This is a genomic window from Paraburkholderia sp. GAS33 (assembly GCF_050436645.1).
Classification (GTDB): Bacteria; Pseudomonadota; Gammaproteobacteria; order Burkholderiales; family Burkholderiaceae; genus Paraburkholderia; species Paraburkholderia phenazinium_B.
Genome location: NZ_JBNDMP010000001.1, coordinates 285,097 through 400,439, shown reverse-complemented (window position 1 = coordinate 400,439; position 115,343 = coordinate 285,097). Strand labels below are relative to the sequence as shown.

The 115,343-nt window shown below is 61.4% G+C and carries 103 protein-coding genes and 4 pseudogenes (2 of these 107 only partly in view); 32 read left to right on the top strand and 75 right to left on the bottom strand.

Going from position 1 to position 115,343, the window contains the following annotated elements; all coding sequences use genetic code 11:
- The 8 genes from P3T24_RS01840 to P3T24_RS01805 form a co-directional block, all read right to left on the bottom strand.
- On the bottom strand, positions 1-1,205 hold the 5' portion of the coding sequence (locus P3T24_RS01840) for a tetratricopeptide repeat protein (RefSeq protein WP_429431883.1). It extends 889 nt beyond the left edge of the window; the window shows 1,205 of its 2,094 coding nt (coding positions 1-1,205); the start codon lies at positions 1,203-1,205; the stop codon falls past the left edge of the window.
- Between the two features lie 383 nt (positions 1,206-1,588).
- Positions 1,589-2,284 (bottom strand): head GIN domain-containing protein, encoded by a 696-nt coding sequence (locus tag P3T24_RS01835; RefSeq protein ID WP_429431880.1) that lies wholly within the window; start codon positions 2,282-2,284, stop codon positions 1,589-1,591.
- Between the two features lie 239 nt (positions 2,285-2,523).
- Positions 2,524-3,426 (bottom strand): hypothetical protein, encoded by a 903-nt coding sequence (locus P3T24_RS01830; RefSeq protein ID WP_429431877.1) that lies wholly within the window; start codon positions 3,424-3,426, stop codon positions 2,524-2,526.
- A 97-nt stretch (positions 3,427-3,523) separates the two neighbouring features.
- The gene (locus tag P3T24_RS01825; RefSeq protein WP_429431874.1) at positions 3,524-4,033 is read right to left on the bottom strand and encodes a GNAT family N-acetyltransferase; all 510 of its coding nucleotides are present in this window, start codon (positions 4,031-4,033) and stop codon (positions 3,524-3,526) included.
- A gap of 8 nt (positions 4,034-4,041) precedes the next feature.
- A complete protein-coding gene (locus P3T24_RS01820; protein ID WP_429431871.1) occupies positions 4,042-4,557 on the bottom strand; it encodes an N-acetyltransferase family protein in 516 nt (171 codons plus the stop codon).
- A gap of 35 nt (positions 4,558-4,592) precedes the next feature.
- The gene (locus P3T24_RS01815) at positions 4,593-5,060 is read right to left on the bottom strand and encodes a TIGR02594 family protein (RefSeq protein ID WP_429408040.1); all 468 of its coding nucleotides are present in this window, start codon (positions 5,058-5,060) and stop codon (positions 4,593-4,595) included.
- Positions 5,061-5,124: 64 nt separating this feature from the next.
- Complete coding sequence (locus P3T24_RS01810) at positions 5,125-8,103, bottom strand: putative bifunctional diguanylate cyclase/phosphodiesterase (protein WP_429431868.1); 2,979 nt, start codon at positions 8,101-8,103, stop codon at positions 5,125-5,127.
- Between the two features lie 115 nt (positions 8,104-8,218).
- The gene (locus tag P3T24_RS01805) at positions 8,219-8,992 is read right to left on the bottom strand and encodes an N-acyl amino acid synthase FeeM domain-containing protein (RefSeq protein WP_429285892.1); all 774 of its coding nucleotides are present in this window, start codon (positions 8,990-8,992) and stop codon (positions 8,219-8,221) included.
- A 316-nt stretch (positions 8,993-9,308) separates the two neighbouring features.
- Here P3T24_RS01805 and P3T24_RS01800 point away from each other — a divergent pair, with 316 nt between their 5' ends.
- Together P3T24_RS01800 and P3T24_RS01795 are read left to right on the top strand one after the other, a co-directional pair.
- Entirely contained in the window at positions 9,309-10,610 is a 1,302-nt protein-coding gene (locus P3T24_RS01800) for an MFS transporter (protein ID WP_429431865.1), read from the top strand.
- Between the two features lie 208 nt (positions 10,611-10,818).
- Positions 10,819-11,175: a hypothetical protein gene (locus P3T24_RS01795; protein ID WP_074268982.1), complete on the top strand. Its 357-nt coding sequence runs from the start codon at positions 10,819-10,821 to the stop codon at positions 11,173-11,175.
- Positions 11,176-11,178: 3 nt separating this feature from the next.
- Here P3T24_RS01795 and P3T24_RS01790 read toward each other — a convergent pair whose 3' ends face one another.
- From P3T24_RS01790 to deoC, 8 genes are all read right to left on the bottom strand, one after another.
- Entirely contained in the window at positions 11,179-12,213 is a 1,035-nt protein-coding gene (locus tag P3T24_RS01790) for an ABC transporter permease (protein ID WP_429408046.1), read from the bottom strand.
- A gap of 35 nt (positions 12,214-12,248) precedes the next feature.
- A complete protein-coding gene (locus P3T24_RS01785) occupies positions 12,249-13,781 on the bottom strand; it encodes a sugar ABC transporter ATP-binding protein (RefSeq protein ID WP_074268984.1) in 1,533 nt (510 codons plus the stop codon).
- 79 nt (positions 13,782-13,860) lie between these two features.
- On the bottom strand, positions 13,861-14,865 hold the full coding sequence (locus P3T24_RS01780) for a substrate-binding domain-containing protein (protein WP_074268985.1): 1,005 nt from the start codon (positions 14,863-14,865) through the stop codon (positions 13,861-13,863).
- 116 nt (positions 14,866-14,981) lie between these two features.
- Complete coding sequence (locus P3T24_RS01775) at positions 14,982-16,010, bottom strand: ABC transporter permease (protein ID WP_429408048.1); 1,029 nt, start codon at positions 16,008-16,010, stop codon at positions 14,982-14,984.
- A 93-nt stretch (positions 16,011-16,103) separates the two neighbouring features.
- On the bottom strand, positions 16,104-17,066 hold the full coding sequence (rbsK, locus tag P3T24_RS01770) for a ribokinase (protein WP_429408050.1): 963 nt from the start codon (positions 17,064-17,066) through the stop codon (positions 16,104-16,106).
- Positions 17,063-17,542 (bottom strand): RbsD/FucU family protein, encoded by a 480-nt coding sequence (locus P3T24_RS01765; RefSeq protein ID WP_074268988.1) that lies wholly within the window; start codon positions 17,540-17,542, stop codon positions 17,063-17,065. Before P3T24_RS01765 ends, rbsK (P3T24_RS01770) begins: the two co-directional genes overlap by 4 nt.
- Positions 17,543-17,592: 50 nt before the next feature.
- Positions 17,593-19,989, bottom strand: coding sequence for an aldehyde dehydrogenase family protein (locus P3T24_RS01760; protein WP_429408051.1), 2,397 nt, complete (start codon positions 19,987-19,989; stop codon positions 17,593-17,595).
- Between the two features lie 13 nt (positions 19,990-20,002).
- A complete protein-coding gene (gene deoC, locus P3T24_RS01755; protein WP_074268990.1) occupies positions 20,003-21,013 on the bottom strand; it encodes a deoxyribose-phosphate aldolase in 1,011 nt (336 codons plus the stop codon).
- A 356-nt stretch (positions 21,014-21,369) separates the two neighbouring features.
- Here deoC and zapE point away from each other — a divergent pair.
- A pseudogene (gene zapE, locus P3T24_RS01750) lies at positions 21,370-21,561 on the top strand (AFG1/ZapE family ATPase); the annotation flags it as partial.
- 137 nt (positions 21,562-21,698) lie between these two features.
- Here zapE and P3T24_RS01745 read toward each other — a convergent pair.
- Complete coding sequence (locus tag P3T24_RS01745) at positions 21,699-22,034, bottom strand: DUF2322 family protein (RefSeq protein ID WP_429408052.1); 336 nt, start codon at positions 22,032-22,034, stop codon at positions 21,699-21,701.
- A gap of 137 nt (positions 22,035-22,171) precedes the next feature.
- Here P3T24_RS01745 and bla point away from each other — a divergent pair, with 137 nt between their 5' ends.
- Entirely contained in the window at positions 22,172-23,044 is an 873-nt protein-coding gene (bla, locus tag P3T24_RS01740; RefSeq protein ID WP_429408053.1) for a class A beta-lactamase, read from the top strand.
- 102 nt (positions 23,045-23,146) lie between these two features.
- Here the strand turns inward: bla and rbsK (P3T24_RS01735) are convergent, their stop codons facing one another.
- The 4 genes from rbsK (P3T24_RS01735) to P3T24_RS01720 all read right to left on the bottom strand — a co-directional run bounded on the left by rbsK (P3T24_RS01735) (position 23,147) and on the right by P3T24_RS01720 (position 27,775).
- Positions 23,147-24,079, bottom strand: coding sequence for a ribokinase (gene rbsK / locus P3T24_RS01735; RefSeq protein ID WP_429285899.1), 933 nt, complete (start codon positions 24,077-24,079; stop codon positions 23,147-23,149).
- A gap of 37 nt (positions 24,080-24,116) precedes the next feature.
- Positions 24,117-25,118 (bottom strand): ABC transporter permease, encoded by a 1,002-nt coding sequence (locus P3T24_RS01730; RefSeq protein WP_429285900.1) that lies wholly within the window; start codon positions 25,116-25,118, stop codon positions 24,117-24,119.
- Positions 25,119-25,120: 2 nt separating this feature from the next.
- Entirely contained in the window at positions 25,121-26,743 is a 1,623-nt protein-coding gene (locus P3T24_RS01725) for a sugar ABC transporter ATP-binding protein (RefSeq protein ID WP_429431861.1), read from the bottom strand.
- A 66-nt stretch (positions 26,744-26,809) separates the two neighbouring features.
- A complete protein-coding gene (locus P3T24_RS01720) occupies positions 26,810-27,775 on the bottom strand; it encodes a sugar ABC transporter substrate-binding protein (RefSeq protein ID WP_074268995.1) in 966 nt (321 codons plus the stop codon).
- A gap of 172 nt (positions 27,776-27,947) precedes the next feature.
- Here P3T24_RS01720 and P3T24_RS01715 point away from each other — a divergent pair, with 172 nt between their 5' ends.
- Positions 27,948-28,820 (top strand): LysR family transcriptional regulator, encoded by an 873-nt coding sequence (locus P3T24_RS01715; protein ID WP_074268996.1) that lies wholly within the window; start codon positions 27,948-27,950, stop codon positions 28,818-28,820.
- 63 nt (positions 28,821-28,883) lie between these two features.
- Here P3T24_RS01715 and P3T24_RS01710 read toward each other — a convergent pair whose 3' ends face one another.
- Both P3T24_RS01710 and P3T24_RS01705 read right to left on the bottom strand, forming a co-directional pair.
- Positions 28,884-29,285 (bottom strand): hypothetical protein, encoded by a 402-nt coding sequence (locus P3T24_RS01710; RefSeq protein ID WP_074268997.1) that lies wholly within the window; start codon positions 29,283-29,285, stop codon positions 28,884-28,886.
- A 15-nt stretch (positions 29,286-29,300) separates the two neighbouring features.
- Entirely contained in the window at positions 29,301-30,011 is a 711-nt protein-coding gene (locus P3T24_RS01705; RefSeq protein WP_429431858.1) for a class I SAM-dependent methyltransferase, read from the bottom strand.
- A gap of 168 nt (positions 30,012-30,179) precedes the next feature.
- Between P3T24_RS01705 and P3T24_RS01700 the strand changes: the two genes are divergently transcribed.
- Complete coding sequence (locus P3T24_RS01700; RefSeq protein ID WP_074268999.1) at positions 30,180-31,223, top strand: rod shape-determining protein; 1,044 nt, start codon at positions 30,180-30,182, stop codon at positions 31,221-31,223.
- 8 nt (positions 31,224-31,231) lie between these two features.
- Here P3T24_RS01700 and P3T24_RS01695 read toward each other — a convergent pair whose 3' ends face one another.
- A complete protein-coding gene (locus P3T24_RS01695; protein WP_429431855.1) occupies positions 31,232-31,867 on the bottom strand; it encodes a CGNR zinc finger domain-containing protein in 636 nt (211 codons plus the stop codon).
- Positions 31,868-32,036: 169 nt separating this feature from the next.
- Here P3T24_RS01695 and P3T24_RS01690 point away from each other — a divergent pair, with 169 nt between their 5' ends.
- The 4 genes from P3T24_RS01690 to P3T24_RS01675 all read left to right on the top strand — a co-directional run bounded on the left by P3T24_RS01690 (position 32,037) and on the right by P3T24_RS01675 (position 35,720).
- Positions 32,037-32,732, top strand: a complete 696-nt coding sequence (locus P3T24_RS01690; RefSeq protein WP_429431852.1) for an alpha/beta fold hydrolase — start codon at positions 32,037-32,039, stop codon at positions 32,730-32,732.
- A gap of 82 nt (positions 32,733-32,814) precedes the next feature.
- Positions 32,815-33,681, top strand: coding sequence for an alpha/beta fold hydrolase (locus tag P3T24_RS01685; RefSeq protein WP_429431849.1), 867 nt, complete (start codon positions 32,815-32,817; stop codon positions 33,679-33,681).
- An 84-nt stretch (positions 33,682-33,765) separates the two neighbouring features.
- Entirely contained in the window at positions 33,766-34,560 is a 795-nt protein-coding gene (locus tag P3T24_RS01680) for a DeoR/GlpR family DNA-binding transcription regulator (protein ID WP_429431846.1), read from the top strand.
- Positions 34,557-35,720 (top strand): MFS transporter, encoded by a 1,164-nt coding sequence (locus P3T24_RS01675; RefSeq protein ID WP_429285907.1) that lies wholly within the window; start codon positions 34,557-34,559, stop codon positions 35,718-35,720. The genes P3T24_RS01680 and P3T24_RS01675 overlap by 4 nt, the downstream gene beginning before the upstream one ends.
- 41 nt (positions 35,721-35,761) lie before the next feature.
- On the opposite strand, the gene P3T24_RS01670 is transcribed toward P3T24_RS01675, so the two are convergent.
- Both P3T24_RS01670 and P3T24_RS01665 read right to left on the bottom strand, forming a co-directional pair.
- A complete protein-coding gene (locus P3T24_RS01670) occupies positions 35,762-36,394 on the bottom strand; it encodes a septal ring lytic transglycosylase RlpA family protein (protein ID WP_429431843.1) in 633 nt (210 codons plus the stop codon).
- Positions 36,395-36,468: 74 nt separating this feature from the next.
- Positions 36,469-37,299 (bottom strand): SDR family oxidoreductase, encoded by an 831-nt coding sequence (locus P3T24_RS01665; protein ID WP_429431840.1) that lies wholly within the window; start codon positions 37,297-37,299, stop codon positions 36,469-36,471.
- Positions 37,300-37,410: 111 nt separating this feature from the next.
- On the opposite strand from P3T24_RS01665, the gene P3T24_RS01660 reads away from it, so the two are divergent.
- Entirely contained in the window at positions 37,411-38,304 is an 894-nt protein-coding gene (locus P3T24_RS01660) for a LysR family transcriptional regulator (RefSeq protein ID WP_429285910.1), read from the top strand.
- A gap of 82 nt (positions 38,305-38,386) precedes the next feature.
- Here the strand turns inward: P3T24_RS01660 and P3T24_RS01655 are convergent, their stop codons facing one another.
- Complete coding sequence (locus tag P3T24_RS01655) at positions 38,387-38,770, bottom strand: hypothetical protein (RefSeq protein WP_429431837.1); 384 nt, start codon at positions 38,768-38,770, stop codon at positions 38,387-38,389.
- Between the two features lie 187 nt (positions 38,771-38,957).
- Positions 38,958-39,944, bottom strand: coding sequence for a LysR family transcriptional regulator (locus P3T24_RS01650; protein WP_429431834.1), 987 nt, complete (start codon positions 39,942-39,944; stop codon positions 38,958-38,960).
- Between the two features lie 37 nt (positions 39,945-39,981).
- Here P3T24_RS01650 and P3T24_RS01645 point away from each other — a divergent pair, with 37 nt between their 5' ends.
- The 5 genes from P3T24_RS01645 (at position 39,982) to P3T24_RS01625 (ending at position 44,198) form a co-directional block, all read left to right on the top strand.
- Positions 39,982-40,515: an N-acetyltransferase family protein gene (locus P3T24_RS01645; RefSeq protein WP_429431831.1), complete on the top strand. Its 534-nt coding sequence runs from the start codon at positions 39,982-39,984 to the stop codon at positions 40,513-40,515.
- Positions 40,516-40,821: 306 nt separating this feature from the next.
- Entirely contained in the window at positions 40,822-41,415 is a 594-nt protein-coding gene (locus tag P3T24_RS01640) for a cytochrome b/b6 domain-containing protein (protein ID WP_429408078.1), read from the top strand.
- Positions 41,416-41,417: 2 nt separating this feature from the next.
- Positions 41,418-42,209, top strand: coding sequence for a molybdopterin-dependent oxidoreductase (locus P3T24_RS01635; protein ID WP_429431828.1), 792 nt, complete (start codon positions 41,418-41,420; stop codon positions 42,207-42,209).
- Between the two features lie 47 nt (positions 42,210-42,256).
- The gene (locus tag P3T24_RS01630) at positions 42,257-42,871 is read left to right on the top strand and encodes a hypothetical protein (RefSeq protein WP_429431825.1); all 615 of its coding nucleotides are present in this window, start codon (positions 42,257-42,259) and stop codon (positions 42,869-42,871) included.
- Between the two features lie 274 nt (positions 42,872-43,145).
- The gene (locus P3T24_RS01625; RefSeq protein WP_074269012.1) at positions 43,146-44,198 is read left to right on the top strand and encodes a porin; all 1,053 of its coding nucleotides are present in this window, start codon (positions 43,146-43,148) and stop codon (positions 44,196-44,198) included.
- A gap of 58 nt (positions 44,199-44,256) precedes the next feature.
- On the opposite strand, the gene P3T24_RS01620 is transcribed toward P3T24_RS01625, so the two are convergent.
- Together P3T24_RS01620 and P3T24_RS01615 are read right to left on the bottom strand one after the other, a co-directional pair.
- Complete coding sequence (locus P3T24_RS01620) at positions 44,257-47,334, bottom strand: diguanylate cyclase domain-containing protein (protein ID WP_429431822.1); 3,078 nt, start codon at positions 47,332-47,334, stop codon at positions 44,257-44,259.
- Positions 47,335-47,671: 337 nt separating this feature from the next.
- A complete protein-coding gene (locus P3T24_RS01615) occupies positions 47,672-49,306 on the bottom strand; it encodes a putative bifunctional diguanylate cyclase/phosphodiesterase (RefSeq protein ID WP_429431819.1) in 1,635 nt (544 codons plus the stop codon).
- 42 nt (positions 49,307-49,348) lie between these two features.
- Between P3T24_RS01615 and P3T24_RS01610 the strand changes: the two genes are divergently transcribed.
- Together P3T24_RS01610 and P3T24_RS01605 are read left to right on the top strand one after the other, a co-directional pair.
- Positions 49,349-49,630, top strand: a complete 282-nt coding sequence (locus P3T24_RS01610; RefSeq protein ID WP_429431816.1) for a hypothetical protein — start codon at positions 49,349-49,351, stop codon at positions 49,628-49,630.
- A 241-nt stretch (positions 49,631-49,871) separates the two neighbouring features.
- Complete coding sequence (locus P3T24_RS01605; protein ID WP_429431814.1) at positions 49,872-51,326, top strand: phospholipase D-like domain-containing protein; 1,455 nt, start codon at positions 49,872-49,874, stop codon at positions 51,324-51,326.
- Here the strand turns inward: P3T24_RS01605 and solA are convergent.
- The 7 genes and pseudogenes from solA to P3T24_RS01570 all read right to left on the bottom strand — a co-directional run bounded on the left by solA (position 51,309) and on the right by P3T24_RS01570 (position 55,570).
- Positions 51,309-52,481 carry an N-methyl-L-tryptophan oxidase gene (solA, locus tag P3T24_RS01600; protein ID WP_429431811.1) on the bottom strand — a complete coding sequence of 391 codons (1,173 nt, stop codon included), beginning with the start codon at positions 52,479-52,481 and terminating at the stop codon, positions 51,309-51,311. The two genes, P3T24_RS01605 and solA, sit on opposite strands and share 18 nt — an antisense overlap.
- 89 nt (positions 52,482-52,570) lie before the next feature.
- Positions 52,571-53,440 (bottom strand): cytochrome c oxidase assembly protein, encoded by an 870-nt coding sequence (locus P3T24_RS01595; protein WP_429431808.1) that lies wholly within the window; start codon positions 53,438-53,440, stop codon positions 52,571-52,573.
- A gap of 126 nt (positions 53,441-53,566) precedes the next feature.
- Positions 53,567-53,875, bottom strand: coding sequence for a DUF3876 domain-containing protein (locus P3T24_RS01590; RefSeq protein WP_429431805.1), 309 nt, complete (start codon positions 53,873-53,875; stop codon positions 53,567-53,569).
- A gap of 36 nt (positions 53,876-53,911) precedes the next feature.
- Positions 53,912-54,295: a hypothetical protein gene (locus P3T24_RS01585; protein ID WP_429431802.1), complete on the bottom strand. Its 384-nt coding sequence runs from the start codon at positions 54,293-54,295 to the stop codon at positions 53,912-53,914.
- Between the two features lie 63 nt (positions 54,296-54,358).
- Complete coding sequence (locus P3T24_RS01580) at positions 54,359-54,727, bottom strand: nuclear transport factor 2 family protein (RefSeq protein ID WP_429408098.1); 369 nt, start codon at positions 54,725-54,727, stop codon at positions 54,359-54,361.
- 203 nt (positions 54,728-54,930) lie between these two features.
- A complete protein-coding gene (locus P3T24_RS01575; protein WP_074269019.1) occupies positions 54,931-55,332 on the bottom strand; it encodes a type II toxin-antitoxin system HicB family antitoxin in 402 nt (133 codons plus the stop codon).
- Positions 55,333-55,388: 56 nt separating this feature from the next.
- Positions 55,389-55,570, bottom strand: a pseudogene (locus P3T24_RS01570) (type II toxin-antitoxin system HicA family toxin).
- A 167-nt stretch (positions 55,571-55,737) separates the two neighbouring features.
- Here P3T24_RS01570 and P3T24_RS01565 point away from each other — a divergent pair.
- From P3T24_RS01565 to flhC, 4 genes are all read left to right on the top strand, one after another.
- The gene (locus P3T24_RS01565; protein ID WP_429431799.1) at positions 55,738-56,631 is read left to right on the top strand and encodes a helix-turn-helix domain-containing protein; all 894 of its coding nucleotides are present in this window, start codon (positions 55,738-55,740) and stop codon (positions 56,629-56,631) included.
- 70 nt (positions 56,632-56,701) lie between these two features.
- Positions 56,702-57,229: a GNAT family N-acetyltransferase gene (locus P3T24_RS01560; RefSeq protein ID WP_429431796.1), complete on the top strand. Its 528-nt coding sequence runs from the start codon at positions 56,702-56,704 to the stop codon at positions 57,227-57,229.
- Between the two features lie 745 nt (positions 57,230-57,974).
- Positions 57,975-58,295 (top strand): flagellar transcriptional regulator FlhD, encoded by a 321-nt coding sequence (flhD, locus tag P3T24_RS01555; protein ID WP_074269023.1) that lies wholly within the window; start codon positions 57,975-57,977, stop codon positions 58,293-58,295.
- 14 nt (positions 58,296-58,309) lie between these two features.
- Positions 58,310-58,900, top strand: a complete 591-nt coding sequence (gene flhC / locus P3T24_RS01550; protein ID WP_074269024.1) for a flagellar transcriptional regulator FlhC — start codon at positions 58,310-58,312, stop codon at positions 58,898-58,900.
- Between the two features lie 235 nt (positions 58,901-59,135).
- Here flhC and P3T24_RS01545 read toward each other — a convergent pair whose 3' ends face one another.
- The 9 genes and pseudogenes from P3T24_RS01545 to P3T24_RS01505 all read right to left on the bottom strand — a co-directional run bounded on the left by P3T24_RS01545 (position 59,136) and on the right by P3T24_RS01505 (position 71,865).
- A complete protein-coding gene (locus tag P3T24_RS01545) occupies positions 59,136-60,464 on the bottom strand; it encodes an Nramp family divalent metal transporter (RefSeq protein WP_429431793.1) in 1,329 nt (442 codons plus the stop codon).
- Between the two features lie 61 nt (positions 60,465-60,525).
- On the bottom strand, positions 60,526-61,728 hold the full coding sequence (locus tag P3T24_RS01540) for an acyl-CoA dehydrogenase family protein (RefSeq protein ID WP_429431790.1): 1,203 nt from the start codon (positions 61,726-61,728) through the stop codon (positions 60,526-60,528).
- Positions 61,729-61,762: 34 nt separating this feature from the next.
- Entirely contained in the window at positions 61,763-62,419 is a 657-nt protein-coding gene (locus P3T24_RS01535; RefSeq protein ID WP_429431787.1) for a methionine ABC transporter permease, read from the bottom strand.
- A complete protein-coding gene (locus tag P3T24_RS01530) occupies positions 62,412-63,623 on the bottom strand; it encodes a methionine ABC transporter ATP-binding protein (protein ID WP_429431784.1) in 1,212 nt (403 codons plus the stop codon). Before P3T24_RS01530 ends, P3T24_RS01535 begins: the two co-directional genes overlap by 8 nt.
- Before the next feature lie 53 nt (positions 63,624-63,676).
- Positions 63,677-64,393 (bottom strand): annotated as a pseudogene (locus P3T24_RS01525) (MetQ/NlpA family ABC transporter substrate-binding protein); the annotation flags it as partial.
- Between the two features lie 472 nt (positions 64,394-64,865).
- Complete coding sequence (locus P3T24_RS01520; RefSeq protein ID WP_429431781.1) at positions 64,866-66,470, bottom strand: efflux transporter outer membrane subunit; 1,605 nt, start codon at positions 66,468-66,470, stop codon at positions 64,866-64,868.
- Between the two features lie 14 nt (positions 66,471-66,484).
- Complete coding sequence (locus tag P3T24_RS01515) at positions 66,485-69,670, bottom strand: efflux RND transporter permease subunit (RefSeq protein ID WP_429431778.1); 3,186 nt, start codon at positions 69,668-69,670, stop codon at positions 66,485-66,487.
- A gap of 64 nt (positions 69,671-69,734) precedes the next feature.
- On the bottom strand, positions 69,735-70,955 hold the full coding sequence (locus tag P3T24_RS01510; protein WP_429431775.1) for an efflux RND transporter periplasmic adaptor subunit: 1,221 nt from the start codon (positions 70,953-70,955) through the stop codon (positions 69,735-69,737).
- 34 nt (positions 70,956-70,989) lie between these two features.
- Positions 70,990-71,865: an alpha/beta hydrolase gene (locus tag P3T24_RS01505; RefSeq protein ID WP_429431772.1), complete on the bottom strand. Its 876-nt coding sequence runs from the start codon at positions 71,863-71,865 to the stop codon at positions 70,990-70,992.
- 194 nt (positions 71,866-72,059) lie between these two features.
- Here P3T24_RS01505 and P3T24_RS01500 point away from each other — a divergent pair, with 194 nt between their 5' ends.
- Positions 72,060-73,064 (top strand): LysR family transcriptional regulator, encoded by a 1,005-nt coding sequence (locus P3T24_RS01500; protein WP_074269033.1) that lies wholly within the window; start codon positions 72,060-72,062, stop codon positions 73,062-73,064.
- Positions 73,065-73,482: 418 nt separating this feature from the next.
- A complete protein-coding gene (locus P3T24_RS01495; RefSeq protein WP_429408111.1) occupies positions 73,483-74,463 on the top strand; it encodes an aldo/keto reductase in 981 nt (326 codons plus the stop codon).
- A gap of 98 nt (positions 74,464-74,561) precedes the next feature.
- Here the strand turns inward: P3T24_RS01495 and P3T24_RS01490 are convergent, their stop codons facing one another.
- The 5 genes from P3T24_RS01490 to P3T24_RS01470 all read right to left on the bottom strand — a co-directional run bounded on the left by P3T24_RS01490 (position 74,562) and on the right by P3T24_RS01470 (position 83,467).
- A complete protein-coding gene (locus P3T24_RS01490) occupies positions 74,562-75,476 on the bottom strand; it encodes a cation diffusion facilitator family transporter (RefSeq protein ID WP_074269035.1) in 915 nt (304 codons plus the stop codon).
- Positions 75,477-75,483: 7 nt separating this feature from the next.
- Positions 75,484-76,548 carry a selenide, water dikinase SelD gene (gene selD / locus P3T24_RS01485; RefSeq protein ID WP_429431769.1) on the bottom strand — a complete coding sequence of 355 codons (1,065 nt, stop codon included), beginning with the start codon at positions 76,546-76,548 and terminating at the stop codon, positions 75,484-75,486.
- Between the two features lie 117 nt (positions 76,549-76,665).
- Positions 76,666-81,501 (bottom strand): NAD-glutamate dehydrogenase, encoded by a 4,836-nt coding sequence (locus tag P3T24_RS01480; RefSeq protein WP_429431766.1) that lies wholly within the window; start codon positions 81,499-81,501, stop codon positions 76,666-76,668.
- A gap of 146 nt (positions 81,502-81,647) precedes the next feature.
- Positions 81,648-82,193, bottom strand: coding sequence for a DUF3455 domain-containing protein (locus P3T24_RS01475; protein WP_083611751.1), 546 nt, complete (start codon positions 82,191-82,193; stop codon positions 81,648-81,650).
- 281 nt (positions 82,194-82,474) lie between these two features.
- Positions 82,475-83,467 carry an alpha/beta fold hydrolase gene (locus tag P3T24_RS01470; protein WP_429431763.1) on the bottom strand — a complete coding sequence of 331 codons (993 nt, stop codon included), beginning with the start codon at positions 83,465-83,467 and terminating at the stop codon, positions 82,475-82,477.
- 261 nt (positions 83,468-83,728) lie between these two features.
- Here P3T24_RS01470 and P3T24_RS01465 point away from each other — a divergent pair, with 261 nt between their 5' ends.
- Positions 83,729-84,778: an NADP-dependent oxidoreductase gene (locus tag P3T24_RS01465; RefSeq protein WP_429433214.1), complete on the top strand. Its 1,050-nt coding sequence runs from the start codon at positions 83,729-83,731 to the stop codon at positions 84,776-84,778.
- Positions 84,779-84,853: 75 nt separating this feature from the next.
- On the opposite strand, the gene P3T24_RS01460 is transcribed toward P3T24_RS01465, so the two are convergent.
- From P3T24_RS01460 to P3T24_RS01450, 3 genes are all read right to left on the bottom strand, one after another.
- Entirely contained in the window at positions 84,854-85,630 is a 777-nt protein-coding gene (locus P3T24_RS01460; RefSeq protein WP_429285940.1) for an alpha/beta fold hydrolase, read from the bottom strand.
- Positions 85,627-86,661 (bottom strand): M14 family zinc carboxypeptidase, encoded by a 1,035-nt coding sequence (locus P3T24_RS01455; RefSeq protein ID WP_074269040.1) that lies wholly within the window; start codon positions 86,659-86,661, stop codon positions 85,627-85,629. Before P3T24_RS01455 ends, P3T24_RS01460 begins: the two co-directional genes overlap by 4 nt.
- A gap of 99 nt (positions 86,662-86,760) precedes the next feature.
- A complete protein-coding gene (locus P3T24_RS01450) occupies positions 86,761-87,357 on the bottom strand; it encodes a TetR family transcriptional regulator (RefSeq protein WP_429285941.1) in 597 nt (198 codons plus the stop codon).
- Positions 87,358-87,647: 290 nt separating this feature from the next.
- On the opposite strand from P3T24_RS01450, the gene P3T24_RS01445 reads away from it, so the two are divergent.
- From P3T24_RS01445 to P3T24_RS01435, 3 genes are all read left to right on the top strand, one after another.
- Positions 87,648-88,310: a DUF3313 domain-containing protein gene (locus P3T24_RS01445; protein WP_429431760.1), complete on the top strand. Its 663-nt coding sequence runs from the start codon at positions 87,648-87,650 to the stop codon at positions 88,308-88,310.
- A gap of 129 nt (positions 88,311-88,439) precedes the next feature.
- Positions 88,440-88,634, top strand: coding sequence for a hypothetical protein (locus tag P3T24_RS01440; RefSeq protein ID WP_074269043.1), 195 nt, complete (start codon positions 88,440-88,442; stop codon positions 88,632-88,634).
- A complete protein-coding gene (locus P3T24_RS01435; RefSeq protein ID WP_429431757.1) occupies positions 88,634-90,193 on the top strand; it encodes an intermembrane transport protein PqiB in 1,560 nt (519 codons plus the stop codon). Before P3T24_RS01440 ends, P3T24_RS01435 begins: the two co-directional genes overlap by 1 nt.
- Before the next feature lie 34 nt (positions 90,194-90,227).
- On the opposite strand, the gene P3T24_RS01430 is transcribed toward P3T24_RS01435, so the two are convergent.
- The 7 genes from P3T24_RS01430 to P3T24_RS01400 form a co-directional block, all read right to left on the bottom strand.
- Positions 90,228-90,848: an ANTAR domain-containing response regulator gene (locus P3T24_RS01430; protein ID WP_429431754.1), complete on the bottom strand. Its 621-nt coding sequence runs from the start codon at positions 90,846-90,848 to the stop codon at positions 90,228-90,230.
- Complete coding sequence (locus P3T24_RS01425; protein ID WP_429431751.1) at positions 90,845-92,020, bottom strand: transporter substrate-binding domain-containing protein; 1,176 nt, start codon at positions 92,018-92,020, stop codon at positions 90,845-90,847. The genes P3T24_RS01430 and P3T24_RS01425 overlap by 4 nt, the downstream gene beginning before the upstream one ends.
- An 83-nt stretch (positions 92,021-92,103) precedes the next feature.
- Positions 92,104-92,811: an ABC transporter ATP-binding protein gene (locus tag P3T24_RS01420; protein WP_074269047.1), complete on the bottom strand. Its 708-nt coding sequence runs from the start codon at positions 92,809-92,811 to the stop codon at positions 92,104-92,106.
- Positions 92,808-94,670, bottom strand: a complete 1,863-nt coding sequence (locus P3T24_RS01415) for an ABC transporter permease subunit (protein WP_429431747.1) — start codon at positions 94,668-94,670, stop codon at positions 92,808-92,810. Before P3T24_RS01415 ends, P3T24_RS01420 begins: the two co-directional genes overlap by 4 nt.
- Positions 94,663-95,496, bottom strand: coding sequence for a branched-chain amino acid ABC transporter permease (locus tag P3T24_RS01410; RefSeq protein ID WP_429431744.1), 834 nt, complete (start codon positions 95,494-95,496; stop codon positions 94,663-94,665). The genes P3T24_RS01415 and P3T24_RS01410 overlap by 8 nt, the downstream gene beginning before the upstream one ends.
- 29 nt (positions 95,497-95,525) lie before the next feature.
- Positions 95,526-96,695, bottom strand: coding sequence for a substrate-binding protein (locus tag P3T24_RS01405; RefSeq protein ID WP_429431741.1), 1,170 nt, complete (start codon positions 96,693-96,695; stop codon positions 95,526-95,528).
- A gap of 79 nt (positions 96,696-96,774) precedes the next feature.
- Complete coding sequence (locus tag P3T24_RS01400) at positions 96,775-97,662, bottom strand: nitrilase family protein (protein WP_429433212.1); 888 nt, start codon at positions 97,660-97,662, stop codon at positions 96,775-96,777.
- Positions 97,663-97,986: 324 nt separating this feature from the next.
- On the opposite strand from P3T24_RS01400, the gene P3T24_RS01395 reads away from it, so the two are divergent.
- The 3 genes from P3T24_RS01395 to P3T24_RS01385 are packed head-to-tail and all read left to right on the top strand — an operon-like array spanning position 97,987 to position 100,053.
- A complete protein-coding gene (locus P3T24_RS01395; RefSeq protein WP_429431739.1) occupies positions 97,987-99,012 on the top strand; it encodes a succinylglutamate desuccinylase/aspartoacylase family protein in 1,026 nt (341 codons plus the stop codon).
- 14 nt (positions 99,013-99,026) lie between these two features.
- Positions 99,027-99,185, top strand: coding sequence for a hypothetical protein (locus P3T24_RS01390; RefSeq protein WP_429431736.1), 159 nt, complete (start codon positions 99,027-99,029; stop codon positions 99,183-99,185).
- Entirely contained in the window at positions 99,178-100,053 is an 876-nt protein-coding gene (locus P3T24_RS01385; RefSeq protein WP_429431733.1) for an MBL fold metallo-hydrolase, read from the top strand. Before P3T24_RS01390 ends, P3T24_RS01385 begins: the two co-directional genes overlap by 8 nt.
- Before the next feature lie 9 nt (positions 100,054-100,062).
- Here the strand turns inward: P3T24_RS01385 and P3T24_RS01380 are convergent, their stop codons facing one another.
- From P3T24_RS01380 to P3T24_RS01355, 6 genes are all read right to left on the bottom strand, one after another.
- Positions 100,063-100,965, bottom strand: coding sequence for a LysR family transcriptional regulator (locus tag P3T24_RS01380; protein WP_429431730.1), 903 nt, complete (start codon positions 100,963-100,965; stop codon positions 100,063-100,065).
- Positions 100,966-101,214: 249 nt separating this feature from the next.
- Entirely contained in the window at positions 101,215-101,559 is a 345-nt protein-coding gene (locus P3T24_RS01375) for a cupredoxin domain-containing protein (protein WP_074269056.1), read from the bottom strand.
- Positions 101,560-101,594: 35 nt separating this feature from the next.
- Positions 101,595-102,539, bottom strand: a complete 945-nt coding sequence (locus P3T24_RS01370; protein ID WP_074269057.1) for a metallophosphoesterase family protein — start codon at positions 102,537-102,539, stop codon at positions 101,595-101,597.
- 132 nt (positions 102,540-102,671) lie between these two features.
- Positions 102,672-103,499 (bottom strand): anti-sigma factor family protein, encoded by an 828-nt coding sequence (locus P3T24_RS01365; protein ID WP_074269058.1) that lies wholly within the window; start codon positions 103,497-103,499, stop codon positions 102,672-102,674.
- Complete coding sequence (locus P3T24_RS01360; protein WP_074269059.1) at positions 103,499-104,041, bottom strand: sigma-70 family RNA polymerase sigma factor; 543 nt, start codon at positions 104,039-104,041, stop codon at positions 103,499-103,501. Before P3T24_RS01360 ends, P3T24_RS01365 begins: the two co-directional genes overlap by 1 nt.
- Before the next feature lie 192 nt (positions 104,042-104,233).
- A complete protein-coding gene (locus P3T24_RS01355; RefSeq protein WP_074269060.1) occupies positions 104,234-105,178 on the bottom strand; it encodes a LysR substrate-binding domain-containing protein in 945 nt (314 codons plus the stop codon).
- 460 nt (positions 105,179-105,638) lie between these two features.
- On the opposite strand from P3T24_RS01355, the pseudogene P3T24_RS01350 reads away from it, so the two are divergent.
- Positions 105,639-107,975 (top strand): annotated as a pseudogene (locus P3T24_RS01350) (patatin-like phospholipase family protein).
- 42 nt (positions 107,976-108,017) lie between these two features.
- Here the strand turns inward: P3T24_RS01350 and P3T24_RS01345 are convergent.
- The 8 genes from P3T24_RS01345 to otnK form a co-directional block, all read right to left on the bottom strand.
- Positions 108,018-109,151 carry an ATP-binding protein gene (locus P3T24_RS01345; RefSeq protein WP_429431727.1) on the bottom strand — a complete coding sequence of 378 codons (1,134 nt, stop codon included), beginning with the start codon at positions 109,149-109,151 and terminating at the stop codon, positions 108,018-108,020.
- Positions 109,152-109,230: 79 nt separating this feature from the next.
- On the bottom strand, positions 109,231-110,028 hold the full coding sequence (locus tag P3T24_RS01340; protein ID WP_083611754.1) for an alpha/beta hydrolase: 798 nt from the start codon (positions 110,026-110,028) through the stop codon (positions 109,231-109,233).
- 149 nt (positions 110,029-110,177) lie between these two features.
- A complete protein-coding gene (locus P3T24_RS01335; RefSeq protein WP_074269064.1) occupies positions 110,178-110,885 on the bottom strand; it encodes a response regulator in 708 nt (235 codons plus the stop codon).
- Positions 110,886-111,095: 210 nt separating this feature from the next.
- Entirely contained in the window at positions 111,096-112,298 is a 1,203-nt protein-coding gene (gene pcaF, locus P3T24_RS01330; protein ID WP_429408151.1) for a 3-oxoadipyl-CoA thiolase, read from the bottom strand.
- A gap of 335 nt (positions 112,299-112,633) precedes the next feature.
- On the bottom strand, positions 112,634-113,614 hold the full coding sequence (denD, locus tag P3T24_RS01325; protein WP_429431724.1) for a D-erythronate dehydrogenase: 981 nt from the start codon (positions 113,612-113,614) through the stop codon (positions 112,634-112,636).
- Positions 113,611-114,402 carry a 2-oxo-tetronate isomerase gene (otnI, locus tag P3T24_RS01320; RefSeq protein ID WP_429285951.1) on the bottom strand — a complete coding sequence of 264 codons (792 nt, stop codon included), beginning with the start codon at positions 114,400-114,402 and terminating at the stop codon, positions 113,611-113,613. The genes denD and otnI overlap by 4 nt, the downstream gene beginning before the upstream one ends.
- A gap of 108 nt (positions 114,403-114,510) precedes the next feature.
- Positions 114,511-115,167, bottom strand: coding sequence for an aldolase (locus P3T24_RS01315; RefSeq protein WP_429431721.1), 657 nt, complete (start codon positions 115,165-115,167; stop codon positions 114,511-114,513).
- Positions 115,164-115,343: the 3' portion of a 3-oxo-tetronate kinase gene (gene otnK / locus P3T24_RS01310; protein ID WP_429431717.1), read on the bottom strand. Its footprint extends 1,146 nt past the window's final position; only the last 180 of its 1,326 coding nucleotides appear in the window; its start codon lies beyond the right edge, outside the window — the gene reads right to left on this strand; its stop codon occupies positions 115,164-115,166. The genes P3T24_RS01315 and otnK overlap by 4 nt, the downstream gene beginning before the upstream one ends.

The following is a 115,343-nucleotide window of genomic DNA, read 5'->3' as shown; positions in this document are numbered from 1 at the left end:
TCCGGCTTCTGATAGCGAGACTCATAAAGCCGCCAGCCCTCTTCGAACGCACCGGTGCTGAGCAGCAGTGTCGCGAGAGCGAATTTCGCATCGGCATAGTCTGGGCGGATCGCGATCGCCTGCCGGTATGCTGCTTCGGCTTCCTCTAGCCGGTTGAGCTCCTTGCGGACGTTGCCAAGGTTGTAATGGGCCTCGACGACATTGGGACGCAGCGCGATCGCCTGCTGGTATGCAACAGCAGCTTCCGACCAGCGCTCGAGTACCTGGAGGACACTGCCCAGGTTGTTATGCGCTTCGACACCGTTCGGATTGATGTGCAGCGCCTCGCGATAAACCGCCTCCGCATCGGCGAGCCGATTCATCCCGTGCAGCACGATGCCAAGGTTGTAGCACGCCTCCGCGTAATCGGGACGCAGCGCTAGCGCCTGCCGGTAGCAAGCCTCGGCTTCGGGCAGCTTTTTGAGGTCGGCCATTACGGTGCCGAGATTGTTGTGCGCCTCGGCGTAGCCCGGACGGATCGTCACGGCCAGCCGGCAGGCGAGTTCCGCTTCGGATAGCCGCGTGAGCAGCTTGAGCACGCTGCCCAGGTTATTGAGCGCCTCGGGATACTGAGGGCGGATCGTCAGCGCCTGACGGTAAGCCTGATCCGCCTCGGGCAAGCGGCCCAGTTCCTTGAGCACGTTGCCCAGGTTGTTGTGCGTCTCGGCAGAACCGGGCCGCAACGCCAGCGATTGCCGGTAAGCGGCCTCTGCCTCATGCAAACGGCGCAGCTCGTAGAGGACGATGCCCAGGTTGTAGTGCGCCTCCGCGTAATCGGGACGTACGGCGAGCGCCTGCCGGTAGGCCGCCTCTGCGTCAGGCAGACGCTTGAGACCACACAGCACTGCACCAAGGTTGTTATACGCCTGGGCCTGATCGGGGCGGATGGCCACGACGCTGCGGAACATTGCCTCCGCTTCGGACAGGCGGCCAAGCCCCTTCAGCAACATGCCGAGGTTGTTATAGCCATCTGCGAAATCGGGCTTTAGCGCGATCGACTCGCGCCAGTACGTCTCCGCTTCGGTGGACCGGTTCAGACCGTGCGCCGCGATTGCGGCGACGCTAAGTGTTCCGACGAGTACGGGTACGGCGACGCTGGCACGCGTTTCAAGGATAGGCTGTACCAATGCCAGCGCCTCGGCGAATTTCCCGGTGGAACAGAGCATAGCCGCGGACTGTACGGTTTCTGCATGGGAGGGCGCGAGCGTCGATGCCGGAGTCATGAATAGGGGTTGCCGATGTCAGCGTCTGTAAGGTCAGGGAAAGCGATTTGCTAGCAGCAGGTTCAACGCGCACGTGTCGTGCGGATGCGCCCACTGCTGACGGAACGCCCCAAACGCAGGTTAAGGCAATTGAGGCTAATGCGATGGGAGGAAATGAACGTGTTGGAGCACGTTATTCAGGGGATGGGGGTGTAGAGGACCGCACGGCTGAGTCTGCAGTTGCTCCAGTGCGGTACCCACAGACACCTTACGCCTGTAAGGCCTATGCAGGAGTGGAGACGGTCTGTCCGCGTAGTCCGGCGGAGGCGATTCGCACTACCCGATAGCTATTCGAAATGCACATCCCCGGAGCCGGTCCGGTTCACTATTTTCGTTGGTGGATTGCCAACAATCCGAACGTCACCGGATCCCGTTAGAGAGACGATTGCCGTGTTCGCCGCATATCCGCGCAAATCGCCGGAGCCCCTCATACTCGCATTCAGCGTTTTTGCATGGACCGAACGCGCGTCTACTCCGCCCGAGCCTTTGATCGAGACATTGACCGTGGCGACCTGGCCCGACGCCACGATCGAGCCAGAACCGGAGACGTCGAGGTTCAGAGAATCGCCGCTGAGGCCGGAAGCATTCAGCGATCCCGAACCCGACAGACTCACCGCGAGCAGCGAAGGACTGGTAACCGTCACCTTGATCGGCCTCCTCAGCATCACCGAATCCGTAAGCTGGATAGTCAATACATTGTCTTTCACGGTCGTAAGCACCAGTGGCACGACATCGGCCGGACCGGAAACCGTAACGGACGTATTCGCGCCGGTAGAAAAAGTCACATCCACGGGCGCACGCAAGTCAATGCCCGAAAACTTGCCGGGCTGGCGCGCTTCCGACTTATCTGCGCCTGCGCCGGGGGACACCGCTACCGGTGAATCGACACGCATGATGGCGCCGTTGTTGCTCTGGGCTAGCGCAACACTGGCGAGGATGCTGCCAGCCGCTACGACGGCCAGGCGAACGATGGACGGTCTCATAGTTCTCCCGATCACTTCAGTCAAGTCAAGTCAGTCTGAAACAGCTCCGGTTGCAGATCATGCACCTCACGAGCCGGTCGCGTCAAACCACTAGATGCTTGAGATTTCGACGGCCTATGAGAAGCGAAGCAGTGTGCAGGCCTAACGATCGCTGCGCAGCGGACCGTAGAGCGCGCTGTCCGGCACTTCGCGGCCGACAATCCAGCGCTCGGCAAGCCGATGGAGAGCAGCGCTTACCCTCATCCGAGCATGCCGTATAGCGGCTTAGCTTTGCCGGCAAACCAGTCCTTCAGCGACTCGTCGTCCCAACCTTCCGCTATCGCAGCCGCTTGCCGAAGCCACCCCGCGCCCTCCTCTCGCCGCTCAAGTCCGAAAAGCGCTTGCGCCGACTCAAGCATCAGGAAGGCACGATCGACGTCTTCGCTGCCATGGGTTTCAATCAGCTGCCTGCCGCGCTCCGCCGCTTCAAGTGCCTTTGCGAATTCGCCAAGACGATTGAATACCAGCGCACAAAGGTAATCCGCCCGCTCGTGATTGACCCACGTTCCCGCGCGATGCCAAAGCTCGCGCGCGGCAAACGCTCCGTCTGTCATCGCCTCTCGAACCTGAGACTGCGCTAGCGTTTCATCATCCAGTTCGAGCAGCGCGGAGACGATGTTGTTCAGGCTTGCCGCCACGAGCGCGTCGGCATCCTTTGTTTCGTCCCATTGTCTGACCGCTGCCAGTACGGTCTGCAAGGCAATGGCTGCGTCGACCGCACGCTCGCGTATCGGCAAGAAGCTGAGCGCTGCTACGCGCACGACCATCGTGGCCTGATCCGGTCGCAATCCGTGCTGTGTCATCCGGCGCTCCAACTTGAGGCCAGTCAGAAGATCGCCGCTGAGATGTGCCGCCACCGCCGCATTGCGCAATGCGGCGAGGGGTACGGTTTCATGAGCCGAGGATGCTTTGACAATCAGCTCGTACGCCTCGCTCCAGCGTTGATATTTTTCGCCAATCACGTGAACGCAAAGCCACGAGAAGCGCCCTAGCTGATCGGCAGGTACTGGCGACTGAGCGATGTGCCTAAGCTGGCCGGCGGCAGCTTCGGGTTCGTCGTCGTGGTTCTGCATTAGCAGGCTGAGTTCTTCTGCGACCGTCATCGTGCGTATTCCCTTGTTGGCAATCGGAACATTCAAACAGCGTGGCGCTTGTGGTGTTTAACGGCGGGAGCTGGCCGGCACATCGCGTGGGTTGCCCTTACGCGTCAATCACCTTGAGCATTTGCAGGCAGGGATTACTCGGCGCCCAAAGCTCGGGGAACACTTCGATGGACATAAAACCCTGCCGTTCGTAAAAGCCGCGCGTCAATGCATAGTGAGGATTTGCGCTAGTGGCCGCGATTGTCTTCACCTGCAAAAAGCGCGCGCCGCGCTCGGCAAGCCAATGCTCGACATGCTTCAAAAGCTGCTTGCCGTGGCCCTTGCCTCTCGCGTCAGCGTGCACAGCTACACAGTGAATTTCCCAAGCTTGCGGGAAATGCTCGCGTAACGTCAAGAAGCCGATAATCCTGTCTGCTTCGTGGAGTACAAAGGTAGGCAGCGTTGCCGTGTCACGGACATACTGCACCAAAGATTCTTCGATTCCGAACCATTCCGGCACGCTGCGCAAGATGGCTTCACACGCAGCTTGCACATTGTCTTTCGGACCTTCTATATGCGTGTTGAATTGATCAGGCTTTGACAAAGGACGGTTCATGCGATTGTTCATTCATTCGATCAGTCACTCAAAGCGCGATGGTAACGAAGTTCAACAAGCGACGCACCACCGATTTGCGTTGACTTGCTCGAACCATCATGAACAAAGCCCAGCTTTCGGTAAGCCGCTATCGCGCGATGATTCTCCGCCAATACCCAAAGCGCCACGTGCTCATATCCCGCGTCTCGCAGCTGCATCTTTACTGCATCGCTCAAGCGCCGGCCCACTCCTTTGCCCCACCACGACGGCAACACATAGAAGGCTTCCACTTCGGCCCATTGACTGTCCTTGTCCTCATCGCGGCTACGGCCAAACGCGATCCAGCCGACGAGCACGTGGCCGGTGTGCGCAAGCAACACGCGGATGCGCCCATTTCCAAGCGCCTTCTGCCATCCAGCGGTGCGCCCTGCGACGGTCAGGTCGTTTAGAAACTGCTCCGGAATGATTCCGATGTAAGCGGCCTGCCATGTCGCCACGTGGACCGTCGCGATCGCCTCGGCATCTTCGAGATTTGCTTCGCGCACTTCAATCGACATCGATACGGTTTCCTGATTATTTGCAGCGGTCCAAATTATCTAAAGACACCGCCCGCTGGCCAGCGATAACCCAACACCGACTCACGCGGATAGGCGTTTTCGCAGACGCGACCCAACTGGTTGCCGCCCCACAGGTAAACGTTTTGCGCATCCTCGCGCAAGAAAAAGCCAACATGCCCTTTCCAGCTATCGGGCTCGTCACGATACAGCACGGCAACGCATCCTAAAGCCGGTTGCCCGAGCGCCTCACCCCACTCAAGCCACGAACGGGCTAATGCCGATCCAGTCCCAGCGATGTCAAGTTGCGCCAGACACCAGTTCACGAACGACGAGCACCATGAGGCTTTATCGTCATAGCCGCGAATATTCGTGTGCCAATGGTATTCGGTGATGCGTGGATTGCTTTGTCCCAGCGGATACTGGGCCACGCCAGTTTCCCCGCGGGCGACGGCAAGCCAGGGTGGCCCCACGCCCGCATCGGGTTGGTATTGAAGATCGTCCATGGATCAAATTGCAAAGGAAACGACGCCTACCCTACACTTGCGTGCCCGCTCAATGCAAGTCCGCTCAATGCAAGCCGGCTCGCACGCGAATTTCATATTCTTCTTCGATACGCGGCGCGGGTTCGAGCAGGCTATTGACGAAATCTTGAGTGGCGGGATCTTCGATGAAGCTCGCGGCCGAACCGGCAGTCAGAATCGCGGCGCTTTCCTGCGGTCTCGCGATAACATACCCCTGCACGTAGTCCACGCCGATCTCTTTCAGCGCGCGCAGCGTATCGGCATCTTCCACCCACTCGGCAATGCTGCGCATGCCGAGGTTTCGCGCAAGCGCGACGATCGCCTCCACAATCGCCGTATCCGCAGGATGCGCGCACATCGTACGAATGAACTCACCGTCGATTTTCAACGCGTCGGCCGAGAGATCCTTCAGATACTTGAACGATGTATAGCCTGCGCCAAAATCATCGAGCGCAATCTTGCCGCCCATATCGTGGACGCGGGCAATAAAGCGCTGTGTATTCTCAAGATCGTGCAGCGCCACGCTTTCGGTGATTTCGAGGCACAGGTAGCGAACAATCGGGCGATAGCGTGCGAACAGCGCAAAGATGTCTTCCATGAACTGCTCGTCGTTGAGCGAGCCGCCGCTCAGATTGACGCAGACAAAACGCGTCTTCGACAACGCATGCCGGTTGGTCTCGATCCAGTCGAGCACAGTAGCAAGCACCCATTTGTCGATGGCCGCAATATTGCCGGACTCTTCCGCCGCCACGATCACCTTGCCGGCCGGCAGCGTCGTACCATCCGGCGCGCGCCAGCGAAGCAGCACTTCGAAATCGAGCGAAGCGGTCGGCGCCGCGAGCGACATGATCGGTTGCATCACCAGGAACAGACCAGGCGGCAGGCGGTTTTGACCCAGCGTCTCGACCAGCATCAGTTCCTTGGCGCGTTCCTCGAAGGCGACCGCGCCCTTGCGATACGTGACGAGATGCCCGTGTGCCACGTTCTTCGCCTCACGGCACGCACCGTCTGCGTTGGATAGCGCGTCCTGCACGCGTACGCCGTGCGAGCACTCCACCAGTCCGATCGACGCCTTGACCTGAAACGCGCAATTGCCTACCTGATACGGCGCGGCACTGAGCACGGTGACCAGCTCGCGGCATTGCTCGATCGCATCGTCGATACCCGTATTGCTCATCACACAGATAAACTCGTCGCCACCGATCCGTCCCACCGAATAATCGGACCTCACCACCGAACGGGTACGCGCTGCAACCTGCTTGAGCACCTCGTCACCGGCGCGGTGACCAAACAGATCGTTGACGAGCTTGAAGCGGTCAAGATCGATATACGCGAGCGCCCACGGTGCGTTTTCGTCGCTTTGTTCGGCGATGGCCCGCTCGACTCCGCGGCGATTCAGCGAGGCGGTTAGCGGATCGTGCTCCGCGAGAAAATGCAGCCGCTCGATAGCCTTCGAGCGCTCCGTCACGTCCTGCAACGATGCTTCGATCCAGCCGTTCGAATGCGTGGCCTTGAGCGAATAGCGCCGCTCAGCCGTGCCGGTTTCGAGCGAGCCGCCCAGTTCGAGTTCGGCCTCACTGCCCTTCTGCGCCAGCGCCTGCAATGAACCCCAGGCGCCCGGTTCGAAATAGTCCTTCCAGTGACGGTCCCTGTATTCGCCCTTGCGCATATCGAGCATCGCACGCAACGCGGGATTGGCCCGCACGAAACGTCCGTTCTCGTCCAGGGTGAAGAGACCGATCGGCGCAACATCATAGGTATTGCGCAACTCCGTCTGCATGCGGCGGCGGCGCTCGCGATCGGCACGCATCTGCTCCGCAATCGCGAATGCAGCCATCATGCTCGACGACAGCGCTGCGATCACGGGATTCACGCCGCCAAACAGCAGCTTGATGCCGAACGCCGCACCCAGCACCTCGGAGAAGATCGAAAACAGCACGACCGCCATCGACGCTACGTACCACAGCACAGTACGCGAACGCGTTGTCCACACCAGCCGCGCAAGCAGGAAAATCAGCACGACCATGCCCAGGCTGCTGAGCGCCCACAGCACCGGGATGAACTGCGCATAGCGCAGCGTGGCGGCTGCCACGAGCATCAGAAGACCGTTGTATTGCACGATCCGCAGCATCCAGCGAAAGCCTTCTCCTTTCAGCTCGCGGCGGAACAGTTGGCCGAATAAAGCTACCGTGAGCATGTAGTACACGGCGAAGGTGGCCTGACGCAGCAACTGCATGTGATCGGGCGGAATGATGCGGCCGATCCATTCCATGTCCCAGCCCATCGCATTCGCACAGAGCCGCAGATTGCCGACGAGCCACGCCGCGAAAATCACATACGTCCATTCACGATTGATCAGCGCGGTCACGAAGACGAACACAGCCAGCGTCAACAGACCGCCCGCGATCAAAGCCGAGTTTTCCTGGAAGTCGAGCGCTGAACGATCGAGGTCGTGCGCGCTCCAGGCAAGTGCGTTCAGATACGCAGGACCCGAAAATGTCCCGCGGCACAAGACAGCACTTGGGGCAGACACCGGCGCGTCGACGGCGAGCTCAAACCCCGCCTTGATCGGGCTGATCTTGCCGCTGACACCCCGGCGATCACCTTGCCCAAGCGGCGCCAAAGTCGATGCGTTCCAGCACGCGATTGTCTGTGCGTGACGAGACGGAAATTCAATCAGCGTGGGCTGCCCCGATTTGATGACGGGTACGTCGAACAAAAACCAGAAAGGAGTTTCGGCGAGCCGCGTGCTGTAGCGCCGCGTAGAAGGCGCCTGCAATTGCCCGCTCAGGGCTTGCAGCGCCTCGGCCGGCGTAAGCGAACTGGTCTTGTCAGGGAGGACATGAAGATTCACAACAAGCGAGCCGTTCGACTCGAATTGTCTTGGCGCCCACAGAAAAGCGACGACCGTCGCGGCCGCGATGAGTCCCGGCACGAGATACACCGAGAATGCGAACAGCAGCCAGTCGATGAACGACCCCGCACGCATGTACCTCGATCGCGAGAAGAAAGTCGCCAATTCCATACCTGGAATTCCCCTAGTGCGGCAGTGCTTCTATTTGGGCAATGACAGAGCCTGAATGGCTCCGCCATCGCCACACTCCATTAGTTGGCCTGCCGGATGGCCGGACTATGTTGTTTTAGCTACTTTGAGCAATTTGCGAAGCCTCCAGGCATCCTACCGTTTCTCGCGCAAAAGATAAATCTACCGGGGATAAATCGATGTCCGGGTGGTGTGTTTCAAACACGTACTGGAACAGCGGGTGCTGAACCGCCGCCCATCGCTGGCGAGCTACCGCCACGGGCTTGGCCAAAACCCGGTGAGGTAATCCGCCTACATGCGCCATTGGCAAAAACTGATTTTTTGCGAAAACGTCGTCGAAAAGCATGGCTTCGTATTCGCGATCCAATGGAGTGCGCGCAGTAATCACCATCCAGTCGATCTGCTGTTGCTGGCAATATAAAAACAATGCCTTGCACAACCCGATCTTTACCATCCGTCCCATTACCCCGCCGGCCACTCCCAGCCGGGTCGCCTCCGCCATGCGGGTACCCTGCAACCAGTCCGGCAATTCAACTGATTGCTCGACCGCCAGTGGTGCAAACTGGTTGGTCTGGATGCGCATGGTCCCGAGTGGGCCCCCGTCCAGCTTCGATTCCGCGAGAAGCACGGCCGTGCCGGCCGCGTAATCGCCTATTTCTATCGTCATTTGGCGGGCGAAGTCAGGCAGATGCCTGCTGTAAGCCATTTGGCGCATTTCGACAGCTTTTTGAAGGGATTCTTCGTCCGCGACGATTCGAATGGTAAACGGCATTCTTTCGGTTTTTTTCACCGGCAGGTTCAAATCTACCGAGTCGGCGGCCCGTCCGTTGTGCGATTCGGAAATTAATACTGCAGGATTGAGTCGATCCATTTTGTAACCCCAATTGAGCGATAAGAGAAGAAATCGCCGCACTGGGCACGCCATATATCCGTGCTTCAGCACGACAAACTAGACTCTCATGAACTCAAATTTACGTGTGAGTCCTATCTAATCTTTCTGGGTAACTTACTGAATTGCCTTACCGGCGGGCGATCCGCGCGAAAGCCGAAGCGAGGCGCAAACGTTATCGTCCGATTGCTGCACGATGAGCGCGAGCGGGATCGTCGGACTTGCACTAAACTTGGCGGCTTTTTAGCAATGCGGCGGCGCATGCATGGCGTCGGATCCGCAACCGACTTCGCAATCAATGAACCCTCAGCCCGCAGAGCCCCCCGCAGATTCGAATCCCACTCCCTCCAGCGAATCACGCGCCGCGACAACCGGCGCTACGCTGCAAAGCTTGCCGCGCAGCAGGCCCTTTCAGCGCTTCTGGTGCACCCGCGTACTTTCTTCGCTCTCCGTCCAGATGTTGGCAGTTGCCATGGGCTGGCACATCTATGCGATCACACATAGCGCCTTCGCCCTTGGCCTGCTCGGTCTTGCGCAATTTCTGCCGATGTTCACGCTAACCCTCGTGGTCGGCCACGTCGCCGACCGCTACGACCGCCGGCGCATCGCCGCCGTCTGTCAAAGCATCGAAGCCGCTGCTGCGTTGCTGTTTGTGTTGGGCACCTTTGGCGGATGGCTGGGCGCACCTGTTATCTATGCGCTCGCTGCTTGCGTCGGCGCCGCGCGCGCCTTCGAATCACCCGCGGTGTCTTCGTTGTTGCCGGGCGTCGTGCCTCGCGCCCAACTGCCCCAGGCGACCGCATGGGCAACCTCGGCCGGCCAGACCGCGCAAATCGTCGGCCCGGCGTTGGGCGGCCTGCTGTATGGCGTTGGCCCTGGGTTTGCGTACATCGTCTGTACGTTCACGTTTGCATTGGCGGCGGCGATGGTCTGGGCTATTCCGTTGCAGGCGAAGCCACCCACGCGCGCACCCGTTACCCTCGAGTCGGTATTTTCAGGCATCGCTTTTATCCGCCAGCAACCAGTCATTCTCGGCGCGCTGTCTCTCGATTTATTCGCTGTCCTGTTTGGCGGTGCGACCGCGCTGCTGCCGATCTTCGCGCGCGACATCCTGCATGCCGGACCGCTCGGACTCGGTCTGTTGCGCTCGGCGTCCGCCATCGGGGCGTTGAGTGGCACCGTCTGGCTCGCGCATTTTCCACTGCGTAATCGGCCAGGGGCGGCCATGTTCGGCGGCGTGATTGCGTTCGGCGTGGCGACCATCGTGTTCGGCCTCTCGCATCAATTTCTGCTCTCGTGGCTCGCGCTGGCGGCGCTCGGTGCATCGGACGTGATCAGCGTGGTCGTGCGCAGCTCCTTAGTGCAACTACGCACACCGGACGGGATGCTTGGACGCGTGAGCGCGGTCAACGCGCTGTTTATCGGCTCATCGAATCAGCTTGGCGAATTCGAGTCCGGGTTGACCGCCGGATGGTGGGGTGCGCAACCTGCCGTGCTGGTGGGAGGCGTCGCCACCATCGCGGTTGCCCTGCTCTGGATGAGGTTATTTCCGGCCCTGCGAAAGGTGCAATCGCTCGAGCACGAAGAGGTCAGTTCGTAAGATCTGCCAGGAAAATATCTGTTGCGCATACGCAACGTCAAGCGGGAGCGAGTCGGCGTTCCGCGACGGGTCAATTTTACCGATCCACTATGTGGCAGGACAAAATGCCCGTCGCGCAGGTACAGCAACCTTTGCGATCGCACCTTTCTGCAGAACCTCAGTCAAACTTTTTAGCATTGGTCCGAGACTGACGCGAACAGGAGGAGACATGCAGACTGCTCACCACTCTCATCACTTTCATCTCGAGCTACGCCACGCAACGGTACCCACCTACGTGACCAGCTATCTCTTTCCGATCCTGCTGCTTGCCTACGAGGCGTACCGGGTCGGGCGATGGATCTACGATTACGGCATGAACTTCGCGAACTTCAAGTACATGGGCTATGAATTCCTGCTCATGCTGACGTTCGTGGGCCTGCAGATTTTCGTCGAAGTGGTGTTTCTGGCCTGCGCGGGTATCACCCGCCACCCGGACTTCGAGCACCGGGTCGCCAATGTTCTAACGGGTATCGGTTGCTCGCTCGTGGTGATCGGTTTCGATCTGGCGTTGCAGCACGCGTTTTAACGCTCAGGACTTTCGCTGCAGGGCGAACAGTGTGCCGGCGATCAGAATGAACGCGCCGATGATCACTTTTTGCCACGTGCTGGGCACGCCGATGAGGATCAGTACGTTGTTGATCAGCGTGACCAGCACGACGCCCAGCAGCGTGCCGACCACGGTGCCCGTGCCGCCGGTAATGCGTGCGCCGCCGAGAATCACCGCGGCGATCACATCGAGCTCGGAGCCGACCAGGTCGAATGGGTTTGCGAGCCGGTTATTCGACACGTGCAAGATCCCCGCGATGCCCGCCAACATGCCCGTATAGCCGAACACGAACAGGTGGATCGCGCGTACGTTGTAGCCGAGGCGCTCCGCAATCGCGAGGCTGCCACCCATCGCATAGACACCGCGGCCCATCATGGTCCGGTTCAGCAGCCACCAGGTCACCACGGCCGCCAGCACCAGCGCCAGCACCGAAACCGGCAGCACTGCGCGCAAACCGTCCGCCGTCTGATAGAAAAACAGCGGGATGCGCCCAAAGCGATCCATGCTGTGCGGGATGTTCATGAAGAACGTCGTGCCGATGAAAGTCAGCAGGATGCCGCGATACAGATATTGCGTGCCGATCGTGACGATCAGCGAAGGCGCTTTGAGCCGGTGCACGAGCATGCCGTTGATCAGGCCAAGTAGTGTGCCGCCCACTGCGCCGGTGATCAGGATCAACGCAAACGGCTCATCGGGCCACCATGCGAACACGGCCTTGGTGATCCCATACATCGTCAGCGCACCAATCGCCGTGAACGACACGTCGATGCCGCCCGAGGCCAGCACGACCAGCGTGCCAAGCGCAAACAGCGAGACCGTGGTCGCCGAATGCAACGTGTCGAATAGCGTCGCAAACTGGAAGAAGCGCGGATTGATCGCGCCCACGACGACGCACATCACCACGATCAGCCCGAAGGTGAACCACTCAGGGTTACGCGCCAGTTTGGCCCGCAAGCCAAGCGGTTTGACCTGCGGGGCAATTTCGACGACGGATGGTGTGGTCATGGTCTGGTTCATGCGCGGGTTCATGCGTGTAACGTCCCTAACGTCCTTTAAGCGGCTTCCGACAGCAGCGCGTGGTACAGGTCGGCTTCTTTCATCTGGTCGGCCTGGTATTCGTTCGCGACGCGTCCCTTCTTCATCATCAGTATGCGATCGCAGTTCTGCAGCAGTTCGGGCAGGTCGTCGCTGATCAGGATAATGCCAATGCCGCGCTGCGACAGCCGCTGCATGATGCGGTAGATGATGTCCTTGGAGCCGACGTCCACGCCCACGGTCGGGCCGTGCAGGATCAGCACGCGCGGATCGATGGCGAGCCAGCGGCCAATCAGCACGCGTTGCTGATTACCGCCCGAGAGCGACTGCACTGGCTTGTCGACATCGGGCGTGGCGATCTGCAATTCCTTGACGGTCTCCACGGCGAGCGCCTGCGCCCGGGCGCGGTCGATCTGGCCGAAGCGGTCGCGCAGGCCGGAAATCATCGCGGTGATTACGTTGTCGCGAATCGGCTTGTCGAGAAAGAGCCCTTCATTCAGGCGGTCTTCCGGCACATAGCCGATACGGTGATCTTTCGCCTCCGAGGGCGTACGCAATGTAATGCGCTTGCCGTCGAGCACGACCTCGCCATGCTGCGCAGGCGCCACGCCGGCCAGGGCTCGCGCCAGTTCGTTGCGGCCCGAATCCAGCAGCCCCGTCACGCCGAGAATCTCGCCGCGATGAAGTGCAAACGACACATCGGCGAATTGCCCGGTGCGGGTAAGGCCGCTCACATCCAGCACGACCTCTGCACCAAAACCGCCTTCGCGGTAACGCTCGCTCGACAGATGCCGGCCCGTCATCAATTCGCTGATCTGCGCCTTGGTGTAGTTCGTGATCGGCCCTTGCGCCATGGTCTGGCCGTCGCGCAGCACGATCACTTCACCGCCGATTGCATAGCATTCGTCGAGCTTGTGGCTGACGAACAGAACCGTCACACCCTGCGCACGCAGATTGGTTAGCACTGCAATCAGGTTGTCGACTTCCTTTTGCGTCAACGAAGTCGTAGGCTCGTCCATGATGACGAACTTCGCCTCGCTCGCAATGGCTCGCGCAATGGCCACGAGCTGGCGCGTCGCGAGCGGCAGCTGTTCGATCAGAGTTGCCTGGAAATCCGCATCGCCCGGCAGACCGACCGACTCGAGCGCGCGCGCAGCCGTCTTCGCCAGGGCACGCCGGTCGAAGGTGCGGGCCAGACGGCCGTTATGCGTGGCCAGCTCCGAGGTCAGCGCAACGTTTTCGACCACGCTCATATTCGGCAGCAGGGAGAGATCCTGGTACACCGTCTCGATCCCGGCCGCGAGCGATTCGAGCGCCGAGAGGCGCGCATGCGACACGCCCTCGATAATGAGCTCGCCTTCATCGGGCGGCTGCGCGCCTGAGATAATCTTGATCAACGTGCTCTTGCCGCAGCCGTTCTCGCCGAGCAGATGATAGATCTGCCCACGCTGGAACGACAGGCTCACGCCACGCAATGCGTGCACGCCGGTAAAGCGCTTGTGCACGCCAACAACCTGCAGGAACGGCACGGAAGCAGCGTCTGAATTCATATTCCAATCGCAAACTTAAGAAATGCACCCGCACGTGGAACCCACGCGCGGGCACACCGTTACAGAGGAATCTACAAGCTTAGAACGAGTAGTTCTTGTAGTTCGACTTGTCGACGTCAACCCAACCCTGGCCGCGCACGATGATGCCCTTGCCCGGACCCTTGGTGACGGTCACCTTGGTGTAGCCCGGAATGCCGAGGTTGTCGCCGTCATGCACGGTCTGGCCGTGGATCAGCATCAATGCGATCTTGTTCATCGCAATGCCAGCAAGCTTCGGATCCCAGAACGAAATACCGTTGATGGCGCCGCTTTCCAGGAACTTGCCCGCCTCACCCGGCAGACCCGTGCCGTACACGCAAATCTTGCCCTGCAGACCCGCTTCTTCAACGGCGCGGCCAATGCCGATCACGTCCAGCGATGACGAACCCTGGAAGCCCTTCAGGTCGGGATGCTTGCGCAGCACTTCCTTCGCGACTTCATAGGCGCGCTCGCCGTCGTTATTGGTTTCGAGCTTCGGCTCGACCAGATCCATCTTCGGATACTTGGCCTTCGCGTTGCCGATCCCGCCGTCGGCCCACTGCACCTGCGAGCGGCTGCCGAGCGAGCCCACCAGCACGGCCCATTTGCCTTCGTCGTGCATGCACGAGGCCAGGTGTTCGTTCAGGTTGGCGCCATAGGCCGTGTTATCGAATGCTTCGATGTCGACCATGGTGTTCTTTTCATTGTCGGCCTCGTGCGTGACCACCTTGATGCCGCGGTCCATCGCCTTCTTCAGTACGGGTTCGAGCGTCGGCGGATCGTACGGCACCACTGCCAGGGCATCGACCTTCTTGGCGACCAGGTCTTCAATGATCTTTAGTTGCTGTGCTGCGTCCGCCTGGCCCGGGCCGGTCTGATAGGCCGTGACACCGGGGTTGTCTTTCGCGAACTCCTTGACGCCTTCGTCCATCCGGTTGAACCAGTTGATGCCGGTCACCTTCACCACTGTCACGATCGTGACATTATTCGCCGCCTGCGCTGCAGCGATCACGCCTACCGTGAGGACACCCGCGGCGATCGCGGCGCTCAATCGAGTCAATTTCATACCAAGTCTCCATTTTTCTTTCGATGTCGCCCTGCTTCACGGTTGCGGACATCCAGGGCCCCGATGTACGCCGTGTACTAAACCTTGCCTATGTGCCGATGCTCACGCTGAGCTCACTAACGCCGCGTGGACGGATCGGATCGCGTGAAGCCGAAGATCGCGCTGACCCGCTCGCCGCCACCAAACGCCAGCGACAGCAGCAACAGAAAACCCCATGCGCAGTCGCCGAAGAATTGCGACACGCCCAGCAGATTGAAAAGGCTCGCGAGGAACTGCAGCACCGTCGCCGCGAAAAACACGGAGATAATGCGGCCGCGGCCGCCAGCGGGATTCACGCCGCCCATCACCGCGATCAGGATCGAGATCAGCAGATACGAATTGCCGTAGTCCCACTTCGCGCTCGACGTGTGAGTGGCGCTGATCAGGCCGGCGAGCGATGCCAGCACGCCGCACATCGTGTAAGTCACGATCAGCATGCGGTCGCGCGGAATCCCGGCGTAGAAAGCCGCCTTGGGGTTGGTGCCCATCAGATACAGCCGCAAGCCGAACGGACTGCGCTTAAGCAGCCAGCCGAGCACGATGATTGCGGCGATGAAGATGACGAACGAGACCGGCACCTGGAACCACGTGCCGTTACCGATATCCGAGAGCTGATCGACATACTCGACCGGCACCGAGGCGCCGTTGCTCAACACGACCGCAATGCCGGTGAACAGCAACTGGGTGCCGAGCGTGCAAAGAATGGGGGTGAGCCGCAGCTTCGCAATCACGATGCCGTTCAGCAGGCCGCCGAGCAGTCCCATGACGACCGTGATCACACAGAAGACCGCTGTGTAGGCGACGGGCGAGGCATCGCTGCTGATGAGCTTCGGCAACGCCAGCGCGGCAACCATGCCCGACAGATTGGCGAGGCCGACGCCCGACAGGTCGATACCGCCGTTGCCGGAGATCATCGAGAGCATGATGCCGAGCGCGAGCAGACCGAGCTCGGGCAACTGGCTGCCCATCGACTGCAGATTGTCGATGTCCACGAACTGGCCGTGCGACAGGCCTGTGGCCACCAGCACGACAAGCACGTTGACGATCAGCAGGAAATTCAACTGCCGGTCGGAGAACAGTTTTCCAACAGCGAACGAGGACTTCATGGTGAAGACAGACTCCTTCAAACTGCATCGGACTTCAGTGAGCCTTTGAAGCGCGTCTAAAGCGGCCTCAAAATGCACCTTTGGTACGCAGGCTTATTGCGCAGACGCCGGTTGGCCCGACTGACTCAATACCTGATTCACTTCGCTCAAGGTCGGCATGGACGGCGCCGTACCGGGCCGCGTGACGGAGATGCCAGCCAGCGCACAGCCGAAGCGCATCGCTTCCACGGGATCGGCGCCGCGTGCCAGCGCAGCTGCAAAGCCGCCCGTGAAGCCGTCGCCTGCGCCAGCCGTTTCCACGACACGGCCGCACTGGAACGCCGGCACGAGTACCGATTGCGTGGCCGAGTGCAGCAACGCACCCGCTTCGCCCAATGTGACGATCACGGTGCCGACGCCTTTAGCCAGCAGAACGTCAGCGGCACGACGCGCGTCGTCGGCGTTCTGGATCGGCACGCCCGTCAACGCGGCGGCTTCCGTTTCGTTCGGCGTGATGTAGTCGCACAGCGGGAAAATATCGTCGTCGAGCGGTAACGCGGGCGCCGGGTTGAACACGGTGGTGACGCCGTGCCGGCGCGCCACTTCGAGACCGCGGCGCGCGGCAGAGATCGGCTGCTCCAGTTGCGTCACGAACACCTGCGCAGCGGCAATATCCGCTTCAATCGCGTCGACGTCGCTCGCGTTCATCGTGCCCGCAGCACCGGAAGCGACGATGATCGCGTTACGGCCGTCGGTCTCGTCGACAAAAATATGCGCCGCTCCCGTCGACACGCCCTCTACGGCAGTCGCGCGTGCCGTGATGCCTTCGGCAGCCCACGTCGAGCGGGCGATCGCGCCGAACGCATCGTTGCCGAGGCGCGTGCAGAACACCACTTGTGCGCCAGCGCGCGCCGCCGCAACCGCCTGATTCGAGCCCTTGCCGCCCGGGCCCATCGCAAAGGACGAGCCCGCGATGGTTTCGCCGATCAGCGGCATACGTTCGGCGCGGAAAGTCAGATCGGTCACATAGATGCCGAGAATGACAACGCGCCCATTCGCCTGGGACTGCGTACTCATTTGCTGCGCTCCGTCGCACTGGGCGCGTCCGGCGCCAGCAACACACCCTTCTTGAACACAAAGCAGCCGTACCCACGCTGCTCGCCGGTCGCGATCACGCAATACGCCTGCTTCGCCCGCTCATAGAAAGCGAAGCGTTCAATCGAGGCAAATGGCACATCGCGCCCTTCGGCGGCGTTCACTTCAGCTTGCGCCTCGCGTTGCACGGCAGGAATCGTGTTCGGCTCGCCGACCACTTCCATGCGCAGCGCCGGATCGTCGACGAAGCTATCGAGCGGCATGACAGACAGCACCGCGCGAACCGCGCTCGCCGCATCCGCGCCGTCGAAGCGCAGCAGTTTGCCCAGCACCGTTTCACGCGCAACGGAATCGCCGGGGAAATTCGCATCGCAAATCACCACTTCGTCGCCGTGGCCCATCGCGCGCAGCGCGTACAGCACATCGGCGTTCAACAGCGGGTCCAGATTCTTCAGCACAGTGTCTTCTCCATGTTCTATCGGACTGCCATCGGATCAGCGTTCGACGGTCAGTCTCCGTAAGGTATCCAGATGTTCTTCACTTGCACCGCCTGACGCAGCCAAGCCGGGCCTTCTGTCGAGCGGTCGAACCAGTCGAACTCGCGGCCATGATCGACAAAGGTGCGCTTCAGGTTACCCACCGAGGCGCGCTCAACCAGTGCCGAATCCGCCGCACTGCCGAAGCACCAGAGCGCATCGACGTCATCGTGCTTGGCCAGCGCAGGCAGCAACGCAGCGCGCTCGCCGGTGACAATGTTCAGCACGCCGGCAGGTATATCCGATGTCTCGACCACCTGATACAGATCCGTCGCCGTCAACGGGTTCGATTCGCTCGGCAGTACCACCACGCGGTTGCCCATCGCCAGCGTCGGCCCCACCAGCGAGACGAAAGCCAACAGCGGTGCCTCGTCGGGACAGGCAATGCCGATCACGCCAAGCGGCTCGTGCATTGCCAGCGCGACACCACGCAACGGCGGAGTATGCACCGCGCCGTCGAACTTGTCCGCCCACGCGGCATAGGTGAAGAGCCGCGTCACCGCCGCTTCGACTTCCGCATGCGCGGCGGCTAGCTCAACGCCGGTGCGCGCCACCAGTTGCCGTGCGAATTCGTCGCCCCGCACCGTGAGATTCTCGGCGAGGTAGTACAGGACCTGGGCGCGATTATGCGTACTGGCCTGCGACCACTTCCCTGCACCGCGCGCCGCCTCGACAGCATTGCGAATGTCCTTGCGATTACCCTCGCCCACCTCGCCGACAATCGCGCCGTCTGCACCATAGACGGGCAGCGAATAACCGCCGTCTGGCCGCACCTGCTTGCCGCCAATGAACAGCTTGGCAGTGCGATCGATCGGCGTGACGTTTGCCACCGCGGCAAGCGACGGGTCCGTTGCGGCGCGCTCATTCGCAACTCGTGCAGGACGTTCAACGAGCTTAAGCCACGCACGCGGCTTCAGATATTCGTAAATGCCCTCGCGGCCGCCTTCACGACCATAACCGGACTCGCGATAACCGCCAAAGCCGACCGCGGCATCGAACAGATTGGTTGCGTTGACCCACACAACACCCGCTTGCAGGCGCGGCGCGATATCGAGCGCACGGCCAATCGTTTCGCTCCACACGCTCGCGGCCAATCCATAGCGCGTGTTGTTGGCAAGCGCGACCGCTTCGTCCGGCGTGCGGAAGCTCATCGTCACCAGAACGGGGCCGAAGATCTCTTCCTGAGCGAGCGTCGAAGCAGGAGCAACACCTGTTACGAGTGTGGGCGGGTAATAGCAACCCTGACCCGGCACGGCGGCGTCCGGCGATTGCCATACCGAGCAGCCTTCCAGACGGCCCGCTTCCAAGAGCGACTGAATTCGCTCGAGCTGCACCGGATCGACGATCGCGCCCATATCGATGCTCTTGTCGAGCGACGAACCCACGCGCAGCGTTTCCATGCGCCGCTTCAGCTTGTCGATGAAGCGCGCTTCAATGCCCTCTTGCACCAGCAGACGTGAACCGGCGCAGCAGACCTGCCCCTGGTTGAACCAGATGGCGTCCACGACGCCTTCGACTGCACCGTCGAGGTCGGCATCGTCGAACACGATGAACGGCGACTTGCCACCAAGTTCGAGCGTCAGCGATTTACCGGAGCCGGCCGTCACCGAGCGAATCTGCCGGCCGACTTCAGTCGAGCCGGTAAACGCGAGCTTGTCCACATCAGGATGTTCGACGAGCGCAGCGCCAGTGCGGCCATCGCCGGTCACAACATTCAGCACACCCGCAGGCAAACCGGCGCGATGCGCCAGCTCCGCAAACAATAAGGCCGTGAGCGGCGTGTATTCTGCAGGTTTCAGCACAACACAATTTCCGGTTGCGATAGCCGGCGCAATCTTCCACGCGAGCATCAGCAGCGGGAAATTCCATGGCACGATCTGACCGACTACGCCCAGCGGCGCAAAATCGGCAAACTCGCTGTCCTGCAGTTGCGCCCACCCGGCGTGATGCAGGAAGTGACGCGCGACCAGCGGCACGTCGATGTCGCGCGTCTCGCGAATCGGCTTGCCGTTGTCTAGCGCTTCAAGCACGGCGAACAGACGGCTATGCCGTTGCACCATACGCGCTAGCGCATACAAATGACGCGCGCGTCCAGCGCCACCGAGCGTTAGCCAGGCAGGCTGCGCGGCGCGTGCGGCAGCAACCGCCGCGTCGACATCAGCCGCATCGCCTTGAGCGATTTGCGCAAGCAACTCGCCCGTGGCAGGTTCGCGCGATTCGAAGCGCTCGCCCGAAGCCGGTGCATGCCATGCCCCGCCGATAAAATGCCCGAAGCTCGCCTCGTGCTGCGCAAGCCACGCGCGCGCAGGCTGATCGTCCTCGGGTGCGGGACCGTACTCCATCGAAGAAAAATATTCGGCTACGCTCATGGGATCGGTCTGCTCAGGCTACGGGGTGACGATTGAAGGAGGAATAACGGCCGCTCACGTGATGTTCGAGCTGGCGTTCAATATCCGCGAGAAGACTCGACGCGCCGACACGGAACAGTTCCGGCTCGAGCCACGCACGCCCCAGTTCCTCTTTCATCAGGATCTGATACGTGAGCACGGATTTCGCACTGGACACACCGCCCGCCGGCTTGAAACCGATCAGGATGCCGGTACGCTCGTAGTAATCACGGATCATGCGCACCATCACCAGCGACACGTCGAGCGTCGCATTCACGCCTTCCTTGCCGGTTGAAGTCTTGATGAAATCGGCGCCCGCCATCATGCAGATCATCGAAGCGCGCGCCACATTCGAGAGCGTGCGGATATCGCCGGTGGCGAGAATCGCTTTCAGATGCGCCGGACCGCAGGCCGCACGGAAATCGCGCACCTCGTTGTAAAGCGCTTGCCAGTTGCCCGTAAGCACATGCTCGCGCGTGACGACGATGTCGATCTCTTGCGCGCCATCGGCCACCGAGGCTTCGATCTCTTTCAGTTTGAGCGGATGCGGAATGAGGCCTGCCGGAAAGCCGGTGGACACTGCCGCAACGGGGATGCCGCTGCCCTGCAATGCATCGACCGCAGCGGCCACAAAGCGATGATAGACGCACACCGCGCCGGTCGTGATGGTCTGCGGTGCGATGCCGAGCGCGCTGAGGATATCCGCACGCACCGGCTGCCGCGCTTTTGCGCACAGGCGCCGCACGCGGCCTTCGGTGTCATCGCCACTCAGCGTGGTCAGGTCGATGCAGGTGACCGCCTTCAATAGCCACGCGGCCTGCGCATCTTTCTTGACGGTGCGCCGCGTGCCGAGCGTAGCGGTGCGCCGCTCGACTGCAGACTGATTCACGCGCAGGCCGTCGAGCCAGGCGGCGTCGAACGGCACGCCGGGATTACGTTCGGGATGTACGGCCACGCCGCGCCGAAGCGCGATGACCGAGGAAGACGAAGATGGAGCTTCAGGCATGGGTCGTCCGTGATTTTGTGCAGTGCACAGCAACCAGTGATGGTTTATTCGCAACCATCGTACATCGAATGATAGGATCGTAACAAGCTTCGTTACGATCATTTCCTCATATCGTGTTTGTGGAACTGGCGCGCATCGGCAACCGCCGGGTCGTCACGGGTTTGGCCATCGGTATTTCCACTAGGCGCTGTACTGCGAGTGCAGATATCGTTGAGCCCGCAGCGGTGCCTGGTTGGATGACCCCTGTTCGAAAACGACCCTGCTCAAAACGTGGAGTTGCAGCACGATGATTGACGAAGCTCGCGTCGTGAGCGCCCTGGCGGCGCGCGCGGTCGTGCCGGATGACAGCCAGCGCCGCGGTCTCGCGGCAATGGCTCGACGGCGTCGAGCTGCTGTGCTTCGATGAATTCCACGTGCACGATATCGCCGATGCATTTCTGATCGGCCGCTTTCTCGAGATCGCACTTGAACTGGGCACGCGCATCGTGCTGACGTCGAACTCCGCGCCGCAGGGTCTGCTGCCGAATCCGGAATTTCATGAGCGCTTCGATCTGTCGCGCACGCTGAGCCGGTTAGCCGAAATGCAATCGCGAACCTATCTGAATCTTTTCGATAGCCCTGCGGCAGCGTCCGAGATGACGACATCTCTCACCTGAGCGATGCCGCCTGTTCTACGGTTGCGCGCTCAGGCCGCGGCGGCAACCACCTCGATGCGCAACGCCTCTCCTCCCGCCGCAATGACAAGCAGACGGTCGACGTTGGGATGTGCACCCGGACGATTACGGGCGTCGGACGTATGCTCCGCGAATACTGCCATGCCGTGCTCGGCTGCCTTGGCATCCAGCGCGCCGAATACCTGCTGCAGATAGTGGTAAACGGCGACCGAACCCTGCTTGCCAGGCTTGTTCTCAATGCTCGCCACCACGGCACCCTTGCCGTCCAGCAGATCGATACGCTCGATGCCGTCGATCGAAGGCAGTTGAGCCAGATTGTCCTTGAATACGTTACTCGGTTGAATCACTGAAAGGGCTCCATCGGTTAGATAGTGAACGTTGCGGCGGTATCTTATCCGATAGGATTCTGCACAACGCGCAAGCTCGCCCGGCGACCGGTTCGCAGAATGCGCACCAGAAAACTTCTAACTATCAGGACGATTCTTTGCCCATCTCTATCACGCGTCGGCGCCTGGCTCTCGGGCTACCGTTCCTGCTCGGCAGCGGGCTCACCACTCAGCTTTACGCAGCCACCAACCCCATCAGCAACATCGAACGCCGCCGCGGCGGACGCCTTGGTGTGTTCGCTATCGATACCGGCTCCGGCCGAACGCTCGCTTACCGGGCCGACGAACGTTTCCTGATGTGCAGCACCTTCAAGGGACTTCTCGCCGCGCAGGTGCTCGCACGCGTGGACGCGGGCAAGGAGAATCTGGACCGCCTCGTGCATTACACGGAGAAGGACCTGATCTTCACGTCCCCCGTGACGAAGGCCAATGTCGCGCAAGGCGCCATGTCGGTCCGCGCGATGTGTCAGGCCATCGTCGAGGTCAGCGACAACACAGCGGCGACCCTGTTGATGAGAGACGCTGGCGGACCTCCCGCGCTGACCCAATTTGTTAGAAGCCTCGGCGACACCGTCACGCGTTCGGATCGCTATGAACCCGACTCCAATCAATACAGCGGCGCGCGCGATACCACGACGCCGAAAGCGATCACGAAATCAGTCGGCAAGATACTCCTGGGCAATGTGTTGAGCGCGCAGTCGCGTCAACAACTTGAAAGCTGGATGATCGATTGCGAGCCAGGCCTCGACAGGATCCGCGCGTCGTTGCCGACGGACTGGGTTGCCGCAGACCGGCCGGGAACCAGCGTCGAAGAAGAAACGAACGACTACGCGATCGTGCGGCCACCGGGACGTGCGCCTCTACTTGTCGCGGCCTATTACGATGCACCGTATGTCGACATGGACGGCCGTGAAGCCGTCATGCGCGAGGTCGGTGCCGCGTTTGTCGACTGGGCCAAGCGCAGCGCGTAATGAGAGCCGGCCTGCGCAATCGCCATTGCTATCACAGCAATACGTTCGGCAGCGCAGGCCGTCTCAGCTATTTGACGTCGAAATTTTAAAGAACGATCCGCTTCAGCCCGCGCTATCCACTTCTGCACGCGTAGGTATCGACGGTTGCGCGCCAGCGCGCGTGACCGAAATCGAGGCTGCCCGTTGCGCCAGACTGATCGCGCCTTCAAGCGGCTGCCGCGCGGCAATTTGCGCGGCAAATACACCAATAAACGTATCCCCAGCAGCAGTCGTATCGACTGCCTGAACCTGCGGCGCAGGGAAGTGCGTCCCTTCGCCACCTTCGAGCAAAAGATAGGCGCCTTGCGAGCCAAGCGTCACGATCACATTGCGCGCGCCGCCACGTTGCAACTCTGTCGCCGCCCTTCTCGCGCCACTCTCCGATTCGACCGGCAGGCCGGCGAGGATTGCGGCTTCGACCTCGTTCGGAACGAGGTAATCGACCAGAGGCAACCATTCAGCGGGCAACGGCCCGGTTGCCGGCGCCGGATTCAGCACCGTGATCTTGCCAAGGCGCCGCGCAAGGCTGAGCGTCGCGAAGACCGAATCCCATGGCGTTTCCAGTTGGCAAACCACGACGTCGCAAGCCTTGATTGCAGCCTCGTGACGCGCGACGCTATCCGGCGTGAGCTGGCCATTGCTGCCCGCAACCACGACGATAGTGTTCTGTCCGTCGTCCGAGACCGTCACCATCGCGACACCGGTAGGCTGCGCCGGGTCGACATCAATACCCGCGCAATCGATGCCTTCCGTTTCCAGATCCTTGACGCGCTGCGCGCCGTTGGCATCCTTGCCGACGCATCCGACCATCGCCACACGCGCACCGATGCGCGCTGCCGCCACCGCCTGATTGCCGCCCTTGCCGCCGGCAACCTGAGAAAACTCATGTCCGCTAATGGTCTCGCCCGGCCGCGGCAAATGCGGCGAACGCGCCACGAGGTCGGTATTGATACTGCCCACCACGAGAACCCGGCCCTGCTTCACTTCTTTCGACACTTTCTCTCTCCTGCCGATCATTCGCCGAATGACGGGATCATGCGGCGCGACGCCGGCTTCTATAGGTATCCAGCACGACCGCCACGACAATGACGGCCCCTGTAATAATGCGCTTGGTGGGTTCGGTAGCGCCAATCTGCGCGAGACCTGCGGCCAGCACCGAGATGATCAACACGCCGAAGAAGGTGCTGGTCACCGAGCCACGCCCACCCATCAAACTCGTCCCGCCAATCACCACCGCTGCAATCACCTGCAATTCGATGCCCGAGCCGGCATTCGGATCTGCCGCTTCGAGACGTGAGATCTGGAACAGCGCGGCGAGGCCGGAGAGCAGACCCATCATCGCGAATACCGCGATCTTGTAGGGCCGCGGATTGACGCCTGCGAGACGCACCGCTTCCTCGTTGGTGCCGATACCGACCAGATAGCGGCCAAACACCGTGCGCGTCAACACGAACTGCGCAACGACCATCACGATGATAGCGATCAGAAACGCGGGCGAAATGCCAAACGCGATCGGGTTGGAAAGGAAGTCGAACGCATCGCCGATGTAAGCCGTGCGCGAGTTGGTCAATTGATACGCAATGCCGCGTGCCCCCTCGAGCACGCCGAGCGACACGATAAATGACGGAATCCGCCACGCCACGGTAATCGTGCCGGTCACGCAGCCCGTCAAGGTTGCGCCCGCCATGCCGAGCAAGGCAGACGGCAGCGCCGGCCAATGCCATTGCAATGCCGCGATGCTCGTCAATGCCGCGCCGAGCGCCAGCACGGAGCCGACCGACAGGTCGATGCCCGCGATGATCAGCACAAAGGTCATGCCGATCGACATCACCACCAGATCGGGGATCTGGTTAGCGATCGTGCTGAACGTGTCGTAGGTGAGGAAGTGCGAGCTCAGCAGCGAAAACAGTACGATCATGCCGAGCAGCGCGCCAAGCAGTCCCAAGTAGTTCGAGAAGCCAAGACGCGTGCCGACCGGCTTTGCGTTCTTGGGCGGTTCGTTCTGCAGCGTAGGCAGGCTGGTTGGTGCGGTCATGCTTAGTACTCCACTAATTTGTCGCCGGGCTTGCCGCCGGGCACGTGTGCATCGGGCGCGATCGGCTCGTGCAGGATTTCGTCGCGCTGCGTGTAGCCCGCGAACGCCGCTGCGAGCAGCCCGTCCTGGGTCCAGGCGCCGCGCTCGAACAGTCCCGTCATCCGTCCTGCCGACATCACGCCGATGCGGTCGCAAATCGACATCAATTCGCGCAGATCGCTCGACACCACCACCAAAGCACGGCCTTCCCGCGCGAGGGTGCCCATCAAGGCGTAGATATCGAACTTCGCGCCAACGTCGATGCCGCGCGTGGGTTCGTCGAACAACAGCACCGTGCAATCGCGCGCGAGCCAGCGGCCGATCACCACCTTCTGCTGATTACCACCCGAAAGCTCGGATACGACCTGAGCCGGTCCTGAGCAACGCACGCGCATGGCGTCGATCTGCTGGCCCGCCATGGCCGCCTCGCGACGCGCGTCCACTACGCCGTTCTTCGACACGGCGCCCAGATGGCCGAGCGAAATATTGGCGGCGATCGGCTGCGTGAGCAGGAGGCCTTCGCCTTTGCGATCTTCCGTAATCAGGGCGACGCCATGCTTCACGGCGTCTACTGGCGAGGTGATCTGCACTTTCTCGAGCGCACCGCCGCCATATGCAATCGACACTTCGCCGGCATCGGCGCGATCCGCGCCGTAGATAAGCCGCATCAATTCGGTGCGGCCCGCGCCGATCAAACCGCTGATGCCGAAAATCTCACCGGCCTTCACTTCGAAGGAAACGTCGTACACCACGGGCTCGCGGGTCATCCCGCTGACCTTCAACGCGACCTCGCCAATGCGCCGCTCGCCAAGATCGATCGACTCGCCAATGTCGCGCCCGACCATCAGCGTCACGAGACGGTCGGCAGAGAGATTCGCCATTTCGTCGACATGCACGAGCCGACCGTCACGCAGCACGGCGGCGCGCTTCGCGATACGTTTCAATTCTTCCAGCCGGTGCGAGATATACACCAGCGCGACGCCACGCGACTTGAGCCGCTCGATCTGCTCGAACAGCAGATCGACCTCGCGCGCCGTCAGCATCGCGGTGGGTTCGTCGAGGATCAGCACACGGCAATCGCCGATCAGATTGCGGGCGATCTCGACCATCTGCTGATGCCCGATGCCCAGGGTACCCACCAGCGTATCGGGATGGATCGCGTCGAGCCCGACTTGCGCCATGGCGTGCCGCGCATCCTCGCGCAGTTTGGTGCGGTCGATCCAGCCGAACACGCCGCGCTGCGGCAAGCGGTTCAGGAACAGATTTTCGGCAACAGAAAGCGTCGGCAGCAGGTTCAGTTCCTGCATGACCATGCGCACGCCAAGCGCTTCAGCGTCCTTGCGGCTCGCGGGCGTGTAAGCCGTGCCGCCTAGCGTCATCGAGCCGGTAGTCGGCGTCACCAGACCGCCGACGATCTTCGACAAGGTGCTCTTGCCCGCACCGTTTTCGCCGGTCAGCGCCAGCACCTCGCCTGCGCGCAGGTCCAGCGAGATATCCGCGAGTACGGGCTCGGCGTAGGTCTTGCCGATGCCGTGAACCTGCAGCACGGTTTTGGCATCGACAAGGGAAAGGTTTGGAGTAGACATCAAATTGACCGAATCAGACCAGAAGCGGGCGCGTGGCGCCGGGCGGCGCCACGCGTTATACCGTTCTTACTTGGTGACCAGATCGACCGGCGTTTCGACCACGCCAGACAATTCCGACTGCTTCTTGTGTTCCGACAGTGCCTTCAAAGCGGTATCGATACCGAATACGGCCTGCTTGGCGGCGTATTGATCCGCCGTCGCGAGGACACGGCCATCAGCGAGCATCGGCTTGATCGCGCTGATGTTGTCGTAGCCGACCACCTGGATCTTGCCAGCCTTGCCAGCCGCACGTACGGCCGAGACCGCACCGATCGCCATGTTGTCATTGCCGCACAGCAGTGCCTTGACATCCGGGTTTGCGTTGAGGATCTGGCTCGCGACCGCGTTGCCCTTGTCGATTTCCCACTCGCCCGATTGCAGCGATACCACCTTCATGCCGCCGGCCGCCATCGAATTCTTGAAGCCCAGCGTGCGTTGCTGCGCGTTGGTCGTCGTCGAGACGCCTTCGATAATCGCCACGTTGTCGCCCGACTTCAGATGCTTGGCGAGGTAGTCGCCTACCTTTTGCGCGCCCTTGGCGTTATCCGGGCCGACGAACGGAATGTTCAGATCTTTCGACTTGAGCACGTCCTTGTCCAGCTGGTTGTCGATGTTGACCACGATGATGCCCGCGTCGACAGCCTTCTTCAGCACCGGCACGAGCGCCTTCGAATCAGCCGGTGCAATCACCAGCGCATCGACCTTCGACACGATCATCTGCTCGACGATACGGATCTGGTTGGCGGTGTCCGTCTCGTCCTTGATACCGTTGGTGATCAGGTCGAACTTGTCCGGATTCTGCTTCTGATAATCCTTGGCGCCGGTTTCCATAGTGAGGAAGAACTCGTTGGCCAACGACTTCATCACAAGCGCGACCTTCGGCTTGTGCGGGGTTTGCGCGAACGCGGTGGACATGGGCAGAACCGACGCGGCCAGGAAGGCTGCACCGACTACGATAGCGCGACGTCGCGCCGGTTGGAAATGGCGAATCATTGATGTGTCTCCTGTTCGCTCGTTCGGTCTACGTACTGATAGCCGCCGAATCGTGTGATGGGTTAGGACGTCACGTTTGCCACCATATGCTGGGACAAGCGTGAGCAGGTCCAATCCTATCCTCGCGATCTCGGTTATGCTATGCCAAATTTCAAAATCGGGCGTTTCAAAAATGGAACACGTGGACTGGGACGATCTAAGGATTCTGGTGGCCATCGCGCGCGGCGGCACCATGCGCTCCGCCGCGGCGGCATGCGATCTGAGCGCGCCTACCCTCTCGCGGCGCCTAACCGAGCTCGAGCGCCGGCTGGGCGAGCCGCTGATCGACCGGGTGCCGTCGGGCTGTACCGTGACGGCCTTCGGCGCACGGGTGCTGGCGTGGGCCGAGCAGATGGAAGACCTCGCCCATCAGATCGAGCGCGCCGCGGACGTGACCGGCAGCAGCGGCCCGCACGGCACGGTGCGGATCAATGCGGTCGAGTGGCCATCGTACATTCTGTTGAAGCTGCTTGGCTCGTTTCAGGAGCGGCTGCCCGGTCTTCAGATCGAAGTGCTGACGTCTCGGCGGCCTTATAGCCTCGCGCGGCGCGAAGCCGACATTGCACTGTGGTCCGAGTGTCCGGAAGAAGGCGACCTGTATGTGCGCCGGATTGGCCGCATCCGCTTCGGGCTGTTCGCTTCGCGCGATTACTATCTGCGGCACAAGGCGGCCATCGCCAGAAAGGAGTGGGACAAGCTGTCGTTCGTCGGTTACGACGACCGGCAGCCCGATCATCCGGCCACGCAATGGCTGAAAACCCTGACCGGCGCGCCGGCGCCCTCGCTTCGAAGCAGCTACGGCATGGGGGTGTTCGATGGCGTGCTGGGCGGCTCCGGGCTCGGCGTGCTCGCCCAGCTCGCGGGCGACACGACGAGCGATCTGGTCTGCGTGGAGCGGCACATCAAGCCGCTCGACCAGGACGTGTGGATGGTGCTGCATCCTGCACTGCGCGACAGTGAGCGCATCCGCACCGTGGCGAATCTGATTGCCGAGATTTTCCGCTAGGCATGGGGTTGACCCGAAGGCCGGATCGAACTGGCCGCATGAGATCCCGGCGTGACAGGCTGGTTATTCCTGACGCTGAACGATCCGGCCGTCGGCGAGATCAACCGTTTCGCCAACCTTGAGCGCCTGTACCTGCTGGACCTGTTCCGCCGAGAAGCGGTGCTCTGGGTCATGGAAAACGTGCAGCGGATAGACAAACGTCCCCTGCTTCCAGTAGCGGCGGTCGAAGGTCACGGCGAACTTCTTCTCGCTCTGCCTGACCGGCGTAAGCGAGGTCAGCTTAGCGCGAAACTTCACCACCTCGCCGCGTACCAGATCGCGCTGCGACGCCACCATCATCCCGACTTCGCTTGCGGGATCGTTGGCCTCCGGGCAGTTTTCCGCCGCCTGAACAGCAGCCTCACCGGCCTGAACCAGTCCTTGCAACCACCGCTTCGTGTCGGACAGCGGGTTATCTTCCATCATGATTCGCATTTCCTGTCACTGACTCAATTTGCCAACCGGTGCCTGGGCCTGGACCTGCGCGTGAAAAATCACCGACGCGGGCTTGCCGGTTCTCGGGTCCCACGGCTCCTGCAATGCACGCAGGACGAGCCCGCTATCGCGCATCAGTTCGACCCATGCCTGCAAGGTACGGAAGTACCACGGCGGGGCGTCGGTAAATGCCGGGCCGAAGCCGGCCCACGAGCCCGTGCGCCAGCCATCAACGTACGGCAGATCGCCGCACGAAACAAGAGGATGGAGCGTCTGCACAAGCAGGCTCCCATCTGCTTCGAGCAGCGTTGGCATGATCCGCAGCAGACCCTCTACCGACTCCTTGCCGAGCAGCGAAAAATTGCATACTACGACATCGGCGCTCGCTTTGAGCTGCCCTGTAGCGATCTCTTCGTACGACTGAACCCTGCCATCGATTACCCCCGCCTGCTTCGCTGCAGCCACCAGTTCAGGCACCACGTCCACCGCCGTCACGCCGATCCCGCGTTGCTGCAACGCGAGCGCTAGCCACCCCTCTCCGCAGCCGAGGTCGATGACAGTCCTGGGCTTGCAAGCCAGCACCGCATCCACGATGGCCCGATCCGTAACCAGACGGCGGCTTTCGATTTCGCGGGCACGTACTGCCTGTGTCCACGGCGAAGCATTGTGCCGCCACGAGTCGATGATCTTGCTGTCGCTCAGAGGGTCGAGGTTCATGGGTCGTTCCAACGACAAGTCAGGCCGTATCCTACCTCTCGCTGCGCAAGTGGCGCATACACCGCTGCGTCCCCGGGATGGGGAAACTGTTATTCTCTCCTCTCCCGACTGCCGCATGGTCGCATGTGATGGACCAACCGCCTGGCATCAAGCCAGACAGGACGTTGAATGTTCGGTTTTCTGCGCAGCTTCTTCTCCAACGATCTGGCGATCGATCTCGGCACCTCAAACACGCTGATTTACATGCGCGGCAAGGGTATCGTCCTCGACGAGCCATCGGTCGTGTCCATCCGGCAGGAAGGCGGCCCGAACGGCAAGCGGACCATTCTCGCGGTCGGCAAGGAAGCCAAGCAGATGCTGGGCAAGGTGCCGGGCAACATTGAAGCCATTCGCCCGATGAAGGACGGCGTGATCGCCGACTTCAACATCACGCAGCAGATGATCAAGCAGTTCATCCGGATGGTGCACGCGCCGCACATTTTTGCGCCGTCGCCGCGCATCGTGATCTGCGTGCCGTGCGGATCGACCCAGGTCGAGCGTCGCGCGATCAGGGAAGCGGCCCACACCGCGGGCGCGGCAAAAGTCTATCTGATCGAAGAACCGATGGCCGCCGCAACCGGTGCAGGCCTGCCCGTTTCCGAAGCCACCGGCTCGATGGTGGTCGATATCGGCGGCGGCACCACGGAAGTCGGTGTGATCTCGCTCGGCGGCATCGTCTACAAAGGCTCGGTGCGCGTGGGCGGCGACAAGTTCGACGAGGCGATCGTCAACTACATCCGCCGCAACTACGGCATGCTGATCGGCGAGCAGACCGCCGAAGCGATCAAGAAAGGCATCGGCTCCGCGTTTCCCGGATCCGAAGTCAAGGAAATCGAGGTGAAGGGCCGCAACATGTCCGAAGGCATACCGCGCAGCTTCACCGTTTCCAGCAACGAAATCCTCGAAGCGCTGACTGATCCGCTGAACCAGATCGTATCGGCGGTCAAGATCGCACTCGAACAGACCCCGCCTGAACTCGGCGCCGATATCGCCGAGCGCGGCATCATGCTCGCCGGCGGCGGTGCGCTGCTACGTGATCTCGACCGGCTGCTCGCCGAGGAGACCGGCCTGCCTGTATTCGTCGCCGAGGCGCCGCTGACCTGCGTCGTGCGCGGCTCCGGCATGGCGCTCGAGCGCATCGACAAATTCGGCGACGTCTTTTCCTACGAATAAGCCGATGCTTACTGGCTGAGTTCCTGCGCCTTGAGGCGCTTGCGGTGGGCCGCAACCTTCGCGCGGTTACCGCAGAGCGCCATGCTGCACCAGCGGCGCGCGTGACCTCGCGTGTGATCCGCAAACAGCAGCGTGCAATTCACCCCTTCGCACGCTTTCACCAGCGTGAAGTCTTCCTCGCAGACAAGTCTGGCCAGCGCTTCGGCCACCGGCATCAGCAGCGACTCGGCTGACTGCCAGCGCCGCTTCGCGCGAAGCTCGAAAGTCGTCACGCCATCCACGGTGTTCGCGTCGATTTCCCGATGCTGTTCGTCACGCTCCAGCAACTGATTCACCGGTTCGAGCTCGCGCAGATCTTTGGCACTCAGAGGCCGTCCCTTGTGCTGCTTCACAAATCCCCTGAACCACTCGCGCAACTCGCGCGCCTTCGCTGCCACTTCATCGAGTTCGGCAAGCGTCGAACGGCGCCGGATGGCTTCGAGTGCTTCACGCGGCACAAACGCTGCCTGGTCCAGCCAGGCCAACAGGCCCTCGCCGTCGCTAATCCAGTCAACTTCCTCATCCACCGGCGTCGCCACCGAATTCAGAAAATCCAGTCCGGGCGCGTCGGCCAGGAACATTGCGGGTATTTGGCGGTAGTCCATCTCTTGTGACGAATACAGAGTGACGATAGACACATCGTAACCACTAAAATAGCTCTTGACAAGTTACATACGCACTTTGTAACCTATAAATACGCAATAGACAGGTTACAAAGAGACGTCGATGTGTGCGCACCCAAAGCGGCACCCACTATCTTGTAAGGAGCGAAAAATGGCGATTGGCAACGTAAGCGTGGTGCTTGTGCACGGCGCATGGGCAGACGGTTCGAGCTGGAGCAAGGTCATCGAACGTCTGGAAGGACAAGGCATCCGCGCGGTCGCGGCACCGTTGCCGCTTACGTCGCTGCAGGACGACGTCGCGGCGCTGAACAGAACACTCGAGCGGATCGACGGTCCGGTTGTGCTTGCCGGACACGCTTACGCCGGCGGAGTGGTCGGGTTGGCGCGCGCAGACAACATCAAGGCGCTGGTCTATGTGGCGGCTCTGGCGCCCGACGAAGGTGAAACCGTTGGCGAAGTGTTCTACCGCGCTGAACCGCATCCGCAGGCGCCCAAGCTTGCACCGGACCAGCACGGTCTGATCTGGCTGCCTGACGACGCCTTCCCGGCGGCATTCGCACAACACGCGGCTTCACAGGAACTGACAGTGCTCCGCGCGGTTCAACGGCCTATTTCGGTTGCCTGTATTGGCGAGCCGGTGGGACGTCCGCTTTGGAAGGACGTTCCGAGCTGGTTCCTGATCGCCGAGCAGGATCGCATGATCAGTCACGACACCCAGCAGTTCATGGCGCAGCGGATGAACGCGCGGGTGCATTCGTACCCGGTCGATCACACGCCCATGATCACGGCCCCTGACGCCGTGACGAACGTGATCGTCGAAGCGGTCAACGCAGTATCGGCTCAATAAAGACGCGGGCCACATTCGTATCCGTATACATCCCCTGCTCTGCACCGCAGGCAGACCCGTTGATTCATTCAGGAGAAAACTCATGTCCTCTATTAGCTATCGTTCCGCCGACGTGGACGGCGTCAAGGTGTTTTATCGTGAAGCTGGTCGTCAAGGCGCTCCGAAACTGCTGCTTCTGCACGGCTTTCCGAGTTCGAGCCACATGTTTCGCGATCTGATTCCGAAGCTGGCGGACCGCTTCCATATCGTCGCTCCGGACCTGCCGGGTTTTGGGCAGTCCGACATGCCGGCTCGTGAAAGCTTTGCGTACACGTTCGACCACATTGCGGAGGTGATTGGGCGTTTCACCGAGGTGATTGGCTTCGACCGCTTTGCCATGTACGTTTTCGATTACGGCGCGCCAACGGGCTTCCGGCTTGCCGTCAAGCATCCCGAACGAATCGCCGCGATCATCTCGCAGAACGGCAATGCGTATGAAGAAGGATTGAGCGACGGATGGAATCCGATCCGTGCCTATTGGAAAGACGCTTCACCGGCTAATCGCGAAGCGCTTCGCGCGCTGCTGACACATGAAACGACCGTATGGCAGTACACGCACGGCGTGCCGGACGCGTCACTCGTGTCACCCGACGGCTACTCGCTCGACGAGTTTTATCTGAGCCGTCCGGGTGCAGATGAAGTCCAGCTGGATCTGTTCCGCGACTATCGGAGCAATGTGGCGTTGTACCCGGCGTTCCAGCAGTATTTCCGCACCCATCAACCGCCACTTCTCGCGGTGTGGGGCAAAAACGATCCGTTCTTTCTGCCCGCTGGCGCCGAAGCATTCCGGCGTGACCTGCCGGCGGCAGTGGTGCGCTTTCTCGATACCGGGCACTTCGCGCTGGAAACGCATGCCGCGGAAATCGCTGCGGCGATTGGCGAATTCCTGAGTGCGCAGGAACGTTCCTGAAATTCAGTCGTTGCCGGCGATTCTCGTTTGCGATACATTATGCTCGTTTATGATCGACTCACCCAACCGAGCAAGGATCGCCAGATGCAACGAAGCCGACAGAACGCCATGGATGGGCTGCTGCCCGACGAGCGCGAGCAACTCATCCTCGAGCGTCTGCGAACCCAGGGCCGGGTGCTGGCGTCCGAAATCGCGGCCGAACTCAACACGTCGGAACACACCGTCCGCCGCCACTTGCGCGACCTCGCCAGCGCGGGGTTGTGCAAGCGCGTGTACGGGGGCGCTCTGCTGACTTCGCCGTCTCATCTGAACGCATCGACGCGTATGAAAGCAGATGTGGATCGCAAGCAACGCCTTGCCATTGCTGCTGCGTCGATCGTGCAGCCCGGGCAGGTGATCCTGCTGGACGCGGGTTCGACCAATGTTGCGATCGCGCAGGCGCTTCCGGACAACGCAGGACTGACCGTCGTGACGAACTCGCCAGAGGCTTGCCTGCGTCTGCTGGATCGGCCGGGCTTCGACATCGTTCTGATCGGCGGCAGGGTCGGCGGCGATGTCGCGGGCGCGCTGGGGTCGACCGCACTGCTGCAGGTCCAGCAGATCAAAGCCGACGTCTGCTTCCTGGGCGCGTGCGCCCTCGATCCCGTCGAAGGCATTGCCGCCTTCAATGCCGAAGATGCCGAACTCAAACGCGCCATGCTCAAATCGAGCAGCGTGCTCGCGATCGCGATGACGACCGAGAAGCTGATGACAGCGGCGCCTTTCGTTGTCGGGCCAGCGTCCGCCATCGACTGTCTGATCGTTGAAGCCGATCTTGCCGCGGATCGCATCAGCGAACTCGAAGAAGTCTGCGACAACGTGATGGTGGCAACATCATGAAGCCGATCAGGGAACGTCTTGCCACTCTCGCGGTTTTTCTCGCGAACGGCTTTGGGATCGGTGCGTGGGCGGTCGAAATTCCGCGCATCAAGGAGCACCTCTCGTTAAGCGACAGTGCGTTGGGGATCGCGCTGTTCTGTTTCGCGCTGGGCGCCATCGTCGCCATGCCGCTTGCGGGCAGGCTCGCTCCGCGCTTCGGCAGCGGCCGGGCTACCGCACTGCTCGGCGTGGCGTTTTTTATCGCGCTGCCACTACCCGCGTTTGCGCCCAATCTTCCATTGCTCTGCCTGGTACTCCTTCTGCTTGGCGCGGCAAATGGTGCCCTGGACGTTTCGATGAACGGTCACGCAAGCGCGATCGAAACGCAGTGGCGCTCGCCGATCATGTCGTCATTCCATGCTGCATGGAGCGCAGGAGGCCTAACCGGTGCGGCGACGGGCGCGCTGATACAGAAGTGGGGCTTCGGCGCCGCCGGCGGTCTGTTGCTTCCCGACGCTTTCATTGGAGCGCTGATCGTCGCGGCGGCAGTTCTCGCACTGCGCGATGTCGGGGTCCGCGCAAGCAAGGCAGCCGGTGGCTTCGCTCTACCAGACGCAAGTGTGATGAAGCTCGCTGCGTTGGCCTTTCTTTGCATGATGGTTGAAGGCGCCGTGGCCGACTGGAGCGCCGTTTTCCTGCGCTCTGTCCTGAATCGGGAGGCGAGCGTTGCGGCCATCGGATATTCTGCTTTTGCCTTCTCCATGGCGGCGTGCCGTGTGATCGGCGACGTGTCCGTGCGTCGACTGGGCGCGAGTACTGTGGTCGGACTCGGTGGTTTTCTGGCAGCAAGCGGCTTCGCCCTGGTACTGGGCTTACCCAATGTCTGGACCGCCGTCGTCGGGTTCGTGCTTGTCGGTCTTGGCCTCGCCAATATCGTGCCGGTCATTTTCAGCGCTGCGGGCCGCTCGGCTGCGACACCTGCTGTCGGCGTATCGATGGCAGCCACTGCAGGTTATGCGGGCTTTCTGGTGGGACCACCGTTGATTGGATTCGGCGCGGGTTTCGTGGGCTTGCGGCTGGCGTTGTGTGCGCTGCTGATTGCAGCGTTGATCGTCTGCGCTGTGGGTGGCAGGGCCGTGCGGAGTGCGGGGATGTCAACTCGTCTGGCGACGTCGAAATAGGATGCGCTAACGCCAATCCTGCTAGACAGTACAGCGCCCGCTCAGTTGGTAATACGGCCATCCCGCAAGTCGGCCGACGGTTGGCCGCGCACGTTTTCCGCCACGCCTGAACCGGCCTTGACGCTGCCGTCAGGCTGCGGCACTTCAACCGGCTTGACTTCGACGGGAGCCGTGCCGTTCTCCTTCAAGCCGAGCTTATCGGCAGTCTGGGGAGACACATCGACGATTCGGCCCTTGACGTAGGGGCCCCGATCCCTGATTTCGACGACCGTACTGCTGCCGTTTTTCAGATTGGTGACTCGAGCCTTGGTGCCAAGCGGTAGCGTTTTGCTCGCGGCGGAATTCGATTGCGGATCCATCGGCATACCGTTGGCCATCTTCTTTGTGTAAAAGTTACGGCCGTAGTAAGAAGCCTTGCCCTTGCGAGTCTTGCCGGAGAGATCGAGATGAGGCTTGTGAGTTGCGCTTGGGTTTGCGTTTGCTGGGCCGGCATTCGCTGATACCTGCTTTTGCGCTGAAAATGCCGTGCTGAAACAGCATGACATCACCAGAAACAGAACCGGTCCGAGCGCATGCCTTCGGACCGGCGTCCATGGCTCCTTCAGGCCCACCGTGTCCGCGTCAGGGAGAAAGCCCCGTGGCCGACTCTCCCTGGTATGAAGATTACTTTTCACCTGCCACTCCTCTTCAGCCTGACGAAAGCGGCGGGCACCGGTTCAGCTATCAGGAGCGCTCCGGTCAACAGACCTTAGTTGTCCCGATCGACGGAGAGCGCCAGATCTTTCTGTGCCTCCAGCGACTGTAGCCGCTCGGCCAACGCCTGGCTGATCGAGGCGTAGGCGGTACTGCCCAAGGTCAGCCGCAAAGGCGGCCGATCTGCATCGACCGCGTCAATCATCGCATTGACCGTTTTGGCAGCATCGCCCTTGAGAACGAAACTTCCGGAAGACACCGCCTTGCGCACTTCACCGGCTGGTGTACTGTCGTAGCAATTCATGGGCCGCGCGTGCTCCAGACCCTGGCGAAAGTTGGTGAGAGTCGGCCCCGGTTCGACGATCAGAAAATCGATGCCGAACGGCGCGACCTCCTTGGCAACGGATTCGACGAAACCTTCAATCCCCCACTTGGTGGCGTGGTAAAGACTGAAGTTTGGATAAGCGATTTGTCCGCCCTCCGACGACACCTGAACGATCCGCCCTCCACCTTGCTCGCGCAGATACGGCAGGACTGCGCGGATAAGCTGGATCGAGCCCGCAAGGTTGGTCGCGATCTGCCGCTCGATCTGCGCGTCGCTTAGTTCTTCGGCAGCACCGAAGAGACCATAGGCCGCGTTGCTGACCACCACGTCGATGCGCCCCATCCGTTCGAAAGCATCTGCAACGGCGCCTCTGATTGCCTCGACATTGGTCACGTCGAGCGTGACGACATGCAGGCGATCGCCGTGCCGGGCAAGTAATTCGTCCAATGCTCCGGGTCGCCGCAAAGTGGCAACGACGCGGTCCCCACGCTCCAGTAAACGTTCGGTGAGGATGCGGCCGAGGCCGGTGGATGTTCCCGTAATGAACCAGGTTTTGGCCATGATGCGCCTCCAGTGAAGAAAAGGTGTGGGCTGTAGGGATCCATGCTATGGCGCTATCATTGTTGCGACAATCACCAATGAATGGCATGAGCAAGTGAAAATAGGCCACCAATGAACAAGCCGACACTGAGCGATCTACGCGCTTTTATGGCCGTTGCCGAACACCGCAGCTTCCGGCGCGCGGCCGACCTGCTTGGAATCACACGCTCAACGCTAAGCCATGCCGTGCGCGGATTGGAGGACAGCGTGGGAGCCCGTCTGCTGCACAGGACGACACGCAGCGTGTCGCTGACCGAGGCAGGCGAGCGCCTGCTGGGCCGTCTTGATCCACTGATGAGCGATCTCGACGCCGCACTGGAGGAAGTCGCAGGCGAGCAAGGTCACACAACCGGTACGCTGCGGATCAACGGCGGCGAAAACGCCATTCGATTATTGCTTCAGACAGTTGTGCCGGAATTCCTGGCGCGGTATCCCGGCGTGGAGTTGGACCTGGTAGCGGACGGACGACTGGTGGACATTGTTCAGCAAGGCTTCGACGCAGGCGTGAGATTGGGAGAAGCCGTGCCCAAGGATATGGTGGCGGTTCGGCTTGGACCTGACATGCGCTTCCTAGCGGTTGCTTCGCCGGAATATCTGGCGGCTCATCCGGCGCCCAAAACACCCGATGCACTCATGCAGCACCAATGCATCCGGCAGCGTCTGCCTAGCGGCAAACGCTATCGTTGGGAGTTTCTCAAGCGACGGCAAGAAGTGGCGATAGACGTTCCAGGCGCGTTGACGCTGGACAATAACCAGTTGATCGTCGAAGCCGCGATGAATGGGCTCGGTATCGCGTATGTTCCGGAACCCTATGCGCGTGCGGCATTGCGCGATGGGCGACTCGTTCCGGTGCTGGAGGATTGGTGCCCGACGATAGCTGGCCTGTTTCTTTACTTTCCGCGCACCCGCCATATGTCGACGAGCTTGCGGGCGTTCATCGACATGGTGCGGGCGGTTACCGGATGAGTTCTCTTTCGCAGACCGCAACGGCAATGGTCATATGAAACAGCCCGCACTCACGACCAGCAGGCTGGTAAAACAGCGCGTGTCAGTGTGTATTTCTGACCGGATGGAGCGCAACTGCGGAGACGTGGTCGCGGCGTGTGCGGCGCACCGCGTGCATTTTTTGAAGGTGTCGAAGCGTTGTACGCGCCGCTCTCACTGCATCGGATAAACGCTCGATAGCGCCCGCAGTGAAGATGAGGAACAGCGCGCCAATAATCACCGCATACGCAGTGACCGACATCACCGCGAAGCGCGCATTTTCGTCGTTGCTGTGCGACGCCCAAACATCAGGCAAATGCAGCAGGATGAAACCGGCCCCGGCAGCAAGCGATGCCCATAACGAAAACACGGCGATGGAAAAAAGAAAGTAGCAGACGCTGCGTGTGACTCTACCGGTGACGCGTACATAGCTCATGATCGACTCCAAGAAAGTCGCCCCGGCGTTCTTACCGGAAGCAACCGGCCCTGATGCCTCAATTACGGCAGTCCGAACTAATGACTTTAGGTCGAACAACCGTTTCAAGTGCGGTGAACAGCCGGCGCGGACCGCCGCTGCTTTCAGACGCGATGTCGATTAAACATATTATCTGGCAGTCCAAAGATTCAGAGGCCAGCTAATCCTCAGACAAAGTCCGGAACGATTTGAGGATCTCCGCAAGGCCGCCATACAGACGCTTGTCGCGTCTCACTACCGCGACCAGTTTGCGATGAAGACGCGGGGACAAGGATCGAACCACCATCCTGCTTCCGGACTCTACATTGCGGACCGCGAGTGCAGGAAGGATCGCGCAACCGAGACCGGCTCCGACCATCGCCTTGGTCGCTTCCACACTTCCCAGTGACATCACAGGCCTGAGCTTCGTACCGCTCCTTGCAAACCATTCGTCGGTAATCCTACGGGTATGGCCACCGGGTTCGAACAGAATGACGGGCCGGGTGGCGAGCGCGGCGGCGGTGATACGAGTCGGCAATTGCATGCCTGATGGGGCCACGAGCACAAATTCGTCATCCATGACCGGCGCAATGTGCAGGCTGCGGCTCGATACGGGCATCGTCACGAGCCCGACGTCCAGGATATTACCCTCGACCGCCTTGACGATATCCGCGGTATTGCCCGTCGTGACCGTGATTTCGAGGTTCGGAAATCGTTGGCGCAGATTGGTCAGGATAGGCGGAAGCAGAAAGATGCAGGCCGTCGCGCCGGTGCCGATGCGAATGCGCCCCACGCCCTCCTTCGCATGACGGAAAACGGCGTTCACTGCCGAGGTGACCGCTGCATCAATTCCCGCGGCATGTGCCAGTAGCTCCTCCCCTGCGACCGTCGCTCTCGCTACGCGCCCGACGCGCTCGATCAACACTGCGCCGAGGCTTTTCTCGAGCTGGCGAATCTGAAGGCTCACGGCGGGCTGAGTGAGCCGGAGATGATCGGCTGCAGCAGAAAAACTACCACGCTCGACAACGGCAACAAAGGTCTTCAGGTAGTCGAGATTCAAGCTCTTCATATCAAAGAATTCCTTATCGATTGCATACGATACCAAATCTTCCTTTATATCTACGATCGGGGCATCATGCATGTCGAACGTATGGGTTGAGCCGCCCATGACGTGTCTCCTACATCGAGGCTCAGGAGTGAGGTAAATGGTGGAATCAGAAGTTGAGAGTGCAATTCGGATTCGCGACGCGGCGACAGCCGACATGGCAGCCGTGCAGGCCATCTACGCGTACCACGTGTTGCACGGCAGCGCCTCGTTCGAAGAGACGCCCCCTTCCGTCGACGACATGCTCGGACGCCGCGACGCGGTGTTGAAGGCGGGGCTTCCCTATCTGGTGGCGCAGAGGCAGGGCCGTGTAGTTGGCTATGCGTACGCAACTCCGTATCGGCCGCGTCCGGCATATCGCCACACCATCGAGGATTCGATCTACGTAGAACATGGGCTCGACCGTCTCGGGATCGGCCGAGCGCTGCTCGCGGAATTGATCCAACGGTGCGAGCAAGGACCATGGCGGCAGATGCTTGCCGTTGTCGGCAATAGCGAGAACGCGGGATCGCTTGTGTTGCATGAACGTCTCGGCTTCCGCACAGTGGGAACGCTGAAATCGGTCGGATTCAAGTTCGGCCAGTGGGTCGACACTGTGCTGATGCAACGGGAGTTGGACTCTCACCAGGAATAGGCGGTCGACCCGTCTCCGAAGTCTTCTTTTCATGCCACCGGTGCCGCCGACAGCGCGCACCGGCCGGCGCCGCGCACCAGACACAAGCACAAGCACGATGCCGTGGGTCGGTCATTTGACCGATACCGCTGTCGTGGCACGCCTGCGATCCTGTCGTCAATCCAATCCACCCGGGCCAGACAGCGCAACTCCGCTTTCTTGACTGAACCGTCGCGCCAAGGTCCCGGCACGCTGAACTACGTCTTATGCAATGCACGCTCGCCGCCCCATTCCTGTTCGCAAGTGCCAATCGTCCGTGAGGTCGCTTTGAATCACGCCACTATTCACCCCGTGTGGGTTCGCATTTTTCACTGGATTAATGCCGCCGCTGTTATAGCGATGTGCCTGAGCGGTTGGGCGGTGTACAACGCGTCGCCGATATTCCCGGCGTTCAGGTTTCCGGCGTCCATCACGCTGGGTGGCTGGCTAGGTGGCGCGCTGCTCTGGCACTTCGCGGTCATGTGGTTGCTGGTCGCAAACTTTCTCGCGTATCTGGGACTGGGCTTCGTAACGGGGCGCCTGCGCAAGAAACTCTTCCCGGTCAGCCCGCGTGCAATTGCCTCCGACCTCGTTGCAGCCCTGCGAGGCAAGCTCAATCACGGCGATCTGAGCCGTTACAACGCCGTGCAGAAGTTCGCCTATCTCGTCGTGATCGCGGATATCGCGCTGGTCGTGCTGTCGGGATTGACCATCTGGAAGCCCGTTCAATTTCCGCTCCTGCGCACGGCGATGGGTGGCTTCGATAACGCACGCATCGTTCACTTTGCCGCAATGAGCGTACTCGTCGGCTTTTTCGCGGTGCACGTCGCGATGGTCGCTCTCGTCCCGCGTTCTTTGCTCACCATGATTCGAGGCCGGTAACCATGAATTCCCGAAAAGGTCACCCGACGCCCGCTCCGGCATACCAGCCCGACGCGCAATCGATCATCAGAGACGCGCAGAAGGAGCTCTCATCGTCCTCACGGCGTTTGTTTGGCAAACGGATCCTCACGCTGGGCGGCTTGATGCTCCTGTCGGGTTGCGATCTGACGAACGACAAATCCGTCGACACGATGCTGCGCCGAATCTCCTCCTTCAACGACGACGCTCAGGCATTGCTGTTCGACCCGCGAAAGCTGGCGCCGACGTACCCGGAATCGATGATCACACGGCCATTTCCGTTCAATGCCTACTACGACATTGATCAGGTGCCGGATGTCGATGCACAAACCTACCGTCTCGAACTGAAAGGACGGGTCAAGGGCAAAGCCAACTGGACGCTCGACGAACTGCGTGCGTTGCCGCAACAAAGCCAGGTCACCCGGCATATCTGCATTGAAGGGTGGAGCGCAATCGGCAAGTGGGGCGGAGTGCGATTCGCCGACTTCCTGCAGCGAGCCGGAGCCGATACCACCGCGAAGTACGTTGCACTGCACTGCGCCGACAACTACTGGACGAGCATCGACATGCCCACTGCACTTCATGCGCAGACGCTGCTCACGCTGACCTATGACGGCAAAACCCTGCCTGCGAAGTACGGCTTCCCGATGAAGCTTCGGATGCCTACCAAACTGGGCTACAAAAACCCGAAGCATATCGTCGCCATTACCGTCACAAACGAATTTCCCGGCGGGTATTGGGAAAACCAGGGTTACAACTGGTTCGGCGGCTCCTGAACCGCGAACCGATGATTTTTAACTGCAATCAACCACACGGAGCACCTATGTCCATTCGTCTCAAACTCGCTGTTTCAGCTGTCGCATTGACGCTCGCTGGCGCTGCATTCGCTCAATCCTCCGCCAACAAGCCCGAACGGATCAGGGGCGAGATCGTATCGCTTTCGGGTAACACCTTGCAGGTCCACCGGCGCAGCGGCGATACAGTCAACATTGACCTGAAGGATTCGACGGCGCTGAACGCCGTGAAGGCAATCCAGCTTTCGGATATCAAGGCCGGCTCATACGTCGGCGCGGCGGCGATGCCGGGCCCGGACGGAAAGCTGGTCGCCAAGGAAGTGCTGGTCTTCCCGGAGGCCGCGCGCGGCACCGGAGAGGGTCACTACGCGTGGGACCTCGGTGCAAACAGTTCGATGACGAACGCCAACGTCGACACTGTTGTGGAAGGTACGAGCGGACGCGACCTGAAGCTTTCGTATAAAGGCGGCAGCAACACCATCAACGTGCCGGCCGACGCTCCAGTCGTGACGGCCATTCCCGCGACCCGCGACGACCTGACTGCGAACAAAAAGGTATTCATCGTGGCAATCCCCGCGAAGAACGGCTCGTATGACGCGAATGTGATCGTCGTCGAGAAAGACGGTGTAGTACCTCCCATGTAATTCCGGACCGGGACGCGATCACCTTTCTCTTGTAGTCCCAGGTTATTAAAGAGTCCTGGACCACAGAAAGGGGATCGCGTTGTCTCCCGCTTCGGCTCATCAAGGATGACCCAAGCGCCATATCTGATGCATATGGATAGTGCATCACATATGTATTTTACATTTACATCGGCCGCCTCTACGATTTGCTCCATTGCGTTGTTTGCCCCCTGCCTGCCGCAACATCACCCGGCTTGCGACGCAAATGAAAACAGCAAATCTCAGGAGACAGTCAGTGAAAAAGAAATGTCTTGTCGCCGCGCTCGCGGCGACCGGATGCGCCTGCGCGCACGCCCAATCGTCCGTGACCCTCTACGGCGTAGTCGACACCAACATCGAATATCTGACTCATGCAAGCGCGACGGGTGGGTCGCTGGTTCGGGAAAATTCAGGTGGACTTAGCAACTCGCGGTTTGGTTTTCGTGGCACGGAAGATCTGGGTGGCGGCACCAGCGCGTGGTTCGTATTGGAAGCCGGCTTTAACAGCAACGACGGCACGCCTGCCACCGCCGGTACGCTGTTCAACCGCACTGCAGCGGTGGGGTTGTCGAACGCCTTGGGATCGCTGTCGGCCGGCCTGCAATATACGGCCATGTACGACACACTCGAAAAGTACGATCCGATGGGTTACGCGCCTCAGTACACGTGGTTTCCCACCACCGGATCGTCGGACGACTTCTCCTACAAGGCGCGCCTCAACAATTCCGTGAAGTACGTAGGGCAGTTTGGCGGACTAAAGGCGATTGCCGATTACAGCTTCGGCGGCGACGCAGACTCGTTCCAGAGCAGCGCGGCCTATGGCGGTTCGCTCGAATACAGCACCGGCACGTTCGCGGCAGCGGTGGCCTACGATTATCGCAACGGCGCGATCACTTCGACCGGCACATGGACCAAGACGCGCAACCTCAGTTTCTCTGTCCTGGAGCATATCGGCAACGGTGAAATCATGGGTGGCTATGAGCACTACCTGAACGATCCGACCAAGGGCTCGACGGTTTCGGCCGCAATGTGGTTTGGCGGGGTGCGTTACCGGTTCGTACCAAGCTTCCAGCTAACGGCCGGCACCTACTATCAGTCCAACAAGACGGCGAACGTATCGAACTCGTGGATGGGCGTGCTAAGCGGCGACTATTCGCTATCCAAGCGCACCGATCTCTATGCGACCGTGGCGTATGCCGCAGCGACACGCTATGCGAATGGGACTTACACGCCCATTGGCGTAACGGACGCCACTGCCTTTGCGTCCAATCAGACAGGTGTCACGCTGGGTATCCGGCACCGCTTCTGAACGTTGTGCGCGGTGGGCCGGGCAGTCGCCATCATTCAGGATGCCTGATTTGCTCGACTCAACGGTCCACCTCGAAAGAATCGCCCGCCCAGCGCCAGGCGCTGCGGCCAGCCTCTTTCGCCGCGTAGAGCGCCATGTCCGCGGATTTATACAGCCCCTGGGCATCCCGTGAGTCCTGTGGACAACGCGCAACCCCGATGCTCGCCCTGACCTCCAGCGAAAGCTTGCGGTACGGAATCGGCTCAGCGAACGTGGCAATGATCCGCTCGCACACCTCGGCCACCGCATCGCGCTCGCCTGGATCTCTGAGCAGCACGGCGAACTCGTCGCCGCCAAGGCGCGCGACAAGATCGATCTCGCGCGTGATCAGCCGCAGGCGTGAGCCAACGGCCTTCAACACCACGTCGCCAGCATCGTGCCCGTGGATATCGTTGATCGGCTTGAAGCGATCGAGGTCGACCAGCACAAGCGCGAATTCCGCGCCGCGACGCGCCTGCTCGATCAGGAGTTGCAGATCGTCGTTGAAATGCCGCCGGTTCGCGAGGCCCGTCAGACTGTCGAAGTAAGCCAACTGCTCGAGCCGCTGTTCGCTGGCCTGCAATTCCGCCGTGCGGCGCACCAGCTCATCGGAACGTTGCTGGAGTTCCTGGGTCCGCTCCGCGATCACCGCCTCCAGCGTCAATGCACGTCGCCGCAGCAGGCGCATGCGCACGTGCATCAGCAGGCCGAACAGCGCCAGCAGCAGGAGTGCCATGATCACGCGAAACGTGGTCCTCTCGTACCACGTCGGCACAACGTGGACGGGCAAGCTCACCGACTCGGTCCATTGACCTCCGGCACGGTTCGACGCCCGCACCTGCAGCGTGTAATTTCCGGGCGGCACATTCGTATAGTGCGCGACGCGCTGCTCGGCGGATGACTCGGTCCACGTGTCCTCCAGGCCAGCCAGGCGATAGGAGTAGCGCGTGCGTTCGGGGGCCGAGTAATCGAGCAACGCGAAAGCCACTTGCACCGTGCGTTGTGAAGGGCCGAGCCTGAGCCCGGATGGCGGCAGCGGCCGGCCATCGGCATCGGTCAGCACGATGGAAGCCTTGAAACGTGCGGGCTGGAATTCGCTCGGATGCACGATGGTCAAGCCGTTGCCGCCGAACAGCAGATCGCCTTGCGGTGTCGTCCCGGCCGCTGACGTCCAGTACGGCAGCAGCCCCACCCCGTCGGCCTGCTGCAGCAGCGTCGTGGTCAGCGTGTTACCGTCGATGCGCAGAATGCCGCTGTCGGTGCTGACCCAAGCGTTGCCCTGCTCGTCGAGCAGCAGGGCATTCGCGGCGTTTTTCTGCAGCCCCTGATCGTGACCGATGCTGTCGATTCGCGCAGGCGCGCCGCCCACTCCGGGCTCGACCACACGCACGCCTCCGCCATAGAAGGCAATCCACAGCCGCCCGCGCTTGTCCTGCACAACCGAAGTCACGTGGGTGCTGGGCAGGCCGACACGCCCAGGTCCCTCCGGCCAGGGCCGCTCGAGACGGCCGGTTGCCGGCCAGTACCGCGTAAGTCCTGTCTGCGTGCCGACCCACAGCGTCCCGTCTGCGCCGGCGCTGAGGTTCGTGATGTCTTCGCCCTGCAGGCCGGGGACACTGTACGCCGTGGCGCCTTGCGCGGACAGGTCGACATAGCTCAACCCGTCCGTACCGCCGATCCAGAGCTTGCCATCGGCGAGCGACACCGCCCTCACCAATGCAGTGGGCGAAATGCCGGGGAACTCCATCCGCTCGACACTGAGACCGTCATCGCGCGTTTGGTACAAACCCTTAGCAGTCCCGATGTAGACGCTGCCGTCCGGTGCGCGTGCCATCGAAAGCACTGCGCCCCTGGGAAGCGCGGTCCGCGACAGACCGTCCTCCGCCGTGAGACGCCGGCCGTGCTCGCGGTCAGGCGGGACGATGTCGACGCCGCCGATATCGGCGCCGAGCCAGACGCTGCCGTCGGGCTGGACAAGCACCGCCGTGACCTCTGCCCGCTTACCGCCGAGCAGGTGGCCGTCGCTGCCGTACCACGTGGATATCGCCCGCTGGGAGGGATCGATCGAATCGAACACATTCGGTCCGCCGGCCCACACAAACCCACTGCGATCGCGCAGTAGCGCCGCCACGTCGTCCTCGCCCAGGCTCCCTGGAATCCCGGCATCGTGGCGCAGACGCCGGGTCGCCCAGCTGCGGGTGTCGACCTGCACGATGCCCTGGGCCCACGTGCCGAGCCACACGTGACCGTTACCGACATCGACGATCGCGCCGACCCAGTCGGTCTCGACACCCTGCCCGTCGCTGCGTTCGCTGTCGCGCAATTGCTGCGCCGTCGTGGCACCTGGTTCGATCACGAAGGCACCGGTCGCTCGCGTCCCGACCCAGACCCGCCCTTCCCGGTCCTCCGCCAGTTGCCAGACCTCGATAGCGGCGCCCGTCAGGCTCGTCGCCGGCACCGCCACAAATGCCTGTGCGCCGGCACGCAATACGTAGATTCCGTCGAGCGTGCCGGCCCACAGATTGCCGCCGCGATCGACGAGGAGCGCGCTGATCCGGTGCGCGGGCAGGCCAGCGGGGATGGCCCCGCCGCCTGCGCGCCGCACCTTGCCGGTGTTGAGATCCAGTCGGTCGAGGCCGGCCTCCGTGCCCACCCAGAGGCCGTCCGGGCCGTCGGGGGCAAGGGAGAATACGCGTACGCTGCTCAGGCCTTGAGGGCCCGCGCCCAGCGTAGAGAAGGTGCCAGCTGCCTTGTCGAGTCTTGCGAGACCGCCACTGTCTGTGGCCGCCCAGAGGCGGCCCTCGCGGTCCTCATACAGCGCATTGATGTAGGAAGAAGGTAAGGTGCCAGGCTTGCTCGGGTCGGCAATGTAAGTGCGGAAGCGATAGCCGTCCCAGCTGGCGAGACCGGTTTGCGAGGCGATCCAGATCAGGCCGTCCCTGTCCTGCAGCATTGCCGTGGGCGTAATGTCGCTCGGCATTTCGACATGGCGAAACACCGGCGTCGATCCATCGTACCAGGCATCGGCTGCTCTGGCGGGCGGTACAGCCGCGACCATCTCCACGCAGACGAGAAGGCAACTCAGGATACGCAACGAATGGCGCCTCCACTTATGCATGGAATTCTGGTCCTCGATAGGTCGTTCGCCGCGCAATGCCGGCGCGCCGCATTCGTGCCACGCGATATCTAACTAAATATCGGCAAACGATGCAGCTACTTTAGGTTTCCTCATAAACATGACGCATGGGTTTTGCTGCTCATTCAGAACGACTGATCAATACTCTTCTATTACGATCCGAAGGCGGGCAGAACACCTCATGGCTACTCTCATACACCACGACGCATGTAAACGGCAGCATCGCACTGCAACTTGAGGACTTTTTGCGTAAGGATTGCCTGAAAACAGGGTAGGCAAATCAGGCAGTGGACGGCGCATGCGCGCCGTTAGCGATGGCCTAGCCTTTGATCACACCGTCGGCGGCGAGCCGCTCTTCCCGGTGCGCGATGGTCTCCGCCCGCTCCGGCCTGCCAAGCAGGTAGCCTTGCGCGTGGGTACATCCGCAGCCGCGGACGAAGTCGAGTTGTTCGGGGGTCTCGATACCTTCCGCGGTAGTCGGCATGCCCATCTCCCGCGCCAACGCCACGATCCCGCGAACCACCGCCGCGGATTCGCGCCGGTGCACGGATTCCTTGACGAAGGAACTGTCGATCTTGAGTTCATCGAACGAAAAACGGACGAGCGTCGACATGGTTGAAAAGCCGGTTCCGAAATCGTCCAGCGCCAGCCCGATACCTAATGCACGGAGCATTGCGACGTTGCGCCGGGTCGCGATGTCGTCGCTGAGCAGCACCGTTTCGGTCACCTCGATATTCAGGCGCTGCGGCGGCAACTTCGTTTTATGCAGGATCGACTCGACCGTCGCAGCGAACGACTCCTCGCGCAATTGCACAGGCGAGACGTTGACCGCAACCGTGACCGCATCGCGCCAGGTGACCGCTTCCATGCACGATTGCCGCAGCGCCCATTCACCCAGTTCGAGTACCAGGCCCGTGCGTTCGGCCGTGGGAATGAATGCGATGGGCGACAACTCGCCGCGCGTCGGGTGGGTCCAGCGCAGCAACGCCTCGCGTCCGGAGATGGTCCCGTCGCTAAGATCGATGATGGGCTGATACTCCATCCGCAAGCCGCTAAAAGACTGCATCGCGCCTTCGAGGTCGCTGCGCAGGAGACTCAGACTTTCGTCGGAGGCGTGCTTGTCGGCATCGAAAACGGCAAAGGCACTTTTGCCATTGCGCTTGACCGCGTACAAGGCACGATCCGCGCATATCAGCAATTGCGGCCCGGTTTTGCCGTGCTCCGGATAAAGCGAAATACCAACACTCGCGCCAATGTGGACGCGTGCCTCGCTCAGCACGAACGGCCGGGCCAATGCCTTGACGATGCGATCGGCCAGCACACGCACATCATCGATCAGGGAAGCGCCATCGTAGATGGCGACGAATTCGTCCCCCGCCAGGCGTCCGACGATACCGCCGGCCGGCAGGATATCGCGCAGCCGTATCGCCGCTTCCTGCAGGATCTGGTCGCCCGCAGCGTGTCCAAGGCTGTCGTTGATCGCCTTGAAGCCGTCGAGGTCGATCAGTAGAACAGCGAACGATTGATCGTCGACCTGCTGCACGATCCCCGTGCGCTCGAGCAGGAGCTCGCTGATGCGTGCGCGGTTGGGCAAGCCAGTGAGACTGTCGTGGCGCGCCAGGCGGTGGCTGTTTTCGCGTGCCGTCAGCAACGCGACGGTGTCGCGGTTGCTACGCAGGGCGACGGTAAAGAAGCCTGCCGCGCAGAATGGCGCCTGAAACAGCAGGACGAGCTTGCCTGAGCCGGGAGAGAGCGCCGCGCCCAGACCGAGTAGCCCGAGAATGAGCGTGATCTGAATCAGCACAAGGTGGGGAATGCCGGCATTGCGACCTGCCAGGCCGCCTATCACGCCGACGGCGCAAACATTTCCGAGCAGGAATAGCGTCGGGTCGCCGCTGACATTGCATAGAAGGCTGCCGAAGCCGAACAGCGCGCTCCAGACAATGCTCGCCAACAGAAACGCGGAGGTGGGCGTAGGCTCGCCGCGGGCACTACGTTGGCAACAGACGTAAATCAATACCAGCCGGGTAAACAGCAACGCGAGGACAGCAAGTCCCCAACCGGCATAAAGCGCAGTCCGCTGGAGGTAAAAGGCCGTGGCGCAGACACTGATTTCACAAATCGACGCAAAAATAATGGATGCCGTTCTGGTGAACAGATTGGCAAGCAATATTTGCCGATTTTCGGCACTCAGATTTTGAGCGGAAGAGACAATCCACTTGAAAAATGGAGACCTTGGTTCGCTGAAAGCCATGACCTGCGCATTTTTGACGGTTAGCGGAACGACGGAGGCTACAGTGCAATTATTACGTAAACCACATATAGCGGGTTAATTCTCCTTTGGCCGGCGCGCAATGCTCGGGCAAAGACAGGCGAAATGCCCCGAAACGCCATAAGAGCCTGGAAAGAAAACGCCTGACAAAGCGAAATAACCTTGTTTTAAGCTTGCTGGCGCTGCGTCTCCTCGAAAATAAAAGCGGCGTCTCTAACGACGATCGAATGCCACCTGGAACCCTTCAATGGATCACCACTCCGAGCCGACCACAAATAACGAGCCCGGTCAGACGTCCGTCCCATTCATCACGCAGGGTTCCTATCCGCAACGGCCCGGCAACCGGGTTCGTCCGCTTATAGATAGCGGTCCTGCATTTCGCCGCATCTGCGAAGCGGTAGAAAACGCCCAGCACCGTGTCTGGCTCACCGTCACCTTCGTATCAAGGCATTTTCAGATGCCCGACGGACGGGGCACGCTGTTCGATGTGCTCGATGGTGCTGCCCAGCGGGGTGTCGACGTCCGCGTGATTTTCTGGCGCCCCAACTCCGCGAGCAATGGATACGGACAGACGTTCGAAGGCACCCAGTCCGACTTCGACTGGCTGGCGGAGCGGGGCTCGCGTTTGAACGCTCGTTGGGATCGCGCGCCCGCCGCCTATTGTCACCATCAGAAATGCTGGCTGATCGATGCAGGGGAGTCATCGGAAACCGTGTTTGTCGGCGGCATCAACCCGACTTTCGCGCTCGTCGAACCTGGGCACGCAGGGGCAGAACAACGCCACGACGTCTACGCCGAGATAACCGGTCCATGCGCGAGCGATGTGCATCACAACTTCGTTCAGCGCTGGAACGAAACCAGCGAGCGCAATAGTGCGCTTGGCGTGTATGGACCTGACGGACACTCGGATCTCGCGTTCCCAACACGTTTATCGAAGGCGCAAGGCCCGAGCACCGTGCAGATCCAACGCAATGTGCACGCCGGATGTTATCGCAACGCGCACGCAGCCCCCGGCGTTGGAGAAGCCTATCTCATCGCCAACGGCGAGCGGTCCATCACCAAACAATATCTGTTGGCCATCGACGCCGCGCGTCGTTCGATCTACCTGGAAAATCAGGCGCTTCCGGTGCCCGCCATTGCCGGTGCGCTTGAAAATGCCTTGAAACGAGGGGTATTCGTGGTTCTTCTGGTGCCGGGAGAGCCCGAACCGTATGTCGCGCAGTGGCGACAAAATCCTGAACGCGCGGCGTTTTTCGAGCAGATCGAAGCACTCGGCCGCCATGAAAATTTCACGCTCGCCGCACTCGCAGCGCCCACGCAAACCGATGGCCGGCGTTACGTTTACGTCCATGCCAAGCTCATGCTGATCGACGATGCATGGGCCACCATTGGATCGTGCAACCTTCATGCGAATTCGCTGTACGGCCATAGCGAAATGAACGCGAGCGTGTGGGACTCCAACGCGGTAAAAGCACTGCGCTGCCAGCTCTTCCTCGAACACCTGGGCCAGGACACATGCCATCTGGACGATCGCTCAGCCGTTCAGCTTTACCAAAGCATCGCATACCGAAACGATAGCCGCTGGCGAGACGGCAATGACGATTGGGACGGTAGTATCGCGTGCAGTCTGAAGCCGCAAGCCTATGGAAAAACGCACGGACCAGACAACGTCCTTGCGCCTTCCTCAGGAAAAACGGCCTAAAGAAAACGCCGAAAGGTCGATCTGACTCTTTCCGCTCAGACAGCGTTGCGCGACCGCCTCGCCGATTGCCGCCGAATGCTTGAAGCCATGACCCGAACAGGCCGACACCACGGTGACATTCTTGAGCGCAGGATGCTCGTCTATGATGAAACCATAGTCAGGCGTCACGGTATAGGTACAGACACTCGCCTTGACCCGTTCCGCGGTCACGCCGGCGATCTTGCCCGCAACATGCGTGCGGAACATGGCCGCCACATCGGCGTCGGACACCGTGCGATCCAGCGAATCGGGCTCGCTCAGCGCCGTATATTGCTCGGTCGCGATCTTCATGCTGCCTTCACCGGGAATGGGTGGAAAGCCATAGCAAAAGTCGGTGTCCAAAGGACCGTGCGAGAGAATGAAGCTCGGGGAAACCTCAGGAAAAATCACAGGCTCTTCAAGCTTGAACCAGAATAGCTGTTGCCTGCAGACCCTCAGCAAGCTTTTGAACGGCTCGCCCAACAGCTCGGCGGACCACATGCCGGCGCAAACAACTACCTTGTCCGCCACCACGGTCCGATCGCCCGCCCTCACCCGGACCACGTGGCCCGTCGACTCCACAGCGGAAACCGTCACACCGGCGATCACGTCGGCCCCGAGCTCGCGCGCCGCCTTCAGTTGCGCGGCGATGCACCGTTCGGGTCGCACAAAGCCCCCTTCCGGTTCGTAGTACGCGATCGTGTCGTCGCGAAGCGGCGCAAATTGCGGGAAGCGTGCGCGGAGCTGTTCGGCCGTGAGAACCTCATGAGCGATGCCATAAGTCCGTGCCAGCTCGATCGTGCTCAGCGTGAAATCAGCCGCGCCGTGGTGCGATGTGTGCGTCGCGCCCGAGGTCATGACGAGCACCCCGCATTGCTCGAAAAGCGCGTCACCGTCGCGTGCTTCCAGTTCGCGCCAGATCTGCTGCGACCTGCGCACCAACGGCACGTACGCGGCGCCTTCGCCAACGGCCAGCCGGGTAATGCGCGTGTCTCCGTGACTCGATCCCTGATCATGTGGCGGGGCATATCGATCTATGCCTACCGCTTTCGCGCCAGCCTTGGCCAGCTGGTAAAGCGTGGCTGCGCCCATGGCGCCGAGTCCCACCACCACGACATCGCATCGTTCTTCGAGCACGGCATGTCCTTGTTCGGTTCAAAAGGTACGGGATCAGCCTGGCGTGAAGGCCAGCTGCAAGCATTGATTGCGCACGGCAACCCGACTGATCAGCTTCCTGCCTGCAGTGCCGGCTTCGCTCTTGCCCCGCCCCGCCTCGCCCTCGGCGGCACGCGCGACGGCAAGGTGGACAGACGCATCACGTGACGCAGCGCCATCATCGCGCCGATCGCTTCGAGCACCCCGGCGGGCACCCACATGATGAGGCCGCCGAGGCTCTGATCGAGCGCGGGCGGAACGGACGTGAACGCGCGGCCGCAGAGCGTGAACACCGGATAAAGGTCATGCGAGGAAAAGGTGATGATGGCGCCCACGAGGATCTGCGGCGTCATGGTGATCACCGGAGACAGCACCCGCAGGCCCGGGCGCGTGCGGCTCGGCGGACTCGGCCGGTGATCGAGCAGCATCCACCAGTACAGCAGGCCGCTCACCGCGACCGACCAGTTCATGAACGTGTAGATGCGCCAGTCGAGCATCGCGACAAACTGGACGGACGGAATCAGCCAGAACACCACGGAAACGACGAAAGCGATAGAGATAAAGGCGGAATTGAACAACACGGCCGCAACGATCCGCACGGGCTTCAGACGCTGCCAACGCCGCAGCGCGCTGCGCCAGCGCAGCGGCAAACCGGCGCGCAGCACACTGCCCGGATACGAAGCCATCAGGATCAGAGGAGCCAGGTGATGCAGCACGAGATGCTGGAGCCGGTGCACGAAGAACTGGTGCTCGGCGTAGTAGTCGAGGCGTGTGTGTAGCGCAATATAGAACAGCACGAGTCCGATCCAGAACGCCCCCCGCCGGGCAAAGCTGACGCGGATGTGGCGCGAACCGCGCGCATACAGCACCGCGACGGCAACGAACACGGCGACGAGCACAAACGACGGCTCCCACGGATCAAGCAGACTAATGAGCGACATGGCGGATTCGACGGTAACGGCAGGGTGCGTCCGGACCTGGCGTCCGAGGCGGCGGGTTACATGTTAGCAGGTGCTACCCGGATGCCGTGCAGGCGCGGTCTGATAGGCACTATGCGCCGCAAAACCTCACTTGACCCGGCTGAATGTCGCCGAGCCGGTCATGGTCGGCAAGATGATCGTGTCGTGCTGCTTGTCGTAGGGGATGCTTTCAATACGGCCAGTCGATTCGACCTCCAGCACGCCGTCCCGGTAGACGGCAGATGCCACCCCGGGCCTGACACTGCCACCACTGGTGTTGGCGATGACAAAGCCATCGTCATTACGGCTGATCTCGACGCTTTCGCGGCCCTTGGTGCTCTGCCACTTACCGACGAATTCGTCGCCTTCCTTGTTGCCGCAACCACCGAGCACGGCAAGTGTGACGGCGGCTAACATCACTACACAACCCCGTATCATGTACTCCCCCTCTATTTATGATCGTTTCGCCGCCCGATCAGGCACACCTGCGCCGGGTGGCGACGAGGCAGGCTGATCCGCGCGAACGCTCGTCCACAGAAGCCAGTCGCGTGCGGTGGGCAAACGGTCAGTCATTTTATCGTGAAGCCGGCGACCCCGAGCCCCCGCCACTCTTCTTTGACCGCTAAACCAGCGCAGCCAGCCCACCAGTCCCAGCAACACCAGACCCGCACCGCCTAACACGGGCTCGCGCCATGCCAGCAATGCGGTGAAGGTGAACGCCCGCGCGCCGGCCAACAGCGCGAAGCCGGCAATGGCGATGCTGACTGCGTCGAGGGTGCCGAGCACCCGTTCGAACGCGAGTGTCACCGCAAATCCTGCGGCACGATGCTCGCGCATGATCGTCTCCTTGAAAGTGGGAAGGTGGAGGCCTGAGTTGGCCTCAGCTGTTTTTGATTGGACTCAGGCCGCGCCCGGCGTCGCGTCGAGAAAACCCGTTACGGCCTGCAACCGTCCGGCCGGATCGATCACGCCAAAATCCGAGCCCTTCACGATCGGCGTGCCATCGGGCGTGGTCAGCTCCCACGAAAAACGCAGACGGTCGGCGAAGCCGTCGACATCCGTGGTGCGGCGGAAGGTATGGCGCGGAAAGCGTTCGTGGACCGCGCGAATCATCGCGTCGATTCCGTCATGACCGTTGCCGGCGAGTAGCGGATCCAGATACGCGGCATCCGTGCTCCACGTCGCGGCGATCAGTTCGCGGCGGCTGACCGCGTCTGTTTCATTCCACGCCGCGAAATAGCGGTCGATCAGATCGGTATGTGCGTTCATCACAGACTCCTTCAGTAGCTTGGCTGAGCGCGACGCCTGGCAAACAGTGCGTTTGGGGCGGGCTCGGACTGAAGGATCGGTGACCGGGTGCGGGGAGTCGATTACCTGGGAGGTAACGTTGCTGGCTAACGAAAGACGGCCCGCCAAAGCGGGCCGTCACTTAACGCTATTCCAGCAGCGCGCGAACCAAGCGATCCGCGCCATCATTGGTGGGCCAACGCTTCCAGCGCTGCGCGCGCGAGGAATCCGCTGCGGGTTTCGTGACGCGCCTCGACGTAGGCGTCGATCTTATGCAAAACAAAGCGCGGCAGGCTGATGTTGATCCTCTCTGGCTTCGAGTCGAGCTTCGACAGATCGACGCTGACCAGCGCCCAGATTGCCCCACAGTATTCAGGCTGTGCGGCCAGTTCTTCCACGGTCGAGCAAGTGAAACCGACCTCTTCACCGAGCTCTATTAGCGTCGAAACGTGACCCACAATGGCCTCTTTTGCGTTTCTGATTGCGTCATCGATGGTGTCGCCCCAGGAGTGGACGCCCGGAATATCCGGAACAGTCACGCCGTAGACGCTCCCATCGTCCTTATGGACAGCGATGGGAAATTCCATTTCCGTTCCTTTGCAGTCAATGTTCTCCGACATCCTGAGCCGGCAAAAACCGCCGGTCAAACAAGACCAGCGGTCTTCAGGATGCTCTTCGCCGTCCCGATCGGCAGATCCTTCTTAGGGTGCGGAACCGTCACAAGGCCCTTCCTTTCAGGGTGTTTGAAGTGGTGATGACTACCGGTAATTCGCACCAGTTTCCAGCCATCTTCTCGAGCATCCGGATTAGCTTTGATGAATTCATCTGGCCTCCGCATGTCTCGTGTGTAATTTTACACACGACTCCGCGCCGCGCAAAGGAAAGTGTGTAGTTGTGTGTTCGGGAGGCGCCGGAGTTGTCTGACTGCTTTCCCCCAATTCACTTACCTCCCAGGTAATGGAATCCCGCCGCGCCCTGGCTATGATTCCCCCATGAGCACTCTCTCCCTCCCCCAAGCCGGCCCGTCGGGTCCAGCGTCGGCCAGCCGCACCGTCGGCGAACTGCTGCGCGACTGGCGGCAGCGGCGCCGCATGAGCCAGTTGCTGCTCGCGGCGGAAGCCGACATCTCGACCCGTCATCTGAGCTTCGTCGAATCGGGCCGCGCCCTGCCGAGCCGCGAAATGGTGATGCACCTCGCCGAACGTCTCGACGTTCCGCTGCGTGCCCGTAACATGCTGCTGGTGGCGGCCGGCTATGCGCCGCTGTTTCGCGAGCGTCCCTTGACCGACCCGCAACTGACGGCCGCGCGGGAGGCAGTGGAACTGGTGCTGAAGGGACACGAACCCTATCCGGCGCTCGCAATCGACCGGCATTGGACCATCGTCACCGCCAACCGCGCGCTCGCCCCACTGCTCGGCGCAGCGAGCGAAGCTCTGCTGGCGCCGCCCGTCAACGCGCTGCGCCTCAGCCTGCATCCGGACGGGATCGCCTCGTCTATTGTTAACTGGCACGCCTGGCGCGCACATGTGCTAGTGCGGCTGCAACGGCAGATCGACGTCAGTGGCGACGAAGCGCTCGTGGCCCTGCGCGACGAACTTGCCGGCTATCCCACGCCGCCGGGCGCGGAAAGCCCGGAAGCGGACAGCAACGCCACCCTCAATCAGATCGCCGTGCCGCTGCGTCTGCGCACGCCGCTGGGCGTGCTGTCGTTTTTCAGCACCACGACCGTGTTCGGGACGCCGGTGGATGTCACGCTCTCCGAACTCGCGATCGAGGCATTCTTTCCGGCCGATCCGCAGACCGCCGCGGCCTTGCGCGCATACGCAGAAGATCAGGCACAAGGTCCGGCCACAGCGGCGTCGAACGACACCGCTAGCAATCCCTGAAGCCCGCCCCCTGTGGGCAGTCGCACCGTTACCATGCAAAGCCCACTCGAGCCCCCACGGAGAAACACGCATGGAGCACGCCCCGCTGATCCGGCAACTCAACCTCGCCGATCTCAACGCTTTCTTCCAGTTACGCCTGCGCGGTCTGCAGGCGCACCCGGAGGCGTTCGGTACGAGCCATCAGGCGGCGCTCGAGAAAGGCCCGGGGCAATACGAGGCAATCCTGCAAGGCACTCAGGCGGCTGACGGCAATTTCATACTCGGCGCGTTCGCCACGCCGGAGCTCGAGTTGATCGGCACGGTCGGGCTCAGACGCGAGCCGCGGGTCAAGGAGCGGCACAAGGCGGTGGTGGTCGGTATGTATGTCGCGCCTGAGGCCGCCGGCCGCGGCGTCGGCCGTGCGCTGCTGGGCGACCTGCTCGCGCGCTGCGAACGCATCGAGGGTCTGCGGCAAATCCAGCTAGTTGTTACAAAACAGAACGAAGCGGCGCGCCATCTATATGAATCGCTCGGATTTCGCTGTTACGGCCGGGAAGTCGACGCGCTCCGCATCGACGGGGTATTTCACGACGCCGACCTGATGGCGCGCCTCATCTGAGGCCACGGGCAACCCGCGGGAAGTTGTAACGTTCGATTTGTCTAATCGATTTGACCAATCCCGGCCTGGTGTAAGGCAGATTCCGAGGCTGTCGGGCCGATCGCGGCTTCGTCAACCGCCCGGCTCTTACAGCGCCCGGTGGCGCCCATCCGGATCCAGCAGAATCTCGTTGCCCATACCTCTGACCGAACGTTCGGACGGAACCGGTAACTCTCCCCACCCACTCGTTACATTTGCCGCCGAGTTTGTAACTGGCTCTCCCGCAATGTGTTACATCCGCTTTTGTCCCCCAAACTTCGTTCCAGTAAGTAGTTATTACTGCATTTTGTCGCTTTCTTTCTTTTAGCTTTCTGTTTGAAGCGCCTATTAGCGTTATTACCGAGATTCAAACGGATTTCCTCAGACCATTCCGACAAGCCCCATTCCGCAAGGCCTGTGGCGGCTCAGACACGGTCTGCACATGCTCCAGAACCCTCGCTGCAGCCTATATTACGGCTCCGTGAAAGAGTTACCGAAAATTGTTGTATTTTTGTGAGATATTTTTTTGAGAAGGTATTGATTTCCTGAAATGCACTTCATACAATTGCTTCCAAGGTGTTACGAGTTGTAACACCTTGTATCAAACAGTCAGGACACGTTTCAAGTCGTAAATGTCGCCGGAGGTCACCAGTGTCCGGCGAGGGTACAAAAAGCATAACGGCGCAAAAAAGCCGACATAGCAATTCGGGGCTTCGGAAACACAAAAATGGACCGTAGCAGCGAGACGCGGGAATCGATCCGCGAAATCAATTTGTCTTACATCATGCTCGCACAACGTATGTTGCGCGAGGACAAACCCATCGGGATGTTCCGATTGGGCCTGTCGTCGGAACTGGCCGATTTGCTTGCCGGGCTGTCGCTCGCGCAAATCGTCAAACTGGCCTCTTCCGACCAGCTTTTGTGCTTCTTCCGCTTCAACGACCACTCGATGTTGTCGGCGTTGACGCAAACGACAAAGCACGCAGAGGTATCGCCGACTCATGCGGCTATCTTGCTGGCCGGCCAGCCAGCAGAGCAATTCGCTTAACCGGAGTGACTGCGATGCTCAAGCGAAGCCTGACGGAAGATGCACAAGAAGTATTCCGCGCAATCGCGCTGATCGAACTCGGTGCACGCATGCAAGTGCTCGAGAGCGAATTGACGCTGTCGCGCGACCGCATGATTCGCCTCTACCGTGAGGTGAAGGGTGTTTCGCCACCCAAGGGAATGCTGCCGTTCTCGGCGGACTGGTATATGACGTGGCTCGCGAACATTCATGCTTCGCTGTTCTACAACACGTACCTGTTCCTGAAGAACGAAGCGCGTTGCTCGCATCTGGATGCGCTGACCAAGGGTTACCGCCTGTATCTGGAACACTGCAAACACAGTGAAACGGAACCGGTGCTGGACCTGACGCGTGCGTGGACGCTGGTGCGTTTCTTCGACGCCAAGATCCTGCAACTCACACCGTGCTGCCGTTGCACGGGCAAGTTTGTCGCGCACAAGCACGATCTGCAGCACAACGTAGTATGTGGCGCCTGCCAGCCGCCGTCGCGCGCCGGCAAGACCAAGAAAGCCGCTGCTGCAGCCAAACTGGAAGCGCAAGAAGCTTTGGAAGCAATGGAAGCTACGCAGATCGCGGAAGCTGCCTGACCCGACTGATTTCCGGTCGGTTTGTTTTGTACCGATTTTTTGTGCCGGCTATCCGGCTGACGGTTCATCCTGCTGCATATCCAGCAGATTCGAACCTCGCCTTCGCATCCGGCATCATTGTGTCGACCAGAGGCCGTTACAACCTCTGGTAGCGCATCTCATCCGGTTTTTCGCCGCATCTCATCTACTTTGTTACACGTCACACGATCTCCCGATCGCGCGGAAACGTGCGTGCTCAGCTGATCCATCCCACCGTTTGCACCACCAGCCACAGGTTCGCGGCCGTGATCACGACGAACAGCGCCCACGCGAGCAGCCGGGTCGGCGGACGATTGGCAAACTCGCCCATCAGCGAACGATCGTTAGTCATACGGATCAACGGATAAAGCGCGAACGGCAACTGCAGGCTCAATACCACCTGACTTGCGACCAGCAGCGTGCCGACCGCGCCGTTGCCGAGCGTCTGCACGCCGATCAGGGCCGGGATCAGCGCCAGCGCGCGGGTAATGAAGCGGCGCTGCCAGCACGGGATCTTCAGCTTGAGAAAGCCTTCCATGATCACCTGCCCGGCGACGGTGCCGGTAAACGTCGAGCTTTGCCCGGACGCGAGCAGCGTGATGGCGAACAGCACGGCCGCGAAACCCGTACCGACGATCGGCGCAAGCAGCCGGTAAGCATCTTCGATTTCCGTGACCTGGTTGTGCCCGGTCGCATTGAATGCAGCGGCGGCGAGAATCAGGATCGCCGCGTTGATCAGCAGCGCGATCACCAGCGAGACGATCGTATCGAGGCGCGACAGACCAATGGCCGAGGCGATACTGCGCGAATCGCGCTTTACGGCGCGCGTTTGCACGATGGACGAATGCAGATACAGATTGTGCGGCATCACGGTCGCCCCGAGGATGCCGATGGAGAGATAGAGCGGTTCGCGCGTGCTGATGGCGTGCCACGAAGGCACGAGCCCTGCCATCACCGAGGGCCAGTGCGGATGCACGAGCACCAGTTGCACGATATAACCAACGCCGATCGTGACGATCAGCCCAAGAATGATGGCCTCGAGGTCGCGGAAATTTTTTCCCTTCAGACCGAGCACGATCAGCGTATCGAACGCGGTCAAAATCACGCCGGTGGTCAGGGAGCACTTGAACAGCAGATGAAACGCGAGCGCGCCGCCGAGCACTTCGGCAAGATCGCAAGCGATGATCGACACCTCGGCCAGCAGCCATTGGACCCGGGCGATGGCCGGCGAGTAGCGGCTACGCGACAGTTGCGCGAGATCCTGGCCGGTGGCGATGCCAAGCCGCATGCTGAGGCACTGCAGCGCCATTGCCGCGAGACTGGACAGCACCACCACGAACAGCAAGCTGTAACCGTAACGCGAGCCGGCTTCGATATCGGTGGCCCAGTTGCCCGGGTCCATGTAGCCGATTGAAATCAGCAGGCCTGGGCCGGCGAACTGCATGATCCGCTTCCAGAGCGGCGCACCCTGCGCGACGGCGACGGTTCCCTGGACTTCGGACGGACAGAACGGCGCAGTGGCCGTAGTCGGTAAATTAAATGGCAAGCCGGCGACCTCTTGAGATTGACGTAGCAACGGCACCCGCCAACGGGCGCCGCAGTCGACCTCAAGTGTACAAAGAAACGTCCGGCAATGTGCCGCTAAGCGCGTAACGACCGACGTCGCGCACCCGGTAGTCGAGCGGATCGTGCAGCGTATGGACGCGAGCATTGCGCCAGAAGCGGTCGAGCGCGAGCGGCGCATGTGTGGCGCGCGCACCGCACGCATCGAACAGGTTCTGGCTCACCTCAAGGGCGGCCCGGTGCGCGAGAATCTTCGCTTCGGACGTGGCCAACGCAACCCGGCCGCGCTCTTCGGCGTTGAGTTCGGCGCCTTTGTTCCAGGCGTCGTCGAGGGCCCGCGCGGCGCGTTCCGCCAACGCCTCGGCACTGACTGTCTGCAAACGCATCTCGCCGAATCGTGCGATCAGGTAGGGATCGTCCGTGGCCTTGTCGACGCCGGAGGTAATCCAGGGCCGTCCATTTTTGTTCACGTATTGACGCGCTTCCTCAAGCGCGCCCTGCGCAATGCCGACGAACAGGTTCGTCAACACCAGTTGCGACACCAGTGTGCGCAGCGTGGCGTGCGGTGTAGGCGGTGTTTCCGAGCGGTGCAGCACTTCTTCCGCCTCGACCTTCACGTTCGCAAACGACACGCTGCCGCTATCGGTCTGCCGCTGACCGATCGGGTCCCAATCTTCGTTGACGGTGATGCCATCGCGCGTCGTCGGTATGACTGCGAAAATCGGCTTGCCGGTCTGCGGGTCGTGCGCCGATACGGTCATCATCTGCGAGCCGCGCGTACCGGAGCAGAAGCCCTTCTGTCCGTTGAGACGGAAACCGCCGTCGGCCGTTGCGCTTGCAACCAGTCGCGTGTCGAGCGGATTGACGGCATTGCCCCACCACCAGCGGCCCTCGACGGTGCCACGCAGATAGCGCGCCCGTTGCGCCGGATTGCCCCACACATCGACGCTCACCACCTGCAGGCACTGAAAGCCCAGCAGATGCGCGAGCGCGCTATCGACGCGCGCAATCGAACGGATCGTTTCGTAGACTTTGGGCCACGCCGCGCCAGTACCGCCGAATTCGCGCGGCACGGCTATCGTCAGCAGACCTGCCTCGGCAATCCACTGTTTCTCCTGTGCCGCGTGACCGCCCTGGCGGTCACGCTCCGCTGCGCTCGCGCGCAACGCTTCCAGCAGGCTCGACAGACCGTGTGGCACCGATGACGCCTGCGGGTCACGCGCCGCGGGATGGTCCAACTCGTTCATGCAAACTCCAAACCAGGTGTCGGATACCTGTGCATTATGCGCGATGACCGAGCCGACGCACAAAGCGGTCGCCGACGAACTGCACGGCCGTGACAATAACAATCAGCAGAATGATGACCGTCACCATTACCGTGGTATCGAAGCGCTGATAGCCGTAGCGAATCGCGAGATCGCCAAGACCGCCGGCGCCGACCGCACCGGCCATCGCCGACGAACCAATCATCGCGACTATCGTGATCGTGAAGCCGCCGAGAATGCCAGGCAGTGCTTCCGGCAGCAGCACATGCCAGATGATATGACGGCGCTGCGCGCCCATCGCCTGCGCCGCTTCGATCAGACCGCGATCGACCTCGCGCAGGCTCACTTCCGCGACACGCGCGAAAAAAGGAATCGCGGCGATGCTGAGCGGCACGATGGCTGCCCACACTCCAATCGTAGTACCAACGAGTAGACGCGTGAGCGGCAGCAAGGCGACCAGCAGGATGATGAACGGCGTCGAGCGGAATGCGTTGACGAGCGCGCCTAGCGTCGTGTTGACCGAGCGCCGCTCAAAGATGCCGCCGCGCGTGGTGGTCACCAGCACGAGCGCCAGCGGGATGCCGACCAACAGCGCAACCACGGCGGACACGCCGACCATCACGAGCGTGTCGCGAATCGCTCCGGCCAGTTCGGAGAGCCATATATCAGACATAACCGAGCACCTCCACGTGATTGGCATGCCGCCGTGCGCGTTCTACGAGAGCGGCAATCTGCGCGCGGACAGCGGGCGTGTCGGCACCGCGATCGCCGTGTGCACCATGTGCGCCATCGCCCAACTCCGGGACCGCTGCCGCAGCAGGAATCTGCGCGGTCACCACAAGGCGTCCTTGCGCATGCCCTTGAATCCGGTCGATGCAGCCGTGCACGAAGCTCACGCGGCCACCGTCCACACTCAAAGCGTGAGCGAGCGCGCCGAGATCTGGTTCGCGTTCGTCCGCGCCGGTAAAGCGCACGTCGAGCAGGACCCGCGCTTCGCCCGCCGTCACCTCATGTAAAGGCTTCACACGCGCGGCGAGATCCGCCGGAAGATCGTGCACCAGCGTGCGCAGCAGCGCGCGGGTTGCGTCGTGCTGCGGCGAGCCGAACACTTGCCACACCGGCCCCGTCTCCACCACCTCGCCGCGCTCGATCACGGCCACCGTATCGCAAACCTCGCGGATCACCTCCATCTCATGCGTAATAAGGATGATCGTCAGCCCAAGGCGCCGGTTGATATCGCGCAGCAGCGCCAGAATCGCCTGAGTCGTTTCGGGATCGAGCGCCGAGGTTGCCTCGTCGCACAGCAGAATATCGGGGTCGTGTACCAGCGCGCGAGCAATCCCCACGCGCTGCTTTTGCCCTCCCGACAGACTCGCCGGATAGGCATTACGCTTCTCGGAGAGTCCGACCAGTTCGAGCAGCGCATCGACCTTACGCTCGATCGCGGCCTTCGGGGCACCCGCGATCTTCAGCGGCAAGCCGATGTTCTCACGCACCGTCTTGGCCGAGAGCAGGTTGAAATGCTGGAACACCATGCCCGTGCGGCGCCGCAAGGCCACGAGGCCGCGCTCATCCAGTTCGCCCACGCTGACGCCATTTACGCTAACCGTGCCGGACGTAGGTTTTTCCAGACCGTTGACGAGCCGCAGCAACGTCGACTTTCCCGCGCCGCTGCGACCGATGATGCCGAACACCTCGCCGCGCGCCACCTGCAATTGCACATCGGCGAGCGCCGGGGCCGTACCGGGCGAGTTGCCGAACACCTTGCCGATCCGGTCGAATACCACCGCCGGGCCTTGCGCCTCGGGCGATGCGGGACGTGCGGACCAGGCCGGCGCGGCCGCGATAAAACCGGGCGTGTCGATCAAAGAAGGCATCGTATCGGTCCTTGCTAAAGCTTTAAATCACGAGCGGCCGCAGGCCGAAGCGATTACCACGCAACCGCGTAGAGATTGCCGAACGCCTTGTCGAGCTCAGCGCGCACTTGCGGCGAGTGCTGATAGATCGAAATGAACTTGAGAATACGCGGATCGTTTGCGCTTTCCGGACGCACGACAAACTGGATCGCGAAGATCTTGTTTTCGACGCCATCGAACAGCAAGGCGCTATTCGGGTCCGCGGTGCCGGCGAGCTTGATGAAGCTTGGATAACCTTCGGCCAGATCCACGTCGTCAAGCGAGCGCGCCAGTTGCGACGCTTCGAGCTGGACGATCTTCAGATGCTTGGGGTTGTCGACAATGTCGAGCGTCGTTGCGCGATAGTCGACGCCCGGCTTCAGTTTGATAAGCCCAGCACGCTGCAGCAACAGCAGTCCACGGCCACCGTTCACTGGATCATTGGCAATCGCGACGGTGGCGCCGTCCTTCAGCTGACCGAAGCTTTTGACCTTCTTCGAATACAGGCCGATCTTCATGATCGTGCCGGGGGCAATCGCCACGAAGTTATAGCCGCCCTGCTTCTTCGCATTCTCCAGAAACGGAATGTGCTGGAAGTAGTTGACGTCGATATCCTTGTTGGCGAGCGCCGCGTTCGGTGTATTCCAGTCGGTGAACTCAATGATCTTCACATCGAGCCCTTGCGCCTTGGCTTCACGCGCCGCCTCCTGCAAAGCCCCGATTTGGGGCGTTGTGGCGATGCCGATTGTTAGCGTCGGCGTATCGGCGGCTTGGGCGCTCGACGCGGCAACCGCAAACGTCAACGCCACCATGACGACACCGCTCAAGCGCACAAACGACGCGCGCGGTGCAAGCAACAGCCGGCGCAAGTTGTAAACAGAAAAGCTCATGACGGACCCGTTCAATGAAGTGTTTGCCTGGCGCAAGCGAACGCTGCAGCGTGCATCAATGCATGCTGCAGGTAAGCGGATAGCAGGATCAGAGCCGCTGACGCAGCTCGAAAGGCGTGACGCGCAGAAGGATCAGCGCGGACAACGGTACGGTTGACAGGTCATCGCCTCTCTCCAGATGAGGTGCGAATCATGATAGACGCCACGCAGACGGCGGTCTACGAAGCGATTTTGGAAAGGAAATCGCGCCAGGCGATATACAAAAGGGGCTGAGCGCGCTGCTCAGCCCCTCGATGCACTAGTACTCGTGTTACCAACCACCAAGGCTAGGCCATTACTGCTTTGCCAGCTGTTGTGGCGCATCCTTCACAGCGGCAACAACGGCGGGGGCAGCAGCAGGAGCAGTGGAACTCGCATCTGCCGTACCTGCACCACCCGGCGCAGCCGCCACCGGCACACCGGAAGCCGCAACATCCGAACCCCAACCGCCACCCAGCGCACGAATCAGGTTCACCGTCGACACCGCCTGCGTGCCTTCCAGATGGGTCGCCTGCAACTGCGTCTGCAGAACCTGCCGTTCGCTGTCGATCACATCCAGGTAGCTCACCTGTCCTTCCTGATACTGCGTTTGCGACAGATGCGAAGCCCGCTGCGATGCGTTGACCGCATCGTTTTGCGCCTGAATCTGATCGTCTAGCAGGCGCAGATCGGAGAGGTTGTCTTCGACTTCCTTGAACGCCTCCAGCACCTGCTGACGATACTGCGCCACGTCTTCGTCATACTTGCCGCGCGCCTGAGCGAGGTTCGCCTTGCGACGGCCGCCGTCGAACAGCGGCACCGTCAAGGCAGTACCCGCCAACGGCCCGAGCAGGAACGTGCGGCTCGACCACATGAACAGATCGCCCAACGTGGCCGATTCGAACCCAGCCGCACCGGTGATATCGAGCTTCGGGAAAAACGCCGATTTCGCCAGCCCGACTCGCGCATTGGCCGCAGCCATCGCACGCTCAGCCGCCGCCACGTCAGGACGACGTTCGAGCAACGCAGAAGGCAGCCCCGGCGGCACGCGTGCAGCCACCGGCACAAGCGGCGTTTCTGGGAACGAGAAGTTCGCCGGCGCCTTGCCGAGCAAAATAGCGAGGCTATGCTCGGACGCGGCACGCTGCCGGGCGATGCCCACCGCATCCGCACGTGCGCTCGCCAGTTCGTTACGCGCCTGCGCCAGATCCAGTTCGCTGATGTCGCCTTCGTTGAAACGCCGCTGGATCAGCTTGAGCGTGTTCTCACGCAACGCTACCGTCTGACGGTACAGATCCTGATCCGTATCGAGCTCACGCAACTGGAAGTAGTTCTGCGCAACATCAGCCTGCAGTGCAAGCTGCACCGAACGGAACAATGCTTCGCTCTGCTGCGCATCTGCCTGAGTCGCATTCACGTTCGAACCAACCCGGCCGAACAGATCCGCCTCGTACGACGCGGTGCCTTGCGCGCGCCACAGCGTCGTGGTCTCAGAGCCATTGCTCTGCGGCAGGAACTGCGAAGCCGCTGACGCGGTTTCGCGCGTCGGCCCAAAGCCCGCATCGAACTTAGGGAACCAGTCGGAACGTGCCGCCTGCAACGACGCCCGCGACTGCTGCACGCGTGCCGCCGCTGCCTTCAGATCCTGGTTGGCCGCTGCGGCCTGCTCTTCCAGATCGTTCAACTTGGGGTCGCCAAAAATCTGCCACCATTCGCCGCGATGCGCGTCGTCAGCCGGCTGAGCCGGCTTCCACGTGCCCGCATCCTGCGGCGCGATAGTCGGCGCTTCCTTGAACGCCGCCGACGTGTCGACATCGAGACGCTTATAGGTCGGCTCGACCGAGCAGGCGGCGAGCAGCGCCAGCAGCAGACCGCTCGCTGCAGCGCGGCCCCAACCGCTCAAAGACTGATATTGCTTCATTATTGTTTTCCTCTTCAAGCGTCCGTGACCGGCAACGCGTAATGCGGCGAGTCCTTTTGCGCGACGTGAACCTTGCCGCCTGCAAGCGTACGCAGCACCACATAGAACACCGGCGTCAGCATCAGACCGAACAGTGTCACGCCCAGCATGCCGAAGAACACCGCGATACCCATCGCGTGGCGCATTTCCGAACCGGCGCCGCTCGACAGCACCAGCGGCACCACGCCCATGATGAAAGCGATCGACGTCATCAGGATCGGGCGCAGCCGCATACGGCTCGCTTCGATCGCCGCGGACAGCGGTGTATGGCCGTCGTGTTCGAGTTCGCGAGCAAACTCGACGATCAGGATCGCGTTCTTCGAGGCCAGCCCCACCAGCACCATCAAGCCGATCTGCGTGAAGATGTTGTTGTCGCCGTGCGTGAGCCAGACCCCGGTCAACGCCGACAATAGACTCATCGGCACAATCAGGATCACCGCGAGCGGCAACGTCAGGCTTTCATACAGGGCGGCCAGCACCAGGAACACCAGCAGCACGCTGATCGGGAACACCCACATGCCCGCATTGCCGGCGATGATCTGCTGATACGTGAGGTCGGTCCATTCGAGTTTCACGCCACGCGGCAAGGTTTCTGCAGCCACCCGTTCAGCCGCGGCTTGCGCCTGGCCCGACGAATAACCCGGAGCGGGTCCACCGTTGATATCGGCAGCCGTATAGCCGTTGTAGCGCACCACCATTTCCGGACCGAACGTCGGCGTCACCGTCACCAGCGACGACAACGGCACCATTTCGCCCGCGGCATTACGCGTCTTCAGTTGGCCGATATCGTCGGCATGCTGACGGAACGGCGCATCCGCTTGCACCCGCACCTGATACACACGGCCAAAGCGGTTGAAGTCGTTCACATACAGCGAGCCCAGATAGATCTGCATCGTGTCGAACACGTCCGTCACCGGCACACCGAGCTGCTTGGCCTTGACGCGGTCCAGGTCCACATTCAGCTGCGGCACGTTGATCTGATAGCTCGAGAAAGTCGGGCCCAGTTCAGGCGTAGTAGCCGCCTTCTTGATGAACGCTTCCGTTGCCTTGTTCAACTCCGCGTAACCCAGCGCACCGTGATCCTCCAACTGCATCTTGAAGCCGCCCAGCGTACCGAGGCCCAGCACCGGCGGCGGTGGGAACACGGCCACGAACGAATCCTTGATCGCGCCGTACTGCTGGTTCAACGCGCCTGCAATGGCGCCGGCGGAGAGCGCCTTGTTGCCGCGCTCCTTGAACGGCTTGAGCGTGACGAACACGATGCCCGCGCTCGAGCTATTGGTGAAGCCATTCACCGACAAGCCCGGAAACTCCACCGCGCTTTCGACACCCGGCTGCTTCAGCGCGATCGCGCTCATATCGCGGATCACCTTTTCGGTGCGGTCGAGCGACGCGCCGTTCGGCAACTGCGCAAACGCGATCAGGTATTCCTTGTCCTGCGCCGGCACGAAGCCGCCCGGCACGATACGCGTGATCAGCACCGTGGCGCCGAGCAGGATCGCGTAGACGGCGAGCATGCCGCCCTTACGTCGCAATACGCCCTGCACGCCCTTGCCATAGCCGGTCGAGCCGCGATGAAACACCTTGTTGAAGCCCTTGAAGAAGCGGCCGAACACCAAGTTCATCCCCCGCGTAAGCCAGTCTTCCTTCGCGCCATGGCCGCGCAGCAGCATGGCGGACAGTGCCGGCGACAACGTCAGCGAATTGAACGCCGAGATCACCGTCGAGATCGCGATGGTCACCGCGAACTGCTTGTAGAACTGACCCGTGAGCCCCGTCATGAACGCGAGCGGTACGAACACGGCGACCAGCGTCAGCGCGATTGCGATAATTGGCCCGCTCACTTCCTGCATGGCCTTGTACGTCGCATCGCGCGCACTCAGCCCGGCCTCGATATTGCGCTCGACGTTCTCCACCACCACGATCGCATCGTCCACCACAATCCCGATCGCGAGCACCATGCCGAACAGCGACAGCGCGTTGATCGAGAAGCCGAACGCCAGCAGCAGCGAGAACGTCCCCACGATCGATACCGGCACCGCAATCAGCGGAATGATCGACGCACGCCACGTCTGCAGGAACACGATCACCACGATCACGACCAGCGCAATCGCTTCGAGCAGTGTGTGAATCACGGCCTCGATACTGGAGCGCACGAACTGCGTCGGGTCATAGACGATCTGGTAATCCACGCCTGCAGGCATGTCTTCCTTCAGTTCCTTCATTTCCGCGCGCACCTGGTCCGAGATCTGGAGCGAGTTCGCGCCCGGCGCCTGGTTAATAGCGAGCGCCACCGCCGACTTGTTGTCGAGCAGCGAACGCAGGCCGTATTCCGACGCAGCCAGCTCGATACGGGCAATGTCGCGCAGATAGGTCACCGCGCCATCCGGGCCGGTCTTGACGATGATGTCGCCGAACTCGCCCGTGGTCTGCAAGCGGCCACGCGCATTCACCGACAACTGCAACTGTGTGCCCGGCAACGACGGTGAGGAACCAATCTGACCGGCAGCCACCTGAATGTTCTGCTCGCGGATCGCGTTAACCACATCAGTTGCGGTCAGGCCGCGCTGCGCCACTTTCTGCGGATCGAGCCACACGCGCATGGCGTAGTCACCCGAGCCCCACAGCTGCACTTCGCCCACGCCCTGAATACGCTCCAGCCGGTCCTTGACGTTCAGCACTGCATAGTTGCGCAGATACGTCATGTCGTACTGGTTGTTCGGCGAGATCAGGTGGACCACCATCGTCAGCGTCGGCGAGCTCTTGATCGTCGTCACGCCCAGACGCTGCACGTCGTCCGGCAGACGCGGCAGCGCCTGGTTGACGCGGTTCTGCACGAGCTGCGTCGCGAGGTCCGGATTGGTACCGAGCTTGAAGGTGACCGTCAGCGTCAGATTGCCGTCGCTATTGGCTTGCGACTGCATATACAGCATGTTTTCCACGCCGTTGATCTGCTCTTCGAGCGGCGACGCTACCGTTTCGGCAATCACCTTCGGGTTGGCCCCCGGATACTGCGCGTGCACCACCACCGAAGGAGGCACGACTTCCGGGTACTCGGAGATCGGCAGCTTGAAGAGCGAAATCACGCCCGCCAGCAGGATCAGGACCGATAGCACGCCCGCGAAGATCGGCCGGTCGATGAAGAATTTGGATATGTTCATGAGAGGCTCTTGAAATTAAAGCGCTGGGATGCGACGCGCAAGCAGCAATCGTTAAGCACCAAGCTCACGAATTGCCCTGCGCTTTCGCATGACCCTGCGTTTGTGCTACCGACGCGCTGTCCGCATCTTCGTCGCCGTTCATCGGCACAGCATGGGCGCGTACCGTTTCGCCCGGCCGCACACGTTGCGTTCCGTTGACGACGATCCGGTCACCGTTTTGCAGACCCGACTTGACGACGCGCAGGCCGCCTTGCATCGCGCCAAGCTGCACCTCGCGGTACACGACCTGATCGCTCTTGTCGACGACGAACACGAACTTCTTGTCCTGATCGGTGCCCACTGCAGCGTCGTCAATCAACAGCGCCGAGTGCGGCGCGCTGCCGCTCACCTTGATGCGGGCGTACAGACCCGGAATCAGTGTGCCGTCCTGATTGTCGAAGCGCGCGCGTACGCGGATCGTGCCGGACGAGGTGTCGAGCTGGTTGTCGACCGAATCGATCACACCGTTGCGCGAGTAGCCCGATTCGTCAGCGAGGCCCAGTTGCACCGGTACTTTGGTGCCGTCCTTCTCGCGGCCGATGTACTCCAGATACGTCTGCTCGTCCGCATCGAACGACGCGTAGATCGGCGATACCGACACCAGCGTCGTCAGCGGCGGCGAACCTGCGCCGGCCGAGACGACGTTGCCCACGGTGATCTCCGCACGCGACACGCGGCCCGACACCGGCGCAATAACCTTGGTGTAGCCAAGGTTAATCTGCGCGGTTTCGAGCGCTGCCTGCGCTGCCTTGACGTTGGCGCTCGCGCCGCGCGCGGCGTTCTGCTTCTCGTCGTAGTCGCGCTTGGCAATGGCGTTATCGCCGATCAGGCGCTGTGCGCGCTCCCAGTCGCTTTGCGTATAACCCGCCTGCGCCTGCGCCGCCGCCAGTTGCGCGGCGGTGCGGTCTACTTCGGCCTGATACGGGCGCGGATCGATCACGAACAGCGTGTCGCCCTTCTTCACCAGCGCGCCATCCTTGAAGTTCACCGAAACGATCGTGCCCGACACCTGCGGACGTACTGCGACCTTCTCGACTGCTTCGAGGCGCCCCGAATAGCTTTGCCAGTCGGTGATGGTTTTCTGGATCACGGCTGCCACGTCCACTTCCGGCACGATGGTCGGCGCGGCGTGGGCGGGCGAACTCGCATCGACGCGAATCGCGCCGAATGTGCCGAGCCCGGCAATGATCACAACGGTCAGAACCGCTAGCGCCAGACGGTGGCGCGAAGGAGAAAAGATAAACATGAAAGGCTCCCGGCGTTTGTTGATTGAAATACGTTTATCGTTGGGTGCGCGCTGCGAGGCGGCACTGGAAAAAGCGCACAGCCTCCTGCAGCGCTTCCGGATGGTCGGCGAGCGCGGCATGCGAGACGCTCGGATAGCGGACCACCTGGGTCGCCACGCCTGCATCGATCAGGCTGCTGGCATATTTCTCGGCCTCGACGTGCAGCACATCGTTCTGCGCAGTCGCGATCAGCGTGGCGGGCAAGCCTGCAAGCCGTGACGACTCGAGAGGCGCGGCATACGGATGCATACGCTGCGAGGCTTGCGGCAGATACGCGCGATAGCACGCTGCGCATTCCTTGGCGGTAATATCGGAGCCAAGCCGCTGTTCGTCGCCAAGGCGCGTGAGACTCGGATCGAGCATCGGGCCGAACAGCGCCTGCGCCGAAATCCGCACGTCGCCACGGTCGCGCGAGATAAAGGCGAGGCAATTGGCGATCTGGCCGCCCGAGTCATGTCCCGCGACGCCGATATGTTTGGTGTTGCCGCCGAACGCCCGTGCGCGGGTCTGCACCCACAGCGCGGCGCGGTGTGCGTCTTCCGGCGCCGTGGGAAACGGAAATTGCGGTGCAAGCGAGTAGCCGACCGAGACGACCAGCGCCGGCAGGTGCTCTGCGAAATAGCGTGCGGCGAAGTCCGCATCGTCCAGCGAGCCGCGCACAAAGCCGCCGCCGTGAAAATAAAGCAGTACTGGCAGTGCGGTTTTGCCCGTCAGGCGGTACAGCCGCAGCTTGATGTCCTGCGCGTGCCCCTCAATCGTCACGTCCGTCACGTCGAGCGCCGCATGTGCCGAACCGACATCGTCCGCCTGAGCAAGGTCAAGCGGTACAAAGGTGTACGGCGAGGAGTACGGCGGTTTGAATGCATTCATGTCGAACGGCGCAATACGCATAGAACTGGAATGGTGCGAATTGTGGGTTCGGCAGACTTCTAAATAAATGCCTATAATCCGGCAACACAATTCGGTACGCCCAAACAATCGAATTCGGCGCCCGGCGAAACCGGGCTAATCCGTGCCTATTCGATTGGCGCTGCGCGCCGCCAGCCCCTTCTTGGAGGTTAGCCATGGACCGTCTCCAGGCCATGCAAGTGTTCACCCGTGTCGTCGACACCAACAGTTTCACGCGTGCCGCGGAGACGCTCGACCTGCCGCGCGCTTCGGTCACCACCATCATCCAGAATCTGGAATCGTTTCTCGGCACACGGCTCATGCACCGCACGACGCGGCGCCTGTCGCTCACGCCGGACGGCGCGGCGTACTACGAGCGCTGCGTGCGAATTCTCGCGGACGTCGAAGAAACCGAAACCAGTTTCCAGAGCGGCAACAAGAAGCCGCACGGCAAGCTGCGCATCGACATGCCGGGCTCGATCGGCCGGCTGCTGGTGATCCCTTCCCTGTGTGAATTCCACACTCGCTACCCGGATATCGACCTGCAACTCGGCCTGACCGACCGCCCGGTCGATCTGCTACAAGAAGGGGTGGATTGCGTGGTGCGGGTCGGCGCGCTGCAGGATTCGTCGCTGGTGGCGCGCCGGATCGGCATCTTCGAAGGCGTGACGTGCGCCGCGCCGGAATATCTGCAGAAGTACGGTACGCCGCTTACGCTCGACGATCTCGAGTCGCATAGTGCGGTGAATTATTTTTCGAGCCGCACTGGCCGCGTGATCGACTGGGCCTTCAAGGTCGACGGCAAGGAAGTCGAAGTAAAAATGAAGGGCACGGTGTCGGTCAACGACGCGGATGCCTACGTCACCTGCGGTCTCGAGGGCTTTGGGCTGATTCAGCCGGCGCTTTTCATGGTGCTGCCGCATCTGCAGTCGGGCCAGCTGGTCGAAGTGCTGCCCGAGATCAAGCCGATGCCCATGCCGATTTCCGCGGTCTATCCGCACAGCCGGCATCTGTCGCCGAAAGTGCGCGTGTTTGTCGACTGGATTGCGGAGCTATTCGACCGCTGCCCGTTGCTGAGCGGCCGCGGCAGTCTCGACACGCCTTGCTCGAAGCGCACCATCGAGGAGCGCGAGTCCGCGCCTACGCTCGATACGCCGGTAATCACGGAGTGGGTGGCCTGATCCGCCCCGCAATACAGATGACGACAATCGCGGCCTCCACACTGCGATTGCCGCCATTGTTCTGAATTCACAACAATTCATTTCGCCGATCCGCCGTTTATCCGCGCGTCGCGAAAGCCTACAGTTCACCCTGTCGCAGCGCCATCGTGCGCCGCAAACGAATCGACAGGAGTGAATCATGAATCCATCCGAACTCGACCATTGGGACAGCGATACGCCAGTCTGGACGCCGTTCCGCTCGACGCAGCACTGAGGGCCGGTCACCCGCGTTTAGCTCTTGCGTGCCTGTGGCACTGCAGTGTTGGCGATTTTCAAATATGCTTAAAAGAGGCATGCGACCGCATCATGCATGCGGTCGCGCCGCTTGTTGCATTTGAAAGTCCGTACAACACATCGGCATTACACACAGGAGCGTGACATGGAGTATGTGAAACTGGGCCGCACAGGCCTCGATGTCTCTCGACTTTGCCTCGGTTGCATGAGCTACGGTGTATCGGACCGGGGCAACCATGAGTGGACACTCGGCGAGAGCGATTCGCGCCCGTTCATCAAGCAGGCGCTGGACCACGGCATCAACTTCTTCGATACGGCCAACGTCTATTCCGACGGCACCAGCGAAGAGATTGTCGGCCGCGCGCTGAAGGACATGGCCAGGCGCGACGAGATCGTGCTCGCCACCAAGGTTCACGGCCGCATGCATGCCGGCGCAAACGGCATGGGCCTGTCGCGCAAGGCGATCATGGCTGAAATCGATGCGAGCCTGCGGCGTCTCGGCACGGACTATGTGGACCTGTATCAGATCCACCGCTGGGACTACACCACGCCGATCGAAGAAACCATGGAAGCGCTGCACGACGTCGTGAAAGCGGGCAAGGCACGCTATATCGGTGCGTCGTCGATGTATGCGTGGCAGTTCTCGAAGGCACTGCACGTTGCAGAAAAACACGGCTGGACCCGCTTCGTGACGATGCAGAATTACGTGAACCTGCTGTATCGCGAGGAAGAGCGCGAGATGCTGCCGCTCTGCGCCAGCGAAGGAATCGGCGTGATTCCGTGGAGCCCGCTTGCCCGTGGACGTCTGACGCGTGACTGGAACACCAGCAGCGCGCGCTCGGAGACCGACGAATTCGGCCGTACGCTGTATGCGAAGACGGAAGACGCGGACCGCCGCATCGTCGAACGGGTTGGGGAGATCGCGGCAGCCCGCGGTGTACCTCGTGCGCAGGTTGCATTGGCATGGGTTCTGCAAAAGAGCGTGATCAGTGCGCCGATTGTGGGCGCGACCAAAGCGCATCACCTTGACGATGCGGTTGCGGCGCTTTCGCTCAAACTGAGTGCGGAAGAGATCAAGCAGCTCGAAGAGCTGTACGTGCCACACGAAGTGACCGGTTTCAAGTAAGCCACGGCACGGCATTGCACGCGGCGCCGTGCCGCGTGCGTGCTCGCTTCGCGCTTAGCCTGGATGGGGCTGATCGTGTCTGGCAGGATAACTGACGATCAGCCCCGTTGATCGCGCGGCACGTCCGGCTCGAAAAACACCCAGCGCACCTGCGGAAACGTTTCCTGCAGATCGGCTTCGATCACATTGATCGCGTCGACCATCGCGCGGCCGCTCGGATACGCGATCATCTCGGCCTGCACCGCGACCACGACTTCGCGGCCCCATTGGAGGGTAATCAGATTGATGATGCCGCGAATCTCGGGCCGCGCCCGTAGATGAGCTTCGATGGCACGCCGCACTTCCGGGCTCGCCGACTCGCCGACGATCATCGATTTCACTTCGCGCGCCACGAGCCACGCGATCACCATCAGCAATACGCCAACGCCGATTGAGCCAAATGCGTCGAAGGCCGGATTGCCGGTGATCATTGTCAGCAGAACGGCCACGAATGCAATCGCAAGACCCATCAGTGCCGCGATATCCTCGCCGGCTACGACCAGCAGATCCGATTCGCGCGTTTCGCGAAACCAGCGCCACATGGATTTATCCGGATGCGTCTTGCGAATCTCCCTGACCGCACCCGCAAGCGACAACGATTCGAGCACGACCGAGACACCCAGTACAGCCAGCGCCAGGTAAGCGTGCGACAACGGTTCGCGCTCAAACAGCCGGTGCACGCCCTCGTAGACGGAAAACGCGCCGCCGACAAAGAACAGCAGCAAGGCGACCAGTAGCGAGTAAAAATTGATTTCGCGCCCAGCGCCCATCGGATGCAACGGACTGGGCGGCTTGCGCGCCTCGCGCAGACCGAACAGCAGCAGAAGCTGATTGCCACAGTCGGCGCTCGAGTGAATGGCCTCGGCGAACATCGAGCCGGACTGCGTGAAGATCGCAGCGGCGAACTTGAAAACGGCAATCCCGATGTTTGCGGCGAGGGCGTAAAAGATGGCTTTCGGCGATTCTTCTTTCATCGTTCGATCACGCCACCTCGACGCGCGGCGTGCCGTCGCGCATCTCACCAATCACTACCGCGCGATCGAAGCCGTCGGCGCGGAAAATCGCCAGCACGTCATCGACGCTTTCCGGCGTGCAGGAGACCAGCAGACCGCCTGACGTTTGCGGATCGGTGAGCAACGCGCGAGCGCGCTCTGGCAGTCCCGCGCTTAAACCGACGCTCTCGCCATACGAAGCCCAGTTGCGCCCCGACGCGCCGGTAATCACGCCCGCATCCGCGAACGCTTCGACACCGGTGAGCCACGGCAGGTCTGCATAGCGCAGATGGGCGCTCAGCCCGGCCCCGCGCGCCAGCTCTAGCGTATGTCCAAGCAGGCCGAAGCCCGTGACGTCGGTCAGTGCATGCACGCCCGGCAATGCCGCGAGATCGGTCCCGGGGCGGTTCAGCTTGGTGGTGTTCGCAATCATCTCGCGGTAGCCTGCGTCGCCGAGCTGGTTCTTTTTCAGTGCCGCGGACAACACACCCACGCCGAGCGGCTTGCCGAGCACCAGCACGTCGCCGGCGCGAGCCCCCGCGTTGCGCTTGACGCGCTGCGGATGGATCACGCCCAGCGCGGCGAGACCGTAGATCGGCTCGACGGAATCGATCGAATGACCCCCAGCCACCGGAATACCCGCCTGCGTGCAGACATCTTCACCGCCGCGCAGCACCGCCGCGATCACGTCGTGCGGCAACACGTTGATTGGCATGCCGACCAGCGCGAGCGCGAGAATCGGCTTGCCGCCCATTGCATATACGTCGGAGAGCGCATTGGTCGCCGCAATGCGGCCGAAATCGTACGGATCGTCGACAATCGGCATGAAGAAATCGGTGGTGGCGATAATCGCCTGCTCATCGTTCAGGCGGTACACAGCGGCATCGTCGGCGGTCTCGGTGCCGACCAGCAGGTCGGGAAACGCCGGTAGCGGCACACTGCGCTTGAGCAGATCGGCCAGCACGCCCGGCGCAATCTTGCAGCCGCAGCCGCCGCCATGCGAAAGGCTCGTGAGGCGCGGCACAGCGGGATTCGATGCTACGTGATCGGTCATGGCGGGTTCAAGGCGGAATGGCAAGAGTCGCTATTATGGGCAATCAGGGTGTCATGCGTCCAACTCCCCTCTACGAGCCCCCGACAGCCGCCTTTACCTCGCCGTTGCCGGCCACCTTCAGGTCCGCTCCAACAGCGCCATTTCCCGCACGATCACAAGCAGCACCGAGAGGCTCGAACCGCCCGATGCGCGCAGGTCGGCAACCAGTCGCGCATAACGCTCGAGCGGCGCCGCACGTTGAGCTTGCCATCGTTCGACCAGCTCGTCCGGCGTCGACGATTCCGTGGCGCCCGCCAGCGCGCTCGTCGTCAGGGCACGCTTGAGGCGAGCCAGTTCGGCGAGCGCGGCGGCGCGCGCGAGCATGTCCCAATGCGTCGGCGCAGGCAGCGCGTTGGCGCGTTCGGCGATCCAGCCATAGTTGAGCTGCGTGCCGAGCGCAAAATACACCCCTGCCACGAGTTCAAGATTCTTGCCGCAGGTGGCCGCCACCTCGGCGATATCGAGCAAGGCCGCGGAGATTTCGCCGCTCGCCACCCGCACCGCCAGTTCGCTGTCGACGCCGGCGTCCACCAGAATCCGCTGCCGTTCCATCAGCGCTTCCAGATCGGCGGCGGGCAGCAATGCAGGCCATTGCGACGCGAGCCGCTGCGCGGCATCGCGGCAACGCGCCAGCAGATCGGTCACGTCGACGACGGCGCCCGATTGCAGTTGCCGCAAGAACCACAGCGCGGTTCGCTCCACGAGTCGCGCTACCTCGACGAACATGCGCGCCTGAACATCGTCGGCCACGCGGTTATCGAGCGCATCGATGCTGTGCCACACGTCGTCCAGATCGAAGACGTCGCGCGCCATGATGCAGGCCCGCACGATCTCGCCCGGCTGCGCGTCAGTCTCTTCCATAAGCCGGTGCACGAATTCACAGCCCACGCGGTTGACAAGCGCGTTGGTCAGATACGTGGCGAGAATCTCGCGCCTTAGCGGATGGCGCTGTATCGGCTCCCTGAAGCGGTGGCGCAACGGTTTCGGAAAATAGTCGATCAGCATGCTGCTGACCAACGGATCTTCCGGCATATCGGATTCAAGCAGCGCGTCGTACAGCCACATCTTGCTGTAGGCAAGCAGGACCGCGCGCTCCGGTGAGGTCAGGCCTTGCTTGGCCGCCTGCCGCTCGGCGATTTCCTCGTCGGTCGGCAAGAACTCGATCACGCGATTCAAACGCCCCGCCCGTTCGAGCCAGCGCATGAAACGTGTTTCGGCGTCGAACAGTTCGATACTGTAGCGGCCCGCGATCGACAACGCCTGGGTCTGATAGTAGTTGTCCTGCAGGACCAGAAGTCCGACTTCGTCGGTCATGTCGGCAAGCTGCGCGTTACGCTGCTTTTCGGTCATCTCGCCATCTTTCACGACGAGGCCGAGCAGAATCTTGATGTTGACTTCGTGATCCGAACAATCCACGCCGGCCGAATTGTCGATTGCGTCGGTGTTGATGCGGCCACCGCGCAATGCGAACTCGATCCGCCCGAGGTGCGTGAGTCCCAGGTTACCGCCCTCCGCCACCACCTTGCAGCGCAGATCCGCGCCGTTCACGCGCAACGCGTCGTTGGTGCGGTCGCCGACCTGCGCATGCGTCTCGCGGCTCGCCTTCACGTAGGTGCCGACGCCGCCGTTGTAGAGCAGATCCACCGGCGCCTGCAGAATCGCGCGGATCAGTTCGTTCGGCGGCAGCGCGGCGGCATTGATGCCAAGTATGGCCTGCATCGCAGCCGACACCGGAACGGTCTTGGCCGTACGCGGAAATACGCCACCGCCGGCCGAGATCAGCGTCGGATCGTAGTCGGCCCAGCTTGAGCGCTCGAGGATAAAGAGGCGCCCACGCTCGGCCAGACTGGCGCCCGGATCGGGGTTCGGGTCGAGAAAGATATGACGATGGTCGAACGCGGCCACGAGCTTGATATGCGGCGACAGCAGCATGCCGTTGCCGAACACATCGCCCGACATATCGCCGATACCCACCACCGTAAAGTCCATCGTCTGGGTGTCGACGCCCATCTCACGGAAATGCCGCTTCACCGATTCCCAGGCGCCGCGCGCGGTGATTGCCATCTTCTTGTGGTCGTAACCGACCGAGCCGCCCGAAGCAAACGCGTCGTCGAGCCAGAATCCGTACTCCTGAGAAATTGCGTTCGCATAGTCGGAGAACGTGGCCGTGCCCTTGTCCGCGGCCACCACCAGATACGGGTCGTCGCCATCGTGCCGCACCACGTCGGGCGGCGGCACGATATCGGTGCCGGCCAGGTTATCGGTCAGATCCAGCAGGCCGCGCAGGAAGGTCTGATAGCAGGCGATGCCTTCGCGCATCCACGCTTCGCGGTCGCCGGGCGGCGGCGGGTTCTTCACGACGAAGCCACCCTTCGAGCCCACCGGCACGATCACCACGTTCTTCACCATTTGCGCTTTCATCAGGCCGAGGACTTCCGTACGGAAATCCTCACGCCGGTCGGACCAGCGCAGGCCACCGCGCGCGGCTCGCCCTCCTCTCAGGTGCACGCCTTCGACGCGTGGCGCGTACACCCAGATCTCGAACATCGGCTTGGGCTCAGGCAAGCCCGGCACATGCGCCGGATTGAACTTGAACGATAGATATGGCTTGGGGCGCCCCTCCCCGTCGTGCCGGTAGTAATTCGTGCGCTGGGTGGCCTTGATTACGCCGAGAAACTGCCGCAGAATGCGGTCCTCGTCAAGATTCGGCACCTGGTCGAGCGCGCTATCGATCCACTTGAGCAGCAATTCCACACGCTGCTCGCGCGTGTCGCCCAGCGACGGGTCGAAGCGCGCCACGAACAGTTCGACGAGCTTGCGGGCAATCGTGGGATTGCCGGTCAGTGCGCGTTCGATGTAGGCATCGCTGAAGGTCGAACCGACCTGCCGCAGATACTTCGCATAGGCACGCAAGATCGTCACTTCACGCGCCGCCAGTTGCGCACGCAGCACGAGCCGGTTGAAGTCGTCGCTTTCGATCTCGCCGGTCCAGACCTGCTGGAACGCATCCTCAAAGAGGTTTTTCACACGCTCGATATCGAATTCGGCATCGTCCGCGAGTTCGAGGCCGAAGTCATGGACCCATGCGGGCGTCGCGTTCAGCGCTTCAATCAGATAGGGACGCTCTTCATCGACTCGCACGCCGAGATGCTCGAGCATCGGTAGACTGCGTGACAAGGCGATCGGATGCCCCGCGCGGTACACCTTGAAGCGAAACGCACGCGGGCCGGATTCGATCGGCCGGTACAGATTCATGGCGATGCGCTCGCTGCCCTGAAGTCGCTCGATCAGTTCGATATCGCGCACCGCCGTGCGGGCCGGATAGTCGTCGCGGTAGCCGGCCGGAAACGAATCGGCGTAGTGCTGCAACAGACGGTTGCCCTGTTCTTCGCCAAACGCATCGATCAGCGCATCGGCCAGATCGTCCTGCCAGCGGCGCGTCACCTGCACGAGCCGTGCTTCGAGCTCGCGGGTGTCCACATCCGGCATCGCGCCAGGCTCGGCATGCACGACGAAGTGAATCCGCGCGAGAGTCGACTCCGAAAGCAAGGGGGTGAACTCGACGCTGGCGCCGTTGAATGCCTCCATAAGCAGGTTGGCAATGCGGCGCCGCAAGTCGGTGTTGTACTTGTCGCGCGGCACGAAGACGAGGCACGACACGAAGCGATCGAACCGGTCGCGCCGTACGAACAGGCGGGTGCGCTGATGCTCCTGCAAACGCAGCACGCCAAGCGCGATGTCGTAGAGCTGGTCTTCTTCGGCCTGAAACAGTTCGTCGCGCGGATAGGTCTCCAGCACCGTCACCAGCGACTTCGCGAGGTGCCCCTTCGGCAAAAAGCCGGCGCGACGCACGATATTGGCGCATTTACGGCGCACGATAGGTATTTCGGACGCCGATACGATATACGCCGTCGACGTATACAGCCCGATAAAACGGCGCTCGCCGATGATCTTGCCATCCGCGCCGGTCAGCTTGATACCCACGTAATCGAGGTATCCGGGCCGATGCACAGTGGCACGCGAATTCGCTTTGGTCAAAAAGATCGGCGAGGGACCCGTGATGATCTGTGCGGCGGCGGCCGGCAACGGCGTGACATCGGCGGCGCCCACCGGCCGCAGCGCATCGCGCAGAATGCCAAGGCCCGAATCCGGCAGAGGACGCAGGCCAAAGCCCACGTCATGCGAAACCAGTTCATAGTCGCGCTGCCCGAGAAACGTGAAGTGGTCGTCCACCATCCACTCAAGGAAGGCACGCGCTTCCGCGCCTTCGACGCCGGTGTCGCGCAACTTCATGTCCTTGATGGTGCCGCGCGCAATTGCAACGATCTTCGGCCAGTCTTCCACTGCCGCACGCACGTCGCCCAAGACCTTGGCAATATCGTCCCTGAGCGAGTCGAGCTTGGCGGCGTCGCCGCAACGATCTACTTCGAAGTGGATGAAGGACGCGAGTTGCGACTGCGTGTCGGCCGCATCTTCCGCACCCTGGCCGACGCGCACGATACTGCCGTCGGCGCCGCGCCAGATGCGGAACACCGGGTGCACGACCGAATGCAAGGCAAGCCCGAGCCGGTTGACCGCCATCGACACCGAATCGACAAGGAACGGCATGTCGTCATTGACGATCTCGATGACAGTGTGATCGGAATGCCAGCCGTGCTGTTCGAGAATCGGGTTATAGACGCGCAATCGTTCGCTGCCGGGAACGAAGCGCTGGGCGGTTTGCCAATGCGCGAGTGCCGCGCCGTAGAGGTCGGCGATTGCGCGACTTTGCAGATCGTCGGCGTCGACGAAATCGTAGTAGTGCCGCAGAAAGGGATCGACGATTGCGAATGTCGGTTCGGGCAATCGCCCGCGTGCGAATTCGATGACGTCGTTCAGCAGGTGCGCAACGGATTCTTCGTTCTTCGCTTGCATGATCTCCTCCACAGCGGGCGGCAATCGACTGCATCGTGATACGAATTATGCGCCAGATAGTTGAAAGTCAATGTGCATCCGCACATCGACTTTCAGATGAACGCTTACTAAGGTGTCGCCCCAGGTGGCAAACCGATTGCGAGGTCTCAGCCGAGAAACACGTATTCGGCTATATATGGACTGCGCCCTTCCTGTCCTTCCTGCGTGCAGGGTCCGCTTGGCGCGACACCGCCATGCGTGTCGAGACGTTGCACGTAGCGCACCGTAGAAAGCAGGCCAGGACCACCGGCATTAGTCGCCCGCAGCAGCAGAAGAGGGATGCTGCCGGCCTGATCGGTATTCGGCGCTTGCTGGAGTACCGCGCCGGTGATCCTGCTGCCGTCCGCTGCAGCCCATGAGGGGCCCGCGCTATGCGTGACGATCAGTGTGCCCGATGCGTCGTACAGCTCGGCGCTCGGCGCCTTGAACGCCCAGGACAAATTGTTGCTGGCGTCGCGCTTGCACGTGTAGATCTGCGTGCCGCTCGCCTTGAGTGCTGCGACGACATGGGTCGCTTCGCCTGGGGTCAGGGAAGCAGGAATGGTGGCCTGGGCGAACGCTGCGCTCAGGCAGGCGGCGTTGCAGGCGAGCGCCAGCGAAGCGGTTGTAAAGACACGCGCCAGGGAACGGCGCGAGGCGATTCGTGAAAACATGCAGTGATCTCCTTGTGAGCCCAGTAAGCCCGGTCAGGCTGGGCGAAGCTATTCCTCAGACAGATTAGCATGGCCGCCCAAAGCGCGAGCACACCTGATATGTCGACAAAAGCATACCGGCTTAACGGACGCACGGAGCGGCAAATACAGGTCAAGTACAAGGAAGATCGTTGAGTCCAGGCACGGGCACGCCGTCGCCTCGAACTGCGCCCATACCTCCGGTTGTGCCGTGAGGGTTACGGGCCGACGCTCGAAGCCGCTCAGTCCTGCGGGCAGGTCCATCAGTCCGCGTGGGATTGCCCTGCCCGCTCTGCCGCGAGAAATTCCAGTATCGCCTCACTCACCTGCGCCGGCCGTTCCTGCTGGATCCAGTGCCCTGCGCCCGGGATTACGAGCTTCTTCCGAAGACGGGGGACATTGAGTTCCAGTTGTTCGAAATCTTTCGCAGCCATCTTCAGCACGCCATCAAGCTCCCCTGCGATGAACAACGTAGGCTGCGAGATTCGCGCGCCGTCGAGAAACCCGGTCAGTTCCCAGTTCCGGTCGATGTTGCGATACCAGTTGATCGGCCCGCGAAAACCGCTGCGCTCGAACTCCGCCACGAAGAATTTCAGCGCGGCTTCGGGCAGCCATGACGGCAGATCATCGGGCAGCGTCAGATTGTCGACCAGCCGTGTGGTCTTGTCGAAGGCCGCGAAATTGACCGACGGCGCTGCCCTGACGCCATCTCCGGATGCCGTATAGAGAATGCCGAGCAACGCGCGGCCAATGTCTTCCTCGAGTTCCCGCTCGATGCGCCCCGGCTGTTGAAAGTACTCCTGATAGAAGTGGCGCTCCTGCGTGATCTGCTGGAAGTGCAACGCCGGACGCCTGGCCCGCCGCGGCATATACGGCACGCTCAGCAGCCCGAGCGTGTGGAACCGGTCGGGCCGCAGCAACGCCGCATGGGCGGCAACGGCCGCGCCCCAGTCGTGCCCGATCAGCACGGCCGGCTCGTCGCCGAGCGCGTTGACAAGACCGACGAGATCGCCGGCCAGATGCAGGATGTCGTACGCTTCGACCGCTTCGGGCGCCTCGGTCTGCCCGTAGCCGCGCTGATCCGGCGCCACCACGCGGTAGCCGGCGGAAGCGAGCGCGTCGATCTGCCAGCGCCACGAGTACCACGACTCCGGCCAGCCGTGACAGAGCAGCACCAGCGGACCCCCGCCCTTTTCGACGTAGTGCATCCTGATACCGTTGACATGGGCGAATCGCTGCTGCAGACCCTCGATCATCGGGTAGCCCTCATTGAAGCCGCTTTGCGGCCAGGTGAAGATAGCAGGTCGCCGGCTGCAAGATCCCGGTCACCTGTCCACCCCGGTATGATGCGTATGATTGAAAAATTAGCTACCGACCTTAGCAACGGACCTCGCGGCTGTGAACCGGGGATTTACCCGGGCGGTCCAGAAATCACCCAGCCGGTGGCCGAATCGCCCCTTTCCCCACGCGAGCGCGGCTGGAAAATAGCCGGCACCCGGCGATCACAAGGAATCAATATGAGCACCGTCAACCACCAGATCCGTCTCGCCTCGCGACCGGCCGGCCTGCCGACAGCGGAGAACTGGCGCTTCACCGAAGAGGCCGTGCCCGCTGACAGCGAACTGGCCGACGGCCAGCTGCTCGTCAAAACACTCGCGCTGTCGCTCGATCCGGCGATGCGCGGCTGGATGAACGAGGGCAAGAGCTACATCGCGCCGGTCGGCATCGGCGAAGTGATGCGTGCCGGCGGTATCGGCACCGTCGTCGCATCGAAACATCCGGCGTACGCAGCCGGCGACCAGGTGAGCGCGGTGCTCGGCGTGCAGGAATTCGCGCGCATCGACGGCGCGCACGCGCAACGCTTCGGCCTTTTCAAAATCGATCCGCGGCTCGGTTCCCCCACGCAGTGGTTGAACGTGCTCGGCATGCCCGGGATGACTGCATATTTCGGACTGCTCGATGTCGGCGAGCCGAAGGCGGGCCAAACCGTCGTCGTCTCCGGCGCGGCCGGCGCAGTCGGGCAAACGGTTGGCCAGCTCGCGAAAATCAAGGGCTGCCGGGTGGTGGGCATCGCCGGTGGCGCGGCCAAATGCGAATGGGTCGTGCGCGAACTCGGCTTCGATGCGTGCATCGACTACAAGGCGTCTCCGTCCTCGGTGCGCGACGGGCTGAAGCAGCATTGCCCGGACGGCGTGCACGTCTATTTCGACAACGTGGGCGGCGACATTCTCGACACCGTGCTGACACGGCTGGCACGCGGTGCGCGCATTATCATCTGCGGCGCCATCAGCCAGTACAACAATCCGGGCAGCACGCCCGCCTCCGGACCGAAGAACTACCTGTCGCTACTGGTCAACCGGGCGCGTATGGAGGGGATCGTCGTGTTCGACTATGCATCCCGCTATCCGGAGGCCATCGCCGAACTGGCGGGCTACCTGGCTGACGGCCGCATGCAGTCGAAGGAGGACGTCGTGACAGGCGGTGTCGCCGCGTTCCCCAAAGCGCTGCTGAAGCTCTTCTCAGGGGAAAATTTCGGCAAGCTGGTATTGAACGTGGCTGACCGGTAACGCTAGCGCGTAGAGGCCGCAGCGCGGCAAACAAGCGGCATGGCGCTTTCATCTTCGCCATGCTGACTGCCGTCTTCAGAATCTCTTCCCCGTCGCGTCCACGATCTCCGGCAACCAGGCGCCGACCGTCTCGCTGGTCCACACCGGATCGTCGTGCGGCAGATCGTGGCCCGCCCACGGATGCTGGATATGCGCCGCACCCCACGCTGCCGCCAGCTTCGCCGAACACACCGGATTCACCAGCCGGTCCTGCGCCGACGACAGGATCAGGGTCGCGCAGCGCGGCACCGCATCGCCGGCGCTGAAGCGGGCCGCGGCCCATAACTGGCGCAGCGCATTGCCCCGGCTCACCGGCGCGCTCTCGCGGATCGCGGCCCACGCGGCAAGATCGTCCGCCAGCGCCTGCGAATCGTTGCATGTCAGCCGATGGATAATCGCCTCGGCCTCACGGGCGTCGCGCCATCCGGCCGCGACGCGCAGCAAACGAGGCCACGCCTGGGGGCGCAGACGCTCGGTCATGCTGCTAAAAGGCCGCATGCTCGTGTTGACCAGCACGAGCCGGTCGATCTCCTCAGGATAGTGCTGCGCCCATGCCGTCGCCACCATCCCGCCCAGCGACATCGCCAGCACGCGATACGGACCGGGCACGCTGCTCTGCAATACCGCCTGCCGCACGAACTCAATCATCGAGGGCACCTGGGCCGGCGCACGTAGATCGACAAGTGCGCCGTTGCCCGGCAGATCGAGCTGCAGCAAGCTATCGGTCTTGACGGCGTCACGCAGGATGGCCGGAAAGCGGCCCCAGTGACGCGTCTCACGCGTGAGCCCACGCAGCAGGATCCACGTACTCATTCACCCGCCGTCCGATACCAATGCTGAATCGCATTGTGCAGAAGCTGCTGGCGCCCGTTGCCCTGCGGCAGCCAGCGATGCCATGCAAAGGCGGCACGGGTCAGGAAGTCCAGCAGGTTCGCGTGACGCCGCAGGACACGCGCGGTGCGATGCGCCTTCACCGGATTGAACATGCCTTGCCGCGAAAACAGTTGACGCGGATTCTTCTTGATCCACAGCCATGAGCCGAGTTCGAGCGTCATTGGCAGAAATACGCTCTCTGACGGCGCGCGGTCGTATGCGTAGTCCCATAGATCGCCGTGCAGCAGATATTGATGGCTCTGCGGCTCGAACGCGTAGCCGTGATGCGGATGGGCACGCTCGAACATCGTCTTGAGCGCGTACATTTCCGGCAGATGCGGCATCAGTTTGCGGGTACGCGCATACGGAAACCAGATGCTGTCGCGCCAGCCGTAACCCGAATGACAATCGAGCGCGAAGCTAAGCGGACGCGAGGTCAGTTCGCTGTCGACCAGCTTGAGCAGCGCGGCGGCTTCGACTTCCATGGGTGCCCCGCGACGTCCGCGATACCACGGCAACCAGGCACCGAGACGCTGGCCACCCGCGAGCAGCGGCACGCGTTCATCGGCATCTTGCGGCGCGTTGCGCATCAGGTCGACGCCATTCGGATTGGCGCGCGTGGCTGCCCACATACCGCCCGGATTGCAGATGGGCATAAAGATCAGACGAACCGATTGCAACTGCCGCACCAGCAGTTCGTCCCATTCGAGACGTGAGAGCAGCGAGCGCATGTAGTCGAGTACGAGTTGCGTACCGATGCGCTCTAATCCGTGGATGCCGCCGAAGAATCCGATGGCCGGGGCTTGCGGATCGCTTGAGCCGATGCTTGCGGTCAGGACGGGGAAGGTCCTGCCATGGACGCGCGCCTCGCAAACCGTGCGGATGTCGAAGCTTGCGCTGCCGGCGTCGAGGATCGTCTTGAGATCCTCGTATTCCGCGAAGCTGTCGGGTAGGAAACTGAGAGCCTGCATGGCGACGCCGGTGTGGTTTGCAAGGTTATTGGAGATGGCATGCGCTTTGTTTCTTTCTTCGTTTTAGCAATATAGCTGAAGGACGGCTTAGCGCGGGATTCACCTGCCGCCCTTCTTCCTCCCCTTAGGCGCCGCCGGCAAACCCTTCCACCGATCCTCGTCCAGCAACCTCTCAAACAACCCATCTCTGGTGGAATCACTCAACGGCGAAAGCCCCAACAACGAATGAAATGCGATCCCGCTAGCAGCAAAATACCGCAACAACGCCAAATCCGGATCACTCGCCTCCGCATGCAGCGTCTTCATTTTCACTTCATCGCTCGTCTTGCTCTCTTCAAGCAAATTCGGACTCTCGATAAGCGCCGCCAGAACCGCCCGTGCCACCGAATGCGGCTGCTTCACCGCCGCCCGGTAAATCGCAATCTGCGCCGCCAGCGTCGGTTCGGCCTTGGCCGCGCCCTCGCTCGCCATATAGTCTCGCGCAATCTGCTCGAACTGAAGCCGCTGATGCTCCAGCAATGCGCTGAGCACCCCCTGCTTCGTACGGAACTGATGCAGCAATCCACCTTTGCTGATACCACTTTCGCGTGACAACGAATCGAATGTCAGTCCGCCCACGCCATCACGGCTAAGAATGGTCAGCGCGGCTTCAATCGCTTTCTTGCGGGAAATCTCCGAACGGGTCTGGTTGTCCATTTTCAAATCTGATGGCGTCGCGACGATTCGGCATGCCCCTAAGGCCGCCGCGTCACGAACAGGTCTGGCAAGTAATCCGGTGCAGTAACTCAATCTCAGTGAGCCGTCCCGCGGGGCCCCGCCCAGCAGGGGCTCGTGCGAGCGGTGGAATTGTACGCTCTCAGTTACACCCTAAACAAACCGGATAGACGGTTTACATTTAATAAAGGCGATGGTACTCTGCGGCCACATCGGCTCTCGCCCCAACCAAACGCCAGTCGGCGCCCAACCTGCCTTTTCAGGAACACAGCATGTTCAAGCACAAATTCGTCCCGCTTCTTTTCACTGTCACAGCGGCGCTGACTCTCGCGGCATGCGCCAGCGTGCAGCCGGTCGCCTACAACGGCATCGCCTCTTCGTCACAATTGCAGCGCAACCGGGATGACGATTCGGTCAAGATTCCCTACCGGTACACATCCCCGGTGACCTGGTCGCGCTACACGCAAGTAATGCTCGATCCTGTCATCGTGTATCAAGGCAGCGATAACCAGTTTGGCGACATTAAAGACGCCGACAAGACAACGCTCGCCGACTACATGGCAAAGACATTCGCGGAGAAACTGACCAGGCGATTCGAGGCCGCGAATCAGGCCAGCCCTCACACCCTGCGGGTCAAGCTGACGCTGACCGGCGCCGAAAAAACGACGTTGCTCGTCGGACAGGCCATGCATTTCGACCTTGCAGGCAATCTCTATAACGGAGTGCAGGCAGTCCGCGGTGGTCAAGGCGCATTCAGTGGTTCGGTTTCCTACGCAGTTGAAGTCTATGACAGCGAAAGCGGTCATCTGCTGAAAGCATACGTTTCGAAGCAGTATCCAAACGCCATGAATCTGCCGGCAGCCTTCGGTTCGCTCGGTGCGGCAAAAACCGGTCTCGACAAGGGTGCTGATGCGCTGGTGGCGCAACTCAATTAACGGCTTGAAAGTCGCAAAAGCGAGCGTGGTGCGGCGGGCTCTCGACGCGCGCCCCCCGCCGGAAGTACGGGTCATCGGAACTCGCCGTAGTCGAAACCCGGTTGCGCCGCTCCTTTACGAGGCCCGTGCATGCGCGCATTTGCCAATGCTGTTGTGTCACTAGCACCTCCGCCCTTGATGGTCGCGATCGTGTTCTCGATCGCGTACCTGGTGGTAGGCATTCCGGTTCATTTCACCCGCGGCGTAGCTTCCAGAGACGTGTTAGGCACGTTGGCCGGGATCTTCGCGTCACTCGTCTATATCACGCTGGTTGTTGGCTTCTGATGCGAAGTCGCCCGTTACCTTCGGCCGTGTGGCTCGCCCCGCTTGCTGCTGCTTTGCTTTGTCTGGCGCTCCTTGTTCCTCGGCTCATGCAACAGGGTCCCGAGGTCGACGTCAGCTTCCTCACCGCCGAAGGGCTCGAGGTTGGCAAAACCCGTGTGCGTTACAGGGATGTCGAAATAGGCAAACTGACGGGACTGCAACTCTCAAACGACCGCACACATGTGCTCGCAGCCGTGCAGCTTGGCGCCTCAGCCCATCGGTTCGCAACTTGCGGCACTCGCTTCTGGGTCGTCCGTCCGCGGATAGACACAGGCGGTATTTCCGGGCTTGCGACGGTTATCTCGGGTCCTTATATCGCCGCCGATGTTGGCAGTTCTTCAAGACGATGCAAAGAATTCGCCGGTCTGGAAACACCCCCTTTACTGACTAGCGGCCAGGACGGCCGGAGATTCGTTCTGCATACCGAATCACTTGGATCGCTCAATGTGGGCGCGCCAGTGTATTTCCGGCACGTACAGGTTGGACAGGTGATCGGCTACGCTCTAGCCGGAGACGGCGCCCAGGTCGACATCGATGTCTTCGTGAAAACGCCATACGATCGATACGTTACTGCCGCCACGCAATGGTGGCATGCGAGCGGAATCGACTTGCGCCTCGATTCCAACGGTTTGAAACTCGACACCCAGTCGGTGGCGACGATCCTCTCAGGAGGCGTCGTTTTCGATTTGCCCCGATCACAGGTTGCCCAGCCGCAATCTGCTGATGGCACCGCATTTGATCTTGCTGCCAACCGCGAGGACGCGATGCATCGTGCCGACGATGGACCGGCCGCAGCCGTGAGTCTGCGGTTCACGCAATCGGTGCGCGGACTGTCGGTCGGCGCACCGGTCGACTTTCACGGCGTCGAGCTGGGCCGGGTGAGCGCGATCGACGTCGACTTCAACCGGTCGCGTGATAGCTTCGACATGGTGGTAGCACTCAATCTGTACCCCTACCGGCTCGGCCAACGCTACCGGGAAGCGATCGGAAAGGGCGATAGCGAAGCCGGCAGGGCGCTGCTGCGTCAAATGGTTGCCCGAGGTCTGCGTGGACAATTGCGCATGGGGAGCGTCCTGACCGGCCAGCGCTATGTGGCGTTAGACTTTTTCCCGCATGTATCGGCTGCCAGCATCGACACCCGGCGCAGCCCGGTCGAACTCCCCACCGTACCCAGTACGCTCGACGAGCTTCAGGACCAGCTCGCCAGCATAGTGAGCAAGCTGGACCGCGTGCCCTTCGATCAGCTTGGCAACAATCTGAACAAGGCGCTCGTGAACGCGAATACCCTGTTTCAGCAGGTCAACACGGAACTGATCCCGCAGGCTCGCACCACGCTCACGGCAGCCACGCAGTCGTTCAATGCGGCCAATGCCACGCTGCAGCAGGACTCTCCAATGCAGTCCGACGTTCACGAGGCGTTGACCGAATTGCGCCGCACGCTTGTCTCGCTCAATGCCCTCTCCGATTATCTAGAGCGTCATCCGGAAGCGATCGTCTGGGGGAAGTCCGACGGACATTGAGGTAGGTGGGGCTTGAATGGCGAACGACGCCAGCTCAAAACGCCGTTCCCTTCCCCAGCCCAAGCTTCTCCATCGCCTCATGCGCATCGATCACCATCGTGGCGATCTCCCCTACCGTCACCCTGAGTCCCGTCGCCCGCGAACGCATATGCTCGTACGCCTCGCTTTCGCTTAACCGGTGCGCCTCCATCAGAATGCGAATCGCGCGTTCGATATGGCGTCGCGCCTTGATAGCCTCTTCAAGCTTGCTGATCTTGTTGTGCAACCGCTGCTGGTAACCGGACGCTGCGCGCGCAAGCACCAGCGTACTGAGAATACCGGTGGAGCGGTACGGTTTGGTGATCACGCCATGTGCCTGCGTATCCAGCAGCATCTTTAGTGCGGTGGGATTCTCGTAGTCGGACAACGCAATTAGCGTCGCCTCGGTATCGGCCGCGCACCAGTTTCCTGCACTTCGCGTCTCAGGGCCGACGAGAAAAAATATCGCGTCGACATCCGCAGGAAGTTGAAACGGAAACGGCCATAGCACGCGAACAGGGCAACCGATCCGCCGCAACTGCTCCTCGAGAACGCTACGATCGTCGCCGGGCGGGTGAATCACGAGGACGCGCAACGTGCGCAAATCGTCAAATAGCCGACGAGCCCCCGTGCTCATGCCCGTTCTCCGTCGAGCCAGAATTCGGCAAAGCCGTACGACGTCAGATAGGGATCCGGCTTGATCGGGCCGCGCCCTTCCCAGACAATGTCGAACGAGCCGTCCGGCCGGCACACCGCAATGCGCGGAGTCAGGATGGCGTGGTTGTTCTCCGGATCGATTTTCAGCACACCCTCAGGCGAATCGAATTCGACCTCGTGAATCGCCTCCACCAGTCTTGCAGTGTCGAGGCTTCGGGTGCGAGCCAACGCCAGCGCAAAGAGATGAACCTGGTTGTACGCCATCTCCGACCACAAGCTGGCCGGTTGATCTCCGAAACGCGCATGCCACAAATTCAGGAAACGCCTGTTGCCTGCATAGTTGAGCGTGTTGACATAGCTCGCGGAGATGATGTGACTGCCGCACAGTTCAGGGCCGATCATCCGCGTTTCGCCTTCCGCCATTGTCAGGCTGGCGATCGGAATCTGCGCCGGATCGATACCGTGCTCGCGGTACAACTGATAAAAATTCCGCGCACCGCGGCCGATCACGGTGGAGAACACCACGTCGGGTCCGACCGCCTTGATCTGTTGCACGACCTCTTTCAGCGCCGCCGGATCTGCGTCGCTAGGTAGATAGATTTCCTCAACGATTTCACCGCCGTGCTGCTCGACCATGTCCCGCATGATCCGGTTCGACTCGCGGGGATAGACGTAGTCGGTGCCCACCAGGAAGAAGCGGCGGCCGTGATTGCGCAGCAGATAGGCGGCTAGCTGCATGCTGTTCTGGTTCGGCACGGCGCCGGTATAGATCACATTCGGCGAATACTCGAAGCCTTCGTAGATGGAGCAATACCACAGCAGCGCATTGTTGCGCTCGATTACCGGCAGCACCGCCTTTCGGCTCGACGACGTCGAACAGCCGAAAATCACCGTGACGTCGTCCTCCTGCAGCATCCGGGTGGCCAGCCGGCGATATTCATCCGGATCGCTCTTTGGGTCGTACACGACAGGGTCCAGCAGGCGCCCGTCGACGCCGCCTGCGGCGTTGACCTCTTCGATCGCCAATGCGGTGCCGAAGAAATGTTCCGATTCCGTCGCAGCGGTAACGCCCGTGCGGGAATACAGCACGCCGATGCGCCAACCAGCGTCGGCCGATGGCGAGGCGTCTGGGTGTCGCGAGTTCGTCGGCATTCGGTTCCTCCTTGTATTACTTTAGCCGGTCGAGCAGCGGTTTGCTTCCATAGCACTCATGATGCCTCAGAAAATGTGCCGTGTCAGACGCGCAGGTGTTCGAAGATCGATGCCGCCGCGGTCTCATCCTTCGCGTTTCCGTCGTCGATGATTTCGCCTTGCTTCAGAACCGCATAGCGGTCGGCGACTTTCAATGCGAAAGGCACGTTCTGCTCGATCAGCAGCAGCGTCGTGCCGTGCTGCCTGCGTTCCCATAGCAACGCGTCGGCCAGGCGGTCGATCACAGTCGGCTGCAGCCCTTCTGTGATTTCATCGAGAAGAATGATCGACGGGCGCATCATGAGTGCGCGGGCAACCAGCAACATTTTCTGTTCGCCGCCGGAAAGTGTGCCCGCGAACTGCTTCAGCCGGCTCGTGAACACCGGGAAAACCGGTTCGATCTGCGCAAATCGCTCCTCGAACACCGATGCCTTCTCAAGCCCGATGCGCAGGTTGTCACGAATGCTGAGATCCTGAAACAAGGCGTGTTCCTGCGGCGCGTAGGCGATGCCTGCGCGTGCAATCCGATGGGGCGCCATGCGGGTGATGTCTTGCCCGCGTACGCTGATTGCGCCCGTCTTCTTCGGCAGATAGCCCATGATCGTCTTGAGCAGCGTGGTCTTGCCCATGCCGTTCTTGCCGAGCAGCGCGAGAGCCTCGCCATTGGCGACGGTCATCGATAGATTGCGAAGTACCACTGAGCTCCGGTATCCACTTGTCACGTCCCGGAGTTCCAGCGCGTTCTGGCTCATGACGCCTCCCCGTGCATACTATCGCTGACCGGTCCCGTACCCTGCGCCGTCCCGGCATAGATTGTCTTGACCAGTTCCGAGTTGACCACCTCGTCGAAGGAGCCTTGCATCACAATGCGCCCTTGATGCAGGACGACGATGCGAGTGGCAACCTCTGCAACGAAGTCCAGGTCGTGCTCCACCAGCAGACAGCAAAGCTGATACCGGTGAGCCAATGCGGCCAGCACGTCGCCGATCTGCGTGCGCTCCGTCTTGGTCAACCCGGCGGTGGGCTCATCGAGCAGCACGATCCGTGGTTCCAACGCGAGCACCATTGCCAACTCCAGCGCCTGCTGTTCGCCGTGCGACAGATCCTTTGCGACCGCGCTCAACTTCCGGTCGAGTCCAGTGGTACGGACAACCTCGATCGCATACGGCGGTAAAGCGAGGGTCGCCGAGCGCCGGATGAGCGAAGGCCTTTCGACGATCGCGCTCGCGATCCTCAAACATTCCGCCACCGTCAGGCTCTCGAACACATTTGCGTTCTGGAACTTGCGTCCTAGTCCGAAATGCACGCACCGTTCCGGCGCCAGTTGCCGGATATCGTTGCCGCACAGCGCGACTGTCCCTGCAGAGCGTTCGGCACCGTCGCTCATGCAACGCATCAGCGTCGTCTTGCCGGCTCCGTTAGGACCAATGAGGCCGACCAGTTCACCCGCGTTAGCTTCAAGGTCAATGCCCTGCAGAACCTTGAGGCTGCCAAAGTGTTTGGCCACTCCGTTCAATTGCAGCATGGGTTCGGACGGCGCCTGCTGCCGCTCCGCTTTAACAGCGCGCTCGACGACCTCCGGTTCAGCAACGTTGTCAGCAAACCTAAGCAATGGTTTCAGAAGCGCTGGCACCAGCCCTTGCGGTAACAGTACGATCACCGCCACAAACGCGGCTCCGAGAATAAGTTGCCACGCAAATGGCATGCTGCTGCTCAGATACGCTGTGCCGACGTTGATCAGGAGAGCGCCGATGACCGGCCCCCAAAGCGTTCCCCTGCCGCCAAGCGCGACCCAGATGATCATCTGGGTACCCAGCACAAATCCGGTCAACTCCGGCGCGACGACCCCGCTAAAGGATCCATAACCAAAGCCTGCAAGACTGGCGATAATCGCGGCCACCACCAGCAGAGCGATCTTGAGCAGCGACGTATTGATCCCGAGGTACGAGCAGCGCGACTCGTTATCACGGATCGCTGCCAGCACGCGGCCGCCGTCGCTGCGCACGAATATCCAGGTCAGCGTTGCGACGCTCAGCAAGGCCGCTCCGGCGATCCAGTACCAGGCCGGCAACGAGAGATCGAAAGTCTCGTAGCCTGTGAGCCCGGAACTCGATCCCGTCCACTCGCCACCTGACAGCAGCAACTGGCTGAGTACGATCGGCAAGACCAGCGACATCACGGTAGCGAAAAACGGCGAAGCACCGCGATAGAACGAAAGCCAGCCCAGCACGAGCGCGACGGCCGCAGCCACGACGATAGCCGCCCCCAACGCCAGTACGACATAACCAATCGAGAAGCCACCGTGAGTAAAGACCAGCCCAGCCGCGTATGCGCCGAGACCGAAAAAAGCGGCCTGTCCGAACGTTAGATAACCCGTGTAGCCCCAGAGGATATCCACCGTGACGGCGGCTATCGAAAAGAAGAATGCCTGAATCAGGATGTTCAGCAAATACGTGCCGAACACGAACGGACCTACAGCCAGCAATAGAAGAGCGCACGCACCGCACAGAACGATGCCGCGCCCACGAGGTCGGCGCAGTTTAGCCGCAAGCGTCCCGGTCGACGCGGCGCTATTGTCCGGGTGATTGGCCGCCGCATCGAGCTTAACCATGGGAGAACCCCTTCGGACGAATGCGCAGCGTAAGCGCGGCCAGCACGGCAATCGTCAGGCCGCCCAGCACAGGACTGACAAACGTGCTGACGAGCACCTGACACGCTCCGAATACCAGGCACGTAATCAGCAGGCTAAGCATCGAGTACCCCGACACCATGACCAGCATGAAGGCGCTTACCAGCCAGACAAGTCCCATGTCGGGATCGACGCTCGACAGCGGCGTAATCAGCGTGCCGGCCAGCGAGCCCAAAGCGGCGCCGAGACTAAACGTGATAAAGCGGATGCGACCCGAGTGAATACCGAGCCCTCGTGCCAGATCCTCGTTCATGATGACTGCGCGGGTCTTGACGCCAAAGCGCGTGCCGGCAAGCAGGCCTGTCATCAGCGCGCACAGGACCAGAGCGACCGGAATCAGCAGGAGGCGATAGGCGGAATAGTCGGTGCCGGCAATCGAAATCGCCCCCTTCAAGGGCGTTTCCACAAACTGGACCTCGCGGCCAAAGGCCATCACGATCAGTTGCCCAATCACGATTCCGAGGCCCCATGTAGCGAGGATTGCGTCAAGCGGGCGTTTGTAGAGCGGGCGCACGATCACCCGCTCCACCAGCATCCCGACAGCGGTACCCACCACGATCGCCAACGGCACGCTGAGCCACGGGTTAAGCTTCAACTGCGTCACGACGTAGCTCGAGTACGCACCCATGGTCAGCAATGCCCCGTGGGCAAAGTTGACGATCTTCATCACGCCGAAAATCACCATTAAGCCCGCCGTGACGATGAACAGCACGGCGGCAGTCGTCAAAATATCCAATGCGAGGACCATTGTTTTCTCCAGTCACATCCGCCCGGCGTTCACTTGATGTTGGGACACTGTGCACCCGGATCTACATCAGGAAAGGATTGCAGGATCTTCACGGAACCGTCGGCCTGAATCTGTCCCAGGCGCATGGCAAGCGGTGTATGACGGCTCTTGTCCATCGTCACTGGGCCGCGGGGGCCGTCGAACGACACCTGATCCAGTGCCTTGATGACCTTTGAGGAATCGGTCGAACCGGCCTTCTCGACTGCGGCCTTGTAAAGGAAGAAGGCCTCGTATTGCGGTTCGGACAATTCGTTTGGAGTCTTGAGGTCTTTGCCGAAGCGCTTGTCCATGGCAGTGAGAAACGCCTTGTTGCCGGCGTTGTCGATACTCGTCAGATAGGACGCCGACATGTAAGTGCCCGTAGCGGCATCGCCCATGCTTTTCGCGGTCCCTTCGTCGATGGCGAGATTACCGTACGGCAATGTCAGCCCCGAACCCTTGATCTGCTTCGCCAGCGAGACGTTCGGCGCGCCGCCGGCCGTCGCGCTGATCAGCGCATCGGGATGCGCGGAGCGGATCTTCGAGAGTATCGGCGTCCAGTCCGTGCCGTCGATCGGCAGATACTCTTCGCCGACCACCTTGCCACCGTGCTGCTCGATGTACTTTTTGGTGAACTCCAGCATTCCCCGGCCGAACGCATAATCGTTACCGACCAGGTAAAACGCTTTGGCGCCCTTGTTCTTTACGAAGTAGTCGACGACCGGCGCCACCTGCTGTTCCGGCACCCAACCATTGACGTACATCCACGGGCTGCATGAGCGGCCTTCATAGAACGAGGTATAGATGAACGGCTTCTTGCCGCGCGCTACGATAGGTAACGCCGCATTGCGCGCCGCACTCGTTTCCATTGAGATGATTGCATCAACATTGTTCTGGAAAACCAGCGTGTCGTAGGCCTTCTGTGCGCCGACTGCGCCGGACGCGTCATCGGTAATCTCCAGTTGCACCTGGCGACCCAGGATACCGCCAGCGGCGTTAATCTGCTCGACCGCAAGCTGCGAGGACTGCACGACCGCGGGCGCTACCACGCTATTTGCGCCGGACAGTCCGACCGCAACCCCGATCTTGATGGGGTCGGCGGCCAGCACGTTCGTGCATGCGCCCGCTGCGGCGGTTGCCGCGATGATGCCAACCAGAAACTGCTTCTTGAACTGACTCATGGCGTTTCCTTCGTAGAGGTGGTCGTAGTGGTAGTGGTATTGCTGGTTTGGGACGAGCAGGTGTGCACGGTCCGATGTCTCACGCGCTTGAGGATGGCCAGCCTGTGCCAAGCATCGGGTCATAGACGTCGACCCGGCGATCGCGCAGGACGTGATTGGAGGCGCTAAGCGTGCGCTGGGCTCGCGTGCGCTTCAGATCAATTGCGGCGTAGAGCAGTTCTTCCTGGTCGCTGCTGGCCGGCCCCGCCAGAGGCCACCCATCGCCTCCGACAATCAGGCTCTGGCCGATGAAAGGCTGACCACGTTCGGTACCAATCCGGTTCGCGCAGGCAATCGCGAGACCGTTGCTATGCGCCGCCGCCATGGCGAGCATCGTCGCCATCGCGGGGCGGTCGTCTGGTTGTGCAGGCATCGGCACCCAGTTCGTCGGTACGCAGACGAGGTCCGCGCCTTGCGTGGCCGCGAGCCGGTATGTCTCGGGAAACCAGCCGTCGTAGCAGATCGCAATCGCGATTCTCCCCAACGGGGTATCGAAGACGGGAACGCCAAGGTCGCCCGGTTCGAAAAAGCGCTTTTCGTCGCCCCAGAGGTGCAGTTTGCGGTAGACGCCAATCGGCCCGGACGGCCCGGTGAAAATGGCCGAGTTGTACAGACGCTCACCTGCACGTTCGGCAATTCCGGCAACGATGTGAATGCCGAGTCGTTGCGCCGCTTCTGTAAAGATCTGGGTGGTCTCTCCGTTCGGCAACTCCTCGGCTAGCGAAAACGCCTCGTCCCGATCGGCAAAGACATAACCGCTATTTGCCAGTTCGGGCAACACCACAAGCGATGCGCCGCTCCTGGCTGCGGATTCGATATGACGAATCGAACGCGCCACGTTATCGCGCTTGGCGCCGACATGCGGCTCCATCTGAATGCATGCAATAACGAAGCCGTCCAAGCCACGTTCTGCGGGGGTTTGCTGCAATGTCACGAATCGGTCTCCCAAAGCAAAAAGCCCCCGAACCAGCGTTGGACGCAAGTTCGGGGGCTGCATAGCCTTTCATGTGTAGCACGGCAACGTTGCCGTGGAGCCGCCGGACAACACGACGGCTCAGTGGTAGCGAATTTAAGAAGTCAAATTCACGGTGTCAAGGGTTTTGATGATTTTTCGAAGACCGGGGACCGATGCCGCCGGGGCATCGCGCCAGCCAGTCATCGGCATTGGCATAAAGCCTCTCGATTTCCGATAGTAAGTACATTGCCGCGGCAACCGGACCTGCGCGGCAGGCAAACATTCAGGAGACGAACGATGGCAAACGACCGTTCCCGCATTTCAACGGACATCGATTTTGAGCAAGAGGGCTTTCAGACAGGCACGCTAGACGTGCCCCATTCCGTGGACCGATCCGGCTACGGACACATTCCCATCCCGATCGCTGTCCTCAAGCACGGCAACGGGCCCACTGCGTTGCTCACTGGCGGCAATCACGGCGACGAATACGAAGGCCCTATTGCGCTGATGAAACTGTTGCAGCGTCTGCCTTCGATGCAGATCAACGGCCGTCTTATCATCGTACCGGGCTTGAATTTCCCAGCGTTTCTCGCTGGACGACGGACCTCGCCAATCGATGGCGCCAACATGAACCGCATTTTCCCGGGCCGTCGCGACGGCTCCGTCACGGAGATGATCGCTCATTATGTGGATACCGAACTGTTTCCGCGCGCCGACTTCGTGTTCGACATTCATGCAGGCGGGGCCTCGTTCGATCACTTACCGACGTTACTCGTGGCGCCGCCTGCCGATGCCGAGCGGCGTCGCGAATACCGGCACATTGTCGACGCGTTTGCTGCGCCCCATGCAATGGTGATGGATCTGCTCGGCGAGGACCGCACCTATGGAGCTGCCATCGAGCGGCACGGCAAGCTGTTTCTGTGCGGCGAATTCGGTGGCTATGCGACGTTGAATCCGTCCGGCCTTGCGATCGTCGAAGAGGGTGTGCAGCGCGTGCTGGCGACGCTCGGTATCTGCCCGGACAACTCGCTGCCGCCGCCGCGTTACGACACCCGTTGGCTGCGCGTCGACGGCAAAAAGCATTACGTTTTTGCGGACACGCGCGGCATTTTCGAACCGGCATTCAAGCTCGGCGACCAGGTAAAGGCCGGCGACCTGGCCGGGCGCATCTTCGATCCGCACGCACCGTGGGCGGCCCCCGTCGAACTGAGGTTCGACACCGCGGGACTAGTCGTCATTGTCCGTTCGTTTGCGAGCGTCGAACCTGGCGACTGCGTCGCGCTCGTAGCAAGCGACGACGTTTCCGGCGGCCACACGCATTGACCACGGAGACGGCCATGTCCGCAATCCTTGTAGCCACTATCGCCGACGGGCGCAATGCATTGACTGGCGGCATGCAGGCGGGAATGCTGACGATTGTCGTCATCGCGCTCGCCGGTGCGTTTGCGATGCTCTGCAACCCTATTGAATCCCGCTCGGAGGCACGGCATGGATGAACCATCGAAGATCTACCGCGTTGGCGATGCGACGATTACCCGCGTCCTCGAGCAAAGACTTCCTTTCAAGACCCAAACGCTATTCGCCGATTTCGACCCTGCGGTGATCGAGGAGCATGGTACGTGGCTCAAAGACGGGCACATTGACGCTACGGCGGAACACTTCATTCTGAGCGTCAATACATGGGTAGTTCGGGTAGGCGGCAAAGTCATTCTGATCGACACGGCCAGCGGCAATCACAAAAACCGTCCGTTTAGCGCCCTCTTTCATCAACTGAATACGCCTTACCTCGAGCGGCTGGCGCGCGCTGGCGTCACACCCGATGAAGTCGATTTCGTACTTCTTACCCACTTGCATGTGGACCACGTCGGCTGGAACACTCGGCTCAATGATGGCCGCTGGGTACCGACCTTTCCGAACGCGCGCTACGTGTTCTCGAGCGCAGAGCGCCAACACTTCGACACGGCAGCTGGCGCAAGCCGGCGGATGGTTTTCGATGACAGCGTATTGCCGGTAATCGAGGCAGGCCTTGCAGAGGAGATTGGCCCGCAGGGTGGACAGTATCTGCCGGGCATCCGCTTTCATTCGACTCCAGGGCACAGCGCGGGACATATGTCGATCGAGCTTGAATCGGCAGGTGCGCACGCGCTCTTTAGCGGCGATGTATGGCATCACGCAATCCAGGTCTACCGACCCGCCTGGAGTTCGATGTTCTGCGCCGACAAGTCACGCGCGAACGCATCGCGCGAGTGGGTGTTGGAGCGGGCAGCCGACACGGGCGCTACGGTGTTCACCCCGCATTTTTCCGGCACATCGGCAGGTGAGGTTACGCACGCCGGCAGCGGCTTTACATGGCGTTTTTTATAGTCAACGGACCTAATCGCTTTCGCCAGCCTGCAGAGTCGCGTCAAACACGCGTAGCAGGCGCTGCAATGCAGCGTTCGGGTTCCTGTCGATATAGGCGAACGCCAGTGGCATCCGGATTGATAGATCGGTGAAGCGCAGAAACTGCGTGCGCGCCGGCGGACGCCCCAGATTCGCTGAATTGACAATTGCCGCGCCGATGCCTGCTGACACCAGCGAAAGAATCGCGGCTTCGGTCGGTACCTCCTGCACCACGTTCAACGTCAGATCAAGATCGTCGCAGGCACCGAGCAGTCTGTCGTAATACGAGGGATAGGTTTGTCGGGGAAAGCAGATCATCGGCCGACCGTTCAGGTCTCGTGCCGAGATTGCCTGGTTATCCGGAAGATTCCAGCTTCGGGGGACCGCGGCCACCACGTCATTGACGGCGAGCTGCACCAGCCGGAGTTCGCGAGGAAGCTCCCCATAGGAATAGATGAAGCCGCCGTCGAGCGTACCGGCGAGGATCTCGTCTACCTGCTCCGGCGTATTGAGCGGTGCTACATGGAGGCTCACCTCCGGTGCTTCGCGCTGAAAGCGATTAAACGCGTCCGGCACGAAACCGTCCCAGCTCGCATTCTCGACGACCCCAAGCCGCAAAGTGCCCCGCAATCCCGAAGCAACGAGTTTGACTGCACGCGCCGCCGATTCGAGGATGCCGAGCGACTTGCGAACTTCGGGTAAAAATAGCTCGCCCGCCGCCGTGAGCCGGACACCCTGCGGCGTCCGGTCGAATAGCCGAGCGCCCAGCAGTTCCTCCAGGTCGTGAATCTGACGGGTAATCGCCGGCTGCGTGATGTTGATACGCTCGGCGGCCATGCGGAAACTCTGGTTTTCAGCGACCGCCATAAAGTACTTCAGGTGTCGTAATTCCACTGTGCTTTCCCTGCTTTGCCCGGCTGGACTATTGGCTTGAGCGCCAGCATCCCTTACCGCAACGACGTTGGCGATCGAAACCCCGGCGGACCGCGCGATGTTTTCACCATCGCTCCCGGTTCCGCCGCATCTCTGTGTTATCGACGCTTTTTGACCAGTGCTGAAGGGTAAAGAGGGATTCTAAGGGAATATCCGATGTGGAAGGTTTGAAGCCGAGCCGCGGCGCGTCACAGCACCGCTGGCCCGTGCTTACTGAACAGTAATGGTCGCCTTCATGTTGGGGTGTATGCCGCAAAAGATCTGATACACCCCGGGCTTATCGAACTTGAACTGGTAGGTGTCGTTCTGATCGAGCGCGGCGGAGCGGAACAGCCCGGCATCGTTGACCACGGTGTGCGGTTCGCCGTCGAGATTTTTCCAGGTTACCGTCGTGCCGGTCTTGATGGTGAGCGCCATCGGCGAGAACATGAAGTTCTTGATCACCACGGCATTCGACTCCTCCGCTTGAGTGGCAGAAAATCCGGCGGACACAGCCAGTAGCAGGATCGCCCCGAGCAACACAGCCAGTGATACTTGAATAGTATTCCTTATCATGATTTCGTCCTTGATATCAGTATTGGTCGATGGGTTTAGACAAGCGTGGCGTCGTCGAGGCTAGCCTTGAGCGGATGATGCGTGATCTTGATGCTCGTCACGCCCAGCATGTGCGGAAGCTGATCACTCGCCACGGTCAAAGGCATGGGTCCGGGCCCCTCACCCGCGGTAGGTTGCGGGTAAGCTGTCGAGCGCGCGGTATGGAAAGTAATGTTCCCCTCCACCTTCGACACGATCTGGTGGATATGACCATTCAGCACTGTGACCGAGCCGAATCGCTTCAGATAACTCATGGCCTGCCCGGCATCACCGGTTCCCCAGCCCCACGGCTCATAGATCGTCCACAGCGGCATATGCGCGAACACGACGATCGGCGTGCTGGAAGAACGCCCCTTCAGGTCGTTTTCGAGCCAGGCAAGCTGGTCGTCCCCGAGTCCTCCCAGACCGTTCGGCTTGAAGTGCATCACGTTGACGAGAGCGATGAAATGCACGCCGTTATGGTCAAAGCTGTAATAGCCTTTGTTGTCGGAGGCCTGGCCAAAGCGCTTGAAGTATTCGGTGCCCGGTCCGTCCGTCACGTCATGCTCGCCGGGCACCGTATGCAACTCGGTGATATTCAGACCTGACATCAACTGGGCCGCGAGGTCGAACTGCTCCGGCTTCGAAAGATGCGTGATGTCGCCCGTGTGGATCGTCAGCGCCGGCTTGACCGGCATGGCATTGACGAATTCGATGGTCTGCTTGAGCGTGCCCGCTACGTCCGGATTGGCTTCCTTGTTGAAGCCGATATGCGTGTCGCTGATCTGCAGGAATAGCGGCACGCCGGAAACCGCTGAGGAATCCTTGGTACTGGCGGCAAGCGCGAGCTCAACGGGCGTCAGGATACCGCCAGCCAGTACAAACAGCGTACCCACGCCCCCGAAAGCCAGGCACTTCAATGCGCCACGGCGCGACGGATCGGATGGAAGATCTAATGACATGGTCACCTCACGATTAAAGTTCAGGAGACGAACCGCCGGATCATCCGACGGTCGTCCTGACTGGATTCAATGAGGAGACTGCAGCGGAGTACGTCTTATTCCTCGACTCGCCACTATTTTTTAGTGGCCTCGCTAGGAAGCGGAATGTGCGCGTAGATCGGTAATGAAACCGTTGAGTTCGGCGTCGCCCGCATCGGTAACGGCCCAGTAGTTCATTCCCGCGGCACTCCAGTGCGCGAGGTGATAGCCCTGCCGCTCGTAGATATGTGGTGTCGCGCCCGCATCGTTACCCGGCCAGACATACAGATTGATCGGGTGCAACTTGTAGCGATAGACCATCACAGCGACCGAGCGTCCGTTCAGATAATCGAGCCGGCCGCCCACCAGCGGATACCCCTGCTGCGCGAGGTCCACCACCGGTGGCGCAAAGTCGATCTTGCCGTCGAACCACGGTTTGACGGTGTGCCGATCGGTCGAGATCACATCATAAAGATGATCGAACTGCAGCGACCGGACATGGCTGTCCACCAGTTCTTCGGTCAGACGCGTATCGCCGGACGGCATGGTGTAGTACAGCCCGGCACTCCACGTCAATGCGACCAGACTCACCACCATCGCACCAAGCGGCGCCCAGCCAAGCGTCCTGACGCCACCATTGCCGCCTCCCGCAACGCCGAATGCACCGCCGAAAACACCACGCCCGCCGAAGCGTTCGCCCAGCCGTTGCCATACGGAGCGGCGCACCGGCAGCGAAGCCTGGATGCGGCGCACCAGTTCCGGTGGTGCGTCCATTCGCATGTCCGATTCCCGTAGCCGCGCGCTGACCTGACGCTGCTGCTCATAGGCCTGCGTGCACAACTCGCAACTGGCCAGATGACGCTCGAACTCGAGCGCCTCGGACAAACTCAGTTCCTCGTCGATATAGCCCGGCAGTAATTCAAACGCCTGTTCGTGATCCATCACGCCTCCTGATCTGTCGGTGCGAGCAGCGCCGCAAGCTGCTGTCGGCCGCGCCCGAGGCGAGACATCACGGTTCCCATCGGGATACCCACGATGGCGGCGATTTCCTTGTATGACAATTCCTCAAGCTCCCGCAGCACGACTACCTCCCGGAATTCCAGACGCAAGCTGCGCAGCGCCTGGTGCACCCGCTTCTGGCTCTGGCTGCGAATCAGCGCCGCTTCGGGACTGTCGTCCCGTCCGGCCCCGCTGCTTTCTTCGAGGCTGTGCATCTCTTCCTCGAATTCCGTGGTGTCCGCTGCATGATCCCGGTTCTGCTGGTGCCACGTGTAAAAGGTGTTACGTACGATGCTCAATAACCAGGCACGCGCGTCATCGCCGCGGAATCCGCCGAAATAGCGGAAAGCCCGCAGATACGCCTCCTGGACCACGTCCTGGGCGTCCTGATCGTTACGGGTCAGCCAACGCGCAACGTTGAAGGCCGAATTCATATGAGGCAATAGCAGCGCCTCGAACCGCTTGGCGATGATTGGATCGGCCATTGTGAAATCCCTGCGGTAACCCCTATCCGTAACCGATAACTAGCAGACTGCCGGTACGTCGCTTTTATTCCCGGAGAGTCGGCCAGACCCGTTTTACTGCGGCATGGCAAGCGGACGACTGATTTCAGAGGGCATTGTAGCTGCCTTGAGAGGGGCAAAACCAGGTGGCGCGGTGGGGGAGCGGTGTACCGGTTACGCCACGACTTGGGTCACGGAATCCAGTTCGTTGCGCAAAGCCAGTGCGAGTTTGGGAAGGGCAAACTCCAGAAACAGACGTGTCGATACGGTCGCGCCACGGCGCGCAGGCAGCATCGCATACATGGTTGCGGGTTCCGGTTGCCACCCGGCCTGAACCTTGAACGCGTCGACCAGCCGGTTCGCACGCAGCGCATCTTCACACAAATGGCGCGGCATACAGGCCGCCCCAATCCCTGCGACGACTCCAGCCTGCAAGACCGCGACACTTCCCGTCATCACGTGCGGCGTGTATTCGATGGCGTGCCCGCCATGCTTCGGATGAAGGAACCGGAGCGTTTTCACGCCAGCCTGCGCTGCACGCGCGAACAGTCTGAATCCGGCTAACTGGTCGGGATGCGATAGTTGCCCGGACTGCTCTAGCAGGGCCGGGCTGATGGCCATGATCATTGGAACGTCGCCAATGGTCCGGGCTACCAGGCTCGAGTCGGCAAGCGGCCCAGTCTGCGCACAAAACCCGAGGTCGAAACCTTCTGCTACCAGATCGGGCACCCAGTTGCGGGTGTCGATCAGCAGGTCGACTTGTGGGTACAGGCGGCAAAATTCGGCGATCACCGGCATCAAGGCCGCTGCCGAAAACGTGGCCGGAGCGGTGATGCGCAGTACGCCGCGCGGTTCGCCATTCATTTCCGCAGCGACGCTAAAGGCTGCCCGCGCCTCATCGGCAAGCTTGCGCGCGTGACCATAGATCTGTTCGCCGGCGGTGGTCAGAGATATGCAACGCGTGTTGCGCTGGAGCAGACGCACACCCATGCGTTGCTCCAGTTCTGCCACGCGGCGGCTCACCTTGGAACGCTGCATGCCGAGACTGCGCGCAGCGGCCGCGAACCCTGCTTTCTGAACCACCTCAGCAAACAGGAGGAGGTCATCGAGCCTTTCCATATTTCACCATCCCCGAGTTGTTGCCATGATACAAGCTTCATCGTACGATCGTTCTATTTAATCTGTATTCCTACCTAAACGGTTCGCACCGGCAACTTTTCGCCGTGCAAGCCTCAGGGAGACCGGGCAAGCTAAAACGTCAACAGCGTTAGTTATGGTCAGAATAATGACCAATGTTAAAAAGCATTGCAAGACAACAATCGTTAAAACAATGTCAAACAAATTTATGGCTTCAAATACTGCTTCGTATAACCAACTATTCTTCTTCACTTCCCGCTATTCAGGCGAACTGGCGATGTCCGCCGCGCAGTAAGCGGAGACAATCGCTGCTCCCTACATTTAGCGCTTCGACGGCGGAAACAACGAAAAACGCGCGCCCGGCGCGCCGCCCCCGCAGGAACCTCGGTACTCAACTGTAAAACCATGTAATCTCTCGGTTTTTCCTACAGTTGTGAAGCGCATGATCCCAGCGTTGGCGAGCCCAAAAAAACCACTAACGAAGGCATATACAAGGCTCTGCCATGCCCCCACCCGACTGCTTTGCGCCGCCACACTGCTGGCGCTCGCCCTTACCTCCTTCGCGAAGTCCGCCCGCGCGGCGGACACCGCCTGCACGCCTGACGGCGGCCCAACTGGCCGCCCCGCCGTCGGCCTTGTGCTGTCCGGCGGCGGCGCGCGCGGTTACGCCCACCTGGGGGTGCTAAAGGTACTGGAAGAGAACCGCATTCCAGTTGACTGTATCGCCGCCACCAGCATGGGCTCGGTGGTCGGCGGCCTGTACGCGAGCGGGATGACCGCGCAGGAAATGCAAAACCGCCTCGGCCAGGTGAACCTGGCCGACATCGCTTTCGATGTGGTCGAGCGCGCCGACCTGCCCCAGTCGCAACGCGAAGACGAGGAGCTCTACGCAGGCAGCCCAGCTTTAGGCTTCAACGCTAACGGCTTCAGGCTGGCGCCCGGCCTCGTGCAAGGCAATCGTTTGCAGGCGTTGCTGCAGGACTGGACCTCGGCGGTGTCGGCCAGTAACTCATTCAACCAGTTGCCAATTCCGTTCCGCGCCATCGCCACGGATCTGCAAACAGGCGAGAAGGTCGTGCTCGAGAAGGGCTCGCTGCCGCAAGCCATCCGCGCCAGCATCGCCCTGCCGGGCCTGTTCGCGCCGACGGTGGTGGACGGCCGCACGCTGGTCGACGGTGGCATTGTCAGCAACCTGCCGATCGAAACCGCGCGCGACATGGGCGCGCAAGTGGTGATCGCAGTCGATATCGGTTCGCCGCTGCGTTCGCTCGACGCGCTCGCCTCGCCCGCCGACGTCATGCAGCAGATGATAGGCATCCTGATTCATCAGAACGTCGCGCAACAACGCAAACAGCTCGATGCGGATGACGTACTGATCACGCCATCCCTCGGATCGCTTAGCTTCACTGACTTCGCCAACGCCCCGCAAGCAATCGCAGCCGGCGAAGCCGCTGCTCGCGCAGCACTACCGAAGCTGCAGCATCTCGCCCTGTCGCCGCAAGATTACGCGGCGTGGCGTGCCGCGCATATGACGCCTGTCGTGAAGCCGGTGCGGATCACGCGCATCGTCGTCAAGTCGCATGGCCCGATCCCCGAGCGGCGTATCGTCGAAGCGCTGCACGTCCATGCCGGCGACGTCTACGATCCCAAGGCGCTCAACCAGGACCTGCTGGCCCTCACTACGGCGGGCGATTTCGAAAGCGTGACACAGCAACTGGTCAGCGACGGTGACGAAAACACGCTCGTGATCGATGCCCACGACAAATCGTGGGGACCCAACTTCCTGCTGTTCGGCCTCGGCCTGTCGGCGAGTTCTTCGGACGTCGGCGGCTTCCGCCTGCATATGGGATACCGTCGGCCGTGGCTGACATCGTCGGGACTGGAGGGGTTGATCGACGGCACGGTGGGCAGCGATATGCTCGCGTTGCATGCCGAGCTGCGGCAACCGCTCTCGGATTCGTTTGGCTATTACGTCGCGCCGTATGTGGAGTTTCAGCGCAGCTACGCGAATATCTATCAGGACGACCCTTACATCAAGCTCACTCAATACCAGCAGCAGACTGAACGCGCGGGTCTCGACTTCGGCCTGCCGCTTGCGAACCTCGGTGATTTCCGGCTGGGCGTTGCGTACGCACACGGCTTCGCGTCGCCGCAATACAATCTGCAGTACTACGATGAGAATAATAATCTCACGCTGGCGTATCCCGACATCTACGGCCGCGAGTTTACGGCACGCGCGCGTCTCGTGATCGACCAGCTCGACGACCCGCTCTTCGCGCGCAAGGGCTATTACCTGGAACTGCGCGGCGAACGTTCGCTTTTCGCGCAATCGCAGAACAGCTTTACCGAGGCCTACGGCAAAGCGTTGGTGGCCGCGAGCTATGGGCGCAACAGCCTCAACGCCAGCATCGAGGCCGGCAAGGACTTCCAGAACGTCAACCCGGTCAATCCGTTCGGCTTCACGCTCGGCGGCTTCCAGCATCTGTCCGCGTATGCCGCCGATCAACTGGCTGGCAACTCGATGCTGTACGGCCAGGTCACGTACATGAACGAGCTTACGACGTTCACCGCATCGCCATTCCATGCGTTATTCGCAGGCATGAGCCTCGAAGCGGGCAACGTGTGAGACGGCGAGATTCAATACGGCGGAGGACCGCTAAAACGCAGCGTCACGTTCTTCACCAGCGCGACTACGGCGTTTGGACCGATCTATCTGGGTGTGGCATTCGCACCGGGTGGGCGCAACAACTTCTACATCCAGCTCGGCCACACGTATTGATGGGTATAAAGAAGAAATCGAACGGTAATAGTCAGGTGGCCGTCAAGCGGCAGCTTGCGCCGTACCCACCGGCCAACTGATTTCAAAACGCGCGCCAGGCAGCGTCAAGGGGTCCGTCACCGCAATGCGGCCGTTGTGCGCGCGCAAGACCTGTTGCGTAATCGCAAGCCCCAGACCGTAACCGCCGGTATGGCGATCGAGCCGCACGAAGGCGTCGAAGATGCGCTCGCGCTCGCTTTCCGGCACACCAGCGCCGTCGTCTTCGACAAAGATCTCTACATTGCCGTGCCGCACAGCCAGTCCGACCAGAATCCGGCTGCGCGCATATTTGCTGGCGTTGCGCAGCAGATTGCGCATCGCGTACGACATCAGGCGTTTGTCCATCACTACACGCAGCGCCGCGTCGATCTCGACGCGCGGGACGATTTCCTTATCGGTGTAGAGCAACGCCGCGTCGTTGACCTGACTGTCGAACCATAAGGCGAGCACGGTTGGCTCGAGATTCGACTGCAGCGAGCTGTATTCGAGCCTCGCGTAGGTGAGGCTCATGTCGATCAGTTCGTCCAGTTCAGTGACGTCCTGATCGATGCTTGCCAGCGCGCTTTCGTACTCGGTGGCGGAGCCCGGTTCGCGCAACACCTCCAATGCAAAACGCACCCGTGCAAGCGGCGTGCGCAGTTCGTGCGAGATGCCATTGGTCAGTTCGCGCTGCGCGGCGATCAGCCGTTCCATCCGTTCGGCAAGCGCGTTGAGCGTGCGCGCCAGCGGGCCGATGATCGTGCTAAAGGACTCCCGTGCCCGGGTGTTGAAGCGACCGCCGGTGAAATCGATCGCACGTTCGCGGACCATCACCAGATCGACCCACACCGGACGCATCCAGCGATACGCCACCACGGCCGGCACCCCGAACACCACGACCAGGACCGGCACGACGCCACCCGGCAACGCCACGAAGCCGCGCCATACGACCGCGGCGGTCAGCTCGAACGACAGGCCGAGCAACGGAATCGCAGCCACCACCAGCGAGAGCCCCAGCAAACGAAGATAGGCACGCAGATAAAGCCGCGACCAGCTCGGCATGCGGTCGGCACGCGTATCCGTCCACGAGCGGCGAAAATTCAGCCAGCGCCATTTGCAATAGCGGAAAGCGGAGAGTTTAGGTGCGGCAGGATTCATGATCACGAACGTCGGGAAAGAAGGTGCGCCGGCCGCAGGAGGCCGTCCAGTCCACCAGTTCCTCTGGCCTGCGCGCGGCTCACGTTAGCATAGCGGGACGCTGCAGGAAGGCAAGCGTGCGGTCGGCAACGGTATCGCGCTCGTTGTCGAGTGTGATCATGTGATAGCTGTCGGTCAGGCGCACGAGCGTAACATCGCGGCTACCGAGGTGTTCGCAGACGAATTCCGCAGAACGGATGCTCGTCACTTCGTCCTCTTCCGAGTGCATCACCAGCGTTTCGCAGGCCACCTGCGGGAGCGCGCGTCTGACTGCAAAACGCATCCAGTCCACCTGAGCAATCGCTGCGAGCGGCACGTACGGATAGTGCACGCCACTGCCTTTTTTCAGCGCGCGACGAATCAGGTTGCGGATACGATCGTTCTTGATGCCGAACGGCTCACCCTCCGGCACGCGAATCAGATGACGCAGTCCCGGCACGCAATACATCAGGTAACGCAGCGGACGCAGGCGCGAACCGCCCCAGCCGTCGAGGAAGAGAGGCGGCGACAGCAGGATCAGGCGGCCATGCGTCATCCGCTCACGGGCGCTCAACATCACCGCGAGCAAGGCGCCCATCGAGATGCCCGCCACGTCGACACGTTCGTAGCGCGTGATCAGATCGCGATACGTGCGGCTAAGCAACTGCATGTAGTCGCGCAGGCTGACGCTGCTCAACTGATCGGGACGCGAACCGTGTCCCGGCAACGACGGCAGATACACATCGCAGCCGATCTGCTCGAACTTGCGATCGAGTGAGCCGAAGTCGTGCCGCGTCCCGCCCAGGCCATGGATCATCAATACAGCATGTCTGGAAAGAGGTAAGACGCGGGCGGACATGACGCAGCTCGTAAATGAACAAGCTTGCGATACTAGCTAGGCAACGCGCGCGCGACTGTCGATTTGAAACAGGTCTATGTGGAGTTTTGTCGGCTATTCAAAGGCAAGTCCGGGGCTCTTCCGAGGCTATTTGCAACCCGGTTGGCAAGTTACTCCCATGCCACCTTGCTGAACTGATAGCCCTTGCCGCGCACCGTCTTGATACGCTGCGGCGTGCCGGAATCGTCATGCAGCTTGCGGCGCAGCTTGGAAATGCCGCCGTCGATGGAGCGATCGAGGCCGTCGAACTCGATGCCTCTCAATTGCCGCATCAGGTCGTCGCGGCTCACCACTTCGCCTGCACAACTTACTAGCGCCCACAGCAGGTCGAATTCCGCGGAGGTCAGATCGGGGCGCGTGCCGTCGGGCAGCGTCACCATCCGGGCAGCCCGGTTGATCTCGAACTTGCCGAACGTAAAGCGCTCCGGCTGGCCGGAGATTTCCGTGGCGCGCCCCGAAACACGGCGCAACTGCGCCTTGATGCGAGCGAGCAGGACGCGCGGTTCGACCGGCTTGTGGACATAATCGTCCGCGCCGAATTCGAGGCCCAACACTTCGTCGAACTGTTCGTCGCGCGCGGTCACCATGATAATCACGCCGTTGAACTGCTCGCGCGCCTCACGGCAGATCTGGAAACCGTCCTTGCCGGGCAGGTTGACGTCGAGGATCACCAGATCCGGCTGCCGTTTGAGAATGGCGGGCACCGCTTCGTTGCCGTGCAGCACGACCTCCACTTCATAGTCGTGCTTGCGCAGATAGCCCGCCACTAACGCGGACAGGCGGATGTCGTCTTCAACGAGCAGGATGCGGAAAGGCATGAGTAAATTGTCTGGCGCTGACGGGATTTCAGCCGCTGCGAGGCTGTTGGTAACCTCTTAGCATAGCCGATAGTTTTTGCGCAACTCGAACCACGCGACAAAACTCGACAATTATCCATGCAACTCGACACGAAGACAGGACGAACGCGGGCCGCAATAACAAAAGCCCCATTCGCCAACGAATGGGGCTTCTACAACGTACTAAAAGAATCAGACGCGTTCGATCGCGATCGCAATGCCCTGACCGACGCCGATACACATCGTGCAGAGGGCGAAACGGCCCTGCGTGCGTTGCAGTTGATACATCGCCGTGGTCACGAGCCGCGCGCCGCTCATGCCGAGCGGATGACCAAGCGCAATCGCGCCGCCGTTCGGATTCACGCGAGCGTCATCGTCCGCGACACCCAGCGTGCGCAATACCGCGATTCCCTGCGACGCGAACGCCTCGTTCAGTTCGATCACGTCGAACTGATCGATCGTCATGCCCAGGCGTGCCAGCAGCTTTTGCGTGGCCGGCGCCGGCCCGATGCCCATCACGCGTGGTGCAACGCCAGCGGTCGCGATACCAAGCACACGTGCCCGCGGTGTCAGGCCGAACCGCTTGGCCGTCGCTTCGTTCGCGAGCAGCAGCGCCGCGGCGCCGTCGTTCACGCCTGAGGCGTTGCCCGCTGTGACGGTGCCGTCCGGACGCACCACCCCTTTCAGTTTGGCAAGCGCCTCGAGACTGGTTTCCCGCGGATGTTCATCCTGCGACACCACCAGCGGATCGCCCTTCTTCTGCGCAATCGTGACCGAGACGATTTCCTGCGCAAGCGTACCGTCGCGTTGTGCACGCGCGGCTTTCTGCTGGCTGCGCAGTGCAAACGCGTCCTGATCCGCACGGCTCACCTTGTAGTCGGTCGCGACGTTTTCGCCGGTCTCCGGCATCGAATCGACACCGTAAAGCTGCTTCATTAGCGGATTGACGAAACGCCAGCCAATTGTCGTGTCGAAGATATCGGCCTGGCGCGAAAACGCGCTGGTTGCCTTGCCCATCACGAACGGCGCACGGCTCATGCTTTCGACACCGCCCGCCACCATCAATGCCGCCTCGCCCGATTTGATCGCGCGCGCCGCGATGCCGACGGCGTCCATGCCCGAGCCGCACAACCGGTTGACGGTGGAACCCGGTACGTCTTGCGGCAGACCCGCGAGCAGCAGCGACATGCGCGCGACATTGCGGTTATCTTCGCCGGCCTGGTTGGCGCAGCCGTAGATCACGTCGTCGATGGCGTTCCAGTCGACTTCCTTGTTGCGCTCCATCAGCGCCTTGAGCGGCACAGCGCCCAGGTCGTCGGCACGCACCGACGACAACGAACCCGCATAGCGGCCGATCGGCGTGCGAATCGCGTCGCACAGGAAAGCTTCAGTCATGTGATGTCTCCAGTTGAATACTTGCACCGCTTGCCTCGCAGTAACAGGCGCGGCTGGCGCGTCGCGCGGGTGGAACCGCGTTCGCGGCCACCCGTCGCAGCGAGCGGAAGGGTCATTCGGAGCTTATGCCGGGACGCGACGTGCCGCAAACCCTTCACTGCGCAATCAGGATAGCAGTGAACCGCGTCGGCCGACTCCGAATTGTTCGATATACGAACAACAGATCGTATATCGAACATTCAGCCCTGATGATAGGCGTGGCGCGGAAACCGTGTCAAGTGCGGCTGGTTTGCCAACGGGAGACAAACATCGGAAGAATCAGGCTTTGCCGCCTGTCAACGAGGCTGAATGTGCTCATCCTCGATGTAGCTGCGGATCACATCTGCAAAGCTCGACTCGCCTTTCAGGCCGAGTTGCTCGGCACGCGCGGTGTCCCACCGGCCTGGCCAACTGCCGACAATCTTCTCAATGCGTGGGTCCGTCTGCCATTCGATGCGCTTGACCACCTCATCACCTGCGACTTCGCGCAGCGCGGCGACCATCTCATCGACACTGACCGAAATACCCGGCAAATTCACCGTACGAAGGTTGCCGAGCGCGGCGGCGTCGATTTCGAGCCCCGCGATCAAACAGGCAATCGCTTTGCGTGGCGAAAGCAACCACAGGCGCGTGCCGCCGGCCACCGGGCAGATCGCCGCCTCGCCGTTCAACGGCTCGCGAATGATGCCGCTCGCAAACGACGAAGCCGCAGCATTCGGCTTGCCGGGGCGCACGCTGATGGTCGGCAGGCGCAACACCCGACCGTCGACGAAGCCACGCCGCGTGTAATCGTTCAGCAGCAACTCGGCAATCGCTTTCTGCGTGCCATACGAGGACTGCGGATTCAACGCCGTATCGTTGCGCACGACGTCTGGCATATCGCCACCGTACACGGCGACCGAACTCGTGAACACGACGCGCGGCCGATGCCCGCGCAACCGGCAAGTTTCCAGCAGCAGACGCGAGGCATCGAGATTGATGCGCATGCCGAGATCGAAATCCGCCTCGGCCTGCCCACTGACAATCGCGGCCAGATGGAAGATGGCTGAAGTCTGCTCGTCGATCACGCGCTCAAGCACGTCGGACTCGGCGATATCGCCCACTTCGGCGCGCACCCGGCTGTCGCTGAATCCGCTAGCGGCGACGACGTCGAGCAGCACGAGTTCGGTAATCGGTTGCGGCTGGCCGTCCGGTCCCTTCAGTTCGCCGCGTGCCAATAGTTCGCGTGCGAGACGTTGACCGAGAAACCCCGCGCCGCCGGTGATCAGTACTTTCATGATGTCTGCCGTCCCTGATAGTTCCTGAGCCAGCCCAGGCCTTCCGACGTCCCTGCCCGCGGCCGATATTCGCAACCGACCCAGCCGTCGTAGCCGAGCTTGTCGATCAGATCGAACAGATAGGGGTAGTTCAGTTCGCCGATGTCCGGCTCGTGCCGCTCAGGCACACCGGCAATCTGGATATGCCCGATGCCGGCCATATCGCGTTTCAGCTTGAACGCAAGGTCGCCCTCGACGATCTGGCAGTGATAGCAGTCAAATTGCACCTTCAGGTTGGGCGCGCCCACTTCCGCGCAGACCGATTGTGCGTCGTCCTGACGATTGAGAAAGAAGCCAGGGATATCGCGCGTATTGATCGGCTCGATCACGATCGTGATCCCATCGGCCTGCGCAGTCCTGGCGGCATACGCCAGGTTCTGCAGATACACCTCGCGATGCCGTTCGCGCGATTGATCCGCCCCAATCAGGCCTGCCATCACATGCAGCGAGCGATTGCCGAGCTGGCGGGTGTAGTCGAGCGCGGTATCGAAGCTGCGGCGAAACTCTTCTTCGCGGCCCGGCAGCGATGCAATCCCGCGCTCGCCGCCTGCCCAGTCGCCCGGCGGCGCGTTGAAGAGCGCTTGAGTCAGGCCGTGATCGGCGAGGCGTTGCTTGAGTTCCTCGGCCGGAAAATCGTACGGAAACAGAAACTCCACGGCCTTGAAGCCGTCTTGCGCCGCGGCGGCAAAACGGTCGAGAAAACCGTGCTCGGTGTACATCATGGTCAGGTTGGCAGCGAAGCGAGGCATTGCAGCAACTCCTTTTCTGGGGAACAGCGAAGCGCTCCGCGCGCTTCGCTGATAGGTAAATATTTTGGGTGGCGCACCGAACCCGGCGTGCACGACGCGCGCTGAGCGCTACCAGCGCGCGCCGAATACGCTACGCAACTCTTCAAGCGCTGCGTCGTCGAGCGGTGCCGGGCGCGGGTTAGTCATCAGCCACAGGCGCGCTGTCTCCTCGAACTCTTCCAGCGCATAGGACGCCTGTGCCACCGAGCGCTCCCACACCACCGGCCCGAGCCGCTCCAGCAGCACACCGCGCACCGTGCCGGCGAGCGCTGCAATCTGCTCGGCCACCTGCGGGTCACCCGGACGGCGGTAGCGGATCAACGGAATGTGGCCGACTTTCATGACGTAGTACGGCGTGATCGGCGGCAGGACGTCGGCTTCGCTCCACACCCCTGCCAGCGTCAAGGCGACCAGGTGCGTCGAATGTGTATGGATAACGCCGCGTGTTTCCGCATTGCTGGCATAGATGCCGCGGTGCAAGGCCAGCGTCTTCGAAGGTCTGCCGCCCGAAACCGCATTGCCCGCCAGGTCGACCTTGGCAATCTCCGCAGGATCGAGCCGGCCGAGGCAGGCATCGGTCGGCGTGATCAGCCAGCCGTCGTCGAGACGCGCGCTGATATTGCCTGCGGTGCCCACGGTATAGCCGCGCTGATACAGGCTTGCGCCCGTGGCGCAGATTTCCTCGCGGACCTTCGATTCTTCACCGCTATGGATTCCTAACGTCATGACGCCGCCCCGTCGAGATGGTGCAAGGCCTTGGCAAAGAAATCGGTAGCGCCGAAGTTACCGGACTTGAGTGCGAGTGCCAGCGGTACATCGCCCGTGGTCGCGGTGGCCGGTACGCCCGGATCGATCTGCGCGCCGATGCGCAGCGTGTGCACGTCGAGTGCCTGAACCACGGC

Bases quoted from the DNA above. Each gene is read 5' to 3' on its own strand.
- P3T24_RS01835 (WP_429431880.1), bottom strand. From the start codon at position 2,284: ATGAGACCGTCCATCGTTCGCCTGGCCGTCGTAGCGGCTGGCAGCATC.
- P3T24_RS01830 (WP_429431877.1), bottom strand. From the start codon at position 3,426: ATGACGGTCGCAGAAGAACTCAGCCTGCTAATGCAGAACCACGACGAC.
- P3T24_RS01825 (WP_429431874.1), bottom strand. From the start codon at position 4,033: ATGAACAATCGCATGAACCGTCCTTTGTCAAAGCCTGATCAATTCAAC.
- P3T24_RS01820 (WP_429431871.1), bottom strand. From the start codon at position 4,557: ATGTCGATTGAAGTGCGCGAAGCAAATCTCGAAGATGCCGAGGCGATC.
- P3T24_RS01815 (WP_429408040.1), bottom strand. From the start codon at position 5,060: ATGGACGATCTTCAATACCAACCCGATGCGGGCGTGGGGCCACCCTGG.
- P3T24_RS01810 (WP_429431868.1), bottom strand. From the start codon at position 8,103: ATGGAATTGGCGACTTTCTTCTCGCGATCGAGGTACATGCGTGCGGGG.
- P3T24_RS01805 (WP_429285892.1), bottom strand. From the start codon at position 8,992: ATGGATCGACTCAATCCTGCAGTATTAATTTCCGAATCGCACAACGGA.
- P3T24_RS01800 (WP_429431865.1), top strand. From the start codon at position 9,309: ATGAACCCTCAGCCCGCAGAGCCCCCCGCAGATTCGAATCCCACTCCC.
- P3T24_RS01795 (WP_074268982.1), top strand. From the start codon at position 10,819: ATGCAGACTGCTCACCACTCTCATCACTTTCATCTCGAGCTACGCCAC.
- P3T24_RS01790 (WP_429408046.1), bottom strand. From the start codon at position 12,213: ATGAACCAGACCATGACCACACCATCCGTCGTCGAAATTGCCCCGCAG.
- P3T24_RS01785 (WP_074268984.1), bottom strand. From the start codon at position 13,781: ATGAATTCAGACGCTGCTTCCGTGCCGTTCCTGCAGGTTGTTGGCGTG.
- P3T24_RS01780 (WP_074268985.1), bottom strand. From the start codon at position 14,865: ATGAAATTGACTCGATTGAGCGCCGCGATCGCCGCGGGTGTCCTCACG.
- P3T24_RS01775 (WP_429408048.1), bottom strand. From the start codon at position 16,010: ATGAAGTCCTCGTTCGCTGTTGGAAAACTGTTCTCCGACCGGCAGTTG.
- rbsK (WP_429408050.1), bottom strand. From the start codon at position 17,066: ATGAGTACGCAGTCCCAGGCGAATGGGCGCGTTGTCATTCTCGGCATC.
- P3T24_RS01760 (WP_429408051.1), bottom strand. From the start codon at position 19,989: ATGAGCGTAGCCGAATATTTTTCTTCGATGGAGTACGGTCCCGCACCC.
- deoC (WP_074268990.1), bottom strand. From the start codon at position 21,013: ATGCCTGAAGCTCCATCTTCGTCTTCCTCGGTCATCGCGCTTCGGCGC.
- P3T24_RS01730 (WP_429285900.1), bottom strand. From the start codon at position 25,118: ATGACCGCACCAACCAGCCTGCCTACGCTGCAGAACGAACCGCCCAAG.
- P3T24_RS01725 (WP_429431861.1), bottom strand. From the start codon at position 26,743: ATGTCTACTCCAAACCTTTCCCTTGTCGATGCCAAAACCGTGCTGCAG.
- P3T24_RS01720 (WP_074268995.1), bottom strand. From the start codon at position 27,775: ATGATTCGCCATTTCCAACCGGCGCGACGTCGCGCTATCGTAGTCGGT.
- P3T24_RS01715 (WP_074268996.1), top strand. From the start codon at position 27,948: ATGGAACACGTGGACTGGGACGATCTAAGGATTCTGGTGGCCATCGCG.
- P3T24_RS01710 (WP_074268997.1), bottom strand. From the start codon at position 29,285: ATGATGGAAGATAACCCGCTGTCCGACACGAAGCGGTGGTTGCAAGGA.
- P3T24_RS01705 (WP_429431858.1), bottom strand. From the start codon at position 30,011: ATGAACCTCGACCCTCTGAGCGACAGCAAGATCATCGACTCGTGGCGG.
- P3T24_RS01700 (WP_074268999.1), top strand. From the start codon at position 30,180: ATGTTCGGTTTTCTGCGCAGCTTCTTCTCCAACGATCTGGCGATCGAT.
- P3T24_RS01695 (WP_429431855.1), bottom strand. From the start codon at position 31,867: ATGGACTACCGCCAAATACCCGCAATGTTCCTGGCCGACGCGCCCGGA.
- P3T24_RS01690 (WP_429431852.1), top strand. From the start codon at position 32,037: ATGGCGATTGGCAACGTAAGCGTGGTGCTTGTGCACGGCGCATGGGCA.
- P3T24_RS01685 (WP_429431849.1), top strand. From the start codon at position 32,815: ATGTCCTCTATTAGCTATCGTTCCGCCGACGTGGACGGCGTCAAGGTG.
- P3T24_RS01680 (WP_429431846.1), top strand. From the start codon at position 33,766: ATGCAACGAAGCCGACAGAACGCCATGGATGGGCTGCTGCCCGACGAG.
- P3T24_RS01675 (WP_429285907.1), top strand. From the start codon at position 34,557: ATGAAGCCGATCAGGGAACGTCTTGCCACTCTCGCGGTTTTTCTCGCG.
- P3T24_RS01665 (WP_429431840.1), bottom strand. From the start codon at position 37,299: ATGGCCAAAACCTGGTTCATTACGGGAACATCCACCGGCCTCGGCCGC.
- P3T24_RS01660 (WP_429285910.1), top strand. From the start codon at position 37,411: ATGAACAAGCCGACACTGAGCGATCTACGCGCTTTTATGGCCGTTGCC.
- P3T24_RS01650 (WP_429431834.1), bottom strand. From the start codon at position 39,944: ATGGGCGGCTCAACCCATACGTTCGACATGCATGATGCCCCGATCGTA.
- P3T24_RS01645 (WP_429431831.1), top strand. From the start codon at position 39,982: ATGGTGGAATCAGAAGTTGAGAGTGCAATTCGGATTCGCGACGCGGCG.
- P3T24_RS01635 (WP_429431828.1), top strand. From the start codon at position 41,418: ATGAATTCCCGAAAAGGTCACCCGACGCCCGCTCCGGCATACCAGCCC.
- P3T24_RS01630 (WP_429431825.1), top strand. From the start codon at position 42,257: ATGTCCATTCGTCTCAAACTCGCTGTTTCAGCTGTCGCATTGACGCTC.
- P3T24_RS01620 (WP_429431822.1), bottom strand. From the start codon at position 47,334: ATGCATAAGTGGAGGCGCCATTCGTTGCGTATCCTGAGTTGCCTTCTC.
- P3T24_RS01605 (WP_429431814.1), top strand. From the start codon at position 49,872: ATGGATCACCACTCCGAGCCGACCACAAATAACGAGCCCGGTCAGACG.
- P3T24_RS01595 (WP_429431808.1), bottom strand. From the start codon at position 53,440: ATGTCGCTCATTAGTCTGCTTGATCCGTGGGAGCCGTCGTTTGTGCTC.
- P3T24_RS01590 (WP_429431805.1), bottom strand. From the start codon at position 53,875: ATGTTAGCCGCCGTCACACTTGCCGTGCTCGGTGGTTGCGGCAACAAG.
- P3T24_RS01585 (WP_429431802.1), bottom strand. From the start codon at position 54,295: ATGCGCGAGCATCGTGCCGCAGGATTTGCGGTGACACTCGCGTTCGAA.
- P3T24_RS01580 (WP_429408098.1), bottom strand. From the start codon at position 54,727: ATGAACGCACATACCGATCTGATCGACCGCTATTTCGCGGCGTGGAAT.
- P3T24_RS01575 (WP_074269019.1), bottom strand. From the start codon at position 55,332: ATGGAATTTCCCATCGCTGTCCATAAGGACGATGGGAGCGTCTACGGC.
- P3T24_RS01565 (WP_429431799.1), top strand. From the start codon at position 55,738: ATGAGCACTCTCTCCCTCCCCCAAGCCGGCCCGTCGGGTCCAGCGTCG.
- P3T24_RS01560 (WP_429431796.1), top strand. From the start codon at position 56,702: ATGGAGCACGCCCCGCTGATCCGGCAACTCAACCTCGCCGATCTCAAC.
- flhD (WP_074269023.1), top strand. From the start codon at position 57,975: ATGGACCGTAGCAGCGAGACGCGGGAATCGATCCGCGAAATCAATTTG.
- flhC (WP_074269024.1), top strand. From the start codon at position 58,310: ATGCTCAAGCGAAGCCTGACGGAAGATGCACAAGAAGTATTCCGCGCA.
- P3T24_RS01540 (WP_429431790.1), bottom strand. From the start codon at position 61,728: ATGAACGAGTTGGACCATCCCGCGGCGCGTGACCCGCAGGCGTCATCG.
- P3T24_RS01535 (WP_429431787.1), bottom strand. From the start codon at position 62,419: ATGTCTGATATATGGCTCTCCGAACTGGCCGGAGCGATTCGCGACACG.
- P3T24_RS01530 (WP_429431784.1), bottom strand. From the start codon at position 63,623: ATGCCTTCTTTGATCGACACGCCCGGTTTTATCGCGGCCGCGCCGGCC.
- P3T24_RS01520 (WP_429431781.1), bottom strand. From the start codon at position 66,470: ATGAAGCAATATCAGTCTTTGAGCGGTTGGGGCCGCGCTGCAGCGAGC.
- P3T24_RS01515 (WP_429431778.1), bottom strand. From the start codon at position 69,670: ATGAACATATCCAAATTCTTCATCGACCGGCCGATCTTCGCGGGCGTG.
- P3T24_RS01510 (WP_429431775.1), bottom strand. From the start codon at position 70,955: ATGTTTATCTTTTCTCCTTCGCGCCACCGTCTGGCGCTAGCGGTTCTG.
- P3T24_RS01505 (WP_429431772.1), bottom strand. From the start codon at position 71,865: ATGAATGCATTCAAACCGCCGTACTCCTCGCCGTACACCTTTGTACCG.
- P3T24_RS01500 (WP_074269033.1), top strand. From the start codon at position 72,060: ATGGACCGTCTCCAGGCCATGCAAGTGTTCACCCGTGTCGTCGACACC.
- P3T24_RS01495 (WP_429408111.1), top strand. From the start codon at position 73,483: ATGGAGTATGTGAAACTGGGCCGCACAGGCCTCGATGTCTCTCGACTT.
- P3T24_RS01490 (WP_074269035.1), bottom strand. From the start codon at position 75,476: ATGAAAGAAGAATCGCCGAAAGCCATCTTTTACGCCCTCGCCGCAAAC.
- selD (WP_429431769.1), bottom strand. From the start codon at position 76,548: ATGACCGATCACGTAGCATCGAATCCCGCTGTGCCGCGCCTCACGAGC.
- P3T24_RS01480 (WP_429431766.1), bottom strand. From the start codon at position 81,501: ATGCAAGCGAAGAACGAAGAATCCGTTGCGCACCTGCTGAACGACGTC.
- P3T24_RS01475 (WP_083611751.1), bottom strand. From the start codon at position 82,193: ATGTTTTCACGAATCGCCTCGCGCCGTTCCCTGGCGCGTGTCTTTACA.
- P3T24_RS01470 (WP_429431763.1), bottom strand. From the start codon at position 83,467: ATGATCGAGGGTCTGCAGCAGCGATTCGCCCATGTCAACGGTATCAGG.
- P3T24_RS01465 (WP_429433214.1), top strand. From the start codon at position 83,729: ATGAGCACCGTCAACCACCAGATCCGTCTCGCCTCGCGACCGGCCGGC.
- P3T24_RS01460 (WP_429285940.1), bottom strand. From the start codon at position 85,630: ATGAGTACGTGGATCCTGCTGCGTGGGCTCACGCGTGAGACGCGTCAC.
- P3T24_RS01455 (WP_074269040.1), bottom strand. From the start codon at position 86,661: ATGCAGGCTCTCAGTTTCCTACCCGACAGCTTCGCGGAATACGAGGAT.
- P3T24_RS01450 (WP_429285941.1), bottom strand. From the start codon at position 87,357: ATGGACAACCAGACCCGTTCGGAGATTTCCCGCAAGAAAGCGATTGAA.
- P3T24_RS01445 (WP_429431760.1), top strand. From the start codon at position 87,648: ATGTTCAAGCACAAATTCGTCCCGCTTCTTTTCACTGTCACAGCGGCG.
- P3T24_RS01440 (WP_074269043.1), top strand. From the start codon at position 88,440: ATGCGCGCATTTGCCAATGCTGTTGTGTCACTAGCACCTCCGCCCTTG.
- P3T24_RS01435 (WP_429431757.1), top strand. From the start codon at position 88,634: ATGCGAAGTCGCCCGTTACCTTCGGCCGTGTGGCTCGCCCCGCTTGCT.
- P3T24_RS01430 (WP_429431754.1), bottom strand. From the start codon at position 90,848: ATGAGCACGGGGGCTCGTCGGCTATTTGACGATTTGCGCACGTTGCGC.
- P3T24_RS01425 (WP_429431751.1), bottom strand. From the start codon at position 92,020: ATGCCGACGAACTCGCGACACCCAGACGCCTCGCCATCGGCCGACGCT.
- P3T24_RS01420 (WP_074269047.1), bottom strand. From the start codon at position 92,811: ATGAGCCAGAACGCGCTGGAACTCCGGGACGTGACAAGTGGATACCGG.
- P3T24_RS01415 (WP_429431747.1), bottom strand. From the start codon at position 94,670: ATGGTTAAGCTCGATGCGGCGGCCAATCACCCGGACAATAGCGCCGCG.
- P3T24_RS01410 (WP_429431744.1), bottom strand. From the start codon at position 95,496: ATGGTCCTCGCATTGGATATTTTGACGACTGCCGCCGTGCTGTTCATC.
- P3T24_RS01405 (WP_429431741.1), bottom strand. From the start codon at position 96,695: ATGAGTCAGTTCAAGAAGCAGTTTCTGGTTGGCATCATCGCGGCAACC.
- P3T24_RS01395 (WP_429431739.1), top strand. From the start codon at position 97,987: ATGGCAAACGACCGTTCCCGCATTTCAACGGACATCGATTTTGAGCAA.
- P3T24_RS01390 (WP_429431736.1), top strand. From the start codon at position 99,027: ATGTCCGCAATCCTTGTAGCCACTATCGCCGACGGGCGCAATGCATTG.
- P3T24_RS01385 (WP_429431733.1), top strand. From the start codon at position 99,178: ATGGATGAACCATCGAAGATCTACCGCGTTGGCGATGCGACGATTACC.
- P3T24_RS01375 (WP_074269056.1), bottom strand. From the start codon at position 101,559: ATGATAAGGAATACTATTCAAGTATCACTGGCTGTGTTGCTCGGGGCG.
- P3T24_RS01370 (WP_074269057.1), bottom strand. From the start codon at position 102,539: ATGTCATTAGATCTTCCATCCGATCCGTCGCGCCGTGGCGCATTGAAG.
- P3T24_RS01365 (WP_074269058.1), bottom strand. From the start codon at position 103,499: ATGGATCACGAACAGGCGTTTGAATTACTGCCGGGCTATATCGACGAG.
- P3T24_RS01360 (WP_074269059.1), bottom strand. From the start codon at position 104,041: ATGGCCGATCCAATCATCGCCAAGCGGTTCGAGGCGCTGCTATTGCCT.
- P3T24_RS01355 (WP_074269060.1), bottom strand. From the start codon at position 105,178: ATGGAAAGGCTCGATGACCTCCTCCTGTTTGCTGAGGTGGTTCAGAAA.
- P3T24_RS01345 (WP_429431727.1), bottom strand. From the start codon at position 109,151: ATGAATCCTGCCGCACCTAAACTCTCCGCTTTCCGCTATTGCAAATGG.
- P3T24_RS01340 (WP_083611754.1), bottom strand. From the start codon at position 110,028: ATGTCCGCCCGCGTCTTACCTCTTTCCAGACATGCTGTATTGATGATC.
- P3T24_RS01335 (WP_074269064.1), bottom strand. From the start codon at position 110,885: ATGCCTTTCCGCATCCTGCTCGTTGAAGACGACATCCGCCTGTCCGCG.
- pcaF (WP_429408151.1), bottom strand. From the start codon at position 112,298: ATGACTGAAGCTTTCCTGTGCGACGCGATTCGCACGCCGATCGGCCGC.
- denD (WP_429431724.1), bottom strand. From the start codon at position 113,614: ATGAAAGTACTGATCACCGGCGGCGCGGGGTTTCTCGGTCAACGTCTC.
- otnI (WP_429285951.1), bottom strand. From the start codon at position 114,402: ATGCCTCGCTTCGCTGCCAACCTGACCATGATGTACACCGAGCACGGT.
- P3T24_RS01315 (WP_429431721.1), bottom strand. From the start codon at position 115,167: ATGACGTTAGGAATCCATAGCGGTGAAGAATCGAAGGTCCGCGAGGAA.